Origin of the sequence: Staphylococcus sp. HMSC034G07 (assembly GCF_001835975.1) — a bacterium.
Lineage (GTDB): Bacteria > Bacillota > Bacilli > Staphylococcales > Staphylococcaceae > Staphylococcus > Staphylococcus ureilyticus.
On record NZ_KV826593.1, the window covers coordinates 414522 to 529864 of the forward strand.

Here is a 115343-nt window from a genome sequence, read left to right on the forward strand (position 1 = left end):
CGAGCGATTATTATTAGGGATTGCTACTGGAGATCGGCAATTTGAATTTCCAACTTTTAAAATCAATCCGAATGAGCTAAGTCAACATTTTCAATCAGCTGTATCATCTTTAAAAGAACTATGGCAATCATCATCACCACAAACGTCAAATCATTTATTTGAACTGTATGAAGATTCTGGCCTACAAGTATTACCAAAGCATAAGCATATTCCAATTTTCGCAACAGGATACGCCAAACAACATATGGATTGGTTAAAAACGCATTTGGATGGGTGGTTATTTTATCCTCAACCATTCCAACAACAAAAAGCATTATTACAGCAATGGCATCAAAATGAAACATTCAAACCATTTATGCATCCTTTGGTTATTGATTTATCAGCGAATCCAAATGAACTTGTAAAGCCAGTTAAAGGTGGTTATCGCTTAGGAAGAAACACTTTGTTAAACATCCTAAAAGCGTACGAACGCATCGGAACCAATCATATCATGTTGCAGTTTATAACCAACGACAGAACTTATAAAGATATATTAACAGAGGTCGGCAATGAAATAATCCCACACTTTCCACCTCGACATTTACAGGAGGACAAAATTTATGAAACTACTAGATAGAATTAACCAATTAGCAAATAAAGAAAAAGTACAGCCTTTGACTGTAGAAGAAAAACAAGAACAGCAAGTATTAAGACAAGAATATCTTCAAATGATTCGTGGCCAAGTCGTTAACACATTTTCCACTTTAAAAGTTGTGGATCCTTTAGGTGAAGATGTTACGCCTGATAAAGTTTATAAATTGCGTGAAGAAATGGGCACGCTAAATTTAGATTAATAAGAAACCCGTCAAGCAGAAAATGCTTAACGGGTTTTCTTTGTATCAATTAGATTGAAATATACTAATGATTCAGTTCATCATATTTAATTTTATACTAATCTCATCATTCTAAATGACTATTACCGTCTATTTCATTTTTAAAAATTGTATATTCATCGTGAATACAATGTGTAACGTCACTTTATAACAATAGAAAATCATCTTTATCATGTTTAACCATTTAATATGTTTTCCATGGAGCGATCTACACTGCCTGCATACATACTTCCAAATTTTAATAAATGCACCATTAATAAATATAAACGATAAAATTCTAATCGCTGATTCGCACCTTTACTTAAAGGATAATGCTTATTATAAGCATCATAAAAAGTTTGAGTAAAACCACCGAACACAGTGGTTATACCTAAATCAAACTCTCTATCACCATATAGTGGCGCCGGATCAAACAATGCAGGTTGGCCATTTTCTAAGAACATATAGTTACCACCCCATAAATCACCGTGCAATAATGATGGTTTACTCGTATGATCCCTTAATGAACTTACAATTTTTTCTCTCACTTTATGATAAGTTTTTACATCATCCTCTATCCATAGACCTTGATCTACCAATCTATCTTTTAAATGATCTAAACGTCGTTCAACAAATATAGTCATCCAACTGTCTGACCAATTATTATTAAACGATACATCACCACCTTCATATGGTAAATCAAAGCCAAACTTACCATCTGGCTGCTGTTGTTGATGCATTTTAGCCACCAAGGCTCCAAGCTCGGCTTGGCTTCCTTGTGTTCCTTCATTTAAAAAGCTTAGCAACAGATAGGCATCACCATCGATTTCACCACTATCAATAACGATTGGCGCAGTGATGCCAGATTTCTCAAACAAATTGAGCCCAGCGACTTCTGCAGCAAAAAAATCTTTACTTCTCTGACGCTGTACTAATAAAAAATATGGTGATTGAGATGTTTCTACTCTATATGCTTCGTTAACGTCTCCACCACTTACTGGTACGATAGACCGTATGTTGTCTAATGGTAGTTGTGATTGCCATTGTGTTTTCATAATATTATCCCTCCATCATTCCATCACACAATTATACTATTACCGTTTAATATAAAATTTAATCAAAATCAATGTCTTCCCCAATAATTTGAAGGTTGTATTAACATTACTTATTTACACTAGGCATATGAATGCTAAAATGCTAGTCTATTAAAGACAAATCATTTCATCTACTACTAATTTAAACAAATGGAGCGATGACAACATGTACAAGTTAATTAAACCTATATTATTTCAATTAGACCCTGAAAAGGCGCATGGCATGACGATAAATGCTCTTAAAATCCCACAAAAGCATACTAAATTGTTGCCGATACTTGAAAAATTATTTCATTATCAACATCCGATATTATCGCAAAATATGAAAGGGATACATTTTGAAAATCCAATTGGATTAGCTGCAGGATTTGATAAATCTTGTGAAGTTCCTAAAGCATTAGATAAAGTAGGTTTTGGTGCTTTAGAATTAGGTGGAATAACACCTAAACCACAACCTGGCAATGCTAAACCACGCATGTATCGTTTAGTAGAGGACCATGCTCTGATCAATCGTATGGGATTCAACAATTTAGGTATGAACAAAGCATTGAGCAACTTAAGAAAATTTAGTTACCATACACCTATTGGTATAAATGTAGGTGTAAATAAAACAACACCATATGAATCACGTTATCAAGATTATATAAAAGTCATCGACACATTTAAAAATGACGTTACATTTTTCACTGTTAATATCAGTTCGCCTAACACGGAAAACTTGCAAAGTTTTCATGATAAAAATGAATTTTCTCAATTATGTTCTGCTATACAAAATTACAAAATCCAGCATGAACTAGATGTACCTATTTTTATTAAATTAACATCTGATCTTAGTCCAGAAGGCTTATCACAAATGCTTAAACCCATCACACAAACGTTTGATGGCATCATTTTAGCTAACACTACGCAAAAACGCGAACAGTTACACTCCATTAATCAAAAAGAAACTGGTGGGTTAAGTGGTAAACCTTTATTCGAACGTAATTTAAAACTTATTGCACAAGCATATAGGGAAACGCAGGGGCAGTTTTTAATCATTGGTACGGGCGGTATTTTCACAGTGAATGATGTCATCAAAATGTTACGTCATGGTGCATCATTGGTGCAAATTTATAGTTCTCTCGTATTTGAAGGCCCCGGATTAACTAAAAAGATGAACAAACAACTCGTACAATATTTGCAAAACAATGGATATAATCATGTCAGTGATATCATAGGATTAGATGTGTAAAATATTTTAGTTTTTCTAATCGAATTATTTATTGTAAAATATTAATAGTGAAATTATGATAATTTTTTATTATATAGGGTAAATAATTACTGAAGGAGGCGCTAAAATGTATAAAAATATATTGTTAGCATATGACTTTGATAATTCTTTTAATAATGTTCCCCAAGAATTACAAAATTTAACTACTGGTGTTGATAATGCAAAAATCACTATTTTCAACGTGATACCTGAAGGTGATTTACAAACCTCAGTTCGCTATGATGGCAAACATTTTGAAGAATTAGCTGAAGAAAAAGGCAAAGAGATATCACCTTTTGTAGAAAAACTAGAATCACTCGGCTTAAAAATCCAAGTGAAGTTTCGTTCTGGCTACATTAAACAAGAAATATTAAATGAAATCGAAGAAAACAACTATGATATCGTCGTTATGAGTAATAAACGTGCCAAACCAGACATAAAAAATGTACTAGGTAATGTTACTCATAAAATCGCTAATAGCGCAAATATTCCTGTACTTATTATAAAATAATGTTACACCATTAATAAAACTCATTATTCTGTTAACAAATCTCTCGTAAGGATATGTCGTAATGGAATAATGAGTTTTTTGTCGTTGTTTTAGTTTGTCATATTGTTAGCTTGTTTTAAATATCGTTCAATGACTTGCAACACACCTGATTCATCATTAGATGGTGCTTTGTAATTTGCGACTTCAGCCACTTCTGGACTACATTCAGCCATTGCATAACTATTTGGCGTCATAGCTAACATTTCTATATCATTATTTGCATCTCCAAAAGCCATCAATTCATGAGATTGAATCTTCCATTTATCTAAAAGTGTTTTAATCGCCACACCTTTATTCACTTTAGGTAATATTAAATCTAGACTATCATTTCCACTCGTTACTGGCTTTATTTCTTCTCCGTATTGTTCAGTCAAGCCTCTCATCACTTCATCTAAAAATTGTGGGTCTTTAATTCTAAGCGCAATTTTAACAAATTTATCTTGATTAATTGTGTTAAAGTCTGTAACTTTTGTTATATTAAAATAATATTTATATAAAAATGATAAAAAGTCGTTACTCACACTTTCTAATACATAAGCCGTTTTAACTCCACTTAACACAATATCTTCAATATGATAATGATTAATGATCAAATTCAAAACGTCAAAAACCAATTGTTGATCAAAATATTCAGCCGCTTCTAACTTGTTATTTTGATACGTCACTGCACCATTTTCGGCTATATATGCTATCTGCTGATCTTTGTCAGGAAAAAACGAACGCAATTGCGCATATTGGTTTCCACTAGCAATGATAAATTTCATATCCCTGTCCATCATGCTCTTAAAAATTTTATTGAAATAAGCTTCATCAAAGGTATTATCAGATTTAAAAAAAGTACCATCTTTATCTACCGCTATTGCTTTTATCAAATGTTACACCTTCCATTCCTGTACAAATCATTCAAAGATGAGATTGTCTTGTAAGTCATTACATTACAATAACATTGAACAAATGGCCATCTATATCACTAAATAACGCCCCATAATACCCTTCATGTTCTGTGCCTGTTTCGAGTACTTTTCCACCTGCCTGTTCAACCAATGAAACCAACGTATCAACTTCAGGTTTTGTTGAAACTGAAAGTGATACTAATGCTTCATTACTACCTATAGATGAAAGTCTAGAAACATTTTCAAATTGTTCTTTTTCTATCAGCATAATGATTTGGCCATCTTTCGTTTGAATACCTCGCATTTTATTCATCATGTCTTTATGTTTTTTGATTGTAAACCCAATCGTATCATAAAATTTTTCACTTGTTTCCAAATCTTGTACTGGTAAATTGAGCCATGCAGCGTTAATTTCCATCAGCATTCTCTCCCTTTTCAAATTTTTCAATGTATTACACACTTATAGTAAAACATAAAATACATTAGAACGCATGACTTAATCATTTTTACATTTCAATAGCGTAAAGTTTTAAAATTTTTATTTCATACGACAAACATTAATCACTATCATCCATTTTTGCTAGTGTTCTAATACTCTTTAAATTCACTTGCTTTAATAATTGGTCGTAAGTATGAAGTGCTTTTTGGGTTACTTTTTCTCCATTACTAGTTAAGTAAATATACATGGCTCGTTGATCTTCTACACACTCTTGTCTATATACAAGCGCAGTCTCTGTATTTTCCATCCTTACAATAAGTCTAGACATCGCACTTTGACTTAAATCAACCACTTTTATCAAATCATTGATCTTGTATTTTTTATTTTTTGACTTATAAATTTCATATAATACATAAAACTCTTTAATACTTAGATGGTATTGTTCTTTCAATTTCCTCTCGATCATCGCTTCAATATAATGTATATATTTCGTCATTTTAATCCAGTTATCCACTTTTTGTTCTTTTTTCATGATATATCTCCCCACTAACCATACATTTGAAAGTTTCTTTAGTTCATTAATTAATTTTTAAATGATGTTGTACAAAAAATATTAATTCTAGCTTCTGGGTTTTGTCTAACACTACCTATATAAATACTTGGTATCAACAATAAATTTGGCAATCTATATCATTCAATATACTCAACATTTTAGCATTTTCTTTCTAGTTTAAAGGATAAAAATATCGAGTTAAAGACTAGATACTCACATCCCTTACTATATACAGCTAATCATTTTGTTATTTTCTAAACCATTTGCCTACATTCATTTTAAAACATTTTAAAAATTATATATGCTTTCATCAACCCTATATAATTAGGACATTATTTATCATTGAGCATAATACAAAAACCATTTTAGTGTACTAACAACAACTACTAATAAAATAAGTTCAATTCTATTAGTGTTTAAACTGTTAATAGTAACTAAAATGGTTTTAATTTATAAAATTAATCCGGTTTATATTTATTGCTTTTTCAATAATTGATCTTTCAAATCTTTACGTTCATATTCTAAAGAGTAAGGATCATTTAGCCAATAAATACCCTCGTCTACTTTAATTGTATGTCCATTTTTGACAGCCTCGGTACTTTTCCATAGATCTTTATTTTCAAAAGATAATTTAGTTCCTTTAGCGACAGGTGTAACCACGTAATCACCCGCCATATCTGGAATTTCCTCTTCAGAGATATCAGCTAAATCATTTTTCTTAGTAGCTTTTTCAACATTCTCTGGCATTTTTAAGCCAAATGCATCATACAACACTTCACTACCATGACCGTATGTCTTACCGAGTGCATACACTTTTTTATCAAAATCTTTAATAATTGAAACTGTTGTGTTTTCACCAATAGCTTCTTTTATTGTTTTACCATCATTTTTTGTTTTTTTATCCCACTTATCAATCCATGCATTCGCTTGTTTTTCCTTACCTATAATTTTCCCTAATTCTTGATGTTGCTCTTTGTAATCATGTTTCAAATAATCAAAAGCAATTGTAGGAGCAACTTTATTTAATTTTTTTAAATTTTTATCTGTATTGTAAGTAATAATTAAATCTGGTTTTAATTTTGCGACACTTTCCACATTCTCTGCGTCTACTTTTTTGACATCTTTAAATTTATCTTTTAACACTTTGCTATCATTCACGATGTTAGCTACACCTACTATGTTCCCATCAAGTTGTTTTAAGCCACCTGCATAAGTAGCCCCCAGTACGACAATGCGTTTAGGTTTTTTAGGAATTTTCACTTTATCCCCTGAATCTTGAACATACGTCTTTGTTTCTTTCTTACTTTTTGATGATTCATTATTTGATTGATTACCACATGCTGCTAATACCAAAATAAGTGCAAGTAATGGTAATAATAATTTTTTCATTTCTAAATATCCCCTTTTCATATAATTACAATTTAAACTGAGCTTAATTATATATTATACTTCATTTATATTGAGCAAACCACAAAAATTTGTTGATTGTACTTTAATTATTGCCCAGCTTAATATAGAGAAAGTAGCGCTTTCGTATAATTATGGCGATCTTCAGAAAATAAATCAGTAATCATAAAATCATCGACAATTTCTCCATCTTTCATAACAACAATACGCTCAACAAATTGATTTAAAAATGCGATATCATGAGAAATCATAATGATGCCGTTGTTTGTTTGATCACAGTAATCTTTCAAAACTTTTATCATTCTTTGTTCAGCGATGACATCTAAGCTCGCTGTTATTTCATCACAGATTAACATATCAGGTTCTAGCATTAACGTGCGTATGGTGTTAAATCGTTGTAACTGACCACCACTTAACTCGTCTGGAAATTTTTGTAATAATGCTTCTTCTAACTGCATGTATGACATTAAATATTTTAGGTTTGAGCGAATATCTGATGTTGATTGTGAACCTTTGTAATATCGTAATGGCTCTTCAAGCGCGGTTTGTATTTTGAATTTGGGATTAAAGCTGTCATATGCATGTTGGAATATTGGAAGCATACTTAATCCTTGTGTTGAATAATAACCTTGGTAATCAGTTAATAATCCTAGCATGATATGGGCCAAAGTCGTCTTACCAGAACCGCTTTCACCAACAATACCTAGTTTTTCATTTGGAGATATAGTTAAATTAATATTTTTTAAAATAGGCGCATTTTTATATGCAAAGTTAACCTGTTTCAACTTAATCATTTATGCCATCCTTCCTTAACTGACTACGCGCATCAAATAATTTAAGACTATATGGTTTTACATTCCCATCTTTAAATGCTTGTACATGGTTAAAGTCTATGACCTTACCATGTTGAATAACACTAATCCAGTCACTAAAATCGAGCACATGAGATAAATTATGTGTAATCATCAATAAAGTCACCTTATGGACTTCCGCTAAGTGCTTGATTAAATGCATCACATTATAACCAGTGATTGCATCTAATGATGCTGTAGGTTCATCAGCGATAATAACACTTGGCTTTAACATTAAAACACTGGCGATTTGCACCCTTGCAAGTTGACCTCCTGACAAGTTAAATCTATAACGCGGCATCACTGTTTCTGGATCTAAATCCACCCATTTAAGTGCTTGTTTTACAAACTTATTAGCCGTTGTTTTGTCTACCTTATAATGCATTTTATAAATCGCAAGTAATTGCTTACCTAATTTTGTATGATCATTAAAACTATGTGTATAATCCTGAGATATAAATCCAATTTCTTTTCCTAGTAAATTACGCACACCTATGATGGATTGCCCTTTGTAAACTAGTGAATCAAAATGTGTGGTTAGCATATTAGGAACTTGTTGCACAAGTGCTTTTGCAGTTAAACTTTTTCCGGAACCGCTTTCACCCACCAAAACATTCACTTTACTTTTTCGTAATGCTAAATCAAGTTGATCTACAAGTCTTTGTCCGCTGTTATCTGTGATGGTTAAGTTCGCTATTGCTAAAAGGTTACTATTAGCCATCTACATCACGCTTTCTTTTTAAAAGTTTATCTCTCAATGCATCACCAGTTAAATTAAACAATAAAATAGTTAATGTGATTAGAAATGCTGGTACAATCAATAGTAAAGGATATGAACTGATATAATCTCTACCTGCATTTAACATTGCCCCCCACTCTGGTGAAGGTGGTTGTGCACCTAAACCTAGAAATGAGAGTGAAGAAATATAAAGTATAATCTTCCCAAAGTCTACGGTCATTAAAACAATCACAGATGGCATCACTTGTGGGAAAAAATGTTTAATAATAATACGATGTGTTGGTACATTAAATAGTTTAGCCATTTGAATATATGGTTTCCCTATTTCACTACTTACAATCGAACGTGTCAGTCGCGTGTATGTCATCCATTTTATAATCGTAATTGCTATCACTAAATTCCAAATACTAGGTTTAAAGAAACTTGCCATAGCAATCATTAACACAAACTCTGGAATACTTAATCCTATGTCAATAACACGCATAATTACAGTATCAACAAAGCCTTTTTTATAACCTGCTAAAAGCCCCAATGGTACACCGATTATTACAGTAATTAACAATGTGATTAAACTGATGATTAATGTATATCTAGCACCTATGATTACTCTTGCTAGTAAATCGCGACCATAATCATCTGTACCTAGCCAATGTGAACTACTAGGAAGCTCTAGTGTATGATTCAAATGTACCTCCAAAGCACTATCTGTTGAAATAAAAAATTGAGCAATGATGAGCAACAATACGTATATACCAAACACGTAAAAGATAAAACTGCTTTTATTCATGTCTTTCATTCCATATCACCATCCTGACCGTGGCGTTTTAATGTATCATTGATTTTATTAAAACGACGTTTAGGATCGATCCATAAAAGTAACAAATCACTAATCGTATTGGCTAACACCACAAAGCATCCAATCATGATAACGGCACCTTGTACTACCGGATAGTCCCTCGCTCTAATACTATCCACAAGAAAGTGACCTAGGCCCGGTATACCAAATAAATTTTCAATCACTACCGTACCACCAATTAAACTCCCAACAGACATTCCTAATACAGTAATCACGGGAATAATAGCTGGCTTAAATAAATCTTTCCATAATATATATTGTTCTGACATCCCTCTTAATCTAGCCGCTTCAACTTCTTTAGATTGATACAATTCAACTAAAGTCGAACGCATCAATCTTACATAATATGCACTCATTCCAACACTCAATGCAATGACAGGTAATATATAACCAGCAATGGAATCTAAACCTGATGAAGGAAGTATATTTAATCGTTGTGCAAATATATAAATTAATATCGTTCCTAAAAAGAAGGAAGGCACACTTACTGTAAATGAAGTCAGTATTCTTATCCATGTATCTACCCAAGTATGATAACGCTTAGCTGCTAACATACCCAAAGGAATGGCAACTAGAAATACGATAACTATCGTTAATATTGCAATCGTTAAGGTTGGAGGTGTATAGAAAATCAATTCCTTAATCACAGGTTCACCAGTTTGATAACTGGTACCAAAGTTCAATTGTATTATTTGACCTAACCATTGAAAATATTGCATTATCGGGGATTGATTAAGCCCTAATCGCTCTTTCGTAGCTTCAATTTGATCACTCGAAACATTCGCTACATCTAAGTGCAAAACCTTGTCAACTGGGTCTCCGGGTGTAAGTTTCATTAATATAAAAGTAATAGTAGAAAGGACAAACAATACAATGATCATTTGTCCAATTCTAGAAAGTATCTGTTTTAATATCATTCTTTTTTATCAACCTTATAATCAATAAGGTAAATACCTTCTGGTGTTGAAGTTAAATTTTCTACATCCTTATTCATTCCAACAATATTGTCATTGTAAGAAATATAACTGTTTGCGATGTCATCATTTGTAATATCAATGATTTGATTGGTAATGCGATTTCGTTCTTCTTTATCCACTGTTTTATTTAACTCATCTATTAATGCTGCGACCTTATGATTATCATAACCCCCTGCATTAATTGCACCTTTTGGTTTATAAGCTTGGTTAAAGAAATAACCTGTATCTCCTCTAGGGATTGTACCGAAGCTGTAAAGTGAGGCATCCCATTGTTCTTTATCTTTTAAATACCCCTGTATGTCATCCACATTGCGTAATTTGATATCAATATTTGCCTTTTTAGCATCTGACTGAATCACTTGTGCAATTTTAGGTAATTCGGGACGACCATTATACGTAGATATCGTCAGCTTTAATGGGTGTGCTTCACTGTATCCAGCATCTTTCATTATTTTCTTAGCTTGCGCAATATCTTGTTTTTGCACATCTTTATTTTCTATAAAATCGAGTTTATTGTTGAACGGTCCAGTTGCTGGTGTTGCATAACCTTTTGAAATATTATCTGTAATACGCTTGCGATCAATGACTTTATCTAAGGCTTCACGAACCTGCTTTGTCATTTTGTCACTCGTGTGATTATATAATAATAATCCAGTTCTAAAACCAGAGACAGATGAAATTTTTGTCTTATCACTCTCTTTTAATGATTTAACTTTTTCAACTGGTACATCTGTAATAACATCTGCTTTTCCAGAATCTAAATCACTCGTGCGGGCATTGCCGTCTTCTTGATATGTAACATTGACGTGGTCTAGTTTAGGTTTGCCTTGCCAATAATCTTTATTTCGGTCCAATTGAATTTTCTGTGATTGTTTATAATCTTTGATTTGATATGGACCAGTGCCTACAGGGGTTTTATTGATATCTCCTTTAGCTTTAGTATCATAAATAGCTGAGAATGGGCTAGCTAATTCTGAAATGAGCTCAGGATATGCGGATTTAGTTGTGATTTGCAACTTTTGTCCATTCACTTTGATATCTTTGATTGGTAGTGAACCTTTGACTAAATCACTTTTTTGAATACTTTCCTCCAAACTAGCTTTAACCGCTTCGCCTGTCACCTTTTTGCCGTTTTGGAATTTAATATTATCTTTTAATGTTAAATCTAATTGAGTCGGTGATGTTTGATCATAAGATTTAACTAACAACTTTTGAACTTTGCCATCAGATGTCGCTTTAAACAATGATTCTGCAGCACCTATTTTCACAGGCACATCCGTTTCATATGGTGCGATAGATGTCGTTTTCAAAGGTAACTCTACATCTAAAGTTTTGCCTTTAGACTCGCTGTTAGAGCCACTACAACCAGCCAAAATCACTGCTGCAGAAGCTAATACTGTGATGATTTTTTTCATAAATATACCTCTTTTCAACAATTTTTATTAAATAATAAACGCATAATCAAAGTTCATCCTCTTTCATTATACTTAGTTTGTACATTTAATTAAACCGCATGCCTCAGTGGTTATTTATTTTTGTACACGCATACTATTGCCTGCGAATAACATAATCCATGTAGCAATAATAAACGGTAAGGTAAAGACAGGTAATCCAAATGGTGTTAGCAATGTAATCATGCCTGCATGTATAACCACTGTTAGTAAAACACCCAGTACAATACTCATATACCTTGGAATTCTAGTTTTAAATGCCACGCCTAACGCTAAAACTGTAAGAATGACATTATAACCAAATAAACCGTCATTAATCTGATCATGATTTGCACCGAGTATTGTAACTGCTGCAAAGCCAATAACATTAGCAATCATTGCGTAGCATCCTGCTTTTCTGGAAGCAATAAAAATTCCAATTAAAATGAATGTACCTGCCAAAACACTTTTCAATAAAAAAACTTCACTAAAACCTGATAAAAAGGCACTGATAAAATCGATTTGATGTCCCGAAAATGTAATTTCTTTGACTGTGTTAGGCAATATCTTTACATCTGCGTTTACAAATTTGAATTGGAAAGACATCAATAAAACGACCCAGCTTACAAACACATATGGCATCGTTAACATTGGTACACCAAAAGGTTTGAAAAATTCCCTGAATGCAGATCCTAATGGCATTGTTATGACTATTGCAACTAAGACTATCAATAGGCTGTACCATTCAGGTACTAAAAATAACGTTAATGCAATTGCTGTCAATACTGGATTGAACCCTGCTAAACCACTATTAATCTCTTCCTCTGAATAATTCGTATATTTAGCTAATAATAACGATATTAAACTAGCAATAAGTGCCATTAAACCGACTTTCCAACTACCTACAAATAGGCCTATTAAGATAAATAAACCTGTCCATGCATTGTTCAACAACAAAACCTGCGCGATATTTTTTAATAATATTTGAATCGCATTCACAATGTCACCTGATTTCTATAAAATTTACGTTCTTTATCTTATATCATACAACCTATAATTAAAAGTCTTTCAAATTTTACTGAATTTGTTATTTTTGCATTTTTCACTAATGTGTAATTCTTGTAGTTAGCCTAGCAACCCTTTATTATAAAAATGTAGACACTTATACATAAGTGTTGTTTTCAACAGTTTCGGAAAGGGAGTGAACAACGTGCATTTTACACAACGTGAGCAAGATAAATTAATGTTAGTCATTGCATCCGATTTAGCACGTAGACGTCAACAAAGAGGATTAAAATTAAACTATCCTGAAGCAGCTGCTATCATTAGTTTTGAATTATTAGAAGGCGCACGCGATGGGAAATCAGTCGCAGAACTCATGAGTTATGGAAAACAAATATTAAGTGAAGATGATGTCATGGAAGGTGTTGCAGATATGTTAACTGATTTAGAAATTGAAGCAACATTCCCTGATGGTACAAAATTAATTACTGTCCATCATCCGATAGTCTAAAGGAGGATACTTGATGAAACCAGGTGAAATTATTGTTAAGCGTACAGAAATCGATGTTAACAAAGGGCTTCATGCCACAGTCATCACAGTAAAAAACACAGGTGATCGACCTATACAAGTTGGTTCTCACTTTCACTTTTACGAAGTGAATCCTGCTTTAGATTTCAATCGTGAACACGCATATGGCAAACGTTTAGATATACCCGCAGGTGCTGCAGTTCGTTTTGAGCCAGGTGATGAAAAAGAAATTCAATTAGTAGAATATAAAGGAAAACGTAATATTTATGGTTTCCATGGCAAAGTAAATGGTCCGATAGACGAAACCCGTGTAGTTAAACCTGATGATTATACTAAAGACTCAGAAATTATCGATGAAGCTAATTTATCTGAAGATAATGCTAATAAAGAAAGTGGGTATAAAAAATGAGTTTTAAAATGACGCAATCTCAATATACAAGTCTTTATGGCCCAACGATTGGTGATTCAGTTAGACTCGGTGATACAAATTTATTCGCCAAAGTCGAAAAAGATTTTGCTACTTATGGTGACGAAGCTACTTTCGGTGGCGGTAAGTCCATCCGAGACGGTATGGCTCAAAACCCTAACGTAACAAGAGACGATAAAAAAGTTGCAGATTTAGTGATTACTAATGCGTTAATCTTAGATTATGACAAAGTAATCAAAGCAGATATCGGTGTGAAAAATGGGTATATTATGAAAATTGGTAAAGCAGGCAACCCTGATATTATGGATAATGTTGATATTGTTATTGGAGCAACAACTGATGTTATTGCTGCAGAAGGTAAAATCATAACTGCGGGTGCACTTGATACACACGTCCACTTCATTAACCCAGAACAATCACTCGTTGCACTAGAAAGTGGTACAACGACATTGATTGGCGGAGGTACAGGTGCTTCTGAAGGCTCAAAAGCAACAACCGTTACACCAGGTCCTTGGTATATTCATCGCATGTTAGAAGCGGCAGAACAAATTCCATTAAACGTTGGCTTTACTGGCAAAGGACAAGCCGTTAATCATACGGCTCTCGTAGAACAAATACATGCGGGTGCCATTGGCCTTAAAGTCCATGAAGACTGGGGTGCAACACCATCTGCCTTAGATCATGCTCTACAAGTCGCAGACGACTATGACATTCAAGTAGCCTTACACGCAGATACTTTAAATGAAGCCGGCTTTATGGAAGAAACAATGGCTGCAGTTAAAGACCGTGTGTTACACATGTACCATACAGAAGGCGCTGGTGGCGGGCACGCACCTGACTTGATTAAGTCAGCTTCATACTCAAATATTTTACCATCATCCACTAACCCTACCTTGCCTTACACACACAATACCATTGATGAACATTTAGACATGGTTATGATCACACACCATCTTAACGCTTCCATCCCTGAAGATGTCGCTTTTGCTGACTCACGTATTCGTAAAGAAACGATTGCTGCAGAAGACGTATTACAAGACTTAGGGGTATTTAGTATGGTTAGTTCAGACTCTCAAGCTATGGGACGTGTGGGTGAAGTAATTACACGTACATGGCAAGTGGCTCATCGCATGAAAGAACAGCGTGGCGCACTTGAAGGAGACGGTGAATATAACGATAATAATCGAATCAAACGTTATATTGCGAAGTACACAATTAATCCTGCAATCACGCACGGTATTTCAGAATATGTTGGGTCTATTGATGAAGGTAAACTCGCAGATATTGTGATGTGGGACCCAGCGTTCTTCGGTGTTAAACCTGAAGTAGTACTTAAGGGTGGTATGATTAGTACAGCAATCAACGGTGATGCTAATGGTTCTATTCCAATTTCTGAACCGCTCAAATACCGTAATATGTACGGCCAATTAGGTGGTAATATGCAAAGTACTGCCATCACTTTCGTTTCGTCTACAGCTTACGAAAATGATATTGGTAAAAGTTTAGGCTTAAAACGTAAATTAAGACCAGTTAAAAACATTCGTAATTTATCTAAAGCAGATATGAAAAATAATAACGCTACACCTAAACTAGATGTGGATCCACAAACTTATGAAGTATTTGTCGATGGCGAGAAAATAACAAGTGAACCAGCTACTGAATTGCCACTAACACAACGTTATTTCTTATTTTAGGAGGATAAAGTATGATCATCGAAGAAATTAAAGGTAATATTGCAAATCTTACGCAAAATGAAAAAAACAAACATGTTGAAAAAGTTTACCTTGAAAATTCTGACTTAGTGAAACGTATTCAACGCGTTACAACAGATCATGGTAATGAAATTGGTATTCGTTTAAAACAGCCAATCGATTTACAATATGGTGATATTTTATATCAAGACGATACAAATATGATAATTATAGACGTCAATTCAGAAGATTTATTAGTTATCAAACCACGCACATTACAAGAAATGGGTGACATTGCACATCAATTAGGTAATCGACATTTGCCAGCACAATTCACAGAAACAGAGATGCTTGTACAATATGACTATCTTGTAGAGGATTTACTGAAAGAATTAGGCATACCCTATAGCCACGAAGATAGAAAAGTAAATCAAGCATTCAGACATATAGGTCATTCACATGATTGATCATGCACATTTGCGCCTTTTTCAATTTTGTGATTCTCAATTTCCAACAGGCGCTTTCAGTCACTCATTCGGACTTGAGACATATATCCAAAGAGATATTGTTCATGATGAAGCATCATTTAAACAATGGCTTGAATTATTCTTAAATGAACAACTTTCGTTTGCTGATGGTTTAACGATGCGTCTCGTCTATGATGCACTCAATCATCAGAACACAGAAAAAATCTTGTATTTAGATAAAATACTTTTTGTACAAAACCTACCTAAAGAAACCAGACAAGGTTCAAAACAAATGGGTAACCGCATGGTCAAATTAGCAGCAGAACTTTATGATAGTGAATGGTTAAAGTGGTATCAAACGCAAAACAAAAATAAAAATGCAAAATTGCATCCTGCGATTTGTTTTACGATGCTCGGTCACCATTTGGGTGTCGATATTGAAATGATTATCGATTACTATTTATACCAAAATGTTTCGAGTTTAACACAAAACGCCGTTCGTGCAATTCCTTTAGGACAAACTGCTGGTCAAAGAATCGTGCATGATATGATTCCCTTTATGAAAAATACGAGAAATCATATTATGACATTAGATGAATCACAACTAGGTATCACTGCACCCGGATTAGAAATCAACCAGATGGAACATGAAAACGTAAACGTAAGAATATTTATATCTTAGGAGGGCATTTAAAATGACAGAGACAGTTAAGATAGGTGTCGGTGGCCCTGTAGGTGCAGGGAAAACACAACTTATCGAAAAATTAGTAAAACAATTATCTAAAGAATTTAGTATCGGAGTCATTACTAACGATATTTATACAAAAGAAGATGAAAAGATTTTAGTTAATTCCGGTGTGTTACCTGCAGACCGCATTATCGGTGTCGAAACAGGCGGCTGCCCACATACAGCAATTCGTGAAGATGCTTCAATGAACTTTGCTGCAATCGATGAATTAAAAGAGCGCAATGACGATATCGATTTAATCTTTATCGAATCTGGCGGTGATAACCTTGCTGCGACCTTCAGCCCAGAGTTAGTCGATTTTTCTATTTATATTATCGACGTTGCCCAAGGGGAAAAAATTCCTCGTAAAGGCGGACAAGGCATGATTAAATCTGATTTCTTTGTAATTAACAAAACCGATTTAGCTCCATATGTTGGTGCTTCATTAGAACGTATGGCCGAAGATACAGAAACATTCCGAGGCAAAAGACCATTTGCATTTACTAATCTTAAAACAGATGAAGGCTTAGATAAGGTTATCGAATGGATAGATCAAGACGTCTTTCTTAAAGGTTTAGCTTAATGGCCGATGCACAACAAAAATGGACTGGCATATTAGATTTAACCATTTTTAATAATGGTAGAAAATCTGTAGCGCGTAATATCTTTTTTGAAAAAGCATTAAAAGTCATACGCCCAGTCTACTTAAACGGCTCAGATATACCTACATTTTATATTGTAAATGTAGGCGGTGGTTATTTAGATGGTGACCGTTACAAGATGGATTTTACAGCAGAAGAAAATGCACATGTGACGCTAACTTCACAAGGTGCGACAAAAATTTATAAAACATTAAATGATCATGTCGAACAATATCAAAATTTTACCATTAAAGATAATGGTTATATTGAATATGTCGGCGATCCTATAATTGCATTTGAAAACGCCAAATTTTTCCAACAAAATACGTTTAATTTAAGTGCTAGCGGTTCACTGTTCTATACAGATATACTGACACCTGGTTATTCAAAAGAAGACAAAGCCTTCACATACACATATATGCATCTGCTTAATGAAATTTATGTTGATAATGAACTCGTAACTTTTGATAATTTATTACTTGATCCAACTAAAAATAAGGTTGATGGCCTAGGATATATGGAAGACTATACACATTTAGGCTCATGTTATTTCATACATCCTGAAGTAAATCAATCCTTTATTGATGATGTATATGATCACATCAAGCATTATCAAAAAGTATATAATTGCCGTTTTGGCATTACGCAACTGCCAACACATGGTTTCAGTATTCGAATTCTATCAAATAAAACACAAATTATTGAGCGCATTTTAAATGCAGTTCAAACGTATGTTGTACATCAAATCTTTGATAGAGAAGTCAATTTCTTAAGAAAATATTAATTTTCATTGTGCCAAATATCAAACAACCACCTTCACGTCAAAAATAATAAGACTTACAAATTAACTTATACAAAAGAGAACTAATCCATACAAAAGATGGATTAGTTCTCTTTTTATACAACATATTGATTTTGACCGTGCCTGACTGAGGCTATCATTTATATCATCAGAGCCAGTCAGTTTCTGCTAATTTAACAATCAGAGGCTGAGACAAAGTGCTCCGTTCCAGCCTCCTCTATTGCACATCTAAAATTTTGTGTTTGAGTCAGCTATTTGTGATAGCTTATCAACACGTAATGCTTAAATAGCTTTTTTACCATTCATTTAAACTATATTTAGCAACCATACAATACTAATTACTAACAATATAATTGTCGCAATGTAAATCGCTAGCTTTTGTCCTTTTTTTAATGATTTTTCTTCATGTGTAAACAAGCTAAATAATGATCCATCTTTCCCCATCAGCAGTGCAATAGAATAAATCAATAATATAATCGCTATTATCAGTAACAACAATGCCACATAAACCATTTGCGATTGGCTCCTTTCGGATTTCAATAGTTATCATTTCTTATACGTACCTGCTAGCTTAACATTTACACTATGAAAATATATACCTATTTTCATATGATATTTTACAAATCTTGCAATGATTTACCTTGTTTTTTTATTCGTCTCACCTTAAATGGTGCATAAATTAATACGATTATAATAATGATTCCCATATAACCAATTACTGGATAGAAAAATGTCATTAAATCTGTAAAACCTGCAAAACTAATTGCAAAACCGATTAAAGTGAATATCGTATAAAATATTTTAAATTGTTTCGTTTCAATTTCAGTGAAACGTGTAGCTAATGAGTAAAACATACCTAGGCATGTGTTAAAAATCATTAAATAAATAACGATTGACATGAATACGCCTAATATAGGTGAAATATCATTGACTAATCCTAACATTGGTAACGGCAAGTGCCCAACTGTTTCAATCTTAGAAAAAATTGCCAAATGGCTAATCATAATCATTAAACCTAATACTATACCGCCAACTAAACCGCCCCATGCCGCTATTTTACTATTTTTCTCATTTCCTCCCATGACAATTGACATTGATGCACCTAATCCTACATTAAGTGAGACATAATTCACACCTGCGATAAACCAATGTGGGACAGCTGAGGTATGACTTTTAGCCAATGTATCCAATTCACTAAATGAACCTGACATCGTAAATAAACAATATATCGCAACGATAACAATACAGATAATCAATAGCGGCGTAATGTTACCAATCACTTTTACAACGTTATCCACACGTAACATTCCAAATACAAGTACTAAGATAACCATAAGAGCGGTACCGTACACAGCTGGTATGCCAAATTGTTGTTCAAAATTCGAACCTCCACCTGCAAGCATAACGACACCAAATCCAAATAAGGCAATAATGAGCACAATGTCTACTAACCATGCAATCACTTTGCCAAACATTGTACCACCAGTCAATTTATGTATCACGTCGTTATGTCCTTCAGCTTTAAATATACTACCTAGCCAAACTAACATCATACCTACGTAAGCGAATAACACGGTAGAAACAATTCCTGCGAGTATACCTAACGTTCCAAAGCTAGTAAAATACTGTAGTATTTCTTGACCTGAAGCAAACCCTGCACCCACGATGATACCAATGAATGCACTACCTATTAAAAATATCCTTTTCATATAAATCCCCTTCGCTAAAGTTACATTAAATTTCATTTATAAACATTTACAAATGTCTATAACACTACTTTGCTCGCTTGCATCTTTGATCTTGATATAGGATGAACGAGCTTAAAATATGTTTGTGGTTTTCACAGAACCTTAAGTCTGTACCCCTTTTTCCTAGTCACCCAAACCTTTGTTACCTACCGAATTCTGTTTAAATTCAAAATTTTTATATCTTTTATTTTAAATTTATAAATACTGATATAAACTTAAAACATTCAAAATGCAAGCGTTTACATTTTTATAATAACTTACTTACATTTGTTTATCAATGCTCGCATTTTTAATAATTAATGCTGAATTATGCTTAGATTCAATCAAAATACTAACTTAAACTGTTTAATGTTGTTACAATAATATAGGTTACTATTAATTTTTACTCGAGGAGTGATTTTGTGGCAGAGGAATACATTTATAAAAACACCGTGCAACCATCTTGGATAGATAATAATAACCATATGCATGATGCACAATATTATTCCATTTTCAGTGATGTTGTCGTTGGCTTTTTTGAATCAGTCGACTTATATGTTTCTTATCGACAAACACATGAAATTACCATTTTTAGTTTGGAGGCACATATTTCATTTTTAAAAGAACTTGTGTTAGATGATGCCTTTTATGTTAAAGTACATATTTATGATTATGATGCGAAAAGAGTACATTTATTCCTGACAATGTATAATGACAATGATGAGCGTATTGCTACATATGAAGTTATCATGATAGGTGTTAGTAAAGTTACACGTCGGAGCATGGCATTCCCTCAACCTATACTAGAGAAAATACAAGCAGCTTTTAATATGCAAACGCCGTTTAATCCGCCATCACAACTAGGACACGTTATTGGTATACCTAGAAAATAAAAAAAAGAAAAGTAGAACAGAGATGCTAACTTCCATTTCTGTTCTACTTTCTTTATTTTAAATAAGCTATTATATTGTTAGGCTTTAAACATGTAGTAAAGACTTTCTTTTGTATAAAGTAAATGTTTTTCATACGCTTCGTCACATTGATAATTCAAATCAATTAAACAACTTATATTTAAATTGATTGTTTGAGCAATTAAACTACGTACAAAAAACTCCGCTTCGACATCTCGCATTTCACCACAACGTATCATCTTATTGATTATCGGCTTTAAATGAGCAACTAAACGCTTATTAAATATTTCTAATAAAACTGATTGAAATGTTTTACTTGTCATAGCCTCATTAAAGAATATATTTATCAGCATTCTATTTTCATAAATAAATTGAGAACGATTGTCCACAAATGTATTTATAAATATTTCCAAGTTGCTTGCACGATTCAATTCACTTAAGAATTCTTCTGCTACAGTTGGCGCTATATTATCTTTTATGATAGGCACTAAACCTGCATATAGCAATGCTTCTTTATTTTTAAACTGTTTGTATACTGTACCTTCAGCAACACCTGCCCGCTTCGCAATATCACTTGTACTTGTTTGATTATAGCCTTTTTCACTAAAGAGTACGAGGGCACTTTCAATCACTGAACGTTGCTTTTCAGTTAAATGTTCTAACTTAGGTACAATTTCTTCCACAATATCTTTAATATTTCGATTCATTTTTGATACCACCTATATTTAAACTTTTCTATAACGCTTCATGCCTAAAATATTCAATATCAAGAGCACTACAAAAATACCAAATAATATACATAAATTGATATAAATATCTTGTATACCAAATCCTTTAATCATGACATCTTGCATAGCTTGCCCCGTATAGAATAGTGGCATCAAATGTGCAAAGTATTGCAACCCCATATTCATCGACGATATTGGTATTAATCCTGCAAATAGCACTTGCGGTACAATTACAAGTGGTATAAATTGGATCATTTGAAATTCTGATGATGCAAAAGTAGACAGCAGTATACCGAAAGTTAAAGCTACGAGGGCCGTTAATACCGTTGTAGCTAAGACAAGCCAAATCGAACCTGCAACAGCTATATTTAACACATATATGGCATATATAACTACTACAAAGGTTTGTATCACGCTAAAAATACCATAACCCATTATATAACCATAAATAATATGACTGCGCTTAATTGGTGAAGACAACAACCGTTCCAACGTCCCTGAAGTTCTCTCTTTTAATAAACCGATGCCAGAAATTAAAAAAGTGAAGAAGAATACGAAAAATCCTATTAAAATGGGATTAATTGTATCAAAATATGTAGCATCTTTATCCCCATATAAATAATGTGTATTAACTTTTGTTGGCTTGCTGATATTTTGCTGATTATCTGTCATACTTTGACCTGAATTAGCATTATCAGGCATTTGCGATTGAACTTCCTCAAGTGCCTTTTTTAATGATTCTGTATTTTCTTTCATTTGAGTCATATTATGATTGGTTAACCATTTTTGGTTTGTAGAAGCCATGATGCCCTTATCAGTTGGATTATCATTAGCAAAAGTGACTTCTAACTCATTATTTTGCATATACATAAAACCAGTCAATTGATCTTCTTTTATTTTATCATCTATATTTTTATGGTCCTTAAAATTTTCTATCGTAATATCTTGTGACTGTAATTCATCCTTCAGTGATGCAGGAATATCATGAACGCCTACTTTCACACCATTCGAGTTATCTGAAACTGTAAATATATAATACAGTAATGTTAATATTAGCAAAGGTGCTACTAGTAATAACATTAACGTACGTATGTCTCTGATTGTTTGTTTGAAAATTCGTTTAGTAATATAAAATGCATTCATATTTAGTCCTCCATTTTCAAAAACACATCTTCAATTGATTCAGCTTGATATTGCGTTTTAATATCTTGTGGTGATCCTATTGCAATAATTTCACCATGATTCATAAGTAATAGTCTGTCACAACGTGTTGCTTCATCTAATACGTGAGTTGTGACTAGAATACTTTTCCCTTCTTTTTTGGCTGCATCCAAATCCCTCCATACCGCTTGTCTAAGTTTAGGATCAATTCCAACAGTTGGTTCATCTAGTATCAATATTTGTGGATCTTGTAGAAAACTAATAGCCAAAGACAACCTACGTTTCATGCCGCCAGAATAGGTAGATACCTTTTTATCTAATGCTTCTTGAAGTTTTACCATATCACTACAAATTTCCACGCGTTTTTTGATGTCTTTTCTTTTTTTTATATATATACTTCCAAAAAATTCTAGGTTTTCTCTCCCCGTCAAATCTGTGTAAAGTGCATCACTTTGAGCCATATATCCAATGTCACCTAAAATTTTTCTATTGGGCATTTCAACTCCATTTATCGTTACCCAACCTACATCAATACGTTCCATTCCTAACATGCATTGGATTAGCGTTGTTTTTCCAGTTCCAGACGGACCAATTAATCCAACGATTTCACCTTTTTCAAAAGCAACATTTATATCTTCTAATACTTGTTTATTACTAAAAGATTTACTTAAATTATTCACTTCAATCATTTCTACACCCCACTTCACAAATAGTGAGTATACACTCACTTTGTTGTTATATTACACTTCTAAATATAAAATGTCAAAATCATAATATGTTGATATTACTTTGACATTTTGCTATTTAGCTGTTAACTTTAAATAGAACGGTCATTCTACTAAGAAGAAAGTGTGAGACGATTGTCACAAAAGCGACAAGATATATTATCAACTGCTGAAAGGTTATTTTATGAATATGGGTTTCGTGGTATCGGCTTAAAGCAAATTATACAAGAAGCCAATGTAGCTACGATGACTTTATATAATCATTTTGAATCTAAAGACAATTTAGTTGAGGCGGTGTTAAAACAACGTGAATCTAGATATTGGCATTATTTAGACACTTATGTTGAAAAACAACCACACCAACCTTTTATTTCTGCAGTCAAAGCACATTGTCAGTGGCTTAATGATCATTCTTATAAGGGTGATATGTTTATGAGGGCTATCGAAGATTATGCGAATACAGATAACGAAATTGAAAATATTGCTAGAGGACATAAACAAAAGTTGTTAAATTACTTAGAGCAATTGGCAAATAATGCTGGTATCGTCAATGGATTGGATTTGGCAATTCAATTCACACTATTACTTGAAGGAACAACCTCAATGACAGCATTACTAGGTTCAAAAAAAGCTACATCTCACGCCATAACTATGGCTGATTTACTACTTAACGAAGCACACAAAGAAATTTAATTCTTAAACGAGCATGAGCATCTTACTTTATATACTCATCTCGTATTTTTTTAAAATTAAAATAGAATGAACATTCTATCTACTAAAGGAGAAATTTATAGTGAAATTTTCTAAACTTGTATTTCCTGGTATAGCTATGATAGCAACAACCTATGGTTTAGGACGTTTTAGTTTTGGTTTGTTTTTACCTGAAGTAACTACTGATTTACATTTATCTGCATCACAATCAGGGATTATTTCCTCATTATTTTATTTATCCTATTGTTTTACAATTATCTTTTCAACATTACAAACTGATAAAATTGGCCCTAAACGTATGATTATATTAGCAGGAATCTCTGTACTAATAGGTTTATTAGGGATAGGCATTTCAACAAGCGCAATCGTTTTATCTATCGGTGTCATCTTTGCCGGTGCGAGTACTGGACTCATTTCACCTCCATATGGCTACACCATTTCTTTATGGATTAAAGTGCATGAACAAGGAAAAGCAAATACTTGGATTAATTCTGGCACAAGTATTGGCCTTATGTTTACGGGTATAACAGCCATGTTCACTTTTATAGATTGGCGACAAACTTATTTTATCTATGCGATATTGGCACTTATCGTTTTACTTTGGAACTATCTCATCATTCCATCATTAAAGCAAAATATTAAAATTCATACAGGTTCATTTAACATTCGTGATATTTCAGCTAGTACACGTATCACGACTGCTTCTATATTATTAGGTGTATCTACTGCAACCTTTTGGACATTTTCCAAATCATTTGTTCAAAATACTGGTAATTATTCTGATATTGCACTTTCACTCTTTTGGATTTTGATAGGATTATTCGGCATGATAGGTGGCATATCAGGTGCAATTATTGATAAACGCGGACTTCGTTATGCATTTAATTTAGGTGTTATAGCACTTGCCATCGCAACAATCGCCCTTGCTTTCACACCCAAAATTTGGATTATTCCCTTTGTATCTGCTGCACTATTTGGTATGAGTTATATATTCTTAACTGGCGTACTTTTAGTTTGGGGAATTAAAATATTTGTTAAAAATGCCTCTTTAGGTATAGGCATACCCTTCTTAATGTTGGCTATTGGACAAGTGATTGGATCTACTTTTGCAGGATTATTTATAGATACGTTTAATTTTATGTTTACATTTATGATATACGGTTTAATTGGTTTTATTCCCCTATTTATTTATCCTAAAGTTGAAGCTCTCGAGAGCAAATTACCAGAAGGAGATTACAGTCAGCTACAACAGCAAAACGCTGAAGTTTTAAATCATGAAAATATGGATGATACACACGATCAATATGCGCATGATCAACATTACTAATATATAAAATTGCCTAGGAAATAATGATCCTAATCGAATGAACAGATTTTGCCTATAAAGTTCCCCATGAATATTGTTACATATTAATATTCGTGGGGACATATTATTGTTATAAACATAAAATCCTTACTTTCTTAGTAAGGATACTTGAAAATAAAAAAGTGCTCTTGTATAGTAATAATTATCAGAAAATTCAAATATATAGGAGGGACAATGTATGTCTCAAAATCATTGGCATTTAGATACTTTATCGATTCATGCGGGTCAAGAGGTAGACGCATTCTCAAAATCACGAGCAGTACCGATTTATCAGACCTCAAGTTACGTGTTCGATGATACAGAACACGCAAGAAAACTTTTTTCACTAGAAGAACCCGGAAACATTTACACCAGAATTATGAATCCTACACAAAACGTTTTTGAAGAACGCATTGCTGCACTTGAAGGTGGTGTCGGTGCCCTAGCCACATCTTCTGGACAAGCTGCAATTCACTTAGCTTTATTAAATATTGTTGAAAGCGGTGATGAAATTGTAGCATCTTCAAATCTTTATGGTGGTACCTACAACTTATTTAATGTCACTTTCAAAAAACTAGGTATTAAAGTACACTTTGTGGATCCAAGTAATCCCGAAAATTTCAAAGCAGCCTTAACGGATAAAACCAAAGCAGTTTATGCCGAAACAATTGGTAATCCTAGAATAGACGTCTTAGATATTGAAAAAGTTGCTCATATTGCGCATGACCACGAGATACCTTTAATTGTTGATAACACTTTCCCAACTCCGTATTTATTACGCCCATTTGAGTATGGCGCTGATATTGTGATACACTCAGCCACAAAATTTATAGGAGGCCATGGGACTTCCATTGGTGGCATCATCGTCGATAGTGGTAAATTTAATTGGGATAATGGAAAGTTCCCTGGTTTAGTCGAACCGGATCCAAGTTATCATGGTGTTTCATATGCAAATGATGTAGGCGAAGCTGCTTATATTACAAAAGCACGCGTACAATTATTACGTGATCTTGGTTCTGCTGTTTCACCGTTTAATGTACATGAATTTCTAATTGGCTTAGAAACGTTACATCTTCGTTTAGAACGTCATTCAGAAAATGCACTTAAAGTCGCACAGTTTCTTGAAGAACATCCTAAAGTTTCTTGGGTGAATTACCCTGGCTTGGAAAGTAATGCATATCATAATCTTGCTAAAAAATATTTACCTAATGGCCAAGGCGCAATTTTAACCTTTGGTGTGGATGGTTCAGTTGAAGATATTGCCAAATTTGTTGAATCTTTAAATTTATTCTCACATTTAGCAAATGTAGGCGATTCAAAATCATTAGTTATTCATCCAGCTAGTACGACTCATTTACAACTTTCACCTGAAGAACAACAATCATCTGGTGTCTTACCAGAATTAGTAAGATTATCAATTGGTACTGAAAATATTGATGATATTATTTCAGATCTTGAACAAGGCTTACAAATATTATAAAAACGTCTGCATGTCTTTAAGTCATTTGATAAAAATCTAATTCATTCAAAATGATTATGACGGTCTGCAATAGAATGGCTAAAACTTGAGCGAACAAGCTTACATTAAGTCCCACTGACTCAAAACATTTGAGAAGTGGGACTTTAATTGCTAATTAAATGTTAAAGGCTGAAACAATTAACTTTTATCAGCAATATAATATCTAATTGTCTATGTAGACGTCGCATCGATAAAAATAAGACATGTTTTTATACTTGAATTTTATTGATTTAACTTTTTAAAACCTTTAAATTTCATTTTGCTGAAACGATAACGTCTAATCATTACTTAAGACACCTCACAACGTAACCGCAGACAACCCGAAGGCTAACGTCAGCAATGCATATTGTTTATGCTTTTTACATTTAGTAAATTCTCTTTGAAATTACATAATAATATTGGGATAATAATGATAATTATTTATCAAGTCGGAGGTACGCTTTTGGATAACTACAAAGATAAAGTTACGATGAATGTGATATTACTTGCTGGTAAAATTTTATTGTCATCTGGCGCTGAGGTTTCTCGTGTTGAAGATACAATGAGACGAATCGCCATTTGTATGGGTTATTATAATAGCCAAGGATATGTCATTAATGTATTTATCAATTTTTCATTAAGTGAAGAACACGATACTCGAATTTTGCGTATTGATAAAAACAGTACTAATTTACTTAAAATATTTCAAGTCAATAATATTTCCCGTAAACTTACAGACAATCAACTTGCTATAGAAGAAGCTTTTGAAGCGCTGAAAAATATTGATAGATCCAATTTAAGTATTCCACTATGGAAAAAAGTGATTGCGGCAGGTATTATATCGTTAAGTTTTTTATACTTACAAGGCGGTACTTGGTCTGATGCAATTACTACAATTATCGCTGGTGCTATAGGATTTTTAATCGTTGAGTATATGCAAAGTAAATCACTCACCATGTTTATACCTGAATTTGTAGGTTCATTTATCTTGGGTACGACCGTTATATTTGGTTCAGAACTGTTTCAAGTCAATCAATCTTTCGGACCAGCTATGATTGCCTCCGTTATGCCAATTGTACCTGGTGTACTAATAACGACTGCGATACAAGATTTATTTAGTAGACACATGTTAATGTTTACAGCAAAATTTTTAGAAGCACTCGTCATTGCCTTCGCAATTGGCTCAGGTATTGCGATTGCTTACTTAATTTTTTAGGAGGTCACATAATGACAATTTTATTTACTTTTTTATGTAGCTTTAGCGCATCATACTTTTTTAATGTGATTTACGATGCCCCTAAAAAATTATTTTTTCCAGCTGGGTTTGCTGGCTCAATGGGCTATTTTGTCAGCTACATTTTAGAACAATCATTTGAAATGGATAGTATATATTCTAGCTTGCTTGGTAGTTTAACATTAGGTTTGCTTGCCCATATTATGAGTCGTATTTTCAAAGCGCCCGTTGTACTTTTTATGATTCCTGGCATCATTCCACTTGTCCCAGGTAGTATTGCTTTTAGAGCGACACAGCAATTGGTGACTTTAAATTTCACAGATGCAACCAATACCTTTATACGAGCGATTTTAATTGCAGGTTCAATTGCATTAGGATTATTACTTTCTGATCAACTATCTAAAACATTAAACATAAGAAAATATATTTTGATTAAGCGCAACAGACTATAAATCAACTTAAGCATTTTAGACATCAAAAAATAGCGAGCATCTGAAATTTCCATTAAATCATTTCAGATGCTCGCTATCTTTATGAATGTGCAAACTGTTTTTATTGTTCATTTACATAATAAAGACCAGTAAGCACATTTTCTGCCAAATTACTTACTTTAATATGAAATGGTTTGTTTTGAATCAAATGGTGCTTTTGCGCATACGCTTCAATGTTTGCTTTATATGGTAATGCACTTTGTGTAACACCACCACCAAGAATAATATGATATACATTAAAGATATTAAATAAATTCGTACATAGTTGTTGTGTTAGTAACACTACTTCATTCATCATACGACTGATATTTTCATTGTCATTATTCATGTAGATGTCGATTGCTTCTCTAGTACTCACCACTTTTTGTAAAATATCACTCGCTTTACGACTGATCGCTAAACCTGACAGTTCATTTTCAACACATCCAAATTGGTGACACACCGGACATTGATAATCGCTATTATTTTTTATGATAGTATGACCAATTTCTCCAAAATTACCATCAATGCCAGTAACGAGTTGACCATTTCTTATATATGCCATACCAATACCTGTGCTAATTGTTAAGTATATGACATCTTCTACATCTGAATTTAAATATTGATATTCCGCTAATATCGCTGCATCAGTATCATTTACAAAATGTGGTTGAAATGCACTTTGCGCCTTTATAAAATCACCAGCATTAAAGCCTACATATTTCTGTAAATTAGGAGGATTCAAAAACAATCCTTCAGTATAATCACAAGGTCCTGGCATCGCGATATTCAATGTACTTTGCGCTACATTATTATATTTTTTGCTGAATTCATTTGCTATATTAATAATTTTTGTAAATTCTGCTTCCGGGTGATCTACATCCGTCTCGAATTTTTGACTGTCAATCACTGATAAGTCTTGGTCTATAACCCCTACAATGGTTTTCGTGCCACCTATATCTGCGCAAATTTTAAGCATATCCATACACCTCATCACTCATATTATTACTTCAATTTTGGATAAAAAGAGGTGTAGGTTAAATGAATCTGCCTTAACGCAAATCCATGCCCTCACCTCTTAAACATTATACATAACTTATAATCATTGTCATATCACCGTTAAATGCTATGTTTTTATCTTCTGTCGTTAATATAAAATGTATTCCTTTTTCTATTTTATAAACTTCATCATTCGTTTCTACATTACCATTACCCTCAACTATGGATACAAGACAATATGCGCTTGGTTTTTCATAATTTAATGCACCCTTGATCATCCAGCGTTCGACCGTGAAGAAATCATTTGAAACAAATTGCGTATATGTTTGCCCTTGTCTCACCTCGTGTTTGGGTGTTGTATTGGGCGAAGTCGCAGCAAGATTAATCACAGCTTTACTCTGCGCTAAATGTAGTTCACGTTGGTTACCTTTGTTGTCAGTGCGCTCATAATCATAGATTCTGTATGTTGTATCGGAAGATTGTTGTGTTTCTAATATTAAAATACCTTCTCCGATAGCATGTACTGTACCAGCAGGCACATAGAAAAAATCTCCCGCCTTCACTTTAACTTTATGAAATAACTTATCAAATTGTTGTTGATCTATCATATCATTCAGTTCATCTTGATTTTCAGCGTTTACACCGTAAATAATTTCAGCATCTTCTTGTGCGTCTAATATATACCAACACTCTGTTTTACCGTATTCACCCTCATACTTTTGGGCATAGTCATTATCTGGATGGACTTGTACTGATAATTTATCTTTTGCATCTAAAATTTTAGTTAGCAATGGAAATTTAACATCACCTGAAACACCAAAAAGTGCTTTATCCTCATTCCACACTTCTTCTAAAGTTTTACCTTGATGCCTTCCATTTTCTATTGTATTTGTACCATTTGGATGCGCCGAAATCGCCCAACATTCTCCTGTATAATCACTTGGAATATCATAATTAAATGTTTTTAGAGCTGTTCCACCCCATATCCGTTCTTGAAATACAGGTTTTAAAAATAATGGCATTGCATGATACCTCCATTTAAATATCTTTTAATATATTATAAATCTGCTTACTATTTGTTGCATTTATTAAATTTTGCCTAGTTTCATCATCCATCAATGTTCTTGATAATCTTTGTAATAATTTGAGATGTGTGTCACTGCTATCACTTGGTACAGTAATTAAAAATATCAATTGAGGTAACGTTCCATCTAAACTTTCCCATTTCACGCCGTGCTTATTATTCATGACTGCTACGATAGGTGCTTTAACCGCATCCGATTTTGCATGAGGAATGGCTACGTTCATTCCAATCGCTGTCGTTGATTCCATCTCTCTCTTTAAGACATCGGATTTTAATTGTGATTGATCTGTAATATACCCTTGTTCATTTAAATTTTCTATTAACTGGTCTATTGCTTCATCTCTAGATAAAGTTTGTTTTGAAATATGAATAACTTGTTCACTAAATACACTTTGTTCTTCTAATGCTTGATTATCCATCGTTGAAACACTATTTTTTTCTGTTTCTATCTCATTTTCTGATTGATCCATACCCATTTCAATATTATTCGTATCAACTGCAAGTGATGGCGTTTGTCTTCTTAAAATTAAAACCACACTCATTGTAACGATACTACCAATGATTACTGCAATAAAAAACCACAATATTTGATCAATTCCGCCTAGCACTGCAACTATTGGGCCTCCGTGTGCAACTCTGTCACCTACACCACCAATTGCAGCAATAACGGCAGCTACCATCGCACCAATCATATTAGATGGTATAATTCTAAACGGATCTTGTGCAGCAAATGGTATAGCACCTTCCGTAATACCGAACAATCCCATGGTAAATGATGCTTTGCCCATTTCAATTTCACCTTTATTAAACTTACGTTTATTGATAAATGTAGCCAATCCTAAACCAATAGGAGGTGTACATACTGCAACTGCAACCATTCCCATAACAGCATAGTTACCCTCCGCGATTAATGCTGAACCAAATAAAAATGCTACTTTGTTTACTGGTCCACCCATATCAAAAGCAATCATAGCACCAACTATTAATGCTAAAATAATAATATTTGTCCCTTGCATACTCTTTAACCAAGTTGTTAAACCTTCAAAAATACTCGCAATTGGTGCGCCAATCAAGAAGATAAAAATTAATCCTACAAGCAATGAAGAGATGATTGGAATAATAATGATTGGCATAATAGGTGCCATCGCTTTAGGTACTTTAATATTTTTTATCCATTTTGCAATATAACCTGCGATAAATCCTGCAACAATACCACCTAAAAACCCAGCGCCTGCATCACTACCATAAAAGCTACCGTCAGCTGCGATTGCGCCTCCAATCATACCAGGTACCAAACCAGGTTTATCTGCAATACTCACTGCAATATACCCAGCCAATATTGGAACCATAAAACTAAATGCTAGAGAACCAATATTTTCAATTGATTTCCAAAAAGAATCTTCTGGTATAACTAAACCTTTTGATGAAGCCTCACCACCTAAAGTTAGAGCAATAGCCATCAATAATCCACCAACTACAATGAAAGGTACCATAAATGATACACCATTCATTAAATGTTGATAGACCATTTGCATCCCACTTTTTTGCTCTTGATCATCATCTTTTTGATTCGTATCCCCATTACGATCATGATGAATATGTCCGTCTTTATCAATGATACGTTGAATTAATTCTTTTGGTTTATGAATGCCTTCACGAACACTTTCATTTATAATTAATTTCCCATCAAAACGTGACAAATCTACTTGTCTATCGGCTGCAATGATAATGCCATCCGCTTCTTTAATTTCTTTTGATGTTAAAACATTTTCTGCCCCTACACCACCTTGAGTTTCTACTTTTATATTGACGCCCATTTCTTGAGCAGCTTGTTCTAACTTTTCTTGTGCCATATATGTATGCGCTATACCATTTGGGCACGATGTAATCGCTAATATTTTCATCATTTCATCCTCCTCACATTCAATTGTAAACGCTTTCTAATATTGATAAAAAAACATAATTGCCGTTATCAACGGCAATTATGTTTTGATGAGTTTAATCATATACTGTTTTAGATGTTGTGCATCCATAGTCATAAGTTGATCGACATCATACTCGTTTAATCCAGCTATCACATGTATGATTTTCTTCATTGCTGAGGTATCAGAATTTGCGATGGCTAAAAAGAACACTAATTTAACTTTATTTTGTTTCCATAGTAAGCCATGAGGGCATTTAAATATAATAACATGTGAACGCAACACTTTCGCAGGATCACCATGTGGCATACTAATACCATTCCCTATATATGTTGAAGCAAATTTTTCACGTTCCAATGCACTCTTCATATAACTTTCCGTAATAGCATGTTGTTTCATCAGCATTGACTGTGCGTTTTCAAAAACATGGGTTGCAGTTTCCTCATCTGTCATCGTTTGAACATCAAATTGAATTGCAGATATTTCATCCTGTTTCAACACAGGGTTTCTTTTATTATTGATAAATGATTTAATGTGATTTATATCATTATCCGAAAGCAAAGGGGATACCTCTATCACGTGTAATGTATTTGGTAAATCAGCAGTGTCAATGGGATGCGTGGTAATCAACATATCAACATTTGAAAAATTGTAATGAGACAGTCTCTCTAATTTTAAAGTATCAACAATATTTATATGACTATCTAGATTCGCAATTTTCACTTCCAACAAACTAGATATTCCTAAACCATAATAACAGGTTATCACAATGTTAACTTCGTCTTTTTTATTACGATCAATAGATGATTGAAAATGTAATGCTAAAAAAGCAATTTCATCTTCTACTAAGCTTAAATTTGAATCTTTAGCCAAGTATTTTACAGTTTCATACAATGCATTAAAAACAAAAGGATAGTATTTTTTGATTTCATCCGTTAATGGATTATTAATATATACATTTTTAGCGATACGCAAATACGCTCTGCTAAAATGTACTTGAATGTTTTCACGTAAAATATTGTCTTGGGTAAAATTGATACCAACTATTTTTTCCATTTGATGAATCATGCGCGCTACATAGCTTTCAACAAAAAAGGTTTCTATACCCAAATCATATTTATTAAAGTAATAACTAATGAAAAAAGAAAATAACTTAGCTGTATCTTTCGATAATCCATAAGCTAATTTATGGTTGATATCTTCTATACACTGCATCGCTATTTCTTCAGCCTCTTCATTTATCACCCATGAATCTTCACTTATCTTTTCCCTTTTTATAATAATGACTAAATGAATGAGTAATTGTTGAATACGCATATCAGAAGTAAAAATATAATGTTTTGCTAATCTGTTTTTAATAATATGACATATGGTTTTGATGTGCGCTTGAGGTATTTCATTAAGTATCAAACCCTCTACTGTCTTTTCATTATTAGACAATTGATTTAAATGTAATATCGCATTCCTTATATTCATTTCATTACCAGTTATGGTAACACCTTTTTTCTTAATGACCTCAACGTTAATATCAAATGATGCACACCAAGCCTTTATTCTATTTATATAATCATTAGCTTCTGCTTTCGTTACCATAAATGCTGATTCTATTTGATCAATGGTAGTGGGTTTCTGATACATTAATAATTCATATCCAATTTTCATTAACTTTTCATTTTCTTTTGTTAAATAAGAATGTATCAATGTCTCTAATTCTGTCTCATCATAATGGTCATGATTGAGTTTATATCCTTTCCCTTTAACACTTGTAATCAAGCGATTTATAATTTCACCATTAATGTATTGTATATCATTTCTCACTGTTCTATTGGAAACACTTAAATAATTAGCTATTTCATCTGCGCTTAGGTAATGATTACTGTTGTTCAACAATAACCTAATGAGTTTAGCATGTCTTATCAACATGATTGCACCGCGCTTTCTAATCGTTTAATTTTTTATTAAATTCAATATTAATATTTAAATACATTGTAGCCATACCTTCATATTAAAGCAAGCAGTCACACTATGATACTTCTGACATAATGATGAAACAAAAATATGAGTACAAAATAAAAAAGTGGCAATTTCTATATAAAATCTAGAAATCGCCATTTTTTATGCTATGTGATACTTATGTTTCTCACTCTATATTAAATGAACTTAATTTTGTGCTATATGAATTGTTTGTCTGATATATTGATATGCTTCAACGAGCTGCTGTTCTTCTTGTTCATCCAATGTGATAGGATATCTTTGTACAATACCATGCTGATCAATTAATGTCGGCAAACTATACGCCCCGTCATCTAGCCCGTATTCCTGACTGTTTGATGTTAGTGGCATAATTGTGCGTTGATTCAAAGCAATCGCTTGTATCAATGTAGTAGTCACCCTGGAAATCGCTGCATTGGTCCACCCTTTTTGATAAAAAACATCCATTGATACTTCATTGATAATTGATGTAATATGTGCTTTATCAATTACTGGTGATTGACTTAAAGCTTCATACTCTGATAGTTCCATACCATGAATGCGCACTTTGCTCCATACAGGCACTGCATACTGACCATGTTCACCAATAACAAAAGCTTCAACATTTTTAGGATCAATTTGGTAATGCTGAGCGATAATGGTTTTGAACCTTGAGCTTTCCAATGCTGTACCCGTTCCAATGATTTTATGAGTTGGATAATTGACTTGATTAGCAAAATATACCATCGAATCCACTGGGTTAGAAATTAAAATAATAATAGCTTCTTGCGTTACTTCAGCAATTTGTTTCATAACATTTTTTATAATATCATGATTATCTTGTGCCAATAGTGTACGATCACCATCGTTTTTATCCGTTTGTATACTTGCGGCAATTACTATAAAATCTGCATCAGCTAAATCTTGATATGCGCCAGCTTTAATTCGCACATGACTTGTATTAAACAATCCTTGCGAATGATTATGATCAAGCGCCTCACCGCTTGCAATTTCTTCTTTGCTATCAATTAATACAATTTCTGAAAATAAATTCAAATATTGAACGTCTGTCAATACTTGGCTGCCCACTCTACCAAGTCCGACAATTCCTAACTTAGACATGTGTAACCATACCTCCTCTGTTTGTTAAAACCTATATCATAAATTAATGTTTTTATTTTTCATAAGGTATAACATCTTCATTATATTCTTTTTTTATGAACTTTTTCATATCTTCAGATTGTAAAACTTTTAATAGAGTTTGATACTTTTCATCATCTTTATGGCCTTTTTGAACTGCAATAATGTTAGCAAATGGTGATGATTTACCTTCTATTGCAATAGCATCTTTGTGTGGCGTCAAACCATTATCTATCGCATAATTAGAATTCATGATGACAGCTGCGCCTTCTTTACTTTTATATGTTTTAGGTAAAAATTCTGCACCCTGCTTATTGTTAAATTTGAGATTCTTTTTATTTTCCACGATATCTTCAAATTTGGCATCTTCAATTTTGACACCTTTTTTAATTTTTATTAATCCTTTATCTACGAAAAATGATAAGAAACGCCCTTCTTCAGCTGGATTATTGGAAACATAGATTGTAGAGCCTTTAGGAATGTCTTTGATGTCTTTATATTTTTTACTGTATACGCCCATTGGTGTCGTAAATACTTTTCCTACTTCCTCAATATTATAATTATGGTCATCTCTTTCAGCCTTTAAATAAGGTACATGTTGAAAGAAGTTTGCATCAACATCACCTTTGTCTAAAAGTTTATTAGGTACTTTGTAGTCATTAACAACTTTAATTTCTAAATCATACCCTTTTTTCTTCATTTCATCTTTCGCATGTTTTAAAACTTCGCCATGAGGTGCTGGTGATGTAGCAATCGTGATTTTTTTATTTTCTTTATCTTTGGACGAACCACAAGCTACGAGTATTGCAGCAAAACATACTAAAATTGTTAAACTAATCAACTTTTTCATAACATCTCTCCTTAACCTTGTCTGAAAATAAAATTCACTCATTATGTAAAAAAATACTTTCTCTTATTGTAATAAAGAGAAAGTATCCACCTTCTCTTATCTTTGAAAGTAATCAAGATTACTTTCTGTGAATTAGCACCATTTCGTTTAACGATGGTTGCCGGGTTTCATCGGGCACATCCCTCCACCTCTCTAAATAAGAGTCAATCCTATGTATTTGAGTTGTATTAATCCTAGCATTCCACTCATGTATAGTCAATAAATTTTAGAAAATTCTAATTAATTATTGATTAATCTAATGTTAATAAAATTGTTCCATGTGAAACGAATATATTTACACTATGAACCGGCAATGCACTCACATCTTAATTATTTAATTTGTTAGTTTACATAATGGTTTTACTTCTATTTTCAAATAAACATAATGATGTCCGTATATGAAACCACCAATATTGTGTGGGTTTTCTAAAGTATAAAACATTCGTTTATAATCATTGTTGGCATTTGAAAATATAGATTTCTATTACGTTTTGTATAACAGTTAAGTGGAATATTAATACTGTACTATCTATTAGGAGGTAATACAATGACTTTTGAATTTAAACATGATTTAGGAACGACTGATTTACCAGAAGATATTCATTCAGCAGTAGCTTTAGAATTTTCTTTTGTTGATGCATTCGTTGCTTTAAATATAGATGTTAAAGGCATTGCTGATGATAATGATAGCACAAATTTAATATCACCAATTAAAGAAGCAGTTGGTAAATATAGATCTGTTGGCACTCGTATTGATCCAGATTTTGAATCAATTCGTTCTGCCTCTCCGCAACTTATCATTGGAGATGTTGATCGTCATCAAAATATATATAATGAATTAAGTGAGATTGCACCTACTATTTTATTTAGAAGTTTTGATGCTGGCTATCAAGAAACTTTAGAAATATTCCAACGTATTGGTACAGCAGTTAATAAATCTAAAGAGGCTAAAGAGCGCTTAGACAAACACAATGAATTAATCAATGATTTCAACAAGCAAATTGATATAGATAAAAACAAAGAAACATTGGCGGCTGTAGTTTCTGAACAAGGTATAACTGCACATTCTAACAAAACGTATGTAGGTGAACTTCTAAGTAAATTAGGTTTCAATAATGCACTTAGTGAAAACATTGCGGATAAACTACCTGCATACAGAGAATCAAATTATTTAGAAATGTCATATGAACAGCTTGCTGAGGTTAATCCAGAAAGATTAATTATAATGATTGATGAAAATAATGATGAAGATTTAAACAAATTACAAAACAGTAATCAATGGGACCAACTTGATGCTGTAAAAAATAATAATGTTCATTTCGTAAATAGAGATGAATGGTCAAAACTGCGTGGCTTATTTGCCTCTGAAGATATTGCAAAAACTTTAGCTAATCTTAAAGAATAATGTATCTTTATAATTGTATTATCAGTTTACTCGTTTTTTAAAATTAGTTATAAATGATGAAAGGTGCATTTGGTAAGATTGTTATAGATTTTCATAAGTAGGGCCATTGAAACACTAAACCCGAAACTTACTAGAGTAAGCTTCGGGTTCTTTTAGATGTGCTGTGTTGACATTCGTAAATAATGCACAATGTAAAGCTATCCTCAATAACGGCATATTGTCCATCATTGGTAATATAGGCGGTTTCGCTTTATCATTCAAATGTATAAATTGTAAATAACATTATTATTTTGATTTCAAAGACATTTTTATCTCCACTAATATACACCATAATACTATGCTTTATTGAATATTATGTAATTAATTAAAAATCTAAGAAAGCCTTAACGATAATGCTGTTAAGGCTTTTTTACATAAAAAACATACATTAATAATATCTCGCATCAATGTTTATGCCACTTTCTAATAAATTTCTAAATCTAGTTTATTGGATTCATTCCAACTTTCCATGTTTTATAAGTTAATTTACCACCTTGCCTTTTAAACTTTTCATTACTTACACCGCGTTCATAGGGTGCTGCAGCTTTTATATTAATGTGAGGTGTTACATTTAATAAGTTTGCATACCAGTCAGCCCAAACATTGCCTTTTACAGGATCATCATCTGCTACATTATAAATACCCGAATCAAAGTTTAAAGCCTGAATTGCTGTTTCAATTGCATCATCTATATGAATAAATGATTGAACACCATCTGTGATTGAAATTTCATTATTCATAAATTGATTATAAATCATGCCGTCTTTACCATACCAAGTACCTGGACCATATAATAACCCATAACGCAAAATGACATAATTTTTTATTCGAGCTGTTTCTTTTTCTAATCCATCAACGCCATCTACTGTAATTTTACGATCTCCACTAGATTCGTAATCTAAAGCCGTATCCTCAGTTGCCAACCCATTACCGCCTTCATATGCGAAAGCAATGCTTTGTGATTGGATATGTTCCACGCCGTGCTGAATTGCTGCATCAACAAGATTTTTTGTACCTTCAATTCTAACTTTTGTGTTAGCTGACATATCAACCTGCTTTAAATCAGTAATTTCATTCATGATAATGTCTGGTTTGAAATCACCAATACTGCGTTCTATCGTTTCGTATTCTAAAATATTACCGATATATGCTTGAATACCTGCATTAACTAGTTTCTCCTCACCCTTTTTAGATGTTGTTAATCCAGCTACTTCATAGCCTTCTTCAAGTAAACGCTTTGTCAGTTTCGTGCCAATAAGACCTGTAGCACCAGTTACAAATACTTTCGTCATAATCATCCTCCTTCATGATTCACATTTTATAATCATTTTTATTTTTCTTGTCTAAATTTTATACTACTTTCAAAGATGATAATACACGTGACCTTCAAAAGCTTATGTAACATCTTAAAGGTCATGTTCATTATAAATATCAAAATAATGATATGAGCATGGTTCTACATTTCAAATAATTGCTATATAGTAATCACCACTTTCACTCCATGCTTCATTTATTAAATATACCCACAGCGTATTTAACAATAAACAATGAATTACGTTATATATCACTTGCTTTTGCAACTACTCGGCCAATCCATTACATAATCATCAAAAATTTAATGTTTTTATATTTTGGCTTAGATTATTAAGTCTCATTTCTCAAATATGAAGGATGTTCTTTGATATTTAAAATTTATTGTATATTATGCAATGAGCATGCCTTTAAATTTTCTGTTCATTTCCAATGCGTAACTTTGAACTTTTAGTGGTATATATATAACAATATGAATCATTACATAGATTAAGGAGTGTTTAAGATGCGTATTTTAGTCTTAGGAGCAGGTGGAATTGGAGGCTATTTTGGTGGTCGTTTAGTAGAAAATCATAAAAATGTCACTTTTTTAGTAAGACCGAAAAGGAAATCTTATTTGGAAAGGAACGGCTTAGTCATCCATAGTGAGAACGGTGATTATAGTTTTACCCCTCAATTGATTACTAAAGAAGACAAAGCAGAACCATTTGATGTAATTTTGCTATCTTCAAAATCCTATCACCTTGAGCAAGCAATCGATGACTTGAAACCATTTGTTGGTGACCTCACAGTGATTATTCCACTGTTGAACGGTGTTGCACATATTCCAAAATTACAAGCTGTTTTTGGTGAAAATAAAGTCATGGGTGGATATTGCATCATTGAAACCTCATTGAATGCCACTGGTGAAGTCGTACAAACTAGTGATTTCGATAAACTTTTCTTTGGAGAATTAAATGGTACGAATAGTGATAGAGCTAAATTAATAGAAGATACTTTCGCTAATACAAAATCTGAATTTATATTAACTTCAGATATCATGCGTGGTATGTGGCAAAAATATCTAATGATTACAGTATTATCAAGTGTAACTACGATGATGCATGCACCAATCGGACCAATACGTGATAGTGAAGGTGGCACTGATTTTATCAAATCATTATATGAAGAAGTTTCATCCATTATGAGAAGTCACCAAGTGCCCATTGACGATACAATAGTTGATCAGTATATGAAAGGACTTACTAAGCTCTCATATCATTTCAAAACATCAATGCAACGTGATATGGAAAAAGGCTTAAATATCGAAGCCGATCACTTACAAGGCTATTTACTGAATTTAGCCGAAGAACATCAACTAAACGCACCATTGCTTTATGCTTCATATCAAAATCACAAAGTTTATAAAGAAATGCTTCAATAAAATCTTCTTAAAACTTAGCTAAAAATTATAAGGAGGCATATCAATGAGCTTAAATACGTACGCACACCCTTTTGATATCGCAACAAGCCTAAAACAACAAGAAATTGGCGTTTATCATGGACATACTTCTGACGATTATGCCAATATGGTTGGCCCTTTTGGTGGTGTGATTGCATCAACATTATTACGAGCAATTATAGAACATCCTGACTTTCTTGGTAGCCCAGTTTCATTTACTGTTAATTACGCAGCACCTGTCAAAGACGGCTCATTTATTATTAAGGCAAATCCTACAAGAACCAATCGTTCTACACAACATTGGTATGTTGAACTGTGCCAACATCATGAAATAGTTATCACAGCGACTGCAGTTACCGCAAAGAAAAGAGATACATGGTCTTCAACCGAATTAATCAAGCCAGAAGTGCCAGATGCAGAACGTGTAGACAGTTTATCATTAACTGAAGTCCCACCCTGGGTAAATCATTATGATATTAAAATAGTAAAAGGTGCACCTAGAGCTTACACAAAATCAAATCATGCAGATTCAGTTACATTACAATGGATGAAAGACAAGCCAAATAGACCACTAGATTATTTATCACTTGCTTCAATGTGTGACGCCTTTTTCCCAAGAATATATGTCCGTCGTGAAAAAGTTGTTCCAATAGGTACAGTTTCTCTTACTGTTTACTTTCATTCTGACACGGAAACATTAGAAAAACACAATAATCATCATGTATTAGGACATACACGGGCACAAAATTTTAATAACGGTTTTTATGACCAAACCGGCGAAATTTGGAGTGCTGATGGATCGTTATTAGCTACGACAACACAACTTGTTTACTATAAAGAATAAAATAACACAAAATCCTAGGTTTATGATTTTACATAGCCTAGGATTTTTATGATTACTGTTCTTTCATCGCTTTTTGGTTCGAACGTTTTTGTAATAAAATTGACACTACAGCGACAACAACAATTAAGCCAACAATACCAATGATGCCCAAATATTTTGCTACATTACCAAGCACGACACCCACTACTAAGAAATCTGTATCTGAGAACGTAGTAGCAGCACCACCTAAATCCCCTAAAAATGGCAAGAATAATAATGGTAGGAACGTGATTAATAAGCCATTTAAAGCTGAGCCAGCTACCGCACCTCTAATACCTCCGCGTGCATTACCAAAGACACCTGCCGTAGCGCCCAAGAAGAAGTGTGCAACCACACCTGGAAGTATCACGACACCACCGAATAAGAATAAAATGAACATCCCAATCACACCTACAATAAAGCTGACAAAGAAACCGATTAACACTGCATTTTGTGCATAAGGGAAGACTATCGGACAGTCTAACGCAGGTTTCGTATTGGGAACCAATTTTTCAGATATACCTTTAAATGCAGGCACTATTTCTGCAAGAATTAAGCGAACCCCAGTTAAAATAATAAATACACCTGCTGCAAATGTAACGCCCTGAATAAGTGAAAATACAATAAAGTTTTGCCCATCGCTGATTTCTGAATGTACGAAAGTAGGTGTAGCAAACAATGATGCTACAAAATAAAGCAATGTCATTGTTAAAGAAATACTGATCGTACTTTCTCTTAAAAAACTTAACCCTTTAGGAAAATTGATATCTTCAGTCGATTTTGATTTACTTTTAAATAATTTCCCAATTTCTCCAGCAGCCCAATAACTCAATGTACCAAAATGACCCAAAGCAACTTGATCGTTTCCAGTGATTTTTTTCATTGTAGGCTGTGCTAAAGCTGGTAATATTGCCATAATCAAACCTAAAATAATCGCCCCAATAATCACTGTTAACGTACCTGTCACATGACCAACTGACAATAATATCGCTAAAAATGCGGCCATATAAAATGTATGGTGGCCAGTTAAGAAAATATATTTCAAATTAGTTATACGTGCAATAATGATATTCACTAGCATGCCAAACACCATGATTAACGCTGCAGTCGTACCATATTGTTCCAGTGCAATTGATATAATCGCTTCATTATTAGGCACAACCCCCTGCACACCAAATGCATGTTGGAAAATTTTACCAAATGGTTCTAATGATTGCGTTACTACATTAGCACCCGCACTTAAGACTAAAAATCCTAAAATTGTTTTTATCGTACCTGAAGTAATATCAGTTGCTGACTTTTTCTGAACAATTAATCCAATCAATGCGATTAGGGCAACTAATATCGCAGGTTGACTCAAAATATCGACGATAAAATCAAGAATTGGCTTCATTGTCCCACCTCCTTATTAATGATTAAAGTACGTTTAAATCTTTTAATTTTTCATCTAGTTTTTGCTGTAATTCTTCTTTATCTAATATATTATCTAACACAATGACATCACCTAAATTTTTTGTGTTTTCTTCTAAATCTCTCCCACAAATAAATAAATCTGCCATATCAGGGCTCGCGCTCATAACATCACTATGTTCAACCTTTATGTCTGATGGTGCATTTAAATTTTTAAGTGCTTCTTGTGCATTCATTTCAACCATAAAACTACTTCCTAATCCGTGACCACATACTACTAAAATTTTCATTGTCCTCATTCTCCTTTAAATATATTTATAATTTCACTTGATGTTTGTGCATTTAATAAATGTTCTACTGTCTGTTGATTGCCTAAAGTTATAGCTAAATTTCTCAATACTTCTAAGTGTCCTTCATTATCTATAGCACTTAATACAAACACCAATGAAGCATAGTGCCCTTCTTCTGAAAAGTTAATGTGCTGATTTAGTTTTAACAAACTTAGACCTATCTTTTTTACATTATTATTCGGTCGAGCATGTGCAATCGCTATTTCTGGAGCAATAACTATATAAGGGCCTAATTTTTCTACACTATGAATCATGTCATCAATGTAATCTTGCTGAAAATAGCCTTGTTCTTTCAAAGGATTTGCAGCTATACTAATTGCTTCACGCCAACTTTTAACCTGTTCAAGTACTTGCACTTTATCTGATGATAAAATTTCCAAAGTCATTTTCCCCTCCTTAATGTTGACTCACTTCATTTATGCAGTGCATAATTGCTTCAATATTTCCTGAAAGTAATATATTTCTAGTTTTATCATTCATAATCAGTTCACTAAGTTGTCTCAATGCATTTAAATGAATTTGCGGCTGAGCGGTTGCTAACGTCACAATGATATATACAGGATCATATTGTTCATGTCCAAAGCGAACACCTTTTTGATAGTGTGTCAAACTAAAACCTACTGTCCCTTTAACATGTGTTGGTTTAGCATGAATTAAAGCAATGTGCGGACTGATAACCATATATGGTCCAAATGCATTTAATTGTTCAATGATTTCATCGGCATAAATACAATCAACAACTTGAGCATCAATCAAAGTTTCAATACTTTGTCTAATTGCATCATTTCTACAAAGTGAAGGTTGTTGTGTTAAAATTCTATTTTTTGGTAAGACTTCTTTTAGAGTAGGCCCTAGTCCTTTGATATCATACACATATTGTTCTCTTGATTTATTAATAATTGTGTTAATTTGTTGACGGTCATTTTTATCTAAAAATGGAGAAACATTGAGTATAGGTATTGAAGCATGTTCAAACGGTACCGTTGATATGATATAGTCAACGCCTTCATGCTTTAATAACGTCTCATCAATTTCGTAGATTGAATAAGCATCTACAATTTCAAGTTCAGGATAAATATGTCGAATTCTACTTCTCAATAATTGTGAAGTGCCGATGCCTGAGCCGCACAGTAAAACTACTTTTAGAGCATTTGTAGTAATTGCGGAAATACGTTCAATTGCTGAAGCAAAATGTAACGTAATGTATGCAAGTTCATCTTTGTCAAAGCAAATACGATAATTCTCTTCCACACCCCAAATATGATTGCGTAATCTTTCTACGATGTGATGGTACTGTTGAAATATTTCATCTGTCAGAGGATTATTATGCGTCATATCGAACTTCAACCGGTGAATTGCTGGTCTTAAATGAACAATTAAGCCATTTAATAATTTAGTATCGTTAATTAAATCTATGCCTAAGTCACCACTCATGCGTTCTATCAATTGTTCGGTTAGAATTTCTAAATCATCTATTGTTTCGTTTTTTTGATTCATCTCTGAAGTTTTAGCCCCTAGCAAATGTAACGTAATAAAGCCTGCTTCGCTTTTAGGGAATTGTATATCGAGTTTTTCTTCCAAAGATGCCTTTATAAGTAATGCCACGCGAAATTGGTCTGTTTCCGCTAATTTGTTATATTCCATATCTGGTATTTCAAAAACAAACTTTTCTTTCGTTCGGTGTATTGCAATTAAAATATGATAAATCAGACCATCAATTGCACTTTGGACTAACTGATAATCCGCTTCAAATAATACTGACACTACAGTTAATCGAATCGTTTCCAATGCTTTATTCGAAAATAGCTTATGCCCTATTTGATGTGTATGATTTTGAAAATATTCATGGACGCGTGTCGCATATGCTTTTCGATAATCTGTTTCTTCACCTTGTATGATAAATCCCTTGTTTTTAATATATTTTAAATTCAAATTATAAGAAGATAACCAAGTCTGTACACTTTTCAGATCTTCAACGATCGTTCTACGTGTCACAGAAACCATATCGGCCAACGTGTTAGAAGATGTTGGTGTATTAGATTCAAATAGCTTTAATATGATATATCGAATTCTTTCCTCTTTAGAATAATGTATTGAAGTCGCTATATATTGAGGAACAATATCATTCAAAGGTTTTTTAGATTCAATCTTTATGCCTGCATTTTTATTTCTAAAAATGGTTAAATCCAATTGTTGCGCCATACTTTCTATATATTCTAAATCGTACTGTATCGTCCTTTCTGAAACATTGAATTGGTTAGCTAAGTGATGAATAGTTATAAAGGATTCACGTTCAAGTAAGAATGTTAAGATATGATGCTGTCTCTTGCTTAACACATGAGCAACCTCCTTATATTTATATTGTAACCGCTTACTTTCATTTTTAGATGTGTAATCTCTTTCGTCTCATAATCCGAAAAGTTGCACATCTATCATAAACGATTACTTTTTAAAATTATAATTTATTTAATTATAATTTTATATAAATACTTCAATAAAATATTAAAAAGAGAATCCAACGTTAATGTGTTGCATCCTCTTCTCCGTACCTATAATTTTTAATGTATTTAATCAAACTAAAATAAGCCAATGAATATTTGTAACCATGGATTTATGCATGGCGTTTTTATTAGCGATTTATGGAACGTGCAATCATCGATATCGTGTGTCTCTCTCCACGCAACGCCTTACTCAATTCAAATATATTTTCCACAGGAGCTAAACCACAATAACTCCCATCACCAATGTGTTGAATATCCACACCACATATTTTATTTCGAATGGCAAAATCTCTAATAGTGCTCGGATCAGCGCTCTCTTGACTCGTACCAATTGCTGACATGACAAGTCCCCCTTCACGATGAACTTCTTTGACAATGTCTTTAAGTTGCGCTTCATCGAAACCTGGCACTGTACCGACAGCAGGTACTAGTATAATATCAGCACCCGCTTCAATAAATTGCTTTACATATGCCCTGGTAATCACAGGCTCATCTACACCTGAACTATGCATTTTCCCAGCGATAATCAAACCTGAAAAATGATTTCTTGTATTTTGGATTGCTTCAACTATTTTCTTATTAGATACACCAGTTGCAGGATTTCCAGTCATACATATAAAATCCACCCCTAATGCTTCAAGTACTTGAACCGTTTCAGGACTTGCTTGACGTCCTTCTGCAATTTCTAAGTGTTGCTCATACATATTTGTTCCGTCATCAACAGGTTCTAAGTTCACACCAATGGGTCTACCCACGAGTCGTTTTAATGTTTCTATAACCTGTTCGTGTTCATCTATATTTTTCACTTTTGGATGAAACGCATCAAAGCCATTTAATAAAATCAAATCAGCACCAAACGCACGCGCTATTTCAGCATTAGTAATATCAGGCACGACAGGCGTTTCCGTAACTATATTTTCAGATAAAACTACACGCCCAGCACTCGCCTTAATGCTCTGTTTTAATTCTTCACCTGACATTGCTAGTAGTTCTGAAGCATTGTTACTCAGTATTCGCTTAACCATTTGTATTCCACTCCTTAATATATACTTTAGCTGTCATCTATTTATTATAACTACATGATATAGTAATGATGTTCTTTCTTCCGTAACGACGTCACTGAATCCCCCTATGTTTCATTATACACAGCCTCTACTTATTATTATTATTTTTTAAATAAAATCTACTACTATATGCATTTTCATTTTTTTGAATTTAAATTTAGTTAATTTTCAAAATAGTAGTGTAACACAAATATAAATGTGATAATATTATATTTTAATATACATATTACAAGGGGGGAAGCTTTATGCAGTGTCCAAAATGTGGAAATCCTATTGAAGCATCAGATTTATTTTGTGGAGAGTGTGGTACAAAATTATCTCATCAAACAAATACAACAAACGAAACTAAAAACAAACCGAACCATGCATCCGAACATAATTCAACGGAATCTAATGCAACACAAATATCAACACAAGATTCAACACAGTCTAATCATAAAAATGAGCAGTTTTTAAAGCATACTTCAGATATTTTCAATGAAGCTAAAACGTTCTTTTCAACTGCTTTCAGACATCCTGATAAAGAACTTGTGAGTCCTCACTTTTTTTCTTACAAAACACTTTTCAGTTTAATCATAGCAGGATTACTTTTATCCATTATATTACTAACGATATTGATACCTGCAGAAGTTGCATATTTCATGACAAGTAAAGCAAGCGTTGTGTTTAACATTTCACTTTTCTTATTAATAGCAATTACAGTACTATTTGGTATCACTTTTGCACTAATAAAAATATTAAATATTAATTCGACGTTACATAAAGTATTTTCAGATTTCGTTTTAGTCAACACCCTTTCTGTTATTACACTTTTGTTTGGTTTATTATTTTTAGCAATTCATGTTCCAAGTTTTGCAGTATTCCTTATCATTATTGCTATATTATTTACACTCATTGCACCAATATATTTAATTACGAAATACAGCCACAATCAACTTATACGTATGCCTGTCATTTATTCTATATTTATCTATATCATCATTTTAGGAATCATTTTACGTATTATAGTGGAAAGTACTGTTTCTAATACATTAAGTGATTTAAGTTCATTTTTTAATACAGGTTATTAAGGAGGATATTTCAAATGAAGTATTGTAGTAATTGTGGTGCTGAAATCAAGCCTGGTCAACGCGTTTGTACTCAATGTGGTACGCCTGTTCAACAACGAACAACGCATCAACCACCTAATCGTAAATCAAAATTACCTATATTTATCATTATTGCAGTGATATTAGTCATTATTATTGCTTTGTTTGTTACTTATAAAATAATTGACGCGCAACTATCACCTACAAAACAGGCAGAAACCATTTCTAAAGATTTAAAAAGCAAAGATACAGATCGCCTAGCCAACCATTTAAAAGCAAATGGTGAAGCTATTTCTAAAGATGAAGCTAAAGCTATTTATAAATATATTGACGAAACTGATAGCATAGATCGTGTTGCTGATGAACTTCAAAGTAGTGCAAAAAATATTAAAGAAAATAAATCAAATGAACATGCTGTCACTGTTGGTGACACTGCTTTAATTAATATTACCGAAGATGGAAAAAAATGGGGCATATTCAAAAATTACATTTTTAATGTTAGTAAGGAGCCTGTTTCGATTACCTCAGAAGAAGACACAACGCTATCTTACAAACTTAATGACAAAACAACCCAAGTTAAATTAAAACAAGGTAAGACGAAGACACTCGATGATTTTCCAGTTGGCATATATGATTTAAAAGCAACACAAAAGGTTGATAATAAAAAATTCGACGGCGTTATTCATATCGATATGTCTGAAAGTAACAGTGCAGATTTACAATTCAAACAAAAACGTTTTACAGTTAGTATTGATTCAACTTATGCAGATTCTGATTCTCTTAAACTTTATATTAATGGGGATGAACAATCAGATTTTGACGAATATGAATCTGTCACTTACGGTCCTTATGCACCAGATGAAAAAATCGAAGTCTATGCTACAACTGAAGTTGAAGGCAAACAATTCAAATCAAGTGTAGAAAATGTTTCTAGTCCTAAAGATGATGAAGATGAAATAGACGTATCTTTATCATTTGACGATGATGCAATAAGCGATTATGAAGACAAAATGATCGAAAAAGAAGCAGATTCTGATGACGACGATAGTAGTAACGCCAGTTCTGACGAAAAAGTAACGCGTGATAATGTTATTGATAAAGTCGAATCTTATGAAGGTAGCACTTTGGATACAGATAATTATACTTATAAAGAACCAGAAAAAACTGGAGACGGTTGGGGATTTTCTTTCACAGATAAAGACGGAGACCTAGCAGGTTCTTATAAAATTGATGAGGATGGTTACGTAACTGAATATGACGAAGACGGTGAAGAAGTAGATTCAGGATACTAATAAACTACAAGTAGTAAATACAACATGCTACTTGTAAAAGTCCATAACATTGCATTAATACTTAAACACACTATACAAGGGAGTGAGATAGAAATCTGATATTTTAAAAAAGATTTCTGTCCCGCCCCTTTTATTTTTATCTTTGTTAAAGCAAACTAACATTACACCAAATACATTAGCTCAGTCTAAATGATGATGTTTTATTAATGAGAAGTTAGTAATATATACTTAAGATTATTAAAACAAGCAATGTTTATACTACCAGAGTTGGGTAATTTAAAAGTAAGCACTTAATATCTAAATACAATTGAAGGTGAAAAAATGACTAACAACAACTCTTTCAATGATTATCCTAAAATTTTAAAAATTGAAGATGATGGAAAAATTATTGCGCTAGACAAATATGGAAACGTTAATACTGATTTAAATATTCACACTGTGAATGACCAACAACAACAAGATATCTACGGAAAGATCTTATACAATCCTTATCGTCGTACTGTGAAAAACAGTGAATCTTATAATGACCATAAGTACAATGATTACAAGTCGGAAACAAGCTACAATCAGCGAGATCGTGAACGAGAGTTGCAGTTATTAGAAGAAAATAAAAAATCAAAGCGCAAGCAATTTTGGCTTGGTTTAGGTCTGGTGGCTTTATTAGTCATCATTGTCATTTTTGCAGTTAGTACTTTTATGAATAATAACAATGATAATCAACAAACTGGTAATGAAACAAGTGAACAATCCACTGCCAATCAAAATCAATCGAATGATACGCAAGGTGATAATGTCAATTTCGAACGTCAGAACAATCAAGTCAAAGATGATATTCAATCGTTAAAGTCAGATATTTCAAATTCTAATGAAGCAACAGATTCTAAATTACAAGCATTACAAGATAAAATTAATAGCCTAAAACAAGAAGCTGATTCTAATAAAACAAATAAGTTAGCTGATAAATACCAAACTACAGTAGATGATTTAAAACAGGCAAAAAACGAAAAAGATAATGGTAATACTGATAAAATGCAAGAAGAATTAGATAAAGTAAATAGCAAACTAGATGATATAAAATCTAAATTTTCTTCGTTGTTTAGTAAAGATGAACAAACAAATAATGAGGATGTTGAAAGTTAACGCAAAAAATTAATATATGCTTTTAAAAATACGAGATATAGATTGTATTCGCTAAATAATAACTGTCGACTAAGGACGCACCTTGTCGGCAGTTTTTTTATTTAAGCTTACCTACTGTCTGATATGTTTATATAAGTGTGTACTCGTTTATTTTTCTAGTTATTTCCTTGTTACAAAATTATTGGATATATGCCTACTTGAAAAACAACTACACTTCTTTTCTATTTCATTAATATTTTGAATTATATTTTCAAAAATTTAAACATTAATTTATTGAACTTCAAATATTAATTTTAAATTTTTTCATACAAATCATTTTAATAAATTCCACAAATGATCAAACGCCATAAAACCCTTGATTTTTAGCGACATATAGCATATATAAATTTCTGTTTCGTGAATATATAGATTTTACAATTTTACGAACTATTATATGTAAGCGTATACATTTCAGAATATTCGTGCTATTATCTTATCAACTTAAACAAATGTTTAAGTTGTAAACTTAAGTTTAATTTTGCATAAAGGAGGTTGCCATATGAATAAAAATGAACAGGAAGTTTTAAAGCGTATTCAAGAAAATCCATTCATTTCACAACAAGAATTAGCACAATCTATTGGATTATCTCGGCCAGCAGTTGCAAATATTATATCTGGACTTATCCGCAAAGAATATGTTTTAGGGAAAGCGTATGTTTTAAATGAAGATTATCCAATTGTCTGCATTGGTGCTGCGAACTTAGACAGAAAATTTTATGTTCATAACGATTTACAATTAGAAACGTCTAATCCTGTTACTTCAACGAGATCTATAGGTGGGGTTGCACGCAATATAGCAGAGAATTTAGGGCGTATGGGTGAAACAGTCGCATTTTTATCTGTGAGTGGTAATGACAGCGAATGGGATATGATTTATAAATTATCAACCCCATTCATGAACTTAGACCACGTTCAACAAATAGAAAACGCAAACACTGGTTCCTATACAGCATTAATCAATAACGACGGTAATATGGAATACGGTTTAGCAGATATGGAGGTCTATGATTATATTACTCCTGAATTTTTAATTAAACGTACACATTTATTAATAAAAGCAAAATGTATCATCGCAGACCTCAACATTTCAAAAAGTGCAATGGATTTTTTATGTGCTTATTCAGAAAAGCATAGCATTAAATTAATAGTTATTCCCGTTTCATCTCCAAAAATGAAAAACATGCCTGATTCATTACATGCTATCGATTGGCTTATTATTAATAGAGATGAAACCGAAACTTATTTAAATATGACTATACAAAACACTGATGATTTGCGTATAGCTGCACAAAAATGGAATAAGTTAGGCGTTTCAAATGTTGTGATTACAAATGGTGTAAAAGAACTTATTTTTAGAAATAGTAACGAAGAAGTCATTAAACCTGTGATACCTTCACAACATGTCGTAGACGTAACAGGAGCTGGTGATGCTTTCTCTAGTGCAGTCATTTTTAGTTGGTTAAATGAACTAGACACTGAAAGCATACTGACAACAGGCATGATGAATGCTCGAAAAACAATTGAAACTGAATACACCGTGAGGCAAAACTTAGATAAGAAACAATTATTTAGAGATTTGGAGGACTATAAAAATGAAGCAATATATTGAATTTTCTAAAGAAGTAGCACAAGCTAAAGCAGATAAAAAACCCATCGTAGCACTAGAATCAACAATCATTTCACATGGTATGCCTTACCCACAAAATGTGCAAATGGCTACGGCTGTTGAAAATATCATACGTGATTATGGTGCAATTCCAGCAACCATTGCATTAATTGATGGAAAAATCAAAATTGGACTGGAAAATGATGAACTAGAATTACTCGCTAAAAGTGATAATGTCGCAAAAGTTTCACGTCGTGATTTTGCAGAAGTAATCGCTACTAAACAGATTGGTGCAACTACAGTTGCATCAACAATGATGAGTGCAGAATTAGCAGAAATTCAATTCTTTGTAACTGGTGGTATTGGTGGTGTACATAAAGGTGCCGAAAACACAATGGATATCTCAGCGGACTTAGAAGAGTTAGGTAAAACAAATGTAACAGTAATATGTGCTGGCGCTAAATCTATACTAGATTTACCAAAAACAATGGAATATCTTGAAACAAAAGGCGTACCCGTAATAGGTTACCAAACAGATGAATTACCAGCATTTTTCACACGACAAAGCGGTATTAAACTAAACAGTTTTTCTGAAACTCCAGATGATATCGCACATATTTGTAAAGTTAAAAATGATTTGAATATTGAAGGTGGCGTTGTTATCGCTAACCCAGTTCCTAAAGAACATGAATTACCTAAATCATATATTGACGGTATTATTGAAGAAGCAGTTAAAGAAGCAGAAACGCAAGGTATTAATGGAAAAGATTCTACGCCATTTTTACTTGGTAAAATTGTCGAAAAATCTGAAGGCAAGAGTTTAAATACAAATATCAAACTAGTTGAGAACAATGCGGTACTTGGCGCAAAAATTGCAGTTGCTTTCAATACATTGTAGGTGATACTTATGTCAATCATATTTGCCATTACTGGTATATTTTTTGCATTATTCATCGCTTTTTTATTTAGCTATAACAGAAAGGCGATTGATTTCAAAAAACCAGTCATTATGTTAATCGTTCAAATCATCATTGTAGTATTCATGATGAATACGTCTATTGGTTTAACGATATTAACCACATTAGGTTCATTTTTTGAAGCATTAATCAATATTAGTAAAGCTGGTATCGAGTTTGTTTTTGGTGGTTTACAAAACAAAGGTGCTTCAACGTTTTTTATTACCGTGTTACTACCTTTAGTATTTATCTCTGTATTAATCGGTGTGTTAAACTATTTTAAAATTCTTCCGTTTATCATTAAATATGTTGGTATTATTATCAATAAAATCACACGTATGGGCCGTCTCGAAAGTTACTTTGCAATCTCAACGTCAATGTTAGGACAGCCAGAAGTTTATTTAACTATTAAAGAAATGATTCCTAAATTATCTAAAGAGAAATTATATACGATTACTACTTCTGGTATGAGTGCTGTCAGTATGGCTATGTTAGGTTCATATATGCAAATGATCGAACCTAAATATGTAGTTACTGCCGTTATGCTCAATATTTTCAGTGCTTTAATTATCGCAAGTGTCATCAATCCATATCAATCAGATGATAGTGACGTGGAAATTTCCAACTTATCCTCAGATAAAAGCAATTCAAATAGTGATGAAACAAAGTCGAAAAACGTTCCATTTTTCCAAATGATTGGCGATAGTGCTACGGACGGCTTTAAAATTGCCGTAAGTGTCGCCATTATGCTCCTTGCATTCATCTCTTTGATGGAAGCAGTCACAGTATTATTTAATTTTGTCGGTTTAGATTTCAAACAATTAATCGGTTTTATTTTTGCACCGATTGCTTTCATCATAGGTGTACCTTGGAACGAAGCAGTTCAAGCTGGATCACTCATGGCAACTAAATTAATCACTAACGAATTTGTTGCTATGTTAGACTATCAAAAATTAGCTGGAGATTTAACACTACGTACACAAGGTATCATTTCTGTATATCTCGTTAGTTTTGCTAATTTTGGTACTGTAGGCATTATCGTTGGTGCTATCAAAGGATTTAGTGATGTACAAGGCAATAAGGTGGCTTCGTTTGCCCTACGCTTGCTACTAGGTTCAACACTTGCTTCAATTATTTCAGCATCAATCGTTGGTTTAGTATTATAGTCTTTAAAAAATGACTACATAAATCCAAATAACTTTAAATGATATTGTAATCTATAACTAGCATTGAATAATAAAAGGCTGAGACAATTCAATTTGTCTCAGCCTCTTACATTATTTATTAGTTAAAGAAACCTAAGATGAAGTCAGCGCCTTTAGCTAATGCGTCAGCAATGCTAGTTCCCATTGTTACCCAGTCAGCACTTAAACCTGCTTTTACAGCTTCACTGATTGCGTTTACGAAATCAGACATTTAACACACCTCATTTCTCAATATATGATTTGTTAAAGGTTGATTACCTTTAACTAAATTATAATAATAAATATTAATATTGTTGTAAATATTTCCTAATTTGTATGTTTTTGTGCCTAAGTGTTATTACAATACTTAATTTTTACAATTAGCGTTTCCTAGTTGTCATTCAGTGATAAAGTTTTATATTATTTTTATAATGACAGAAATAATGCATCTGGGACATAAATCCTAAAAAAATAGCACTCAGATGATTTAATTCAATTCATCTGAGTGCTTCCTTTTTATTCAATACTTCGTATTGTTGGTTCGCTTTCTTAAGGGACGACTTCATCCTATAGTCTTCAGCTTGTCCTGTTCCCTCAAGCGTCTTGCCAAAGCACAACGTTTTCTAATCTCTTTATGACAAATGCCTTTCTAATCACTGAACTTTATCTTGATCTAATACTTCGAATATTTCATTATCTACAATTACATCAACATGAGGATGTTGATGTAATATAGATGCAGGTAACGTTTCGGAAATTTCTCCCTCTATTAATTGTGAAACGGCTTCTGCTTTATTTCTACCCATCGCTAACAAAATGATACGTTTCGCATACATAATGGATGCCAGCCCCATAGAAATTGCTTGCTTAGGAACATCGTCTATTGAATCAAAATAACGACTATTCGCTTTCATCGTTGAAAAAGATAAGTCTACAACCCTTGTAACACTTTCAAACGAAGATCCAGGCTCATTAAAACCTATATGCCCATTTTCACCTATACCCAAAATTTGTATATCTACAGGTCCTTTATCTTTTAAATATTGTTCATACATTAAGCATTCTTGTTCTAAATTATCAACATCTCCTCGTGGCACAAATATATTCTCTTTATGCCATGTTTGATGGTGTTTAAATAACTGCTGATACATATATGTGTGATAACTTTGCTCACTGTCTGCGTTTAAACCTACATACTCATCCAAATTAAATGTCACTATTTGATCTAGTTGCAAATGATTATGATTAATCAATGTTTTTAAATATTTGTAAACATCAGTCATAGTATTACCTGTAGCAAGACCCAATACTGAATCCGGTTTCATTTTTATTTGCTTTAACAGTTCAGTCGCAACATATTGACTTGCAAGTTGTCTATTCTCTAAATTTAAAATATACATATACTCACCAATCACTTTCTAATTTCTGTATATTACCTTTGTTTAATGATAAATTGAATATTTTATAAATTACGCTTGTTCACTGTCTAGTAACTCTTCTACTTCATTTTTTATCGTTGTGACATGTGGTCCATAAACAATTTGTACACCATTACCTTTTTGGATGATACCTCTAGCTTCGGTAGAATTCAGCAGTTGCTTATTGACTGGAGCGTCTGACTTTAATGTCACTCTTAGCCTTGTAGCACAACAATCGACAATTTCTATATTTTCTTTACCACCTAAACCCTCGATAATTGTTTTAGCACGTTCTGTCGTTTCAACAGTTTCTGTAGTTGTTTCCGCTTCTCTACCAGGTGTTTTAAAGTTGAATTTGTTAATTAAAAATCTGAAAATAATATAATATAAAATAAACCAAACGATGCCAATCGGTATTACCCATAAAAAGTTCGTCTTAGCATTACCTTGCAAAACGCCGAATAATAAAAAGTCTATAAAGCCACCACTGAATGTTTGACCTATCGTAATATTAAATACGTCTGCCATCATAAACGCTAAACCATCTAAAAATGCATGTATCACATATAAAATTGGTGCAACAAATAAAAAACTGAACTCTAACGGTTCTGTAATACCTGTTAAAAATGAAGTTAATGCTGCAGATAACATTAGCCCACCCACAACTTTTTTATGTTGTGGTTTCGCAGTATGATAAATTGCTAAAGCTGCACCACATAGTCCAAACATCATAGTAATAAAACGACCTGACATATAACGCGAAACACCTGAATAGTATTTCGTTACGTCTGGATCACCAAGTTGAGCAAAGAAAATATTTTGAGTGCCTTGAACAAGATGACCCTTAACTTCTAACGAGCCACCTAATGCAGTTTGCCAAAACGGTAAATAGAAAATGTGATGTAAACCAAATGGCCCCAATAGCCTTAATATAAATCCAAAGAAAAAAGTACCAATGACACCAGTTTTATCTACGATACCTCCTACACCAAATATCCACCCCTGTACTGTTGGCCAAATAAAGAACATGATAACCCCGAGTATGATTGCAGAGATTGCTGTAATAATTGGAACAAAACGAGATCCTCCAAAAAATCCTAAATATGATGGAAGAGAAATCTTGTGATATTTATTATGTAAAAGCGCCGTCATAACTCCTGTGATAATCCCACCAAACACGCCCGTTTCTACTGTTTGAATTCCTAGAACCATACTTTGTCCTTCTTCTGCTAAATTGCCTTTTGCTAACGTATCTGTAATGATTAGCAATCCATTCATCGAAGCATTCATAATAAGGAATCCTAACATTGCTGCTAATCCTGCAGTACCTTTATCACTTCTAGCTAATCCAATTGCAACACCTATGGCAAAAATTACTGGTAAATTTTGAAATACAATATTACCAGCTGATGACATAAGAACAAATATATTTTGCAATAAGTTAATATCCAACACGGGATATGCTTTGATTGTATTCGGATTACTTAATGCGCCACCGATTCCCAACAACAATCCAGCTGCCGGTAATATAGCGATAGGTAACATAAATGATTTACCAAATTGTTGTGCCTTTTCAAACAATTTACTCATAGTCATTAACCTCCTAATTATCATAAATATACAATCAAAGAAAATATTAATCAATATAAAATACCATTATGAAAAACTTTTTCATAATGGTGATATATGCCTTCTTTTTTAATGAAAAAAACTCACAAAGCCACGTTACTTTGTGAGTCTCTTTATTTATTCAATTAAGATATGTGTTAAAAAATATCCCCTAATGTTCCTGCCATAATTGCTTTAATTGAATGTAATCTATTTTCCGCTTGCTCAAATATAACAGCATGTTCACCTTTAAATACATCATCTGTTATCTCCATTTCAGTTAAACCATGAGTCTTATAGATTTGTTGTCCCACCTTTGTATGCACATCATGGAAGGCGGGCAAACAATGTAATACAATAACATCTGGATTCATTGTATTGACAAGCATAGCTTCATTAATTTGATATGGAAGTAATTTTTCAATACGTTGTGTTTGAACTGATTCATCTTCTCCCATTGAAAACCAGACATCTGTATATATTGCATCTGCTTTATAAACTGCTTGTTGAATATTATCTGTAATTAAAATATTACTGTGCGATTGTGTTGCATAATTTTTAGCAAGTTGCTGAATATCTTGATCAGGCTGTAGCGATTGAGGGGCTGCAATATGAATATTCATACCTAATATTGCGCCGGTAACCAATAAATCATGTGCTACGTTATTTCTTGCATCACCAACATAAGTCAATGTTTTACCTTGTAATGTGCCTAGGTGTTCTTTTAAAGTATAAAAATCTGCAATCATTTGAGTAGGATGCCATTCGTTTGTTAAACCATTCCATACTGGAACTTCGGCATGTTGCGCTATACTTTCCACATCTTTTTGATAAAAACCTCTAAATTCAATACCATCATACATACTCCCTAATACTTTTGCTGTATCTTCTGTCGATTCTTTGACACCTAGATGAATTTCACCTTGCCCAAAATAATCTGGAAAGGCACCTAAATCGTTTGCTGCTACACTGAATGCTGAACGTGTTCTTGTAGATGGTTTTTCAAATAATAAAGCAATATTCTTACCTTTAAGATAAGGGTGAGGAATGCCTCGCTTTTTCTTTTCTTTTAATTCTCCGGTAAAGTCAATCAAAGTGACTAGTTCATCTGCAGTAAAATCACTCGTTTTCAAAAAGCTCTTACCTTTTAACAATGCTAGTTTTTTTAAATCTGTTGTGTACGCCCCAATTTCATCACTCCAATATATTTATAAGATTTATATACATATTAAACTTAAATAGAGTTATTTTCAAGTATAAATATACTATTTATTGTATATTTTTAAATTATTTAATTATTTTACTAGTTTTGAAGTATAACCTACGCTAAATGTATATTTCCATACAATCACGATCTTATTTGCAACAGTCAAGCAAGTAAGATGTCTGACAATAAACACCGTGGCAATGATTTAACTAAGTTGTGCTTTCCTACACAATATTTTAATAATATATAGTAAATTGAACATGTAACCACTAGCTCATGGAGGTGAACATACATGTTAGATTTACTATTTGCCACTATTAAGCAAATTGCTGCTCATTTTGTTTCAGGTGGTTTCCAAGAAAAATAATTATATTTATCCCACGTCATCTCAAAATCATTGCATAATCATCCCTTAAAATGAATACAAAAACAGGCAAACAATATCAAAACCCCTCATTTTGAAACTGTTCGCCCGTTTACTATTATTTATTAATCGTTAGCTGAAGCTATTAAAAAATCATCCATTAAGCCATATCCTAACTTTTTTATAGCTACTATAATAGATTATTTACTGTATGATGCAAAATTTTTAGACTTTCTACGTTCCCTTTCCTCAGGTGTCTTTAAGAAACGTGTCATAATTGCACTAGCAACATATAATCCAAATATTAAGTACATCATGCCTTTAACACCAATACTATCATAAAACAATGCCACTAACCCTGGTCCTGCAAATACACAAAGACCAGCGCCTAAATTTAATATTGCCATTGCTGGTCCTTTATCACCATCATGAACTAAAGAAGGGACAAGTGCAGAAATAGGGACAAAGCCTGCTAAACACATCCCCCATAGAAATCCTACCGTACCCACAATAAAAACATTACCTGTAAATAACTCTGGCACAAAATATAGTCCTAACGTAAATATCGCACATCCAACACCACCAATATAAGAAATCGTATTTTTCCAGCCAATTTTATCGCTCAACGCACCAAATATTAGATTGAATATAATATTAGCAATAAAAATTGTTCCCCAAATATTTAACCAAGTTGTAGTAGCAATACCTTTGGAAGCTAAATAAATCGGCAGAAATAATGGAAAAGCATATTGTGCCGCCTGGTTTATGATTCTAACAACACAGGCCACTGCCACACGCGGTTCCCTTTTTAGTATCGTTATACCTGCAAGTACCTCACTAAAGTGTTCTTTAAATCCGTGCCCTTTTTCTTCAATCATAAACTGGTCTCTATTTACAAATACTGCTAAAAATGTTCCTATTAACACCCAAATAATCGCTGTCCACAATGTAAAGAAGTGTCCAAATAGTTGAATCGCAAAAGAAGAATAAAATGATCCTAGGACACTAAGCCCTCCTGTAAACACAAACCAAAACCATCCTACTGCAGCACCTAAACGCTTTTGCGGAGAACGATAAGCAACCCAAACCAAAAAAGAATAAGCAAACAAAGGGTAGCCAAACCCTCTTATTGCATATGACGGAATCATGATATTATAGTTCATCGTTGGGATTGCCAAACCAACAAATATTGCATGACCGATGATATATAACCCTGTTCCTAACAGCATCACTTTTCTTGGACCGATAATTTCTACCAAGACACCTGATAACCAAGAACCAATAGCTATCGTTACACCATAGCAAGTGGTCAAAATCGCAGTTTGTTGCACGGATAGACCATGATCATGTAAATAAGGACTAATCCATGCCAGCTCTAAACCGTCTCCCATCATAAATATTAATACACCAACATATCCCCAAAATAACGTTGGAGGCATTCCCATTTTAGTTAATTTATCACTCATATTACGCACCCCTTATAAATCAATCGTTGATATTAAGATTAATTTAAATATTTTCTTGCAATTTTTGTAATCACTTTTGTAAACGCTTTCAAATATTATCATTATATTATTATATTTTTTCTAATAACGCAAATTTATTTTCATTTATTTTCGTTTTAAGATATAAATAAGTAAAACCGAAAATACAGCTTATTAAAATCAACGAAAAATATTTGTATACGATTTAAATTGTTTATATGAAAAATTCATTTTTTATACATGATTGAAAATTTATTTGTAAACGTTTACAATGAGAGTTATTTAAACATCATATGACTAGATGATTATTAAATTTTTATGAGGGAGTTTTATATAAAATGATGTTATTAGTCGCTTTCAGTGCAGTAATCGTACCTTTTTTATTTCTTGTACTCTTACGTATGTCAGCTTTAAAAGGGATGATTATTAGCGCTATCGTTGTAACAGTTTTAGGGATTTTTGTATGGGGGATGCAAGGTAATGTCGTTATAGCTTCAATACTTCAAGGTACGCACAAAACATTAACGATACTTTATATTTTATTCGGTGCGCTCGTGTTACTTAATACATTACGCCAAACGGGTGCAGTAAACCGTATCAATGCAGGATTTAAGAAAATTTCACCAGATATGCGTGTCCAAGTCATCATTGTCGCTTTCTTATTTGGTTCACTTATTGAAGGCGCTTCAGGATTTGGTACACCTGCAATGGTTACAGCACCTTTACTAGTTGCATTAGGTTTTAGACCTATGATAGCTGTTGTTACAGCTTTAATTGCCGATAGTATTGCAGTGTCTTTCGGAGCAGTGGGCACGCCAGTTATTGTTGGATTAAGTACTTTAAAAGAAGCAAATCAATCCTTTTTCCATTCGACAGCTGAGCAAATAACTATATTAGACTTATTGAGTGGTATTTTCATACCTATCATCGTTATCTCTACGATGATTATTTTCTTTGGGAAAAATAAAAAGTTAAAATCTATTATTGAAATGCTACCATGGCTAGCATTAATAGGAATTGTATATGCAGTATCTGCCTTTGTATATGCACATGTTTTCGGCGCAGAATTTGTTGCTATATTAGGCTCATTAACTGGTTTAGTAGTTGCCGTCTTAACTGCAAGTAAGGGTTGGTTGTTACCTAAAACAGTGTGGACAGATGGCTTAGATAAAACATACGAGGCAGATAGTACAGAACATTCTATGAGTTTACTAACTGCTTGGGCACCTTATGTAATGGTTGTTATCTTACTTTTATTAACGAGAACGGTTCCAAGTGTTGAATATTTCACCACACATGTTCTTGATTTTTCTTGGAATAATATTTTAAATTTCTCTGAAATATCATCTGAATGGCAATTTCTTTATTCACCTGGGACAATTTTATTATTATCAGCAATTTTCGCCATTATAATTCAAAGAAAATCTATTAAGGATTTAGGTAATGCAAGTATCACATCCTTATCAACAATAAAAATTACTGGTATTACACTAATTGCCACACTCGCAATGGTGCATGTTTTTATCAACTCAGGTATCAATGCGCATGATTTAATAAGTATGCCAGAATATATCGCCAAAAATATGGCTAATACTTTAGGTCCTGTATGGCTATTCGTTGCACCATTCTTAGGTGCTTTAGGTTCGTTTATTACAGGTAGTGCTACTGTATCAACATTGACTTTCTCACCTATTCAATTAAACATTGCTAACTCTATTGGTGCAAATCCATTTATTGTATTAGCTGCACAAATCATTGGTGCAGCTGCCGGTAACATGATCTGTGTGCATAATGTGGTCGCAGTTTGTGCGGTAGTTAATATGCCTGGTAAAGAAGGTAGTGTCATAAGAAAAACATTAGGCCCTGCACTTCTGTATTGTATTCTAGTTGGGATTAGCGCGTATATTATCTCATTATTTTTCGCTTAGTCTATGCAAGTCTGAGATACAAATATCTTGAACTTAAAAATGAAGTGAGATATTCAAATTTAATTGATTTAAAACCACTTCGTCTTCACACGGCGATAAGAAAAAAGGCAGAGACAAATTGAATTGTCTCTGCCTTTTTATGAAGTTTTATAAATCACCAACGCTATATAACTATTTTAAATAGAACATATTGTTACTTAATGCGTATTATTTCATATAAAATTCTTATTATTATCATATTGATTATTATTTTGATAAAGTACAAGTAAATTATTTCTTATATTTATATGATAAACATGAGGATTAGGTGGGGTTTGTTTATGAAAATTGAAAACATTAAATTATTCACTTCAGAATTTGAAAAGACATTCCAATTTTATGAAGAAATTTTAGAATGTCCAGTTTGGATGATTGGCCAAGAGGCTTTTACAGTTAAAATTGGAGAGACGCATCTGTGTTTTCAACAAGCAAACGACGATGTCCAACCATTTTATCACTTTGCGATTGACATTCCTTACAACCATTTCTTCGACATGAAACAACATTATCAAAATATTTTATTTCTATTGATGGAGGATGGTCAGCATACGACGTATTTCGAATCTTTTGTTGCACATTCTTTTTACTTTCAAGATCCTTCAGGGAACGTCGTGGAACTCATTGCACGCATTTCTAATATAACTGATGAACCTGAATTTTCAAGAATTAGTGAGATTGGATTCGTATGTAATGAAACGAAGGAAGTCTTTGAAGCATTGTCGAAATTTCATTTAAATACATATGAAAAGCAACCCTTTGCACCACATGATTTAAACTTTATCGGCGATCATTATGATGACAGTTTTATTTTACTGACACCGGAAGATAATAAATGGCTGTTCTCTGACCAGTTTTCCGAATCTCATCCCATGTGCATTCAAACAAATGAATTTAAGTTAAGCATGGATAACCAAGCTCAATGGCACTTAAATAAACTTTAAATCTAAAAATAATGAGCACACAATATCAATTTAGCAAGTTTTGATACTGTGTGCTCATTTTTTATTAACACCGTCTTATAACGTCATATTCTAAGTTTATCGTATATTTTGATTTTAACAGTTTTACAATCAAATTTACTCTTTAACTTGTGACTTGTCACTGACAAATTTCTTTAAAGTTTTATTTAAACCATCTTTCGCTTCTTGGTCATAACCATAACTACCATCTTCATTTTGTGTGATGTGCTTATCTAATATAAATCTGCCTTTATGAATAGTATCTGCACCTAGTTCTTTAATAACTGGATCGAGACTATATTGGATTGCTAGCACATGTGCAAACGTGCCTCCTAAGGCTAATGGTAGTACCGTTTTACCTGTAAATGCCCCTCGTGGTAACAAGTCTAAATACGTTTTCACGATACCTGAGTAGGCAGCTTTAAATACTGGAGATACTATAATAACACCATCCGCATCTTCAATCGTTTTATGCGTAGCATTTATCGATTCATTAGAAAAATCTGCAGTAATTAAAGCCTCAGCATCTAATTGATGTACGTGGATGACATTTGTCTCGATGCCCTCAGCATTCAAATACGATTCCGCGTAATCTATAATACCTGTGAGTCTTGATTTTAGTTTATTGCCTCCAGCAATAATTGCTACTTTTGCCAAAATGATAATCCCCTTTCTATATAAAATTTTTCATATATACCTTCGACATTTACACGCTTATCTATTTATAAATATATGAAAAAATAAAATCCATTGGAAACAAATTCCACTTCTTTAGCGTATCATCAAATATAGGTAAAATCATAGGAAATGATTTGAATTATCGCAATTATTATTGTATCAATAAGTTTATATATTAAATTTATGACATTGATTAGGCATTTCCTTGGAAATAATTATATTGTCATTTAGCACTTTATGTTGATTATTATCTAAATCCATTGATAACTTATCACTTATGTTATTGCTTCAAAAGCTATGACCTTTAATTCACCTGTTGATGCATTTTTTTAATTTCTTAACACATTATTAATTCTAAACATCATACACGGTTGAGTGTAATAGTACAAAATCAGTTTTTTTGTTTCAACTCTAAAAAATTTTACAATATAAATAATTTTATTATATTCTTTTTTTAAAAATCGTTTCACTTTAAAAACCTTTTTTTCTAGATGTATACTTAATTTAGACATACAAAGGAGTGATACACAATGAGTACATTTTCTAATAAAGAAAAAGTACAAATCTTATCAGATATTGTAGCGATTGAAACAGTAAATGATAATGAGCTTGAAGTTTGTAATTATTTACAGAAACTATTTTCTAACTACGGAATTGAATCAAAAATTCAAAAAATTGATGAAAGACGTGCTAACCTCATTGCTGAAATCGGTGAAGGCAAGCCGGTAATCGGTATTTCAGGTCATATGGACGTTGTTTCTGCTGGTAATAAATCTCAATGGACATACGATCCATTTTCGCTTACTGAGGATGATGGATTTTTATATGGTCGTGGCGCAGCAGATATGAAGTCAGGACTTGCTGCGTTAGCAATTGCACTTATTGATATTAAATCTTCTCAAGCACTGCAACATGGTCGTATTAGATTTTTAGCAACTAGTGGTGAGGAAATGGAGCAACTTGGTTCTCAAACTTTGTACGAACAGGGTTATATGGATGACGTTGATGCATTACTTATAGCAGAACCTTGCCAAGATATCATGGTGTATGCACATAAAGGTTCAATGGATTATCGTATTACTTCCTACGGTAAATCAGCACATAGCTCTATGCCAGTAATGGGCACTAATGCCATAAAACCATTAATCTCATTTATACAAGATATTGATGACGCCTATGCTAAAATTTCAAAAGAAGTTCAGGGAAAAGCGCTAGATTTCACAAAATTCATTGAAAGAATTAAGCCATCATTGCCTGCAACAACAGCACTTGAAGACGTAGAATCTGCACTTCAAGGTTTAGTTATTAGCAATACATTAATTAACGGTGGGGTACAGGTGAACTCTGTTCCTGAAGAGGCAGATGCAGATTTTAATATTCGTACAATTCCAGAATATGATAATGAACAAGTAAAAACGTTATTCTCAAACACAATTCAAAACCATAATGATAAAGGTGCAAATTTATCAAGCGACCTATACTTAGACCTAGATCCAGTACTCACTACTGGTGATAACAGCTTAATTAATACTGCTCAGAACATAGCTCAATCTCTATTTGACAAGGACTTTATCGCTTCTCCAATCGGTGGCGTTACTGATGCTTCAAACTTATTAAAAAATAAAGATGAAACTTTCCCATTCTTAGTATTTGGTCCAGGTATTAAACCACATCAAATTGATGAATGTGTAGAAAAAGACATGTATTTAAAATTCATTGATTTTTACAGTGAACTTTTAACAACCTATTCTAAAAAGCTTTAGTTTTAATTAAATTAACTTCAGCCATTTAAAAAAGCTCAGACACACTATATTCTGAGCTTTTTTTATAACATCGTGATAAGGTAAACGTGTGTACATACTGTTAAAACCTTGTCCTGACAATAGTGGAACAAAACAACACATTTAAAAATTTGTTATTTACGCTTTTGTACATTGTTACTTGCAAATTGTAGTACCTACATTATGGCCATGTTGCAATTTTTGAATAATGTGCGCTTCATTTCCTGCTGCAATAACTACTTTTTGACATCCCTTTTCTATTGCTTTAACAGCATCTTGGACTTTAGGTATCATACCACCATATATTAATTTTTGTTCAATATAGGTGGCTATATTTTTCGCATTTAATGACGGTTGTACTTTTTCATTGATTAAAACACCCGGAATGTCGCTTAATAAATAAATTGGTGCATGTAAAGCTTGCGCAATTTTATACGCTAGCGTATCGGCATTAATATTATATACCTGGTGCGTCATTTGATTTACACCTATAGATGCGATGACTGGTAGAAAAGATTGTGTTAAAGTCGCGATAACGCTTGTATCTATATGAATAGGTTCGCCAACAAAACCATATTTTAAATCTAATGGTTTAATATCAAATAATTGCGCATCTATGCCATTCATGCCAATACTTTGAATACCAAATTGATTGATTTTATTGACTAAACTAGGATTCACTTGTCCAATTAATGTTTGAGTCGTAACAGAAAGTACTTCATGGGTAGTAACTCTCAAACCATCTTTAAATTCTGTTGCTACTTCTTGTAATTCCAAAGATTGATTTATAAAAGGCCCACCTCCGTGGACGATTAATGGTTTATAACCTTGCTTTTTTAATGCAACAATATCTTCAATTATCGAATCATGCATATTCGTCAAAGTGCTCCCGCCTATTTTAATTACAATGTAATCCATATCAAACACCTCTTAAGTTCTATACGACGCATTTATGCGCACGTATTCATATGATAAGTCGCAGCCATAAGCGGTAGCTTCCCCATATCCATCACCTACAGTAGCTTCTATAATGATATTGTCTGCTTCCAATTGTTTTTTTAAATAAGCTTCATCAAATGCCACTGACATGCCTGCTTTAACCACATCAACTTGGCATAATGATACGTTTGTCGCATGAGGATTTATATGTTTTGATGCGTAACCCATCGCTGTTACAATTCTTCCAAAATTTGCATCTTCACCATGAATTGCTGTTTTAACTAAATTGGATGAAACAATACTTTTCGCCATTTTTCTTGCCTCATGGATATCTATTGCCCCTTTAACTCTAGCTGTCACCAATTTAGTCGCACCTTCGCCGTCTTTTGCAATCGACTGAGCCAAATAACGTGCAACATAATTGATGGCGTAAACAAATTTTTGCCATTCAGGATGATTTTCATCTAGCCAATGATGATTAACTTGACCATTTGCCATACATAGAACCATGTCATTCGTGCTAGAGTCACCATCTACGGTTATCATATTAAATGAGTGATCTGTAATTTGTTTTAAACATTCATTCAATGGCTCACTACCAACTTTTGCATCTGTCGTTATAAAACCAAGCATGGTTGCCATATTGGGATGTATCATCCCAGAGCCTTTTGCTGTACCACCTATTGTCACTATCTGGTTGTCTATATTTACTTTTACAGACACATGTTTCGTTGTCGTATCTGTCGTTAAAATCGATTGATTAAAATAGTCACTCTGGTTAAACGCATCGTGTAAAACATGATCGACGCCACGTTTCATTTTATCCATAGGCAAAAATGAGCCAATGACACCTGTCGAAGCAATACCAACATGATGTGGTTCTATGTTTAATCGTTCAGCCACCCAACTTTGTGTATCTTTCGCATCTTGTATACCTCTATCTCCAGTACATGAATTCGCATTTGCTGAATTAACTACAATTGCCTGCAATGTTTGATCGATGTTGATACTATCTTCAGTTACTTTAAGTGGTGCTGCTTTAAAACGATTAAGCGTATATACACCTGCTGCAGTCGCTTTTGTCGTAGAGTAAATCCATCCAAAGTCTTTTTTCTTTCTTCTTAGGCCAGCATGAAATCCACCAGCCATATACCCCAATGGCGATCCAACGTCACCATTGATATCTACAGTGATTTGATTGAATGTATCTATCGTTTCAATATCTTTCATCTCATCTCTCCTTTCGCATTTCATTAAGGATAAATTGGTAGCTGATTCAGACCAGTTGTCTCGTCTAAGTCATAAAGTAAATTTAAATTTTGGATTGCTTGACCACTCGCACCTTTAACTAAGTTATCTATAACTGATACGATAATAGCCCTTTGATTTTTTTCATCTACATACAGACCTATATCGCAAAAATTACTACCATACACTTCTTTTGTTTTGGGGTATTCTCCCAAGTCTCTAATTCTTATAAATGGTTTCTGTTCATAATTATTTTTATAAATATCATGTAAATGCTCTGCTGTCATATACTCGTTTAACTTCACATAAATTGTAGATAAAATACCTCTTGTCATCGGTATTAAATGTGGTGTGAACATCACATCGCACTTTGTCCCAGCAATATTAGATACATATTGTTCTATCTCTGGTTTATGTTTATGGTTTCCAATTGCATAGGCACTAAAATTTTCATTCATTTCAGCGTAATGGAGGTGTTGTGCTAATGCACGTCCTGCTCCTGAAACACCTGTTTTTGAATCAATAATAATTGAATGAACATCGATTGCATTTTGAGCAATCAGAGGGTGTAACGCCAATAAAATAGAAGTGGGAAAACAACCAGGATTCGCTATCAACTTTGTGCGTTGTGAATCTATTTCACTCCACTCCGCAATACTATAAAGGGCCGAATCTAAAAAATCTTGTTCTGCTGCTGCTTCACCATAATATGTTTGATATAGGTTTCTATCTGTCAGTCTAAAATCTCCTGATAAATCAATCACTTTAACACCATTATTAATTAAATTTGGCACTAAATGTTTGCTGACATTTGAAGGTGTTGCAAAAAATATAACATCACAAGACGTCGCTTGTTCATTTAATTCAGTATAATTAAGTGCGATATGGTTTAAATGTGGAAATGTTTTACTGATTGGTTCATCAATCTTAGAATGCGAAAATACATATTTAATTATGACGTTAGGATGATGTTGTAATAAACGTATAAGTTCTACAGCACCATAACCACTTCCACCTACTATTCCAACTGTAATCATCTTCCTCATTCCTTTCTGAATATTCGGAATTTTTAATGTGCTTTTTTATTTTTTTCAAGTACTTCTTTAATCACATCAGCAATTTGATTAATCTCATTTTCATTAATGACTAACGGTGGTGCAATTCTAATAACATTGCCCTGTGTTTCCTTACACAACACGCCTTTTTCTATCATTTCTAAACAATATGGCTGTGCTTGTTCTGTTAATTCAATACCAATAAATAACCCTCTCCCTCTGACATCATCAATAATTGGACTATCGATAAGTTGTAATTGATTCAACAGTGTTTGGCCTAACTCAGCTGAATGTTCAATTAAATTTTCATCTAATAAAACATCTATGGCTGCTATCGATACTGCACAAGCAAGTGGATTACCACCAAATGTAGAACCATGCGTGCCTGGTGTTAAAACATTCATGATTGTTTCATTTGCTAATATAGCTGAAATAGGGTAAAGTCCACCCCCCAATGATTTGCCTAGTAAATAAATATCAGGCTCTACGCCCTCCCATTCCATGGCAAACATCTTGCCTGTCCTACCTAGTCCAACCTGGATTTCATCAGCAATGAATAAAATATTATGTTGATTACATAAATGACGTACTTCTTGAATAAAATAGTCTGGGGGGATATTCACGCCACCTTCACCTTGTATTGGCTCTAAAATAATGGCCGATGTATTATCATTAATCAATACTTTTAAATGTTCAATATCTCCAAATTCTATATAATTAATATTTTCTAACAATGGACCAAATCCTTTTTTGTAACTATCTTGTGCAGATAAAGATAAAGACCCTAACGTACGACCGTGAAAGTTACCATTCATAGCAATGATTTCACTTTCATTTTCTTTAATACCTTTGACATCAGCGCCCCATTTACGTGCAATTTTAATTGCTGTTTCCACAGCTTCAGTACCAGTATTCATGGGTAGCACTTTGTCTTTATTTGCTAATTTACAAATTTTTTCTTCCCATTGTCCCAAGTTATCACTATATAAGGCACGCGATACCATAGTTATTTGCTCGCTTTGCGCTTGAAATGCTTCAATAATTTTCGGGTGACAATGTCCTTGATTGACCACTGAAAAGCCTGCTATACAATCAATATAACGCTTACCTTCAACATCCCATACATGAGCACCTTTACCTTTTGTTAATGCTAATTTCAAGGGACTGTAATTATTTGAACTATATTGATCTGTTAATTCGAATAACGTATTCATTAAATACACCAACCTTATTATTATTCTATTATTTGTATTAATATTCATGAATATTACACTTTTAAATATAATAAGTCAAAGGTTTATTTAAATAATTTTTTATAAAAATATTTAAAAAGGCTTTAAAATAAGCAAAAAGCATCTATCAAAATTATAAAAATTTCAATAGATGCACATAAATCATTGTATACAATTTGCATATCATCATTTAATATTTAAGATAATATCCGTACCTACCATTCAAATTATACATTCAGTCGTTTTAACAATTGTGGTAAAAGATATATTTAAGTAAAATGCCATATTAAATAACTAAAAAGAGATATAGAGTAGAAAAAAATCACCATTTTTCATTCCGCTCATACTATCGTTACTTTACATAAACAGATCCATGATTAATACAATAACCAAACCAACAATAGAAGATGTAAATAACAAAAGACCCCAGGTTTTAAATGTATCTTTAATCGTTATATTAAAATATTCTTTAAATAACCAAAATGATGCGTCATTCACATGTGTAATTGTATTACTACCAGCAGCAGTTGCTAGAACCATCAATACTGGATTAACATTAAATGTAGGAATTAAAGGCCCTACAATTCCAGCTGCAGTTATTGCTGACACCACCCCTTGTCCTGTAGCAATACGTATAAGTGCTGTAATTAACCACGCCATGATTAGAGGTGAAATATTTGTATTTTGCATAATTCCCGCAATATAATCGCCTACATTTGCTTTTAAAATAATTTCTTTAAATGCACCACCAGCACCTACGATAAATATAATCGTTGCCACACCTTTCAAGCCACTTTCGAAAGATTTCATCAACTCATCCATCTTTTTACCTTTTCTCAATCCAAAGACAATAATTGATGTAAGAATTGCGATTATAAGACTAATTTCTGCACTCCCAAAAAATGATACAATTTCATGCCATAAAGTGTCTTTCGTTAGAAACATACTTAATATTGTTGAAAGTGAAATTAAAATCGCAGGAATGAGTGGTATTAATAAACTCATCCCAAAATTAGGCATTTCTCTTTCACTAAACGTTTTATTTTTCTGCAACAACGGTGGCACAGGGTAATTCAAATTTTTCATAACCTTCGGTAAAAGGATACCAGCAATCATTACACCAGGTATAAAGACGATGATTCCCAAGATATATACCATCCCCATATCAGCATGATAGGCGTCTACCAATGCAGTCGGACCTGCCTGAGGTGGAAATAAACTATGAGATAGTGTCGTTGCAGCTACCATAGTAATAGCCAATTTCATAAATGGTGTTTTAGCTTCTATAGCAATACTAATTACTAAAGGCGCTAAAATCATAAAAGCCACTTCGTAAAATACAGAAATACCAAAGACAGCACCAATAATAATCAATGCCCAATGCACATGCTTTGCACCGAATTTATCAATTAGCGTGGTAGCTATTCGTTGAGCTGCTCCAAAATCAACCATTAACTTACCTAAAATTGCACCAAATCCTATAATTAGTGCAAGACTACCTAACGTTGAACCTAATCCATCTTTAATTGTATCTAAGATTACCATTGGCTTCATACCGTTCAGTAAGCCAACAGCAATAGCTGCAAAAATCAAAGAAAAAATACTGTTAATCTTTAATTTAATATTTAAAAATAATAGCAATGCTACGCCAATAATAAGTGATATTATCGGTAAATTTTCACTCACAAATGACAATTTAAGTCCCCCAGTCAAAATCGATTTTATGAAAGCGAATTCACAAACTAACATTATACACCTTTTCGCCTTTAATAACAACGTTGTTATTTTGTGGTTTTAAGATTTCTTAAAAATAAAAAAGCACAGACAAAATAAATGATTGACATTCACTTTGTAAGTACTTTTTAAATATAAGTAAACAAATGATTTAGAAATTTAAAGTTAATTATGATAACGCTCAAATTGCCATTGTTTGTCTGATAATACTTTTTTATAAAACGGATCGACGCCTATGACTTTAATACAATCAGCCAATGCCTCTACCTCATCTAAATGATGTGTCGTCAATATGATCAAACAATTTCGCTTCATTTGATTGAGTAAGTGGTGGATATCAAACCTTGATTTTAAATCTATGCCTACCGTTGGTTCATCTAGTATCAGAACTCGTGGATGATTCAGTAAACCTATTAATACATTCACTTTACGCTTCGTCCCCCCAGATAGACGAGAAACAGTAACATCTAAATCTTTGATGTTTAATTGTTCCATGTATTTTGTAATTAACGCATCAGATATTGGATGTTTACATAATGCTTTAAAACAATTAACGTTTTCAGCAACAGTCATATGCTCAAATAATGCAATATCTTGTGGTACATATCCAATCATTGCTTGTAATTGTTTTTTAGACAATTTTTTTCCAAAGTACGTAATTTCCCCTTGATTAGGTTGTTCTAACCCCGCAAGCATTCTTAATAGTGTCGACTTTCCAGCACCATTTTCACCTAATAGCACAGTTAATTGTTGGTTTTCAAAAGTCATATTCAGAGATTGAAAAATTGTTTTATTATGATATCGTTTCTGCACATGTTTTAAAGTTATCATCCCATCCCTCCTAAATTTGTATAAGGATATAAATCACGCTCATGACAAGCGCATATATAAACGTCATAAATAACCTATGACTAAGTGTATTAATTTTAAATAATAAAAAAGCAACACCGGCTTCAAATAATACAATGATAAACAGTGATTTCAAATAAAATATCCATGTTAACGATTGATGAAACAATAATGCACTTATGATTAATATCATTAACAATAGCATCGTATGTATCAGTATGTAAGTAAGATACAATTTCACCTGACTATATTGAACTAAAAAAATTCTTCTCAAAGGCCCATTCTGTTTTAATCTTTGGTGCAAAATAATTTGCACACTGCTCATACTCAACAATATCGCAAAAACAACACTCAATGAAATAGAAGTATCTGAATGTGACTTTACAAAATAATGTACAATTTGAGATTGAGGTGTCTTATCATTCAATATTTTATTTACTGTGTTCAAAGATGTACGATCACCATTATCATCTAAATGACTTTTAACGATATTAGGTATCTGTTGTTCATATAATGACATGCTTATGATTTCTAAGGTAATATCACCAATAAAATCATCTCTTCCATATAATAAAATTGTTTCTTTTAAACGGTTATCATGCAACTTTTGACTGTAATTTTTAGGTATTTGTAAACTTACTACCGCTTCTTTTCTTTCTATATATTCATCCAAATACGTTTCTTCAGTTGGCACTTTTATTTGAGTAATGAATTCGTTACTTGTGATGTTTTTGATTAAATTTTTAGACGCTGCAGATTGATCTAAATCTTGTATTGCTACAGGAATTTGAAATGATTTATTTAGTGTTTTATATATCCCCCAAATAGCAATTAAAGAGAATAATAAGATACACATAAAGGCTAAATGTTGTTTCCACTGTTTTTTTATAATTATGAAGAAATAGGGTTGAATCATAAGCGATACCTCCCAATCAATATCAAGACTAAGATGAAAATTGATATAAATAAACTGCTATAAAAAGTTATTGGTACATCTAAAATATAATTATTCAATACAATTTCCAGCATTTGATTTGTTACAAAACTAAATGGTAAGTAATCAACCATCCCTAATATAGAATGTTTAAAATAAATGGTTGGTATCGTCATCCCTGACAATAGAACAATCAATATACTCAATATACTTTTCAGTACATAGTTCATCCATTTAAAAGCAATTAAATCAATAATGGTTAACCAAATGATAATCATCAAGACATAATAGCTCAGTTGAATTACAATCGTTAACCAATTATAGCTTTCAAACTGATTTGGCAAGGATTTAATCAACCAAAGCACACCAAAAATCGTCCATAATCCTGTATAAAAAAGTGTAAATAAACTTCTTATCAGTGTTAATTTTTCAAAAGAAAAATGGTGCATGCTTAATCTTGACCACAATGCAGTCGTTTGATTCATTTTCAAAATAGTAAATATTGACAAAGCAAAAATATTAATAGATGTTAAATACGTTGTAATTACATAATAACTTGCACTGTCATATATATGTATAGGTTCATATTCAAATGCGCCAGCACGATTTAGTCCTGTAAACAATAAATCCGTTAGCAGCATTAATGTATGATCTTTATCATTATGTGAGGACAACGTTGTATAGGCTAGACCTCCACCCATCGATAACATAAGCCTTTGATATACTGAGTCTGTTAACTGATTAATGACTAAACTTTTGGTAGACTGTTGATCATATGTATGTACTGAAATAGGCAAACTTCCATTTTTATAAAAATCCTGTGTCATACCTTTTTCAAACACGTAATAACCCTCTAATGCTTTATTCTCTAACTTTTTTTCAGCTACTTTTTGGTCATATTTTTTTATGCTAATATCTTTCCCCAAATTCGCACCATCACCTAGTGATTTCAATATGATTTGCGTCTCTGGAGATCGATCTTTATCCACAACACCAATTCTAAATTTCTCATTATCTTGATTTAATTGTTGAATCACTATTAAAGTAGTAAACAACCCTATAACTATAATCAATAAATATAGTAGTAAATACCATTTTTTTAATAAAAAAGAGTGGTAAATGCGAAACAATTGTAATGTTTTCATTTTACCACTCTCCTTTTAGTTATTTTTTAAAATCTTTTGCTAAATCTTTAATGATACCTTCTGTTTTTTTAGAAATTTCCTTTTGTAATTTTTTCAAATCATCATCGGTCAATCCATTTAAATCTTTGGCACCTGATTTTTCGAATTTAATATCTTCTTTAAGTTTTGTTTCACCTTTGATATTAAATGTTACTGGTTGATATCGAATATCTGTAGTCAATTTAAAATCTTGCTTTTGCGTATTATTCTTCACATCGGTTTCTAAATGATTATTATATTCAAATTCAGTTTTGCGATAATTTGCATCAACGCTCACTTTACCTTTGTCTGTACGTTTGTCACCATCTTGAGTCTCATTGTTTGATAACTTAATCGTAGATTTTTTGTAACGCTCATTAGCCCCAATTGTATAATTGTCTTTATACTTATCATCGTCTTTTGTAGATTTACCTTTTAATGATAACTCAGTATCATCTGCAGCAATTTTATAATTCACTGCTAGTTTATCATCATCAATTTGATTCATTCCTGTTAATTTTACTTCTGAATCATTTTTATCTTTAGCAGTTAATTCACGTTTTAAAATTAAATTATCTTCTTCCCAAATTACAGATTTAATACTTGGAAAATCATTTTTATCTTTATCTTTCACTTCTTGTATCGCTTCATCAATTTTATCTTCATAATCCTCTGCTTTGAATTGATCTTCGGCTATTTTTTTAATATCTTTATCCTTCTTAGCTTTTTCCAAAACTGATTTCACAATCGCTTTTGTTTCGCCTTTGCTAAGTTTCAATGTTACTTTCTTAACATCTTGTTCATCGCCATCTACATCAATCGTAGCATTTTCTTTTTCAAAATTATCTTTGTCTAATTTATCAATGATTACATCTGTATATTTACTACTTATTTTTTCTATATCTTTTTGTGAAATTTGTGACCCCGATAATAATGAATTTAAGTTTAATGTATCATTTGTCACTACATTCTCTTTACCTGTAGTACTTGATGTATCTCCAGTTATTTTTTCAAAAGCATCTACAAGTTCATCATTTTTAGCTTTATAAACATCGTTAAATAATGGTGATGCATAATATTGATTGTCTTTGTCTGCAGCCCATTGAAACTTACCGATTTCATTATCTGCTATCGTTGGGTTTAAAGCCAAAATTGATTTTTCTTTTTTAGGATCGTGTCCCACTGTCAATCCCACTTCAGAAGCATCTGCGACAGATTTAGGAACACCTGATGATTCTAATAAATTTTTAGGCACATCGGCGTCTCCTTTTAAATTGATCAGATATGATTCATCTTTCATCTTATCTTGAAATTTAAATTCATTTTCAAATCGATCTTTAGCATATTCTTGAAATTGATTAGCTGTTTCCTTTTCGCTCAATAAATATGTGTTTTTAGGTGTGTTTTTGATAAAAAAGTAATAAGCAGCTCCCCCAATACCGGCAATTAAAAGCACACCAATCACAACTGCGACAATTATTTTTACTGTTTTAGACATACCCCTCAACCTCCCATTAAGTTTGATTGTTTTAATAATACCATAAAAGACTTAATATTAATTTATTTATTTGATTTTTCTTTTATTTTTCACTTGTTATTTAAATTAATTATCAAACATTTTTAATATTTGTAATATATCATTACATCCAATCAATTGTGCACTCAATACATATGTAGTCACCTTTATATTTCCTCTTAATTTGTAAAATAATTATTATCAATGAAATTCAATACGAATATAAAATGAGCCCCAAAAGATTACTTTTATTAGCAACCTTTTGAGGCTCAATCTTAAAACCAAAATTCTAAAATATTTTGTTAAAAAACTGTGATTTCAATCATGCTATGTTGTGCTACGTTTTTCGTGTTTAACTTCTTTTTCCCACCACAATGCATCTTTTGGATTTTGAATCACATCTTCGTAATCTTCTTGGGATTCTACATTTGGATATGATCCTCTTAAAGATTTATTAGATGTTGATTTGAACATTGTTACAAAGATTATTAAGCCAACAATATTTATAAACATCAAATAATAGGAAGGTGCAATTTGTTGGCCAGTTGACTCTACAAGTGTAGACAGGATAAATGGTGTTAAACCACCAAAAATAGCAGCACCTATATTATATACAAGCGATAGCGTACGCAATCTGACTTTAGTGTGGAACATACTTGGTAACACTGAAGGCATAACACCTTCAAATGTTGACATAAATAATGCAATGATAAATAAACCTAAGATAACTAAAGGCAACATCGGTATGCTCATTAACCAAAATGCTAACACTGAGAATAAGCTGAAACCTGCTAAACCAAATATAATCGTACGTTTATTTCCAATTTTATCACTATACCACCCAAAGAAAAATACAGCTGGAATCATGAGCAACATAGTGATTGTACTTAATATTGAACCCATTGTCCCACCTAAATTAATCGTCGTATTCAAGAACGAAGGCATATATGACAATACCATGTAATTGGCTACATTCAAGAAAGCTACGCCTGTAAAACAAACTACAACGTCTTTCCAATAATATTTAAAAATATCTAAATATGAATATTCTAATTCTTTTTGTTCTTCTAATGTGGACTCATAAGCTGGACTTTCATCAAGACTCGAACGAAGTATAATACCAACAATACCTAATGGCGCTGCTATAATAAATGGAATTCTCCAACCCCATTCAGCCATTTGCTGGTCATTCAACAAACTATACATTGTACCAGCAAGTATTGCAGCTAATATATTTCCTGCAAGTGTTCCTATTTCTAGTCCACTGCCTAATTTACCTCGTGTTTTATCTGGAGATGTCTCAGCAATATAAGTCATCGCTCCTGCATACTCCCCACCAGTGGAGAATGATTGAATCATTCGAACTACTAATAATAGTATGGGTGCCCAAATACCAATTTGTTCCTGAGTTGGTAACAAACCGAGCATTAATGTAGAGGCAGCCATCAATAAAATGGTAGTAGATAAAACTATTTTTCTACCATATTTATCTCCCAAATGACTGAAAAATATTCCTCCAATTGGTCTTACAATAAATGCAAAAGCAAAAACTGCAAAGGTTGACACAATTTGCATTTCTTGTGGCAAATTACCGAAAAAATTCGCACTGATCACCACTGCTAATTGTGCATACAATCCAAAATCAAACCATTCGATTGCATTACCTATCCCCGTTGCTACTACACCTTTTTTAGCTTGATTTGAATCTACATGATTCACTTTTTCTTTTTTAAACTTCACAAATAAAAACACCCCTTATTTACTTCCATAGATATAACATAACCTTTACGCATATATATAAACACTTACATTTTTTATTTTCAGAATTTTCCCACCCTGTGGCTTTTAATATCACGTGCTAAAGATTTATGAACTTTTGTTTAAATTGCTTATACTAATAACTGAGTTTGGTATAATGATTTAAAATCATTGAATTCGGAGGATTATATTTATGAAAAAAGTTTATTTTAATCATGACGGTGGTGTAGATGATTTAATCTCACTTTTCTTATTACTTCAAATGGAAGAAGTCGATTTGATTGGTGTCAGTGCAATCGGTGCTGACAGTTACATAGAACCAGCTGTGAGTGCATCACAAAAAATAATAAATCGTTTTTCATTAACGCCTGTCCATGTAGCAGCATCAAAAGCACGCGGCAAAAATCCTTTCCCAAAAGATTGGCGTATGCATGCTTTCTTTATGGATGCATTACCTATACTGAATGAGCCTACTTCGCAACATTCTAAAATATTAACACATGAGGCATATGAAGATATTATCGAAAAAGTAAACGCGAGCGATGAAAAAGTTACATTATTATTTACTGGGCCGCTTACGGATTTAGCTAAAGCTATCTCCGTTGAACCAAAACTCGTAAATAATATTGAACGGTTAGTATGGATGGGAGGCACATTTTTAGAAAAAGGGAATGTAGAAGAACCCGAACATGACGGCACAGCTGAATGGAATGCATTTTGGGACCCTGAAGCTGTTAAAACCATTTTTGATACAGAAATAAAGATTGATATGGTCGCTTTAGAAAGTACGAATCAAGTACCTATGACTTGGGACATTAGACAAATGTGGGCCAACGAACGCGCTTATACTGGTGTTGATTTTTTAGGTGTAAGTTATGCTGCTGTGCCACCGCTCACACATTTCCAAACAAATTCTACATATTTCTTATGGGATGTTTTAACAACTGCTTATGTCGGTAAACCAGACTTAGTAAAACAACACGATGTAAAAACTTCTGTTCATGTTAATGGTCCTAGTCAAGGATGTACATATATCGATGAAGCAAATGGCCGGTTAGTTTCTGTGGTACATCATGTTGAACATGATAGCTTTTTTAATTACATTACAAGTTTAGCTAAGCAAGTAAAATAAATACACATAACTCAAAGAAGAAGCACAATCAAAACATGTGAATTGATTACGCTTCTTCTTTTTATGCTATTAAATAAGCATATTCATTTTATAAATAAATAATAATCAGAAACTTTCGTTAGTCACAAATTCAGAATCAATGTTTGCTTTAGTGATTTCCTCTAAACGTTCCACGTTAACATTACCTTGATTTTTTTGATTTAAACCATGCTTACGTGCTAACTCATTATTATATTGATTTAAAGGATACATTTTAAAATTTTGTTCCTTATTGCTATATAAAGTCGGTTCCAGCTCATAATGTGTTACTAGTGATTTCCATCTGACTTGCTTGATTTTAGTTTGCTTCGGTGTTTTTTCAATATCGAACGCTAAATTACCTCCCAGTACATTGTTTTCATCACCTGTTGCTTGACCATTCAAAAAATTTCCCAGGGAATAAGCCACTAATGTTTTATGATTATCTTTACCCTTAATCCACTTCACAGGTTGAATGACATGGGGATGCGTTCCAATCACTACATCTACCCCAGCATCAGCAAACACTTTCGCATATTTCTGTTGTGTTTTATTTGGTTTATGTTTACCTTCATTACCCCAATGTGCTGAAACGATAACAACATCACTTTGTTTTTTTGCCTTAGCCACGTCTCTTTTTATTTGCTTTTCATCAAAGTAATTTATGTAATATGGTTTATCCGATCGAATACCATTCGTGCCATATGTATAACTCAATAAAGCTATATTAATATCGTTTTTATTCATAATTTGAACTGTATCTCTATTGTTTTGTGAATTATATGTTCCAAAATATTCAATATCATCAAATTGCTTCCAAAGTGCAATTTCATTCATAAGTCCACTCGTCCCTTGATCTAATGCATGATTATTAGCACCGTTCACTAAATTGAACCCTGAGTCAGATAAATCTTTTGCTATAGCTTCTGGCGTATTAAAGCGCTTAAACCCAGACAATCCTTTGCTATCTCCACCAATGGGAGATTCTTGATTTATATAAGCTATATCCGAAGCTTCAATATCTTTTTTCAAATGACTATACATTGGTTTAAAATCAAAACTTCCGTTATTCACTGAAGCATCATGATAAACTGCTGGATGAATTAAATTATCCCCCACCGCATAAAATGAAACGTTCTGACTCAAATGCTTAATATTTAATAAGCAACATGCACCAACTATGATAAAACACAAAAACAATAAAGGAAGTAAAATTTTATATTTCAACACACAAACACCTCTACTATACAATATAAATTGTTAGCTTGTTTTTTTAATTACGAATCCTACCGTTTCCTACATTTATAAACTATTTATAACATAATAAAGTTCAAAAAGTTAAGCTTTTATTACACATATTTATAGAAATGTACTTTTTGGTTATGTAATAAATACTATAAAAATAAGCACGCAAACCTTATTTAGATTCACCTGCTTATTTTTGAGTATCAACTTTTTATGTTCAAGCATTTATTGCTTTTTGCTAATTTATCATTTTAGTCATCTTAGAAATGACATTCATAGCTAGCTAACGATAAATTATTAACATTCTTCAGCCATTTAATATTCAAGTCGTTAATACTATTTAACTTAGCTTCCCTAAAATTATAAATTTTAAACATATTTTGTAACAGTCTCCGCTGACAATCTATAAGAGTCATGACCCGGATTTTTAGCTTTTCCTATAGCAACAATCATTACTGGTTCAAAGCGTTCTGGATCTAAATCAAATGCTTCAGCAATTTGATCTTTTTCAAAACCACCAATAGGATTTGTATCATAACCATAAGACCTAGCAACGAGCATAAATTGCATTGCTGCTAAGCTACTATCAATTTTTATAATATCATTCATTTCTGCACGATTTAAACTTTTATATAAAGGCAATATTTTGCCTAACATTTCAACCTTTACTTCTTCAGGCATATAACCATTTAAAACTGCATTATGATAGATGTCTTCTCCATATTCATAATTTTGCATATCGCCAAATATAATAACCATAGCTGCGGATGTATCATTTTGACGGGTATTAAAACGAACAAGTGGCTTCAATTTTTCTTTTCCTGCTTCACTTTCAACCACTAAAAATCTCCACGGTTGCATATTCACAGACGATGGCGCTTTTGTTGCTTTTTGTATCATCTCATCCATTTCAGTTCTAGGAATTTTAACTTGTTCATCAAACACTTTTACAGATTTCCTATTTAACACAACATCTTCAAAATCATTATTCTTCATTCCAAAATTCTCCTTAATCTTTTTTTACAAAATCAAATTATACGCAATTTGTTATATTTTACAAATCATCTGTTTAAATATTTAATGATTTCTAGTTTGGAAATATTTTATTTTGCCTCTAGAATTCCCTATAATGAAGTTATTAATTTATCAAAATAATTAAGATTTAAGTAAAACGTTTATTTCAATAATTTTTATAAAAGTGTAATTGAAAATAAACAATAGTTGATGTTTTGAATATATATTTATATTGTAGTAAAATAAATAAATCCGTTTTAACTCCTAAACGGTGAAGTTATTTTAAAAAAACACCCTATTATTTTGAATATTATCAGCACAAGTATGCTATTCAAATAATAAATAGAGTTAATGGAAAAAGAGGTAAAATAATGAAATCTGTATCAGTAATTGTAACTTATTACAACTCCGAAGATTATATTGAAAATTGCTTAAACAGTTTAAAAAATCAAAGGTTCCAAGATTTTGAATTAATATTAGTGAACGATGGTTCAACTGATAGTTCAAAAGCTATTGCAACTGAAACAATCAAAGATTGGAACATCTCAATTAAAGAAATTGATTTAACTCAAAATTTCGGACATGCTTATGCAAGAAATATTGCGCTAGATTCAGTAACATCACCTTATTTTATATTTATAGATTCTGATGATTATCTTGCGTCTTATGCGTTAGCTTTCTATATGAAACATTTAAATCAATACGATGCTTTAATTGCACCTATTCATTCTTTCACTTTAGATGTGCCACAATACGTCGATCAAAATTTAGTGAAAGTGCAATATTTAAACACTAAAACAAAATCAAATCAATTTCTACGTAAACATTCTGTTTGTAATATCGTTTTTAAAACAGCAATTATGCGTGGACATAATATTAAATTCAATGAAGATTTAGATATCTTTATCGACTGGTCTTTCGTCTTAGAATTCATTAAATATTCAAACGGTTTTGTAAGAATCAGTAGATTCCCTTTCTATATTAAAGGAGAAATTTATGATCCGTTTGAAAAACCGACGTTGTCAACTCAAGATTTCAATATTATTTTTAATGACTACGTTTATAGTTTTTCAGACGCTGTAAAACGTGCGCCTTTAAAAGAAAACAAAAAATTCATTAAAACTAAGATGAAAAATTTATATAGAGATTCGTTTGAGCCATCATTAAGAAAAACACCTGAAAGATATAAATCAAATAGTGAGCTTTTACCAAAAGTCACAAGACAGTTAATGACTACAATATTCAAAAGCGAGAAACCATTATTTATTTTAGAATCATTAATGCTTATGTTTAATAAGAAAAAGCCGGCATTTAAAGTAAATCGATTTAGAAAGCGTGCACGCTTAGCTAAAAATGTTGTTTTACGTCGAAAAAATAAAAACCGTTCATTATATCAACTTACAGATAGCGAAAACAAAGTTAAGCCGAATACAATCGTTTTCGAAGCTTTTGGTGGTAAAAATTATAGTGACAGTCCAAAGTATATCTATGAGTATATGATGAAATACCATCCAAACTATGAATTTATTTGGGTATTCAGAAAACCTGATCAAGTCTATTTACCAGGACCTGCCAAAAAAGTTAAAAAGGGTTCTAACGCATACTATGAAGCTTATGCTAGTGCAAAATACTGGGTAACAAATGCAAGACTCCCATTATACCTAAATAAAAAAGCTAACCAAGTTTATATTCAAACTTGGCACGGCACGCCTTTAAAACGCTTAGCAAATGATATGAAAGTCATCCGTATGCCTGGAACAACAACTGATAACTATAAGCGTAATTTCAAAGAAGAAACAAGCAGATGGGATTACCTTGTCTCTCCAAATGCTTATTCATCTAAGATATTTGAAACAGCTTTTTGGATGCCACCAGAGAAAATACTTGAAATTGGTTATCCTAGAAATGATGTCTTAGTTAATCGTGCAAATGATCAAGCTTACATTCAAGAAATTAAAGAAAACTTAAATTTACCTAAAGACAAAAAAGTAATTATGTATGCACCAACTTGGCGTGATGATGAATTTGTCAAAAAAGGAAAATATTTATTCGACTTAAAAATCGATTTAAATAATTTACAGCAAAAAATTGGTGATGACTATGTTATTCTATTAAGAATGCATTATCTTATTGCTAACGCATTAGACTTAAGAGGTTATGAAGATTTTGCAATCGATGTATCAAACTATAGTGACATCTCAGAATTATATCTCATTTCTGATTGCTTAATCACAGATTATTCTTCTGTAATGTTTGACTATGGCGTATTAAAAAGACCTCAAATTTTCTTTGCTTATGATCTAGATAAATATGCTAAAGATTTAAGAGGCTTCTATTTAGACTATCACAAAGATTTACCAGGACCTATTTATCAAGATGCATATCAACTAGCTGAAGATTTACAACATTTAAATCAAATTGAAACTGATTATAAACCTAAAATTGATAAATTTTATAATGATTTTTGCTCAATTGAAAATGGTAATGCTGCTAAAGCAATCGCTGATTTAATTACCAAAAATCAATAAATATTAAAAGATATCATGCGCATAGCTTATATATGGCTATGTACAAACAAGCGCGCTAATCCATGATGGATTAGCGCGCTATTATTTTTAAAATCTTACATCTTTGATCCACTGAAGTACAATATGTGTAAGTAGTTTAAACTAGTAGTCTTGCACGCAGACTATACTTGGAGAAAAATACGTTCTTAAATCACTGTCACTGAAGTACTATAGTTTAAAGGAAACACACCTTCAACTTAGCGTATTCAGCTTCATAAATTAAAGAGGTTGTTATTTCATAACCAATGGTTTCAATCCATTAAAATAAACCTCCCGTTTTCATTTATTACGAATGAAAATAGGAGGTTCTTATATATTAATAGCATGTTCTTTATTTTACTGTACCTGCGTCTTTATCATGTACACCATGACGATAAAAATCAATATATTCAGGTTCTAATGGTTTTTTACCTCTAATTACATCAGCAGCTCTTTCAGCTATCATCAATACTGGAGAATGAATATTACCATTTGTCGTACGTGGCATAACTGAAGCATCTACGACACGTAAATTTTCCATACCATGTACTTTAAATGTCTCAGGATCTACTACTGACATTTCATCAGATTTTGGTCCCATTCTACAACTACAAGATGGATGTAATGCTGTTTCTCCGTCACGTTTTACCCATTCGATAATTTCTTCATCTGTTTGAACCTCAGGTCCTGGTGAAATCTCTCCACCATTGAATGGATCTAAAGCTTTTTGAGACAAGATATTTCTAGCTACTTTAATTGCTTCTACCCACTCACGTTTATCTTCTTCAGTAGACAAATAATTGAAGACGAAATCCGGTTTTTCAAATGGATCCTTAGATTTAATCTTCAAGTGGCCACGTGAATTAGAGTACATTGGACCAACGTGAACTTGATAACCATGTGCAGTTGGCGCTTTAGTACCATCGTATCTTACTGCAATCGGTAAGAAGTGGAACATTAGGTTTGGATAATCTACTTCATTGTTAGAACGAACAAAGCCGCCACCTTCAAAATGATTGGATGCTGCAGCACCTTTACGACCTAATATCCATTGCAAACCAATAAATGGCATTTTCAATTTATTCAAACTTGGTTGCATTGATACAGGTTGTTTACATGCATGTTGCACATATACCTCTAAATGGTCTTCAAAGTTTTCGCCTACACCTGGTAAGTGTAAACGTGGCTCGATACCTACAGAACGTAAATGTTCTGAATCACCAATACCAGATAATTGTAATAATTGTGGTGAATTTATCGCACCACCTGATAAAATGACTTCTTTAGCATGAACTGTATGTTCTTTACCATTTTTCTTAAATGTAACACCAGTTACTTTATTTCCTTCAAAATTTAGTTTAGTAACAAAAGCACGTGTTTGTACGTCTAAATTTTTACGTTTCATTGCTGGATGTAAATATGCTCTTGAAGCTGAAACACGACGACCATTATGAACTTGGCTATCAAAAGGACCAAATCCTTCTTGTCGGAAACCATTAACATCTGGTGTTTTGTTATAGCCCGCTTCTACACCTGCATTAAAAAACGCTTGGAATAATGGATTCGATGCAGGACCTCTTCTTAATTTAATCGGACCATGATGGCCACGGTATGGATCATCTTTACTTGAACCAAATGTTGTTTCTAAACGTTTAAAGTATGGTAAACAATGTGCAAAATCCCAATTATCCATGCCTTCAGGTTTTGCCCATTTTTCATAGTCCATTGGGTTACCTCTTTGATAAATCATGCCGTTAATAGAACTTGAACCACCAAGCACTTTACCACGGGCATGACCTACTTTTCTACCATCCATATGTGGTTCTTCGTTAGTTTCATAAATCCAATCATACAGTTTATTGCCTGCTGGATACATTAAAGCAGCTGGCATTTGGATTAATAAATCCCAAGGATAGTCACTACGTCCTGCCTCAAGTACAAGTACGTTATTAGATACATCTTCACTAATTCTCGCACCTAATACTGATCCGGCACTACCGCCTCCGATAATAATATAATCATATGCTTCTCTCATTTTTATATAGCCTCCTGATATACATATTTATAAGCTTCATCGTAAATTTTGTGATTAACGTTACGCTTTACCGAACCAATTTACAGGCTCTGGATTTGTGTTACGAAGGATATGTTTCTCAACTTGGTACTCTGCTAGACCTTCTTTTCCAAGTTCTCTACCAATACCTGACTGTTTATATCCGCCCCATGGTGCTTGCGCAAAATATGGATGGAAATCATTAATCCAAACTGTACCCATTCTCAATTGGTTAACGACACGTTCTGCTTTACCAACATCGTTAGTAAATACACCGCCAGCTAGTCCATAAATAGAATCGTTAGCTAGTGTGATTGCCTGCGCTTCTGTATCAAAACCTTCGATTGTTACTACAGGTCCAAACACTTCTTCTTGAACGATACGCATTGAAGTATCACAATCAGTAATCACTGTTGGTTCAAAGAATAAGCCGTCTTGTAAGTCCTCACGTTCTGGACGTTTACCGCCGATAGCAATAGTGGCATTTTCTGATTTAGCTATTTCTATATATTTCTCTATTTTTTCTCTATGTTCTGCAGAGATTACTGGACCCATTTCAGTTTCTGGGTTAAAGCCGTCGCCCAATTTAATATTTTTAATTCTTTCAATTAACGCTTGTTCAAATTGTTTTTTTATTTTGTTATCTACTATGATTCTTGCACCAGCTGAACATACTTGACCTGCATGGAAAAAGCCACCATTTAGCGCTTGATCAACTGCAAGTTCAAAGTCTGCATCTTCGAATATAATATTAGGGTTTTTACCACCGAGTTCTAAAGCAACATTTGTTACATGATCTGCCGCTTGTTTCATGATATGTTTACCTGTTTGAATGCCGCCTGTAAATGAAACTAAATCGACATCTTTATGTGCTGATAGTGGTTCTCCAACTTCAGAACCTTTACCTAATACTAGGTTAATGACACCTTTAGGGAAGCCTACTTCTTCCATCAATTCAAACACACGGATTGTTGTTAATGGTGTAATTTCACTTGGTTTCATTACTAAAGAACAACCAGTCGCTAATGCTGGCGCAATTTTCCAAGATGCTTGAAGTAAAGGATAATTCCAAGGTGTGATTTGTGTTACAACACCTACTGGCTCTTTAACAACTTTACTTTCTGTATTCGGAATAGGAGAATCAATAATCTCTCCTCCATCTTTATCTGCTAACCCAGCGAAAAAGTTAAATACATTTGCAATATCGTCCATATCAGCATAAGACTCTTCTAATGTCTTACCTGTATCTAACGTTTCAAGTTTCGCTAATTCTTCACGATGTTTTTCGATCATATTAGCTATTGCTCTAACTTTCTTACCTCTATTTTCACTTGTTTCATTAGCCCATGTGCCTTCTTCGAAAGCACGTCTTGCTGCTAAAATTGCACGTTCACTATCTTCCGCAGTTCCTTCTGCTACTTCTAGAATAACTGCTTGATTATATGGATTAATAATCTCTCTTGTTTGCTTATTTGAGCTTTCCACCCATGCTCCATCAATATATTGAAGACGAGATAAATGATCTACAAGTTCCATTAAAATTACCTCCGTTAAGTTTGTTAAATTTTTATTTAACGAATTTTATGAACTTTATGTTATCATAGTAGTTGAAAAAGTGTCAAATGTGTTTAAATATGATAGGGGTTTATGCATGCATCTTTTTTATATGGAAGGTAAACTATAGAAACTCACTATTTATTTTTCACTTAACTCTATAAGGACTTGAACGGAGGTGGACAATTGGTACATTCGACCAACCCTGATTATCAATTAGAGGAAGCTAAGGATATCGTTATTAATGCTATTGGCGAAACCATGGATTTGTACGGCATCAATAGAAGTGTAGGAAACTTATTTGGAACAATGCTCTTTGAAGACAGTATGACACTTGATGAAATGAGAGAACAATTACAAATGAGCAAGCCCAGCATGAGTGCTGGTGTTAAAAGATTGCAAGAATTTGATATTGTTAAGCAACAATTCACACGTGGAAGTAGAAAACAACATTTTGTCGCTGAAAAAGATTTCTTTAATTTCTTTAGTAATTTCTTTTCACGCAAATGGCGTCGTGAAATTGTTATTAATTCAGAAGGTGTTCATGATGCAGTAGCCATCCTTGATAAGATTATTGATAACAGCAAAGCAGATGAAGCTACAAAATCTGAAGCAGAGGAAGTTAAACAACAATTATTAGATACTTTACCTTATTATGAATGGTTAGATAATTTAAGCAATGCATTAGAATCTGGTGAAATATTTAAATATTTCCCAATTCCAGAAAAAAAAGAGTCATAGTTATGTTGGAAGCTTGCTTTTAACATTTTTAGTTAAAAAGCTGAGACAGTTTATAATGTCTCAGCTTTAAGTATGTGTTCATAGTGATTGAATACTATACATGCTACTCGTTTTACAAAGTAATCCGAATCACTGTCTCTATACAAAATAAGCGCACCACTATCTCACCGTAAAATAAGATAGTGGTGCGCTTGTTTTATATTACTTATCATTTTCTTTCCGTTCTCTTACTTGTGTTATACGTAACGAACGTCTTTCTACTTCCCTATATTTTTCGGCTCTATCTTCTAGTTTCAATCTATCTTCGGACAATGTCCTTAAGAATGAAATCATCATCATGACAAATATAGCCAACAGCGGGACACTAGCTAATAAAGAAGCTGTTTTCAAGACTTCTAACGCTCGTTCACCACCTACTAACATCAGTCCAAATGGTAATAGACATAATGCAAAAGCCCAGTACAATCTATTTGCTTTTAATGGCTCGCCGATGACTTTCTTTTGAGAAGCTGCAGCCAAGATATATGAACCTGAATCAAATGTAGTCGCTAAGAATAAGAATGCAGATAACAAGAATAGTACAATGATTAAATTAGGGAATGGTAATTGATGCATAACTTCTATAATAGTAGCTTCTGTACCATGCGTATTTAAGAAATGGATCACATCGAATGAACCAGTGATTTGTAAATAAACTGCATAGTTTCCAAAAATACCAAAGAACAGTGCACATCCTAACGTCCCATAAACAATTGTTCCAAGCACAATTTCTTTAAGTGTACGTCCTTTAGAAATACGCGCAATAAACAATCCTATAAATGGCGCATATACAATCCACCATGACCAATAGAAAATCGTCCATTGTTGTGGGAAATTCGTTTCTTTACGACCACCTATACCGCCAAATGGTTCAATCCATGTAGCCATTTGGAAGAAATTTTTAATCATGTTACCCATACCAGTGATGGACGTTTCCATAATAAATACAGTCGGTCCAACAATAAATACAAATCCTAGTAATACAAAAGATAAAATAACATTCGCATCACTTAAAACTTTAATTCCTTTTTTCAAACCAGAATAAGAACTATATGCGAAGACAGCTGTAATTGTGAAGAGAATAATGCTACGCATCAACATACTGTCTCCAATACCTGTTAATTTTTCTATGCCTGCAGAAATCATTGGCACACCCAGTGCTAATGAAGTAGCTGCGCCACCAAGCAGACCAAAAATAAATAGAATATCAACTATTTTTCCTATAATACCATCTGTCTGACTTCTTAAAATCGGACGCATTGTTTGACTAATTTTATAAACTGGTTTTTTCTTAATAAAAACAAGATAACCAATTGCTAGTGCTGGCAATACAAATGTGGCCCAAGCAATTGGTCCCCAATGGAACATGCCATACATAGTAGCGTAATTCAATGCACTATCCGTCATTCCTTTACCGCCATGTGGAGGATCTTGATAATAGAATGCCCATTCAATAACGCCCCAATATAAAATATCTGAAGCAATTCCGGCACAAAATAGCATAGCTGCCCAACTAAAATTATTAAATTCAGGCTTGTCTGTCGCTTTACCAAGCGTCACATTACCATATTTACCAAATGCAATATAAAGTACAAATATTAACGTTGCAAGTCCAATCAATAAATATATTGAGCCGAGTGTACTCGACACGACCTCATTTAAATGCGTAATTATGTCCTGACTGGCCTTAGGAAAAACCATCATCGGAATAACTGCAATCAGTAATATCAATGAAGACCCTATAAAGGTCGTCCAATCCATTACTTTTACTCTTTCTTTTTTCACAATAGACACCCCTTATTGTTAGTAAAATATGTAAAAAATTTGCTAATCACTATAATTTTTTAGCAAAACCATTTATTAAATTACAAACATGAGCCTAACGAACTTTTAATAATAATGCAAATTGCATTCAAAAAACACAAACACAAAAGATGAATAAATATATAATATTTCTATTAGTCACAGTCTCTAAAATCGTTACAATCACAGTGTTAAGTTTAAATTTAACGAAATTAACGAACGGAACAAACTTTCTTTTTGTATTATTATGCGTTATTTATGTATTAATATTATTTTTATATTTTTTCGAACAGTTGCTATTTTCCTTTTTCTATAGTAAATTCAACACACAATTAAGTTTCAATATACTTTATTTTTTAAAAAATAATATTGGTAATTCTCAATATTTAACAAAGGGAGTTTATATCATGTGGCATTATTATAAATTGTATTGGAAAAATGCGCTTGATTTTAAAGGGCGTGCTAGAAGAAAAGAATTGTGGTTTCCATTTTTAGTCAATATATTAATCACTATTCTATTGGCTATACTATTAGACTATATTTTCAAAATACCAACGTCGATAAGTGACGCAATTAGCGCTTTATTTACAATTATTATCTTTATTCCTGATTTTTCAGTGGCTACAAGACGCATGCATGATATTGGTCGGACGATGACTTTTCCAATTATATTTGGCGTCTTTTCCGTGTTATTTTTAATTGCCTCATTTATCCCATCTGGTGACGGCTTATTTTTCAATATTTTAGCAGTTATTTTCGGCATTAGTAGCATTATTTTCTTCATTTTAAATATTGTCGCTTTCTTTTACATGATTACCGATAGTGACAAAGCAGTTAATCAATACGGATTACCACGTAAGTAATTAGAAAAACGCACATAAAGAACGGGACAGAAATCATGCTTTACAAGCGATTCCTGTCCCGTTTTTCTTTTTGCAAAACTATTAATCCCATACTTTTCAACTAAAATAGCTTATAATTCATATATAATGTATTTATAATAAATGAGGTATTTAACATGAACAAAAGTAAAATCATTAATTATTGGAATAAGCGTGCGACTTCTTTTAGCAAAGACAAGCAAGCAGAACTTAAAAGTGTGCACGCAGAAAGATGGCTATCTGAAATAAACCAAATTATAACAATCGAACCCGGTATAAAAATCTTAGACATTGGCACAGGCGCAGGTTTTCTAGCAATTCTATGTCAACAACAAGGTGCACAAGTTACTGGTATTGACCTTTCCCCTGAAATGATTCAATCTGCTAAGCAAAATGCATTACGTTTTAATATAAATGTCAACTTTCAAGTCATGGATGCTGAACATTTACATTTTGACGATGCGTATTTTGACCTAGTCATTTCTAGAAATGTTACATGGTTATTACCAGATACAAAAGCTGCCTACCAAGAATGGTTACGCGTTTTAAAACCAAATGCTACGCTCATTAATATCGATGGAGATTATGGCAACGATGCTTTTACAGATTATAGTGATATACCAAATCACCACGCGCATCATACTTTAGGAGACACGATGTTAGCAGAGAGTGAAAATATAAAGCAAAGTATTTCAATTAATCACTACGACCGCCCTCAATACGATTTAAATATCCTTAAGCAAATAAATACGAAACCCATCCATGTAGATACGACCATTCATAAACGCATTTATCAATCACATGATGAATTTTATAATCCAACACCTATATTTTTAATAGCATTAACGAAATAATAAATGATTATGAAACATACAACATTGCTAACCATATTAAAATATGAATAATTCGTTTCACTTAGAGCCTACAACTTGCGTTGACACCTAATTTTTATCATACTATATATGAATAAAAGCAAAAGGAGTGGTAAGAATGAATAAAGAACAATTTGATAAAGTGAAAAACGGCAAAGGATTCATTGCTGCATTAGACCAAAGTGGTGGCAGTACACCTAAAGCATTAAGTGACTATGGTGTAACTGAAGATCAATATAACAGTGAAGATGAAATGTTTAAACTTGTACATGATATGCGTACACGAATTGTTTCATCACCTGCATTCAGTTCAGATAAAATCATTGGTGCAATTCTTTTCGAACAAACGATGGACCGTGAGGTAGAAGGTAAACATACTGGTGACTATTTAGCTGATAAAGGTGTCGTTCCTTTCTTAAAAGTTGATAAAGGCTTAGCTGAAGAACAAAACGGCGTGCAATTAATGAAGCCAATTCCAGATTTAGATAAATTATTAAACCGTGCAAATGATCATAAAATTTTCGGTACAAAAATGCGTTCTAATATTTTAGAATTTAATAAAACTGGTATTGACCAAGTTGTACAACAACAATTCGAAATTGGAAAACAAATCATCTCTGCTGGATTGGTCCCAATTATCGAACCAGAGGTAAATATCAATGCTGATAACAAAGCAGAGATTGAATCATACTTATCAAGTGCAATATTAGCTGAGCTAAATAAATTAAATGACGATGAACTCGTAATGTTAAAATTAACAATCCCAACTAAAGCTAACCAATATCAAGAATTAATCGCACACCCTAATGTGGTTCGTGTCGTTGCTTTATCCGGTGGTTATAGTAGAGAACATGCTAACGAAGTTTTAAAACAAAACAAAGACTTAATTGCTAGTTTCTCTCGTGCATTAATCAATGACTTAAATGTCAATCAATCAGATGAAGAATTTGATAAAATTTTAGCAGATACAATCGATTCTATCTATGATGCATCAGTAAACAAAGCTTAATAACCATTCAGCAATAGCTTTATATTTCCCAGGAAACTTGGCAATAATAAAGCTTAACACACACCCTGATCTTTAATGTCAGGGTGTGTTTTTATATAACAATGTTTAAATGCAATTTGTAATAACGTCTTACACACCTCAGTCAATATTACTTATCTTGCTATACTCAATCTAACTAACGCATTTTTTTATCATAAAAAATCGAATACTGCATTTGAAATAACATGTGCTCACTGAGACTATTCCTTAATGTTTTCAATATTTTTCAGCAAGCATGTTTAATGTAAGTTTTTAAGAAATCCTTAAATAGACTAGCTATAAACCACGACAAACTATATAATTATATTAATTTGCTAATTATCAATGGTTTTAAGGGGAGGAAGTATGAAAAATTATCTACATAGATGGATTATTGAAGCGTTAAGTTATATGGCTTTAGGGTTATTTGGCTCTTTGATTATCGGATTGATTTTAGAAACGCTTGGAGAACAAACATTATTACCACAATTAAATCTGACATTTTTATCAGCAATCGGTAAAGTAGCAATGTCCATGACTGGTGCCGCTATTGGTGTGGCGATAGCTTATGGTTTAGGCGCAAAACCACTCGTTACATTTTCTAGTGTTATCGTAGGTACATTAGGTTATACAACTTTTGATGGTGGTCCAGTAGGCGCTTATATCGCTACAGTCATCGTTGTTGAACTGAGTAGATTATATGCTGGCAAAACAAAAATCGACATCATTTTATCTCCACTACTAACGATATTAATTGGTGGTTTTATTGCAAAGGCTTTTGGACCAGCATTAAATCAATTTATGACAGGCTTAGGCAAAATTATCATTGCATCCACGGATCAACAACCGTTCATCATGGGTATCTTAGTCTCTGTTATCTTTGGTTTAGCTTTAACTGCACCGATCTCAAGTGCAGCTTTAGCGTTGATGTTAGATTTGAATGGCCTCGCTGCAGGCGCAGCAACAATTGGTTGTGCATCACAAATGGTTGGTTTTGCAGTTACTGGCTATAAAGATAATGGTTGGGGTGGTGTGCTTTCTGTAGGTATTGGTACAAGTATGTTGCAAGTCCCAAATATCATTAAACATCCAATGATTTTACTACCACCTACTCTTACAAGCGCTATTGTTGCATCTATTATGACAACGTGCTTCCCTATGACAAATAATGCTGCAGGTGCTGGTATGGGCACAAGCGGCTTCATCGGTCAAATTATGACTATCAATACAATGGGTGGCTCTATACAGACTTGGTCCTTAATTCTTACTTTCCACATTTTATTGCCAGCCATTATCAGTTTCTTTCTTTATAGAATTTGTTTTAAAAAACAATGGATACGTCCTGGTGACCAACTGATTCACATTGCAAAATAGCAAACGACATACAATATAAAACAAATCCTGAGACAATTTACATGTCTCAGGATTTATTTATGTTCATCTAAATCAATGTAATGATAAATATATTTTCAATCTCACTCTACTCTTTATCCACACGTGCGTTTACAGGGACATTTGCAGTAGCTTTTCTTGTTTGTGTTACATATAAAATTGCTGCGATTGCATACCAAGCCAATACGATAAGCCATTCGGAAGGCCATGCTAACGATGATGGCATACCTGGTAAATAAATGACTATAAACAAAACGCTTAAAACAATAGCGATAGTCCCAACGAGTTTTCCATTCTTTATACGATAGGGTCTAGCTAAATCAGGTTGCACTTTGCGTAACTTCATAAAAGAAATCGCTACAAGTAAATACCCTAATACCACACCAATACCACCAGCATTAACAATCCATACAAGTGCTGCTCTACCTAAAAGTGGTGCAACAAACGCTAAGATACCAAGAAACAAAATACCATGTGTAGGTGTCTTATATTTAGGATGAATAAATGCAAACCATTTAGGAATCATGTGATTTTTCGCCATAGCATACAGAATTCTACTACCACCAATAATAAAAGCATTCCAACTTGTAATAATGCCAGCTACACCACCTAATACTAGCAAGACGCCAAATCCACTATGACCAAATAAGTTAGCCATTGCATCTGCTGTCGCCAAATTACTGTTGCTTAGAGCTTTAGGTGATAAACCTGTTGCTACACCAAATACAATGAGCAAATAAAAAATCACAGAAGCGATAATTGATAATATTAAAATACCGCCAATTTTTTTCGCAGGTGCTTTAACTTCTTCTGCAATTTGTGGGATGACATCAAAGCCCACAAACAGAAATGGAATCATCATTAATACAGACATCGTTCCACCAATACCATTTTCAAATGGCTGTAAATTATTGAAATTACCATTAAATCCTGCACCAAATACAAGTAATAAGCCAACGCCTACAATAAAAATTGTGAAAACTGTTTGCATGATTGCTGCAGGCTTTACACCAAAATAATTAAGTGAAGTTAAAATGACACTTCCAATTGAGCCAATGATCACCCATGTGAAGTATACATCCCACCCCGCGATATTCCACATCAATCCTTGATGTTGAAATGGAATAACATAGTCGATCACTGTGGGCAATGCGACCGCTTCAAATGTAATAACTGAAACATAGCCAAATAATACGGACCAACCTGATATAAAGGCAACGCCTGGTGAAAAAGCTTTTTTAACAAATACAAAACCGCCGCCAGTTTCTGGAATTGCTGCAGCTAATTCTGCATATGTAAGTCCGATGACAATGACTAAAAATCCACCGAGTAAAAATGCCACAACACTTCCTACAAAACCAGCTGTTGATACCCATTCTCCTGATAATACGACCCAGCCCCATCCAAGCATTGCGCCGATTGCCAGAAATAAGACATCAACAATATTCATCGTCTTATTAAATTGAGATTTCATTTTACATACCCCATAACATTCATTGAATTAAAAGTGAATGAGCTTAAATTTTCTATATTAGTTTCAATCTAATCATCACTTTCTTGTTCGTTTAGATTCATACGTTTTGCTTTATTTACAACCAGTGCTTTCTAACTGGCACTTTAAATACCTATGGATAAATATTTTGTTTCTAAGTATGGCTCTATACCTTCAGTGCCACCTTCTCTGCCATAACCACTTTCTTTCAAACCACCAAATGGTGCATGAGCAGCTGAAGGACCACCATCATTCCACCCAACAACACCATATTCTAACTCATTATAAAGCTTTAATCCTGTACGATAATCATTTGTGAAGAAGTAAGAAGCTAAGCCAAATTCTGTATCGTTTGCCATTTTTATTGCTTCATCTAAATCTTCATAAACCATAACCGGTGCAACTGGACCGAAAGTTTCTTCATGCATTACTTTCATATCTAAATTCACATTAGAGATAACCACTGGTTTTAGGAAATTTCCTTTTAGCGCTTGTATTTCATCTACTGACCGTGATAATTTCCCACCTTTAGCTTGTGCATCTGTAATATGTGTCATCACTTTTTCAACTGCAGCTTTATCAATGAGTGGTCCTATGTTTACATCCTTTTGCAGACCATCACCAACAGAAAGTTCGTTGACTTTCTCAATCAAACGGTTTGTGTATTGATCAGCAATATCTCGATGTACAAAAATACGATTCGCGCAGATACATGTTTGCCCTGCATTTCTAAACTTAGAAGCAATCGTACCTTCTACAGCTGCTTCAATATCAGCATCTTTATGCACAATTAAAGGGGCTAAACCACCTAGCTCCATCGTTACATTTTTCACACTTTGCGCTGACTGTTCAATCAGTGATTTTCCAACAGCAGTCGATCCAGTAAATGTCACTTTATTAATCAGTTTATGTGTGGTGAAGATATCACCTGCATCTTTACCAGACGCAATAATATAGGATATCGCATCTTTGGGTATGCCGGCTTCATGTGCTAGTGCAACTAGTTTAATGGTTGTTAAAGGTGTTTTGACAGCAGGTTTACAAATGATTGTGCATCCAGCAGCTAATGCAGGCGCCATTTTACGCGTTATCATCGCTGCCGGGAAATTCCAAGGTGTTATCGCCCCTACTACACCTACCGGAAATTTATCAATCACTATTTTCTTAGATGACGTATTTGCAGGTATCGTACGTCCATATACTCTCTTAGCCTCTTCCGCATACCATTTTACATAAGCATTCGCATATATGACTTCCCCTTTAGCTTCTGCTAAAGGTTTTCCACCTTCAAGTGTAATAAGCTTCGCAAGTTCATCCTGATGTTCATCAATGAGTTTCCCCCATTGATATAACTTTGCTGAACGTTCGTGTGCATCAACTAATTTCCATTCTTCAAATGCTGTACGTGCACGTTCAATTTGCGAATGGATTTCATCATGACTTGTGTAGTTTAAACGTTCTATAATTTCATTGGTAGAAGGATTATAAACTTCTAATTGACTCATTATTGTTCTCTCCTTTACATTTATTTTTGTTATGAGGTATGACTTAACTATACCCGTTATTTAAAAATAAAATTTTAAACGTCCAGATGTGCTTCCGCTATACTCACTTTTTCAAATGTTTCAGACAATATTTCTAATCCTTGTTGTAATTCATCGTCTGTAATAACAAGCGGTGTTAAGAATCGTAAAACATTACCTTTAATACCAGCAGATAATAATAACAAACCATTTGCATTCGCTGTTTGAATAATTTTTCCAGTCAATGCTTTATTGGGCTGACCGGTTTGATCATCGATGATTTCACAGGCAACCATAGCACCAAGTCTACGAATGTTTGTGATAAATGAATATTGTTCTGCACTGCGATATAAGAAACTTTCAAGTTGTTTTCCAATTTGTTCTGCTTTATTGTTTAAGTCTTCTTCTTCAATGATTTCAATGACTTTTAAAGCAGCTTCACAAGCTAAGGGATTTCCAGCATATGTGCCACCTAGTTCTCCAGGAGATGCACTGTCTATAATTTCCGCTTTTCCAACTACACCGCTTAATGGAAATCCTGCAGCCAATGATTTAGACACAGTTATTAAATCGGGTTCTATATCAAAATGTTCAATCGCAAATGTTTTACCTGTTCGTGCAAAACCTGTTTGAATTTCATCTGCTACAAAAATAATGTCATGCGCTTCACATATTTTTTTAACTGCTTTCACGAATTTTTTATCCGGAATAATAAATCCGCCTTCTCCTTGGACTGGTTCCATCACGATACAAGCTACTTCACTAGGATCTACAGTCTCTATGAAAAAATCATGTAACTTATCAATCATTTGATCAATATAGGCTGCTTCAGATAAGTATTCGGATTTTTCTGAAATATTAGGGTATGGCGCTTGGTAAACCTCTGGTGCAAATGGGCCAAATCCAAGTTTATAAGGCCTTACTTTACTTGTCATAGACATTGTTAAATTTGTACGTCCATGAAAACCTCTTACAAAGGAAACAACTGATTGCCTTCCAGTGTGTTTCCTAGCAATTTTCACTGCATTCTCTACAGCTTCTGCACCTGAATTAAGTAAAATCACTTTTTTATCAAAATCACCAGGTGTAATCTCTGTTAATTTTTGAGCTAAGTTGAGATAGCTTTTATACATAATGACATTGAAGCCAGGATGTATAAAGTTGTCTAGTTGTTCTTTTAAATGTTTGGTTATCTTAGGGTGTGTGTGTCCAACGTTTAATGTACCAATTGCTCCCGCAAAATCTATGAAACGTTCACCTTCTACATCTGTGATCGTAGCACCTTGTGCATGATCTGCAACATGCAGATTACCATTCCCAACACCACGTGCTACATACTTATCACGTTGTCTCTTATAGCTTTCAAATTGATTTGTCATCAATAACCCCTCCTCTTTGCTTCTACATAAGACCTGTAGTTTTCTAAAATTTAAGGGATTATTGGTACAGTGTAAAGTACCAGTTATGACAATTTAATGGAACCAGATTATTCCCAAATGACTTCTTTTAATCTCTGTACTGCCTGAGGAATCTGCTCTTGCTTGATTTTTGAAAATCCTATAATCAGTGTTTTATATGAACTATTTTTTTCAAGCGCTTTCACAGAAAATCGATTTAGTGTATAAAGTTCAAGTTTCATTTCTTTAGCTCGTGATTCAATTTCTTGGTAGGAAAAGGGGGTGTTAACTTCTACAATAAAATGTAAACCTGCTCGCGTATCTTTGATTCGAATATTATTTGTAAAGGTATTGGATAGATGTGTGATGAGTGTTTCTCGTTTCTTTCCATATATTTGATGCATCTTTTTTACATATTTTTCATAGTAGCCTTCTTTGATCATTAAATTTAATGTAAGTGCGTGAATCGTTGAAAAGTCAGGAATCATATTTAAATTATAGTGATCAAATTGTTTTACTAAATTAATTGGCAAAATCATATAACTCATGCGCAATCCTGGCATTAGCGTTTTTGAAAATGTACCTAAGTATATCACGCGTTCATTTTTATCAAAACTAAACAGTGAGGGGATATTATCAGTTTCATATTTAAACTCACTATCATAGTCATCTTCTATGATGTAACTTTGTGTTTGACTTGCCCAGTTCAAAAGATCAATACGACGCGACACAGGCATGATGATTCCCATTGGAAATTGATGCGATGGTGTCACTATCGTAGCATCAGGTTGAGCTTGTTTAATTGCTTCAATAGATATCCCCTTATTGTCTAAAGCAATCGGTTTTAACTGTGCAGTTGTTTGACGGATTAGTGTTCTAAACCTTGAGTACCCTGGATTTTCCACTGCGATCTTGATTTCATCTGGTAATAATTGAATCAATTTGGTTAACAGTATATTAGTGCCTGATCCAATGACAATTTGTTCCGGATGACATTGGATACCTCTTTGATAAGACACTAATTTAGCAATCGATTGTCTTAACTCTATTGGCCCTTTAATTTGAGGTATTGAAGATAATTCATGATCATAATTTTCAAATACACGTTTAACGAGTTTAGTCCATACCTCTACTGGAAACGCTGAAATATCGGTACTCATATGAGAAAATGAATAATCGTATGCATCTTCAATTTGCTGTTCTTGAACATTCAAAGATATTTGTGCATTTGGATCAATAATCAATTTTTCTAATGGCTCAATAAAATAACCCTTCCGCTCTTCAGTATAAATATATCCCTCAGCCAGTAGCTGTTCATATGCTGCTTTTACACTATTCACACTAATATTTAAATGTTGTGACATATCTCTTTTGGAAGGTAACTTTTCATGACTTTCATATTTGAATGCGAGAATATCTTCTTTTAATTGGCTATATAATTGACGATAAATGAATTGACCGCTTTCCCGTTGCATTCAATCCCCCCTTTTTTCACATCATCTGTTCTCCAGTTTTCTCATATCACTCATTATAATGAAAATGAGGACGGTATAGAAATCAAAACGTAAATTTGATTCCATGTCACCGTCCTCATCAGACCAATCTTATGGTTGGAAAATTATAATATGTTATTGGAACTCCAGTGGCACCACGAGCGATAGTTGCATTGATAAATACATACAGTCTTAGAACTTGCCACTTCAATATGCTTTATATTTTATAGAATTGGTGACGCTAATTTAGCGATCGATTGTTTGAACTTAATCCAATTTGATCGCTGTTCATAGCGCTCTTCTGTTAATTCCTTAGATACTTTCATATCTTCTATAAATGCTGCTTTAAGTTCTTTGACAATATTTGCATCATACATAAATGCATTAATTTCAAAATTTAATTCAAAACTACGTATGTCCATATTTGATGAGCCTACACTTGCTACTTCATCATCAATAATCATCATTTTTGAATGAATAAATCCATTTTCATACGTATAAACTTTGACACCATCTCTAATCAACTGCGCGACACTTGTAATTGTGGCCCAGTACACAAAAATATGGTCTGGTTTATTAGGAATAATTAACCGCACGTCTACCCCAGCTTTTGCAGCTATACGCAATGCATTGATATAACCTTTATCTGGTATAAAATACGGACTGTGCATATAAATTGATTCTTTGGCGTTCATGATCATTTTCATATAGCCAAACTCTATCTGATGCCAGTTATCACTTGGGGCACCAAGTGCAATTTGCATCGGCACATCTCCACCTTGATTTGCATTGTCTGGGAAATACTTATCATTATATTCCAATTGTTCACGGTGTGATTGAGAATTCCAATCGTGGATAAAACTGAGCTGTAACGCGTCAACGCCATCACCTTTAACTCTTAAATGTGTGTCACGCCAATAGCCAAATTTTTCATCTAAACCTAAATATTCGTCACCAATATTAAATCCACCCACATAACCAGTCATACCATCAATCACTAAAATTTTACGGTGATTTCTATTGTTTAGTCTGAAATTTATTAATGGAATTTTAGCTTGAAAAAAAGCCTCTACTTGTCCACCAGCTTCTTGGAAGTTTTTGAATTTTGATTTATGTACCGTTTTAGAACCTACTGCATCGTAAAGTATTTTAACTTCCAATCCTTCTTCAGCCTTTTGTTGCAAAATATCGACAATTTCAGATCCCAACTTATCTAATTTCAAAACATAATACTCTAAATGAATATACGATTTCGCATTGCGTAAATCTTCTTTCATTTGGTCAAATAGCGCATGACCATCAGTATAAATGTCGACATTATTATCGTAACTTAAAAATGTTGGTTCTTTCGTTAGCAATGTATTTACAATATCTGCATGTTTTTTAACTAATCGGTTATCTGAATGATTAATCTTGTTGGTAGCATCTGATAACTGTGTTTTCATTCGTTCTTTCACATCATCTATCTGATTATGGTGAAAGCCTTGTTCCCGTTTTTTCCGTACTGCTCGACCAAAGAATATATAAATAATAAAGCCTAAAATAGGTACTACAAATAGTAGAAATAACCATGCCCAAGTTGCTGTAGCATCTCTGCGATCTCTATCTAAGAATACAATAATAAAGGCAAGTGCTATATTAATAACAAAGAAAAACGCAAGTATACCTCGATAAATCGGGCTTACACTTGGATCAAAAATAAGTTGCATAATGACACCTCATCGTTTCTTTTAGATTTTAACGAAGACTACATAAGTCATCTATGTGACTATTAATGTAGCTCAACTTATCAAATCCAATTAATTTTAAAACTCATAGAAAAACAAAGCATGTTGTAAAATATCGTACAATATTTGAATGATACTGTCTATTGTTCTATTGTTTTTTCTATTGTTCGATTACGCCCTGCTTGTGAGCCGAATAATGTGATTAATAGTGCAGTGATTAATAAAATACTTAATGAACCGATCCATTGACCTGTAACATCGTGTAATATACCAAATAATAAAGGACCTATAGCTGCAAAAAGATAACCCACAGATTGAGCCATACCAGATAACTTTGCTGACGTTTGACTATGTTCTGTTCTTAAACTAAAGAATGTATTAACAAGTCCAAACGCTAAGCCACTTGCAACACCAATTAAAATCGTAGCAATTAAAGCAAGTTGTGGTGAAAATAACATTATTGAAACACCCACCACAAAACATAAACCAGTGATAAAAGTTAATAAAAACTGTGATTTCATTTTGGTAGCAAATATAGGTGTAATAAATGTTAATGGGATGATGGAGATTTGCATAATTGATAAATACATCCCGGCTTCACTGATAGACATACCACTTTGAGATAAATATGCTGGCAGCCAATTGATTAGAGAATAAAAAATAAGTGACTGTCCGCCCATCAATATCGTTATTTGCCATGATAATGGCGACTTCCAAACATTGACACTCTCTTTTGGTAATGAGGCCGTTGTTTCTTCCTTATGCTTTAATTGAAACGCCCATATTATAATGGTAATCAATGTAATGACACCAATCGCACTAATAGCAATATTATAATTAAATGCTTTGACGACTGGTGCCGTTCCATATGATGATAATCCTCCAAACACGTTCATAACAACAGTATAATAGCCTGTCATCACACCTATATGTAATGGGAATTTCGCTTTGATCACTGCTGGCGCAAGTACATTACCAAAACCTATACCGACACCGATAAGAATGGTACCTATATATAACCACGAAACACCTGTGATAGAACGTACGATTACACCAATCAGTATTAGCCATAAAGCCACAAAAATTGTACGCTCTAATCCAAAGTGATAACTGGTTTTTGCTGCAAATAGCGAAATAATTGCGAATGCAATCAACGGGACGACTGTAATTACACTAACTGCACTGTTAGACATCGCCAAATCATTTTTTATATCAGGCAACGCAACTCCGATTGAAGTAATTGGCGCCCTTAGATTTGCACCCACTAATAAGACACCGATAAATAAAAGCCAATTAAACGGTTTTACTTTTCTATAATTTTCCATTTTGCTCACCTTACATCATAAATTTTCTAAACAACATTACATATGGTACAATATGTACGTTATAATGTAAATAGGAGCGATTCACGTGTATCATATTCAAAATATTATTGCAAAAAATTTAGCAACTTATCGTAGTAAACATCAGCTTAGTTTAGATAAAATGGCTAACCTAACTGGCGTTAGTAAAAACATGCTAAGTCAAATTGAAAAAGGCGCATCTAATCCAACAATTACAACATTATGGAAGATTGCCAATGGACTTCATTTACCTCTGTCACAACTGACATCAACAAGACAAGAACATATAAACTTCGTAGATGAATCTGACATTATTCCTATTGTTGAAGATAAAGTTAAGATCTTTCCGTATTTTCCTTACGATGATAGAAAGCATTTTGAAATGTTTAAAATGGTAATTCAACCAGGTGGTAAAATGATTTCTGATCCTCATCATTTACAATCTGAAGAGTTTATCATTGTTAATTCAGGCACTTTAAATATTGAAGTCGAACAAACGTCTTATACAATTAGCAGTAACCAAGCTTTTCGTTTTAATAGTGATGTAGCTCATGGTTACTATAACCCAAATAATGAAGTTGTTATACTTACCGCCACAATACATTATCATGTACAATAGCAATCTTAGTAAATTTGCACTCAACATTATTTAATAATCTCACTGCGACAAACAAAAGATAAATAAAAGCCATCATCAAAATGGTCATTAACCTTCTTAAAAATAACGCCAAATGAATACGGTGTGATGTTGTTGCCAAGGTATGACACATTCAACGCTGAACTGTCATATACAATCCAAAACGGGGTAGAAATCAAATGTTATCAAATGATTTTTACCCCGCTTGTTTTTAGAAACATTTTATATATCGCGCTTTATTTAATATATAAAGATTTATTATTTTTTATATTATCTTGACGAAAAAAGTTATGTCATATATATTTGACACATCAGAAAGAAGTGATGATTTAAATTGAATAAAGTTAAATACTTTCGCAGTCAACAACAAATATCTCAACTTGCGCTTGCGCGTTCCGTAGGCGTTTCACGACAAACGATTAATATGATTGAAAATGATAAATACAATCCATCATTAAATTTATGTATCAATATTGCACAATCATTAAATGTTACATTAAACGATTTATTTTGGGAGGATCATAACGATGAAGAAAAGAGATAAATGGTTATATCAAAACTTCGCCGGTTTAATTGATACACCTGATGAATATCAACGACATGAAATTGATAAAACATTAGCAAAAATTTCAATTATTGCTTTATATACGTTACTTGCACTTGTTTATTTATCTATTTTCCTTGATATAGAGCGAGAATTTTTATCACCATTTACTGTTGGTGGTGCCCTGTTAATTATTATTCTATTCTGTAGAATGAGCATGAATCGTCTCGGTGCAGATGCTATTGAAATTGAAGTACATCAGCGACATACATATTATAAACTACTAAAAGAAACACGAAATAAAAGGATTATTTTCTTGGTTATAGCCCTAATTTATATGTTAGGGACTGCAACAATCACCGCACCACTACTTGCAGGAAATCCAATGAATTTTAGTTATTTATTAAATATAAGTACCTATATACCCTTTATATTGATTGTCATCTTTACAGTTAACAAAGATTCGCGCATAAAATTAATAGAATAGGAGGCCAATCATCTTGAATAATGAAAAAACACTTCGCTTAATTCCAAACTATAGATTTACTGATGAATATGAACGGCAAGTATTATTAAATCTCTATGCCAAACTATATGTCTGGATATTTTGGGGAACATTGATGATTTCCGCACTAGATTGTTTTATCTCTATGTATTTTCAACAAATACCATTTGTTAGTATCATTGCATTGATTGGATTGATGGTGGCTTCAATCTTACTCACACGCGCACTTCACAATAAAAAAGTAGACCTATTTGATGTCGATTCTAAAGATGAATACCAAAAATATATCAAAAAAGCACGTAACGGCAGTATCCTATTTGCATTTGTTATGTTTATAATTTTCAACATCAATAATTACCTTATTCCCTTTGTGACACACCAAGAACTTCCTAAAATCACAGCTTTAAGTTCTCAAATCCCAACGACTGCAACCATTGCCATGATTACAGGATTGATCATATATATGATAGCCAAATCCAAAATCATTCGTACTTATAAAAAATGAAGGCCTAATTTTATGTTGAAAGCAGCGTGAAAAACGCTGCTTTCAATTTTTAGTTATTTTAATAGATAAAGTACGACGTGCCATTTAAAATAAAAAATGCAAATCCATTCGAAAGTACAGCCCTCAAGTTATCGCAGTAAATAGCAATGCAACTTGAGGTGCTATCTTCAAAAATGAAAATGCATTTATTTTAATTATATACTGTTATACCTTAATAAACATCTTTTTATGTTTGAACAGATTAAGATACATGTGCGTGAATATTTCTATTCCAATTGCAGTTTAAGTTATTGTGGATATGTGTAACTTAAATCCCAACCGATATCATATTTATCAATCAACTTGGCATATTTCGCTCCCCAAAACATAGTATCTAGCTCCATTTGAACATTGCCTTCATCTTTCAATTGTTCATAAGCTTCTTCGACTGCCGCTTCACTATCAAATTCTAAAACAATATATACATTTCTATCTTGTAGCATTGTATCATCATCTTTAGGTATATCTGACAGCATGAATAAGTTACCATCAACTTCTAATTGGGCATGAATGATACGATTAGGATCATCTGCAACACTTTCATTCGCTTCACCGTATGTCATTGTATCTTTAATCTCTCCGTTCAACACCTTACTATAAAATGCCAAAGCGTCTTTACATTGACCGTTAAAAAACAAATACGGTACTGTCGATTTCAACATAGTATCCCCTCTTTTTAAATATCGTTTTCTATTATCAAACATACCCTTTTAACATAAATTTAGACAATTCAAGTTTGATATCTAGATTTGAATCACACATACGTAATTACAATTTTTCATCTTTATAAAAACTTTTCAATATAAAATGCTGATTCTTCAATCGATTTGAATTCCGTATTAATAACTGTAGCATTTAATTTAGCAAATATTTCTTCGGCATACATTAGTTCTTCTTTAATTCTATCGACACTATTATAATCTGTAGGTCCATGTAAACCTAATACTTTCACGCGTTCAGTACGAATATTCAAGATATAGGTAGGACTCGCAGTCAAACCAAATACCTTTAAATTTTTATTTCTAAAGACCTCATCTGGAATATCCACTTCTGGAACTAAAGGGATATTAGCGATTTTATAACCTTTGTTTGCTAAATACATACTTAAAGGCGTCTTTGACGTTCGAGAAACACCTAAAATCAAAGCATCAGCTTCTCCTATATCCGTAAAATGTTTACCGTCATCATATTTCACAGAATATTCCATTGCCTCAATTCTTTTAAAATAGTTGTCATCTAACTTGCGCAAAGCACCACTTTCTAAGATGGGTGAACAATTCGTATGTTCTTGAATAATGCTAATTAAATCAGACATATAATCAACATATGGAATTTGTTGCGCTTGAGCATATGCCTGACCTTTTATATTAAATTCTGGATTAACTAAAGTCGTTATAACGACTGCACCACGCGCCTTAGCCAAAGAAAGCACATTGAGTAATTCATCTTGATTTTTGATAAAAGGAAATTTTTTAATTTCTATACGCGTGACATCTGGAAATTGTGTTAAGGTCGCATGAATCATTCGCTGTGCTGTCTCACCTATAGAATCAGATACAACGAATAGCGTTAACTGTGTTCTATCATTATCATTTAACACGTAATCTACCGCCTTCGACTTCACTTTGAGCCGTTGATAATAAGGCTCCTGGCACTCTAAATGGAGAACATGATACATAATCCAAATCTAGTTGATTAAAGTATTGAATTGATTTGTGGTCACCGCCTAATTCTCCACATACGCCAATTTTTATCGTTGGATTTGTGGCTTTTGCTTGCTCTGTCGCTTGCTTAATTAATTGTCCAACGCCATCTATATCAAGTGTTTGGAATGGGTCTATTGTTAATATGCCTTGCTCTGAATAAGCGCTAATAAATTTACCAGCATCATCACGTGAGAAACCAAACGTTAATTGTGTTAAATCATTTGTGCCAAAACTAAAGAAATCACATTCTCGTGCTAAATCTCCAGCGATTAGACATGCTCTTGGTGTTTCAATCATCGTTCCAATCATATAGTGAACACTTACTCCCATTTCAGCTTGTAAGGCTTCAATGCATTCAACAACTTGTGTCTTTAAAGTTGTGAATTCTGAAACAGTTGATACGAGCGGAATCATAATCTCAGGTTGACAATCAATGCCCTGTTTTTTAAGTTTCAATGCACTTTCCATAATAGCTTCTGCTTGCATAATATAAAGTTCAGGGTAAGTAATCGCCAAGCGACACCCGCGATGCCCTAACATTGGATTAACTTCATTTAAACTTTCCATATAATGGTCTAACTCTGCAACAGACACGTTGAGTTGGCTTGCCACACTATTTTTTTCCTCTGTTGAGTTAGGTAAAAATTCATGTAAAGGTGGATCTAATAAACGGATAATCGTCGGACGTTCGCCAGATAACTTTAATATCGTTTCAAAATCTTCTTTTTGATATTGTTTAATTTTATTTAAAGCATTCACTCTTTTATCTTGTGTATCAGATAAAATGAAACGTCTCATTTCAATCAAACGTTCAGGGCCAAAAAACATATGCTCAGTACGAACTAAACCAATACCTTTCGCACCAAATTGGTAGCCAGCTTGAATATCTTGTGATGTTTCTGCATTCATGCGAACATCTAATCTTGCAATTTCTTCTGACCATTGCATAAATTGTTCAAAAGCCTTACTTCTCTCAGCTTTAATCGTTTCAACTTCTCCTAAATAAATATCACCTTTAGCGCCATCAACTGAGATAATGTCCCCTTCGTTTAATGTTCCGTTAGGATATGTTACTTTTTTATCCTTAACATTAATTTCAACGTCTGAACATCCTGTCACACAACATTTACCCATTCCTCTAGCTACAACTGCAGCATGGGAAGTCATACCACCATGTGTGGTAACTATCGCTTCACTTGCAACCATACCTTCAATATCTTCAGGTGAGGTTTCAGGTCTCATCAATATTACTTTATATCCCTGTTCAGCTTTGAATTTTGCAGTTTCAGCAGAAAACACGATTTCACCACTCGCTGCACCCGGACTAGCAGGAAGTCCCATTTTCGAAACAGCTGTAGCTCTCTCAAGTGCTTTATCATCAAAATTAGGATGTAATAATTGCTCAATTGATTTTACTTCTACATTCATAACTGCTTCATTTTTAGAAATAATACCTTCTTCGACTAAATCTACTGCAATATGAATGGCTGCATTAGCAGTTCGTTTACCACTGCGCGTTTGTAAGACATATAGTTGCTCATTTTCAATAGTAAATTCAATATCTTGCATATCTTTATAGTGTTTTTCTAATTGTTGAGAAACTTCTAAAAACTGTTGATGAACATGAGGCATTTGTGCTTTTAATGTGCTGATATCTTTTGGCGTTCTAATACCAGCGACAACATCTTCTCCTTGAGCATTCAACAAATATTCACCAAACAATTTTGCTTCACCAGTTACTGGATTACGCGTAAATGCAACACCTGTCCCACTTTGTGCACCACTATTACCAAAAACCATCTCCTGAATATTAACTGCAGTGCCAATATCGTGTGGTATTTCATTTAATTGACGATATACACGTGCGCGATCATTGTCCCATGATTTAAAAACTGCTTCAATTGCTTCTGTTAATTGTACAATTGGCTCCTGTGGGAATGGTTTATAAACTTCTTCCAAATAAACACTTTTAAAATGATCACATATTTCTTCTAAACCTTCAGCTGGAATATCTGCATCATTTTGGTAATTGTGTTGTGCTTTATATTGATTAAAATATGTATCGAATGAAGTCATCGGTATGCCGTATACGACTTCGCCAAACATTTGTAATAATCTACGGTAACAGTCATATGCAAAACGTGCATCATCTGTTTTTTCTGCTAATGTTTTAACATTAAAATCATTCAACCCCAAGTTTAAAATGGTATCCATCATGCCTGGCATGGAAATTTTTGCGCCACTTCTTACAGAAACTAATAATAAGGATTCTTTAGAAGAAAATGATTTTTGAGTGCGTTGTGAAAATGCTTCTAATTGTTCATGTAATTGTCCAACTAATTCATCTGAAAGGTGAGCGCCTTGCTTTAAATACTCAATACACGCCTTTGTAGTAAGCGTAAAACCGTCCGGCACAGGTAACCCTAACCGTTTCATTTCAGCTAAATTAGCTCCCTTACCTCCTAATAAATCTTTCATGGCTTTATTGCCTTCATCAAATGCATAAATATATTTTGTCATACTGATTCACCTCAAATTTTTAATATGTCATACTAATTATTATAGAGTATGTCATATTACTTTATAAAAAACAACCAAAATTTTAACGGTTGCTCTTTATCATTCACTTTCGTAACCTACTGAGCTAAAAAAAGCATATAAAAAGCCTTAAGCAACACGAGTTCATCGTATTGCTTAAGACTTTTTATTTTTTATCGTATGACATAATTAAAATATTAAAATGATTATCCGTTTAGACTGCTATTATTTTTAAAATTTGTATGTCGTTGCATGCTAGCAGCTCATCTATTACATGTATGATTGATCTTTGATTGCTTCAAAGTGTTTTTTTATGTGTCTAACCTTTTTATTATTCTTACTAAACTTTCTAATGAAGTGATTTTATTGCTTTCGTCGCTAACACCATATTGCAATCTGTAATTTAACAGCATCAGAGTATTTTTTTGGGTTTAATCCTGTTTCTTTTTCACATTTTTCTAACCTATACAATAAAGTATTTCTATGGATATACAATTTTTTAGCAGTTTGCGTTATATTTAAATCATTTTCAAAGAAACTTTTTAGTGTATCGATACTCTGTTGACCCACATCACTTAATATTCTTTTTTTAAATCGTTCTCTTATGTTCTTATCAATTTGATATAAAAGTGTTTTTTCTTCTATATCTTCAAATGAGGTTACAACCTTTTCATTTTCAGCCAACATAAACACTAACTCACACTCTTCATATGCATTTTTAAAATCTTTTAATCTTTTAAACATAAGACTTGAAGCCATTTGAACGTTAAGCTCTAAGTTTTGAAATATTTGATATATATGATTGATTTTATTATCTAAAGCTTGCACTGACTGAGCAGTAGCAAGAATAACAATACGGTTATAATTCGTAAATGCAATTGTAAATGAACGGGCGTCTATCCTACTCGTTAATGAACGTACAATGCTATTTCTAGAAAAAATCTGCTTTTCAATATCGATAATAATACATTTTCTATAGGTTAATAAATCGATATTGAGTTGTTTCATTAAATATTGAATAAAGGATTTTGATGATTCACTTTTTAACAACTCCTCTATAAATAATTCTTGACTCCGTATTTGCCCTTCCAATTCATATGTAAAATAATTCTGATAAAGTAACAATTCTGTAGACATTTTAACTAATTCTGCTACATGTGTAATTTGACTAGGATTACCTGTAATACCGATAACACCTACTATATTATCTTGAAAAATAATAGGTAAGTTAATACCTGCCTGCGTACCTTTAAGATGTAAACTGTCTTTCTGGTTAATTACCACGGTTTTTTCTTGTTTCAACACTTCTATAGCACCTTCGTGTAGCGTACCGATACGTCTTTTATCGAAAGACGCAATAATTACTCCATTAAAATTCATAATATTAATGTTAGTTTTAGTTCTTTTAGCTGTTTCATTAACGATTAACGTTGCCATTTCTTCAGTCAATATATCCATTTATCTCACCACTTGTTATTTATATACAAATTTAAAATATTATTTTTGTATAGTTTAACCCTTTTTCCAAAATAGTAAAATCGTTAAACTTAGAACAATACATTTTAGAAAGCGCTTTCTTAAAAAGGAGAAATTCACAATGGAAATCTTATTAGCACCTGATTCATTTAAAGGAAGTATGAAGGCAAGCGAAGTAACCAAGTATATGAAAGATTCTATATTAGAAGTTTTCCCTGAATCTACCATTCATGATTTACCCATCGGTGATGGTGGCGAAGGAACAATGGAAGCATTAATAAATGCAACAAATGGTTCGTTTACTACAGTCAGTGTAACCGGACCACTTGGTGACAAAGTAACAGCTCAATACGGTATTTTAGATAATCATACTTGTGTCATTGAAATGGCAGAAGCTTCAGGATTAAAGCATTTAGATCAAGACGAATTAAACCCTTTATATACGACAACGTATGGTACAGGCGAACTAATTTTACATGCTTTAAATCACGGATATCAAAATTTCATCCTGGCGATTGGTGGTTCAGCTACAAATGACGCTGGCGCAGGTATGTTGCAAGCTTTAGGAGCAGATTTAAAGAATAACCAAAATCATTCAATACATTTTGGAGGTGGAGAACTACAAAATTTAGCTCAAATTGACTTATCGAATTTTGATCCTCGAATCGCTTATTGTAATTTTATTATAGCGACTGATGTTCAAAATCCATTAGTAGGACCTAATGGCGCATCATTTATTTTTGGGAAACAAAAAGGTGCATCTGCACAAAATATGCATCAACTCGATGATAACCTCACTCATTGGGCTAATCTAGTTGAACACACTACAGGCATAAGGCTACACGATTTACCTGGTGCTGGCGCAGCAGGTGGTTTAGGAGGTGCTTTCAAAGCATTTTTCCCAAGTTACTTTAAAGAAGGTATCCAGGTAGTTATGGAATATATACAATTTGAGAAATACTTAAAGCAAGCAGACTTAATCCTTACTGGAGAAGGAAAAATCGATCAGCAATCTTTTTATGGTAAAGCACCAATTGGCATTGCAAAATGTGCTGAAAAGTATAATGTACCAGTTATTTTTATAGGAGGATCAGTAGAAGTAGATGAAAAAGACTTAAAAGACAGTGGTATACTCAGCGCATTTAGTTTAAGTAATGGACCTATGTCATTAGAAGAAACATTTTCAAAGTCGGAAAAATTGATAAAACAAACAACCAAGAATATTGTAAAAACATTTTTCCATAACCAATAACATATTAAGGGGATGTTAGTTATGAGAATTAAAGATACAATAGAAAAAATTCCTGGAGGATTGATGGTAGTCCCGTTGCTTTTAGGCGCTACAATAAACACCGTTGACCAATTACATTTAACTCCTATAATGAACCTACTTAAGTCACTGGGCGCACCTAAAACTGAACAAGGATATTACGAAATGCTTCAAATTGGGGGTTTTTCACAAGAACTATTCAAAGATAGTGCTCTTGTCTTAATTGCACTTTTTATATTTTGTGTAGGAAGTCAAATGAATTTAAAAATTGGCGGTAAGGCCTTAAAAAAAGGTATGCTATTAACAACAACGAAATACTTTTCTGGGTTAGCAGTAGGACTCCTATTAGGCTCATTATTTGACCCTTGGAGTGGACTATTCGGTTTGTCTACAATAGCTGTCATCGCAGCAATGACAAATAGTAATAGTGGCATGTATGCTGCTTTAACAAGTACTTATGGGAATCGTTCAGATGTTGGTGGCCTGTCCATACTTGCTATTAATGACGGACCATTGTTAACTTTGATTTCATTGGGATTTATTGGTACAAGCTTTCCAATCATTTCATTTATTTCTGTGCTTTTACCTTTAAGTATAGGCATGATATTAGGCAATCTTGACCCTAAAATATCAGAGTTTTTACGTCCAGGTGAAACCATACTCATCCCCTTTTTCGCCTTTTCTTTAGGTGCTGGTATGAATTTAGCTGAATTCTTTAATTTTTCCGTATTATCAGGAGGCTTAACGTTAGCAGTATTAACCTTTATTTGTACCGCATTTACTGGTATCATTGCGTTTAAAATATTTAAAGAAAAGAGTGTAATTGCACCAATTTCTGAATCATCTACAGCAGGTAACGCAGTATCTACACCTGCTGCAGTAGTTGCTGCTGCTTCTACGGCGCTCGCAAATGGTAATCTGAGTCAAAGTGAGTATGCTATGATTGAGAAAGTAGCACCTATCGCCACAGCACAAATTTCAATTTCGGCTATTACTACAGCAATATTATGTCCAATAGCAGTCATATTGATTGATAGGTATCAAAAAAGTAAAGGAATATATGGAACAAAGGAATATGTTACTCAATCGACCCAAACACATTCTAATGCGGAAATAAAATCACATTTTTATGAAAGCGCTTCATATAAGGAGGAAGATCGACCTTGAATACAGAAATATTATATGGAAAGTCAAACCTTAATATAGAATTACCTGAAAACTGCGTCTTAATAGAGCCAACACCTATACCTGCACTCGAAAATGATAAACAAGCCATACGTGATGCATTAAAGAATCCTATAAATTCGGATCCGCTGGAAGATTTAGTAAAATCCAATCAGACTGTTTCAATCGTTATTAGTGATATCACGCGCCCTACACCCAATCATATACTTGTACCTCTTATTATAGAATGCCTTGCACATGTACCTTTAGAAAATATTGTTATCATTAATGGTACTGGTACACATCGAGATCAAACTAAAGATGAATTGATACAAATGTTAGGTGAAGATATCGTAAACAATATTAGAATTGTACATAATCATTGTAATGATAAGCAAACTTTAAAAAAAGTTGGCCATAGTAAATACGGCTGTGATGTTTATTTAAACAAAGATTATGTAGATTCTGATTTCAAAATTGTAACTGGCTTTATAGAACCACATTTCTTTGCTGGATTTTCAGGAGGACCAAAAGGAATCATGCCTGGTATTGCAGGTATAGAAACGATTATGACATTTCACAATGCCAAAATGATAGGTGATATTCGTTCTACTTGGGGGAATATGACAGACAATCCAGTACAAGATATGACTCGAGAAATTAATGCCATGTGCAAACCTGACTTTATGCTCAATGTAACATTGAACAAAGAAAAAGAAATTACAGAAGTCTTTGCTGGAGAACTGTATAAAGCACATGATTTGGGATGTGCTTATGCAAAAAAACACGCTATGTTCAAATGTGACCATCGCTTTGACGTCGTTATCGCATCTAATTCTGGTTATCCACTTGACCAAAATTTATATCAAACAGTTAAAGGAATGAGTGCTGCTCATAAAGTGGTTAAAGAAGGCGGCAGTATTATCATGTTATCTGAATGCAGCGATGGTTTTCCAAATCATGGTAATTATGCAGAAATACTGAAAATGGCAGACACCCCAGAAGCACTTGTCAAAATGATTAATGATCCAAACTTCGCCATGCTAGATCAGTGGCAAGTTCAAAAACAAGCTGTGATTCAAACTTTTGCCAATGTGTATTTATATTCCAAATTAACTGATCAACAAGCAAAAGATGCTATGTTACATCCTGTTTCAAATATTGAAGCAACATTAAAAACTTTAGAACGACAATATGGGAAAGACATGACTATTGGCGTTATGCCACTCGGCCCACTTACCATACCGTATGTAGAATCATAATTTTCAATACGTCCAAAAATATTTAAGGAGGAAATTTAAATGATGACTAAATTACAGAATAAAGAATTTAAACTTGAAATGCTTTTAAAAGAAATGGAGACAGTAGTTATTGCTTTTTCAGGCGGTGTCGATA

Annotated in this window: 103 protein-coding genes and 1 riboswitch (2 of these 104 cut by a window edge); of the genes, 44 read left to right on the forward strand and 59 right to left on the reverse strand. The window is 33.1% G+C overall.

What is annotated here, in order from left to right; all coding sequences use genetic code 11:
- Together HMPREF2586_RS03195 and HMPREF2586_RS03200 are read left to right on the forward strand one after the other, a co-directional pair.
- Positions 1 to 616, forward strand: the 3' portion of a protein-coding gene (locus tag HMPREF2586_RS03195) for an LLM class oxidoreductase (protein ID WP_070658012.1). 356 nt of this gene lie to the left of the window's left edge; 616 of the gene's 972 nt are visible here — the last part of the coding sequence; its start codon lies off the left edge, out of view; its stop codon occupies positions 614 to 616.
- Positions 600 to 833: a DUF896 domain-containing protein gene (locus HMPREF2586_RS03200; RefSeq protein ID WP_046206707.1), complete on the forward strand. Its 234-nt coding sequence runs from the start codon at positions 600 to 602 to the stop codon at positions 831 to 833. The genes HMPREF2586_RS03195 and HMPREF2586_RS03200 overlap by 17 nt, the downstream gene beginning before the upstream one ends.
- A 215-nt stretch (positions 834 to 1048) precedes the next feature.
- On the opposite strand, the gene HMPREF2586_RS03205 is transcribed toward HMPREF2586_RS03200, so the two are convergent.
- Complete coding sequence (locus HMPREF2586_RS03205; protein WP_070658013.1) at positions 1049 to 1906, reverse strand: fructosamine kinase family protein; 858 nt, start codon at positions 1904 to 1906, stop codon at positions 1049 to 1051.
- Between the two features lie 205 nt (positions 1907 to 2111).
- Here HMPREF2586_RS03205 and HMPREF2586_RS03210 point away from each other — a divergent pair, with 205 nt between their 5' ends.
- Together HMPREF2586_RS03210 and HMPREF2586_RS03215 are read left to right on the forward strand one after the other, a co-directional pair.
- Complete coding sequence (locus HMPREF2586_RS03210) at positions 2112 to 3176, forward strand: quinone-dependent dihydroorotate dehydrogenase (protein ID WP_064209220.1); 1065 nt, start codon at positions 2112 to 2114, stop codon at positions 3174 to 3176.
- 106 nt (positions 3177 to 3282) lie between these two features.
- Complete coding sequence (locus HMPREF2586_RS03215; RefSeq protein ID WP_070037261.1) at positions 3283 to 3705, forward strand: universal stress protein; 423 nt, start codon at positions 3283 to 3285, stop codon at positions 3703 to 3705.
- Positions 3706 to 3794: 89 nt separating this feature from the next.
- On the opposite strand, the gene HMPREF2586_RS03220 is transcribed toward HMPREF2586_RS03215, so the two are convergent.
- The 10 genes from HMPREF2586_RS03220 to yut form a co-directional block, all read right to left on the reverse strand.
- Positions 3795 to 4616 carry a Cof-type HAD-IIB family hydrolase gene (locus tag HMPREF2586_RS03220; RefSeq protein WP_070658014.1) on the reverse strand — a complete coding sequence of 274 codons (822 nt, stop codon included), beginning with the start codon at positions 4614 to 4616 and terminating at the stop codon, positions 3795 to 3797.
- 58 nt (positions 4617 to 4674) lie between these two features.
- Positions 4675 to 5055: a VOC family protein gene (locus tag HMPREF2586_RS03225; protein WP_070658015.1), complete on the reverse strand. Its 381-nt coding sequence runs from the start codon at positions 5053 to 5055 to the stop codon at positions 4675 to 4677.
- A 139-nt stretch (positions 5056 to 5194) separates the two neighbouring features.
- Entirely contained in the window at positions 5195 to 5608 is a 414-nt protein-coding gene (locus HMPREF2586_RS03230) for a MarR family winged helix-turn-helix transcriptional regulator (RefSeq protein WP_064209217.1), read from the reverse strand.
- A gap of 495 nt (positions 5609 to 6103) precedes the next feature.
- The gene (locus tag HMPREF2586_RS03235; RefSeq protein WP_046206700.1) at positions 6104 to 7018 is read right to left on the reverse strand and encodes an ABC transporter substrate-binding protein; all 915 of its coding nucleotides are present in this window, start codon (positions 7016 to 7018) and stop codon (positions 6104 to 6106) included.
- Positions 7019 to 7137: 119 nt separating this feature from the next.
- A complete protein-coding gene (locus HMPREF2586_RS03240) occupies positions 7138 to 7830 on the reverse strand; it encodes an ABC transporter ATP-binding protein (protein ID WP_070658016.1) in 693 nt (230 codons plus the stop codon).
- A complete protein-coding gene (locus HMPREF2586_RS03245; protein ID WP_070812632.1) occupies positions 7823 to 8608 on the reverse strand; it encodes an ATP-binding cassette domain-containing protein in 786 nt (261 codons plus the stop codon). The genes HMPREF2586_RS03240 and HMPREF2586_RS03245 overlap by 8 nt, the downstream gene beginning before the upstream one ends.
- Positions 8601 to 9422: a nickel transporter permease gene (gene nikC / locus HMPREF2586_RS03250; RefSeq protein WP_046206697.1), complete on the reverse strand. Its 822-nt coding sequence runs from the start codon at positions 9420 to 9422 to the stop codon at positions 8601 to 8603. The genes HMPREF2586_RS03245 and nikC overlap by 8 nt, the downstream gene beginning before the upstream one ends.
- The gene (gene nikB / locus HMPREF2586_RS03255; protein ID WP_070037252.1) at positions 9419 to 10399 is read right to left on the reverse strand and encodes a nickel ABC transporter permease; all 981 of its coding nucleotides are present in this window, start codon (positions 10397 to 10399) and stop codon (positions 9419 to 9421) included. Before nikB ends, nikC begins: the two co-directional genes overlap by 4 nt.
- Positions 10396 to 11874: a nickel ABC transporter substrate-binding protein gene (gene nikA / locus HMPREF2586_RS03260; protein WP_070658018.1), complete on the reverse strand. Its 1479-nt coding sequence runs from the start codon at positions 11872 to 11874 to the stop codon at positions 10396 to 10398. The genes nikB and nikA overlap by 4 nt, the downstream gene beginning before the upstream one ends.
- A 114-nt stretch (positions 11875 to 11988) precedes the next feature.
- On the reverse strand, positions 11989 to 12888 hold the full coding sequence (yut, locus tag HMPREF2586_RS03265) for an urea transporter (RefSeq protein ID WP_070812633.1): 900 nt from the start codon (positions 12886 to 12888) through the stop codon (positions 11989 to 11991).
- 211 nt (positions 12889 to 13099) lie between these two features.
- Between yut and HMPREF2586_RS03270 the strand changes: the two genes are divergently transcribed.
- From HMPREF2586_RS03270 to HMPREF2586_RS03300, 7 genes are read left to right on the forward strand one after another with little or no spacing between them, the layout of a single operon-like run.
- The gene (locus HMPREF2586_RS03270; RefSeq protein WP_046206693.1) at positions 13100 to 13402 is read left to right on the forward strand and encodes an urease subunit gamma; all 303 of its coding nucleotides are present in this window, start codon (positions 13100 to 13102) and stop codon (positions 13400 to 13402) included.
- 13 nt (positions 13403 to 13415) lie between these two features.
- On the forward strand, positions 13416 to 13829 hold the full coding sequence (locus HMPREF2586_RS03275; protein ID WP_070658020.1) for an urease subunit beta: 414 nt from the start codon (positions 13416 to 13418) through the stop codon (positions 13827 to 13829).
- Entirely contained in the window at positions 13826 to 15541 is a 1716-nt protein-coding gene (gene ureC, locus HMPREF2586_RS03280; protein WP_064209210.1) for an urease subunit alpha, read from the forward strand. Before HMPREF2586_RS03275 ends, ureC begins: the two co-directional genes overlap by 4 nt.
- Positions 15542 to 15552: 11 nt before the next feature.
- Positions 15553 to 16005 (forward strand): urease accessory protein UreE, encoded by a 453-nt coding sequence (ureE, locus tag HMPREF2586_RS03285; protein ID WP_064209209.1) that lies wholly within the window; start codon positions 15553 to 15555, stop codon positions 16003 to 16005.
- Positions 15998 to 16687, forward strand: a complete 690-nt coding sequence (locus HMPREF2586_RS03290; RefSeq protein ID WP_046206689.1) for an urease accessory protein UreF — start codon at positions 15998 to 16000, stop codon at positions 16685 to 16687. Before ureE ends, HMPREF2586_RS03290 begins: the two co-directional genes overlap by 8 nt.
- A 13-nt stretch (positions 16688 to 16700) precedes the next feature.
- The gene (gene ureG, locus HMPREF2586_RS03295; protein WP_046206688.1) at positions 16701 to 17315 is read left to right on the forward strand and encodes an urease accessory protein UreG; all 615 of its coding nucleotides are present in this window, start codon (positions 16701 to 16703) and stop codon (positions 17313 to 17315) included.
- Entirely contained in the window at positions 17315 to 18157 is an 843-nt protein-coding gene (locus HMPREF2586_RS03300) for an urease accessory protein UreD (protein WP_046206687.1), read from the forward strand. Before ureG ends, HMPREF2586_RS03300 begins: the two co-directional genes overlap by 1 nt.
- A 324-nt stretch (positions 18158 to 18481) precedes the next feature.
- Here HMPREF2586_RS03300 and HMPREF2586_RS03305 read toward each other — a convergent pair whose 3' ends face one another.
- Positions 18482 to 18688: a hypothetical protein gene (locus HMPREF2586_RS03305; RefSeq protein WP_046206686.1), complete on the reverse strand. Its 207-nt coding sequence runs from the start codon at positions 18686 to 18688 to the stop codon at positions 18482 to 18484.
- A 104-nt stretch (positions 18689 to 18792) separates the two neighbouring features.
- Positions 18793 to 19884, reverse strand: a complete 1092-nt coding sequence (locus HMPREF2586_RS03310; RefSeq protein ID WP_046206685.1) for a YkvI family membrane protein — start codon at positions 19882 to 19884, stop codon at positions 18793 to 18795.
- A gap of 440 nt (positions 19885 to 20324) precedes the next feature.
- Here HMPREF2586_RS03310 and HMPREF2586_RS03315 point away from each other — a divergent pair, with 440 nt between their 5' ends.
- A complete protein-coding gene (locus HMPREF2586_RS03315) occupies positions 20325 to 20795 on the forward strand; it encodes a thioesterase family protein (protein ID WP_046206684.1) in 471 nt (156 codons plus the stop codon).
- Positions 20796 to 20872: 77 nt separating this feature from the next.
- On the opposite strand, the gene HMPREF2586_RS03320 is transcribed toward HMPREF2586_RS03315, so the two are convergent.
- From HMPREF2586_RS03320 to HMPREF2586_RS03330, 3 genes are read right to left on the reverse strand one after another with little or no spacing between them, the layout of a single operon-like run.
- Positions 20873 to 21520: a TetR/AcrR family transcriptional regulator gene (locus HMPREF2586_RS03320; protein WP_070812634.1), complete on the reverse strand. Its 648-nt coding sequence runs from the start codon at positions 21518 to 21520 to the stop codon at positions 20873 to 20875.
- Positions 21521 to 21538: 18 nt separating this feature from the next.
- The gene (locus tag HMPREF2586_RS03325) at positions 21539 to 22684 is read right to left on the reverse strand and encodes an ABC transporter permease (protein WP_046206682.1); all 1146 of its coding nucleotides are present in this window, start codon (positions 22682 to 22684) and stop codon (positions 21539 to 21541) included.
- 2 nt (positions 22685 to 22686) lie between these two features.
- A complete protein-coding gene (locus HMPREF2586_RS03330; RefSeq protein WP_046206681.1) occupies positions 22687 to 23391 on the reverse strand; it encodes an ABC transporter ATP-binding protein in 705 nt (234 codons plus the stop codon).
- Between the two features lie 171 nt (positions 23392 to 23562).
- Between HMPREF2586_RS03330 and HMPREF2586_RS03335 the strand changes: the two genes are divergently transcribed.
- The 5 genes from HMPREF2586_RS03335 (at position 23563) to HMPREF2586_RS03355 (ending at position 28667) form a co-directional block, all read left to right on the forward strand.
- Positions 23563 to 24120: a TetR/AcrR family transcriptional regulator gene (locus HMPREF2586_RS03335; RefSeq protein WP_019468982.1), complete on the forward strand. Its 558-nt coding sequence runs from the start codon at positions 23563 to 23565 to the stop codon at positions 24118 to 24120.
- A 100-nt stretch (positions 24121 to 24220) separates the two neighbouring features.
- Positions 24221 to 25465, forward strand: coding sequence for an MFS transporter (locus tag HMPREF2586_RS03340; RefSeq protein ID WP_046206679.1), 1245 nt, complete (start codon positions 24221 to 24223; stop codon positions 25463 to 25465).
- A 217-nt stretch (positions 25466 to 25682) separates the two neighbouring features.
- Complete coding sequence (locus tag HMPREF2586_RS03345) at positions 25683 to 26963, forward strand: homocysteine synthase (RefSeq protein ID WP_064209205.1); 1281 nt, start codon at positions 25683 to 25685, stop codon at positions 26961 to 26963.
- A gap of 481 nt (positions 26964 to 27444) precedes the next feature.
- Positions 27445 to 28197 (forward strand): threonine/serine exporter family protein, encoded by a 753-nt coding sequence (locus HMPREF2586_RS03350; protein ID WP_064209204.1) that lies wholly within the window; start codon positions 27445 to 27447, stop codon positions 28195 to 28197.
- A gap of 11 nt (positions 28198 to 28208) precedes the next feature.
- Positions 28209 to 28667, forward strand: coding sequence for a threonine/serine exporter family protein (locus tag HMPREF2586_RS03355; protein ID WP_046206676.1), 459 nt, complete (start codon positions 28209 to 28211; stop codon positions 28665 to 28667).
- Positions 28668 to 28767: 100 nt separating this feature from the next.
- Here the strand turns inward: HMPREF2586_RS03355 and HMPREF2586_RS03360 are convergent, their stop codons facing one another.
- From HMPREF2586_RS03360 to HMPREF2586_RS03385, 6 genes are all read right to left on the reverse strand, one after another.
- Positions 28768 to 29664, reverse strand: coding sequence for an ROK family protein (locus HMPREF2586_RS03360; RefSeq protein WP_064209203.1), 897 nt, complete (start codon positions 29662 to 29664; stop codon positions 28768 to 28770).
- Positions 29665 to 29770: 106 nt separating this feature from the next.
- The gene (manA, locus tag HMPREF2586_RS03365; RefSeq protein WP_064209202.1) at positions 29771 to 30706 is read right to left on the reverse strand and encodes a mannose-6-phosphate isomerase, class I; all 936 of its coding nucleotides are present in this window, start codon (positions 30704 to 30706) and stop codon (positions 29771 to 29773) included.
- A gap of 16 nt (positions 30707 to 30722) precedes the next feature.
- Entirely contained in the window at positions 30723 to 32672 is a 1950-nt protein-coding gene (locus HMPREF2586_RS03370) for a PTS fructose transporter subunit IIABC (RefSeq protein ID WP_064209201.1), read from the reverse strand.
- Positions 32673 to 32750: 78 nt separating this feature from the next.
- Positions 32751 to 34613, reverse strand: coding sequence for a BglG family transcription antiterminator (locus HMPREF2586_RS03375; protein ID WP_064209200.1), 1863 nt, complete (start codon positions 34611 to 34613; stop codon positions 32751 to 32753).
- 237 nt (positions 34614 to 34850) lie between these two features.
- A complete protein-coding gene (locus HMPREF2586_RS03380; protein WP_064209199.1) occupies positions 34851 to 35783 on the reverse strand; it encodes a lactate/malate family dehydrogenase in 933 nt (310 codons plus the stop codon).
- Between the two features lie 52 nt (positions 35784 to 35835).
- On the reverse strand, positions 35836 to 36651 hold the full coding sequence (locus tag HMPREF2586_RS03385; protein WP_064209198.1) for a MetQ/NlpA family ABC transporter substrate-binding protein: 816 nt from the start codon (positions 36649 to 36651) through the stop codon (positions 35836 to 35838).
- 93 nt (positions 36652 to 36744) lie between these two features.
- Positions 36745 to 36854, reverse strand: a riboswitch (SAM riboswitch).
- A gap of 383 nt (positions 36855 to 37237) precedes the next feature.
- Between HMPREF2586_RS03385 and HMPREF2586_RS03390 the strand changes: the two genes are divergently transcribed.
- On the forward strand, positions 37238 to 38095 hold the full coding sequence (locus tag HMPREF2586_RS03390) for an ABC transporter substrate-binding protein (RefSeq protein WP_070658022.1): 858 nt from the start codon (positions 37238 to 37240) through the stop codon (positions 38093 to 38095).
- 479 nt (positions 38096 to 38574) lie between these two features.
- Here HMPREF2586_RS03390 and HMPREF2586_RS03395 read toward each other — a convergent pair whose 3' ends face one another.
- Entirely contained in the window at positions 38575 to 39426 is an 852-nt protein-coding gene (locus tag HMPREF2586_RS03395; RefSeq protein WP_070658023.1) for an NAD-dependent epimerase/dehydratase family protein, read from the reverse strand.
- A 524-nt stretch (positions 39427 to 39950) separates the two neighbouring features.
- Between HMPREF2586_RS03395 and panE the strand changes: the two genes are divergently transcribed.
- Both panE and HMPREF2586_RS03405 read left to right on the forward strand, forming a co-directional pair.
- Complete coding sequence (gene panE, locus HMPREF2586_RS03400; protein ID WP_070658024.1) at positions 39951 to 40868, forward strand: 2-dehydropantoate 2-reductase; 918 nt, start codon at positions 39951 to 39953, stop codon at positions 40866 to 40868.
- A gap of 43 nt (positions 40869 to 40911) precedes the next feature.
- Positions 40912 to 41730 (forward strand): acyl-CoA thioesterase, encoded by an 819-nt coding sequence (locus HMPREF2586_RS03405; protein ID WP_046206664.1) that lies wholly within the window; start codon positions 40912 to 40914, stop codon positions 41728 to 41730.
- Between the two features lie 52 nt (positions 41731 to 41782).
- Here the strand turns inward: HMPREF2586_RS03405 and HMPREF2586_RS03410 are convergent, their stop codons facing one another.
- The 5 genes from HMPREF2586_RS03410 to HMPREF2586_RS03430 form a co-directional block, all read right to left on the reverse strand.
- Positions 41783 to 43141: a PTS ascorbate transporter subunit IIC gene (locus tag HMPREF2586_RS03410; protein ID WP_046206663.1), complete on the reverse strand. Its 1359-nt coding sequence runs from the start codon at positions 43139 to 43141 to the stop codon at positions 41783 to 41785.
- A gap of 22 nt (positions 43142 to 43163) precedes the next feature.
- Positions 43164 to 43448, reverse strand: coding sequence for a PTS sugar transporter subunit IIB (locus tag HMPREF2586_RS03415; RefSeq protein WP_046206662.1), 285 nt, complete (start codon positions 43446 to 43448; stop codon positions 43164 to 43166).
- A 5-nt stretch (positions 43449 to 43453) separates the two neighbouring features.
- The gene (locus HMPREF2586_RS03420) at positions 43454 to 43894 is read right to left on the reverse strand and encodes a PTS sugar transporter subunit IIA (protein WP_046206661.1); all 441 of its coding nucleotides are present in this window, start codon (positions 43892 to 43894) and stop codon (positions 43454 to 43456) included.
- 10 nt (positions 43895 to 43904) lie between these two features.
- Positions 43905 to 45845 (reverse strand): BglG family transcription antiterminator, encoded by a 1941-nt coding sequence (locus tag HMPREF2586_RS03425; protein ID WP_070658025.1) that lies wholly within the window; start codon positions 45843 to 45845, stop codon positions 43905 to 43907.
- 292 nt (positions 45846 to 46137) lie between these two features.
- Positions 46138 to 47034 (reverse strand): DUF7916 family protein, encoded by an 897-nt coding sequence (locus tag HMPREF2586_RS03430; RefSeq protein WP_046206659.1) that lies wholly within the window; start codon positions 47032 to 47034, stop codon positions 46138 to 46140.
- 284 nt (positions 47035 to 47318) lie between these two features.
- Here HMPREF2586_RS03430 and HMPREF2586_RS03435 point away from each other — a divergent pair, with 284 nt between their 5' ends.
- From HMPREF2586_RS03435 to HMPREF2586_RS03460, 6 genes are all read left to right on the forward strand, one after another.
- On the forward strand, positions 47319 to 48143 hold the full coding sequence (locus HMPREF2586_RS03435; RefSeq protein ID WP_070658026.1) for a zinc ribbon domain-containing protein: 825 nt from the start codon (positions 47319 to 47321) through the stop codon (positions 48141 to 48143).
- Between the two features lie 14 nt (positions 48144 to 48157).
- Positions 48158 to 49453 carry a TcaA second domain-containing protein gene (locus HMPREF2586_RS03440; RefSeq protein WP_070658027.1) on the forward strand — a complete coding sequence of 432 codons (1296 nt, stop codon included), beginning with the start codon at positions 48158 to 48160 and terminating at the stop codon, positions 49451 to 49453.
- 321 nt (positions 49454 to 49774) lie between these two features.
- A complete protein-coding gene (locus tag HMPREF2586_RS03445; protein ID WP_064209189.1) occupies positions 49775 to 50593 on the forward strand; it encodes a hypothetical protein in 819 nt (272 codons plus the stop codon).
- 538 nt (positions 50594 to 51131) lie between these two features.
- Positions 51132 to 52241 carry a carbohydrate kinase gene (locus HMPREF2586_RS03450; protein WP_046206655.1) on the forward strand — a complete coding sequence of 370 codons (1110 nt, stop codon included), beginning with the start codon at positions 51132 to 51134 and terminating at the stop codon, positions 52239 to 52241.
- A complete protein-coding gene (locus HMPREF2586_RS03455; RefSeq protein ID WP_046206654.1) occupies positions 52225 to 53136 on the forward strand; it encodes a pseudouridine-5'-phosphate glycosidase in 912 nt (303 codons plus the stop codon). Before HMPREF2586_RS03450 ends, HMPREF2586_RS03455 begins: the two co-directional genes overlap by 17 nt.
- A gap of 9 nt (positions 53137 to 53145) precedes the next feature.
- On the forward strand, positions 53146 to 54360 hold the full coding sequence (locus tag HMPREF2586_RS03460) for a NupC/NupG family nucleoside CNT transporter (RefSeq protein WP_070658028.1): 1215 nt from the start codon (positions 53146 to 53148) through the stop codon (positions 54358 to 54360).
- A gap of 118 nt (positions 54361 to 54478) precedes the next feature.
- Here the strand turns inward: HMPREF2586_RS03460 and HMPREF2586_RS03465 are convergent, their stop codons facing one another.
- From HMPREF2586_RS03465 to HMPREF2586_RS03485, 5 genes are all read right to left on the reverse strand, one after another.
- The gene (locus HMPREF2586_RS03465; RefSeq protein WP_019469020.1) at positions 54479 to 54610 is read right to left on the reverse strand and encodes a beta-class phenol-soluble modulin; all 132 of its coding nucleotides are present in this window, start codon (positions 54608 to 54610) and stop codon (positions 54479 to 54481) included.
- 421 nt (positions 54611 to 55031) lie between these two features.
- The gene (gene nagB, locus HMPREF2586_RS03470; RefSeq protein WP_070658029.1) at positions 55032 to 55778 is read right to left on the reverse strand and encodes a glucosamine-6-phosphate deaminase; all 747 of its coding nucleotides are present in this window, start codon (positions 55776 to 55778) and stop codon (positions 55032 to 55034) included.
- A 69-nt stretch (positions 55779 to 55847) separates the two neighbouring features.
- The gene (locus tag HMPREF2586_RS03475; protein WP_070037191.1) at positions 55848 to 57386 is read right to left on the reverse strand and encodes a PTS transporter subunit EIIC; all 1539 of its coding nucleotides are present in this window, start codon (positions 57384 to 57386) and stop codon (positions 55848 to 55850) included.
- A gap of 176 nt (positions 57387 to 57562) precedes the next feature.
- Positions 57563 to 58558 (reverse strand): ornithine carbamoyltransferase, encoded by a 996-nt coding sequence (argF, locus tag HMPREF2586_RS03480; RefSeq protein WP_226857784.1) that lies wholly within the window; start codon positions 58556 to 58558, stop codon positions 57563 to 57565.
- A 617-nt stretch (positions 58559 to 59175) separates the two neighbouring features.
- A complete protein-coding gene (locus HMPREF2586_RS03485; RefSeq protein ID WP_070658030.1) occupies positions 59176 to 60441 on the reverse strand; it encodes an MFS transporter in 1266 nt (421 codons plus the stop codon).
- 356 nt (positions 60442 to 60797) lie between these two features.
- On the opposite strand from HMPREF2586_RS03485, the gene HMPREF2586_RS03490 reads away from it, so the two are divergent.
- Entirely contained in the window at positions 60798 to 62387 is a 1590-nt protein-coding gene (locus HMPREF2586_RS03490; protein WP_070658031.1) for an L-lactate permease, read from the forward strand.
- Between the two features lie 320 nt (positions 62388 to 62707).
- Complete coding sequence (locus HMPREF2586_RS03495) at positions 62708 to 63367, forward strand: hypothetical protein (protein WP_070658032.1); 660 nt, start codon at positions 62708 to 62710, stop codon at positions 63365 to 63367.
- A 135-nt stretch (positions 63368 to 63502) separates the two neighbouring features.
- Here the strand turns inward: HMPREF2586_RS03495 and ssuE are convergent, their stop codons facing one another.
- Positions 63503 to 64042, reverse strand: a complete 540-nt coding sequence (gene ssuE / locus HMPREF2586_RS03500) for an NADPH-dependent FMN reductase (RefSeq protein ID WP_046206646.1) — start codon at positions 64040 to 64042, stop codon at positions 63503 to 63505.
- A gap of 551 nt (positions 64043 to 64593) precedes the next feature.
- Here ssuE and HMPREF2586_RS03505 point away from each other — a divergent pair.
- On the forward strand, positions 64594 to 65826 hold the full coding sequence (locus HMPREF2586_RS03505; RefSeq protein WP_070037182.1) for an ArgE/DapE family deacylase: 1233 nt from the start codon (positions 64594 to 64596) through the stop codon (positions 65824 to 65826).
- A gap of 174 nt (positions 65827 to 66000) precedes the next feature.
- Here the strand turns inward: HMPREF2586_RS03505 and argB are convergent, their stop codons facing one another.
- From argB to HMPREF2586_RS03555, 10 genes are all read right to left on the reverse strand, one after another.
- Entirely contained in the window at positions 66001 to 66762 is a 762-nt protein-coding gene (argB, locus tag HMPREF2586_RS03510; protein WP_064209178.1) for an acetylglutamate kinase, read from the reverse strand.
- 12 nt (positions 66763 to 66774) lie between these two features.
- Positions 66775 to 68013: a bifunctional glutamate N-acetyltransferase/amino-acid acetyltransferase ArgJ gene (gene argJ / locus HMPREF2586_RS03515; RefSeq protein WP_070658033.1), complete on the reverse strand. Its 1239-nt coding sequence runs from the start codon at positions 68011 to 68013 to the stop codon at positions 66775 to 66777.
- A 23-nt stretch (positions 68014 to 68036) separates the two neighbouring features.
- Positions 68037 to 69068, reverse strand: coding sequence for an N-acetyl-gamma-glutamyl-phosphate reductase (gene argC / locus HMPREF2586_RS03520; RefSeq protein ID WP_064209176.1), 1032 nt, complete (start codon positions 69066 to 69068; stop codon positions 68037 to 68039).
- Positions 69069 to 69100: 32 nt separating this feature from the next.
- Positions 69101 to 70300 (reverse strand): ornithine--oxo-acid transaminase, encoded by a 1200-nt coding sequence (gene rocD / locus HMPREF2586_RS03525; protein ID WP_064209175.1) that lies wholly within the window; start codon positions 70298 to 70300, stop codon positions 69101 to 69103.
- Between the two features lie 375 nt (positions 70301 to 70675).
- The gene (locus HMPREF2586_RS03530; protein ID WP_046206635.1) at positions 70676 to 72013 is read right to left on the reverse strand and encodes a gluconate:H+ symporter; all 1338 of its coding nucleotides are present in this window, start codon (positions 72011 to 72013) and stop codon (positions 70676 to 70678) included.
- Positions 72014 to 72217: 204 nt separating this feature from the next.
- Positions 72218 to 72883, reverse strand: coding sequence for an ABC transporter ATP-binding protein (locus tag HMPREF2586_RS03535; protein WP_046206634.1), 666 nt, complete (start codon positions 72881 to 72883; stop codon positions 72218 to 72220).
- A gap of 10 nt (positions 72884 to 72893) precedes the next feature.
- Positions 72894 to 73817 (reverse strand): ABC transporter permease, encoded by a 924-nt coding sequence (locus HMPREF2586_RS03540; RefSeq protein WP_070037162.1) that lies wholly within the window; start codon positions 73815 to 73817, stop codon positions 72894 to 72896.
- Complete coding sequence (locus tag HMPREF2586_RS03545) at positions 73814 to 74980, reverse strand: ABC transporter permease (protein ID WP_070658034.1); 1167 nt, start codon at positions 74978 to 74980, stop codon at positions 73814 to 73816. Before HMPREF2586_RS03545 ends, HMPREF2586_RS03540 begins: the two co-directional genes overlap by 4 nt.
- Positions 74981 to 74999: 19 nt before the next feature.
- Positions 75000 to 76496: a DUF6583 family protein gene (locus tag HMPREF2586_RS03550; protein WP_070658035.1), complete on the reverse strand. Its 1497-nt coding sequence runs from the start codon at positions 76494 to 76496 to the stop codon at positions 75000 to 75002.
- 345 nt (positions 76497 to 76841) lie between these two features.
- Positions 76842 to 78254, reverse strand: a complete 1413-nt coding sequence (locus tag HMPREF2586_RS03555) for an MFS transporter (RefSeq protein WP_070658036.1) — start codon at positions 78252 to 78254, stop codon at positions 76842 to 76844.
- A gap of 211 nt (positions 78255 to 78465) precedes the next feature.
- Between HMPREF2586_RS03555 and HMPREF2586_RS03560 the strand changes: the two genes are divergently transcribed.
- Positions 78466 to 79404: a nucleoside hydrolase gene (locus HMPREF2586_RS03560; protein WP_070658037.1), complete on the forward strand. Its 939-nt coding sequence runs from the start codon at positions 78466 to 78468 to the stop codon at positions 79402 to 79404.
- Positions 79405 to 79509: 105 nt separating this feature from the next.
- Here HMPREF2586_RS03560 and HMPREF2586_RS03565 read toward each other — a convergent pair whose 3' ends face one another.
- Positions 79510 to 80652: a CapA family protein gene (locus HMPREF2586_RS03565; RefSeq protein ID WP_046206628.1), complete on the reverse strand. Its 1143-nt coding sequence runs from the start codon at positions 80650 to 80652 to the stop codon at positions 79510 to 79512.
- A gap of 384 nt (positions 80653 to 81036) precedes the next feature.
- Positions 81037 to 81663 (reverse strand): nitroreductase family protein, encoded by a 627-nt coding sequence (locus tag HMPREF2586_RS03570; RefSeq protein ID WP_064209169.1) that lies wholly within the window; start codon positions 81661 to 81663, stop codon positions 81037 to 81039.
- Positions 81664 to 82052: 389 nt separating this feature from the next.
- Here HMPREF2586_RS03570 and HMPREF2586_RS03575 point away from each other — a divergent pair, with 389 nt between their 5' ends.
- On the forward strand, positions 82053 to 84209 hold the full coding sequence (locus HMPREF2586_RS03575) for a bifunctional glycosyltransferase family 2 protein/CDP-glycerol:glycerophosphate glycerophosphotransferase (RefSeq protein WP_046206627.1): 2157 nt from the start codon (positions 82053 to 82055) through the stop codon (positions 84207 to 84209).
- 370 nt (positions 84210 to 84579) lie between these two features.
- Here HMPREF2586_RS03575 and betA read toward each other — a convergent pair whose 3' ends face one another.
- On the reverse strand, positions 84580 to 86262 hold the full coding sequence (betA, locus tag HMPREF2586_RS03580; protein WP_046206626.1) for a choline dehydrogenase: 1683 nt from the start codon (positions 86260 to 86262) through the stop codon (positions 84580 to 84582).
- A 60-nt stretch (positions 86263 to 86322) separates the two neighbouring features.
- Positions 86323 to 87816 carry a betaine-aldehyde dehydrogenase gene (gene betB, locus HMPREF2586_RS03585; RefSeq protein WP_070658038.1) on the reverse strand — a complete coding sequence of 498 codons (1494 nt, stop codon included), beginning with the start codon at positions 87814 to 87816 and terminating at the stop codon, positions 86323 to 86325.
- A gap of 204 nt (positions 87817 to 88020) precedes the next feature.
- Here betB and HMPREF2586_RS03590 point away from each other — a divergent pair, with 204 nt between their 5' ends.
- The gene (locus HMPREF2586_RS03590) at positions 88021 to 88575 is read left to right on the forward strand and encodes a choline uptake/conversion transcriptional regulator CudC (protein WP_046206624.1); all 555 of its coding nucleotides are present in this window, start codon (positions 88021 to 88023) and stop codon (positions 88573 to 88575) included.
- Positions 88576 to 88776: 201 nt separating this feature from the next.
- Here HMPREF2586_RS03590 and HMPREF2586_RS03595 read toward each other — a convergent pair whose 3' ends face one another.
- Positions 88777 to 90399: a BCCT family transporter gene (locus tag HMPREF2586_RS03595; RefSeq protein ID WP_103161376.1), complete on the reverse strand. Its 1623-nt coding sequence runs from the start codon at positions 90397 to 90399 to the stop codon at positions 88777 to 88779.
- 425 nt (positions 90400 to 90824) lie between these two features.
- Here HMPREF2586_RS03595 and HMPREF2586_RS12805 point away from each other — a divergent pair, with 425 nt between their 5' ends.
- The 4 genes from HMPREF2586_RS12805 to HMPREF2586_RS03615 all read left to right on the forward strand — a co-directional run bounded on the left by HMPREF2586_RS12805 (position 90825) and on the right by HMPREF2586_RS03615 (position 94571).
- Positions 90825 to 91280: a DUF805 domain-containing protein gene (locus HMPREF2586_RS12805; protein ID WP_046206623.1), complete on the forward strand. Its 456-nt coding sequence runs from the start codon at positions 90825 to 90827 to the stop codon at positions 91278 to 91280.
- A 155-nt stretch (positions 91281 to 91435) separates the two neighbouring features.
- Entirely contained in the window at positions 91436 to 92152 is a 717-nt protein-coding gene (locus HMPREF2586_RS03605) for a class I SAM-dependent methyltransferase (protein WP_070658039.1), read from the forward strand.
- 136 nt (positions 92153 to 92288) lie between these two features.
- The gene (locus HMPREF2586_RS03610; RefSeq protein ID WP_046206621.1) at positions 92289 to 93179 is read left to right on the forward strand and encodes a fructose bisphosphate aldolase; all 891 of its coding nucleotides are present in this window, start codon (positions 92289 to 92291) and stop codon (positions 93177 to 93179) included.
- A gap of 384 nt (positions 93180 to 93563) precedes the next feature.
- Entirely contained in the window at positions 93564 to 94571 is a 1008-nt protein-coding gene (locus tag HMPREF2586_RS03615; RefSeq protein ID WP_070658040.1) for a PTS sugar transporter subunit IIC, read from the forward strand.
- Positions 94572 to 94677: 106 nt separating this feature from the next.
- Here HMPREF2586_RS03615 and HMPREF2586_RS03620 read toward each other — a convergent pair whose 3' ends face one another.
- From HMPREF2586_RS03620 to HMPREF2586_RS03645, 6 genes are all read right to left on the reverse strand, one after another.
- Complete coding sequence (locus HMPREF2586_RS03620) at positions 94678 to 96063, reverse strand: APC family permease (protein WP_064209163.1); 1386 nt, start codon at positions 96061 to 96063, stop codon at positions 94678 to 94680.
- A gap of 143 nt (positions 96064 to 96206) precedes the next feature.
- The gene (locus tag HMPREF2586_RS03625) at positions 96207 to 97586 is read right to left on the reverse strand and encodes an NAD-dependent succinate-semialdehyde dehydrogenase (protein WP_070658041.1); all 1380 of its coding nucleotides are present in this window, start codon (positions 97584 to 97586) and stop codon (positions 96207 to 96209) included.
- A gap of 74 nt (positions 97587 to 97660) precedes the next feature.
- Positions 97661 to 98983 (reverse strand): 4-aminobutyrate--2-oxoglutarate transaminase, encoded by a 1323-nt coding sequence (gene gabT, locus HMPREF2586_RS03630; protein ID WP_070658042.1) that lies wholly within the window; start codon positions 98981 to 98983, stop codon positions 97661 to 97663.
- Positions 98984 to 99090: 107 nt separating this feature from the next.
- Positions 99091 to 100476 carry a MocR-like transcriptional regulator GabR gene (locus tag HMPREF2586_RS03635; protein WP_070658043.1) on the reverse strand — a complete coding sequence of 462 codons (1386 nt, stop codon included), beginning with the start codon at positions 100474 to 100476 and terminating at the stop codon, positions 99091 to 99093.
- Positions 100477 to 100718: 242 nt separating this feature from the next.
- On the reverse strand, positions 100719 to 102203 hold the full coding sequence (cls, locus tag HMPREF2586_RS03640; protein WP_070658045.1) for a cardiolipin synthase: 1485 nt from the start codon (positions 102201 to 102203) through the stop codon (positions 100719 to 100721).
- Between the two features lie 158 nt (positions 102204 to 102361).
- The gene (locus HMPREF2586_RS03645) at positions 102362 to 103546 is read right to left on the reverse strand and encodes a CynX/NimT family MFS transporter (protein WP_070658046.1); all 1185 of its coding nucleotides are present in this window, start codon (positions 103544 to 103546) and stop codon (positions 102362 to 102364) included.
- Positions 103547 to 103631: 85 nt separating this feature from the next.
- On the opposite strand from HMPREF2586_RS03645, the gene HMPREF2586_RS03650 reads away from it, so the two are divergent.
- The 4 genes from HMPREF2586_RS03650 (at position 103632) to HMPREF2586_RS03665 (ending at position 105755) form a co-directional block, all read left to right on the forward strand.
- Positions 103632 to 104183 carry a helix-turn-helix domain-containing protein gene (locus HMPREF2586_RS03650; RefSeq protein ID WP_070658048.1) on the forward strand — a complete coding sequence of 184 codons (552 nt, stop codon included), beginning with the start codon at positions 103632 to 103634 and terminating at the stop codon, positions 104181 to 104183.
- A 352-nt stretch (positions 104184 to 104535) separates the two neighbouring features.
- Positions 104536 to 104745, forward strand: coding sequence for a helix-turn-helix transcriptional regulator (locus HMPREF2586_RS03655; protein WP_046206612.1), 210 nt, complete (start codon positions 104536 to 104538; stop codon positions 104743 to 104745).
- The gene (locus HMPREF2586_RS03660; protein ID WP_070658050.1) at positions 104729 to 105232 is read left to right on the forward strand and encodes a hypothetical protein; all 504 of its coding nucleotides are present in this window, start codon (positions 104729 to 104731) and stop codon (positions 105230 to 105232) included. The genes HMPREF2586_RS03655 and HMPREF2586_RS03660 overlap by 17 nt, the downstream gene beginning before the upstream one ends.
- A gap of 13 nt (positions 105233 to 105245) precedes the next feature.
- The gene (locus HMPREF2586_RS03665; protein ID WP_070658051.1) at positions 105246 to 105755 is read left to right on the forward strand and encodes a DUF3278 domain-containing protein; all 510 of its coding nucleotides are present in this window, start codon (positions 105246 to 105248) and stop codon (positions 105753 to 105755) included.
- A gap of 287 nt (positions 105756 to 106042) precedes the next feature.
- Here the strand turns inward: HMPREF2586_RS03665 and HMPREF2586_RS03670 are convergent, their stop codons facing one another.
- The 4 genes from HMPREF2586_RS03670 to HMPREF2586_RS03685 all read right to left on the reverse strand — a co-directional run bounded on the left by HMPREF2586_RS03670 (position 106043) and on the right by HMPREF2586_RS03685 (position 111496).
- Positions 106043 to 106456 carry a VOC family protein gene (locus HMPREF2586_RS03670; protein WP_064209155.1) on the reverse strand — a complete coding sequence of 138 codons (414 nt, stop codon included), beginning with the start codon at positions 106454 to 106456 and terminating at the stop codon, positions 106043 to 106045.
- 122 nt (positions 106457 to 106578) lie between these two features.
- Positions 106579 to 107394, reverse strand: a complete 816-nt coding sequence (locus HMPREF2586_RS03675) for a pyruvate, water dikinase regulatory protein (RefSeq protein WP_046206608.1) — start codon at positions 107392 to 107394, stop codon at positions 106579 to 106581.
- Complete coding sequence (gene ppdK / locus HMPREF2586_RS03680) at positions 107384 to 110020, reverse strand: pyruvate, phosphate dikinase (protein WP_070658053.1); 2637 nt, start codon at positions 110018 to 110020, stop codon at positions 107384 to 107386. Before ppdK ends, HMPREF2586_RS03675 begins: the two co-directional genes overlap by 11 nt.
- Positions 110021 to 110416: 396 nt before the next feature.
- Positions 110417 to 111496 (reverse strand): CdaR family transcriptional regulator, encoded by a 1080-nt coding sequence (locus tag HMPREF2586_RS03685; RefSeq protein ID WP_070658055.1) that lies wholly within the window; start codon positions 111494 to 111496, stop codon positions 110417 to 110419.
- A 139-nt stretch (positions 111497 to 111635) separates the two neighbouring features.
- On the opposite strand from HMPREF2586_RS03685, the gene HMPREF2586_RS03690 reads away from it, so the two are divergent.
- The 4 genes in view from HMPREF2586_RS03690 to larE are tightly spaced (at most 42 nt apart) and all read left to right on the forward strand, a layout consistent with a single transcriptional unit that may run on beyond the window.
- A complete protein-coding gene (locus HMPREF2586_RS03690; RefSeq protein WP_070658057.1) occupies positions 111636 to 112766 on the forward strand; it encodes a glycerate kinase in 1131 nt (376 codons plus the stop codon).
- 21 nt (positions 112767 to 112787) lie between these two features.
- Positions 112788 to 113951, forward strand: coding sequence for a 2-keto-3-deoxygluconate permease (locus tag HMPREF2586_RS03695; RefSeq protein ID WP_070658059.1), 1164 nt, complete (start codon positions 112788 to 112790; stop codon positions 113949 to 113951).
- Complete coding sequence (larA, locus tag HMPREF2586_RS03700) at positions 113948 to 115210, forward strand: nickel-dependent lactate racemase (RefSeq protein WP_046206604.1); 1263 nt, start codon at positions 113948 to 113950, stop codon at positions 115208 to 115210. The genes HMPREF2586_RS03695 and larA overlap by 4 nt, the downstream gene beginning before the upstream one ends.
- A gap of 42 nt (positions 115211 to 115252) precedes the next feature.
- A protein-coding gene (larE, locus tag HMPREF2586_RS03705; RefSeq protein ID WP_070658107.1) for an ATP-dependent sacrificial sulfur transferase LarE crosses the window boundary here: on the forward strand, positions 115253 to 115343 show its beginning. It continues 719 nt past the right edge of the window; 91 of the gene's 810 nt are visible here — the first part of the coding sequence; the start codon lies at positions 115253 to 115255; its stop codon lies off the right edge, out of view.

What these genes read in the sequence shown, in the direction of transcription:
- HMPREF2586_RS03200 (WP_046206707.1), top strand. Translation starts at nt 600, where the DNA reads ATGAAACTACTAGATAGAATTAACCAATTAGCAAATAAAGAAAAAGTA.
- HMPREF2586_RS03205 (WP_070658013.1), bottom strand. Translation starts at nt 1,906, where the DNA reads ATGAAAACACAATGGCAATCACAACTACCATTAGACAACATACGGTCT.
- HMPREF2586_RS03210 (WP_064209220.1), top strand. Translation starts at nt 2,112, where the DNA reads ATGTACAAGTTAATTAAACCTATATTATTTCAATTAGACCCTGAAAAG.
- HMPREF2586_RS03215 (WP_070037261.1), top strand. Translation starts at nt 3,283, where the DNA reads ATGTATAAAAATATATTGTTAGCATATGACTTTGATAATTCTTTTAAT.
- HMPREF2586_RS03225 (WP_070658015.1), bottom strand. Translation starts at nt 5,055, where the DNA reads ATGGAAATTAACGCTGCATGGCTCAATTTACCAGTACAAGATTTGGAA.
- HMPREF2586_RS03230 (WP_064209217.1), bottom strand. Translation starts at nt 5,608, where the DNA reads ATGAAAAAAGAACAAAAAGTGGATAACTGGATTAAAATGACGAAATAT.
- HMPREF2586_RS03235 (WP_046206700.1), bottom strand. Translation starts at nt 7,018, where the DNA reads ATGAAAAAATTATTATTACCATTACTTGCACTTATTTTGGTATTAGCA.
- HMPREF2586_RS03240 (WP_070658016.1), bottom strand. Translation starts at nt 7,830, where the DNA reads ATGATTAAGTTGAAACAGGTTAACTTTGCATATAAAAATGCGCCTATT.
- HMPREF2586_RS03245 (WP_070812632.1), bottom strand. Translation starts at nt 8,608, where the DNA reads ATGGCTAATAGTAACCTTTTAGCAATAGCGAACTTAACCATCACAGAT.
- nikC (WP_046206697.1), bottom strand. Translation starts at nt 9,422, where the DNA reads ATGAAAGACATGAATAAAAGCAGTTTTATCTTTTACGTGTTTGGTATA.
- nikB (WP_070037252.1), bottom strand. Translation starts at nt 10,399, where the DNA reads ATGATATTAAAACAGATACTTTCTAGAATTGGACAAATGATCATTGTA.
- nikA (WP_070658018.1), bottom strand. Translation starts at nt 11,874, where the DNA reads ATGAAAAAAATCATCACAGTATTAGCTTCTGCAGCAGTGATTTTGGCT.
- HMPREF2586_RS03275 (WP_070658020.1), top strand. Translation starts at nt 13,416, where the DNA reads ATGAAACCAGGTGAAATTATTGTTAAGCGTACAGAAATCGATGTTAAC.
- ureC (WP_064209210.1), top strand. Translation starts at nt 13,826, where the DNA reads ATGAGTTTTAAAATGACGCAATCTCAATATACAAGTCTTTATGGCCCA.
- ureE (WP_064209209.1), top strand. Translation starts at nt 15,553, where the DNA reads ATGATCATCGAAGAAATTAAAGGTAATATTGCAAATCTTACGCAAAAT.
- HMPREF2586_RS03290 (WP_046206689.1), top strand. Translation starts at nt 15,998, where the DNA reads ATGATTGATCATGCACATTTGCGCCTTTTTCAATTTTGTGATTCTCAA.
- ureG (WP_046206688.1), top strand. Translation starts at nt 16,701, where the DNA reads ATGACAGAGACAGTTAAGATAGGTGTCGGTGGCCCTGTAGGTGCAGGG.
- HMPREF2586_RS03300 (WP_046206687.1), top strand. Translation starts at nt 17,315, where the DNA reads ATGGCCGATGCACAACAAAAATGGACTGGCATATTAGATTTAACCATT.
- HMPREF2586_RS03305 (WP_046206686.1), bottom strand. Translation starts at nt 18,688, where the DNA reads ATGGTTTATGTGGCATTGTTGTTACTGATAATAGCGATTATATTATTG.
- HMPREF2586_RS03310 (WP_046206685.1), bottom strand. Translation starts at nt 19,884, where the DNA reads ATGAAAAGGATATTTTTAATAGGTAGTGCATTCATTGGTATCATCGTG.
- HMPREF2586_RS03320 (WP_070812634.1), bottom strand. Translation starts at nt 21,520, where the DNA reads ATGAATCGAAATATTAAAGATATTGTGGAAGAAATTGTACCTAAGTTA.
- HMPREF2586_RS03325 (WP_046206682.1), bottom strand. Translation starts at nt 22,684, where the DNA reads ATGAATGCATTTTATATTACTAAACGAATTTTCAAACAAACAATCAGA.
- HMPREF2586_RS03330 (WP_046206681.1), bottom strand. Translation starts at nt 23,391, where the DNA reads ATGATTGAAGTGAATAATTTAAGTAAATCTTTTAGTAATAAACAAGTA.
- HMPREF2586_RS03345 (WP_064209205.1), top strand. Translation starts at nt 25,683, where the DNA reads ATGTCTCAAAATCATTGGCATTTAGATACTTTATCGATTCATGCGGGT.
- HMPREF2586_RS03355 (WP_046206676.1), top strand. Translation starts at nt 28,209, where the DNA reads ATGACAATTTTATTTACTTTTTTATGTAGCTTTAGCGCATCATACTTT.
- HMPREF2586_RS03360 (WP_064209203.1), bottom strand. Translation starts at nt 29,664, where the DNA reads ATGCTTAAAATTTGCGCAGATATAGGTGGCACGAAAACCATTGTAGGG.
- manA (WP_064209202.1), bottom strand. Translation starts at nt 30,706, where the DNA reads ATGCCATTATTTTTAAAACCTGTATTTCAAGAACGGATATGGGGTGGA.
- HMPREF2586_RS03370 (WP_064209201.1), bottom strand. Translation starts at nt 32,672, where the DNA reads ATGAAAATATTAGCGATTACATCGTGCCCAAATGGTATAGCGCATACA.
- HMPREF2586_RS03375 (WP_064209200.1), bottom strand. Translation starts at nt 34,613, where the DNA reads ATGTTGATAAGACATGCTAAACTCATTAGGTTATTGTTGAACAACAGT.
- HMPREF2586_RS03380 (WP_064209199.1), bottom strand. Translation starts at nt 35,783, where the DNA reads ATGTCTAAGTTAGGAATTGTCGGACTTGGTAGAGTGGGCAGCCAAGTA.
- HMPREF2586_RS03385 (WP_064209198.1), bottom strand. Translation starts at nt 36,651, where the DNA reads ATGAAAAAGTTGATTAGTTTAACAATTTTAGTATGTTTTGCTGCAATA.
- HMPREF2586_RS03390 (WP_070658022.1), top strand. Translation starts at nt 37,238, where the DNA reads ATGACTTTTGAATTTAAACATGATTTAGGAACGACTGATTTACCAGAA.
- HMPREF2586_RS03395 (WP_070658023.1), bottom strand. Translation starts at nt 39,426, where the DNA reads ATGACGAAAGTATTTGTAACTGGTGCTACAGGTCTTATTGGCACGAAA.
- panE (WP_070658024.1), top strand. Translation starts at nt 39,951, where the DNA reads ATGCGTATTTTAGTCTTAGGAGCAGGTGGAATTGGAGGCTATTTTGGT.
- HMPREF2586_RS03405 (WP_046206664.1), top strand. Translation starts at nt 40,912, where the DNA reads ATGAGCTTAAATACGTACGCACACCCTTTTGATATCGCAACAAGCCTA.
- HMPREF2586_RS03410 (WP_046206663.1), bottom strand. Translation starts at nt 43,141, where the DNA reads ATGAAGCCAATTCTTGATTTTATCGTCGATATTTTGAGTCAACCTGCG.
- HMPREF2586_RS03415 (WP_046206662.1), bottom strand. Translation starts at nt 43,448, where the DNA reads ATGAAAATTTTAGTAGTATGTGGTCACGGATTAGGAAGTAGTTTTATG.
- HMPREF2586_RS03420 (WP_046206661.1), bottom strand. Translation starts at nt 43,894, where the DNA reads ATGACTTTGGAAATTTTATCATCAGATAAAGTGCAAGTACTTGAACAG.
- HMPREF2586_RS03430 (WP_046206659.1), bottom strand. Translation starts at nt 47,034, where the DNA reads ATGGTTAAGCGAATACTGAGTAACAATGCTTCAGAACTACTAGCAATG.
- HMPREF2586_RS03435 (WP_070658026.1), top strand. Translation starts at nt 47,319, where the DNA reads ATGCAGTGTCCAAAATGTGGAAATCCTATTGAAGCATCAGATTTATTT.
- HMPREF2586_RS03440 (WP_070658027.1), top strand. Translation starts at nt 48,158, where the DNA reads ATGAAGTATTGTAGTAATTGTGGTGCTGAAATCAAGCCTGGTCAACGC.
- HMPREF2586_RS03445 (WP_064209189.1), top strand. Translation starts at nt 49,775, where the DNA reads ATGACTAACAACAACTCTTTCAATGATTATCCTAAAATTTTAAAAATT.
- HMPREF2586_RS03450 (WP_046206655.1), top strand. Translation starts at nt 51,132, where the DNA reads ATGAATAAAAATGAACAGGAAGTTTTAAAGCGTATTCAAGAAAATCCA.
- HMPREF2586_RS03455 (WP_046206654.1), top strand. Translation starts at nt 52,225, where the DNA reads ATGAAGCAATATATTGAATTTTCTAAAGAAGTAGCACAAGCTAAAGCA.
- HMPREF2586_RS03460 (WP_070658028.1), top strand. Translation starts at nt 53,146, where the DNA reads ATGTCAATCATATTTGCCATTACTGGTATATTTTTTGCATTATTCATC.
- HMPREF2586_RS03465 (WP_019469020.1), bottom strand. Translation starts at nt 54,610, where the DNA reads ATGTCTGATTTCGTAAACGCAATCAGTGAAGCTGTAAAAGCAGGTTTA.
- nagB (WP_070658029.1), bottom strand. Translation starts at nt 55,778, where the DNA reads ATGTATATTTTAAATTTAGAGAATAGACAACTTGCAAGTCAATATGTT.
- HMPREF2586_RS03475 (WP_070037191.1), bottom strand. Translation starts at nt 57,386, where the DNA reads ATGAGTAAATTGTTTGAAAAGGCACAACAATTTGGTAAATCATTTATG.
- HMPREF2586_RS03485 (WP_070658030.1), bottom strand. Translation starts at nt 60,441, where the DNA reads ATGAGTGATAAATTAACTAAAATGGGAATGCCTCCAACGTTATTTTGG.
- HMPREF2586_RS03490 (WP_070658031.1), top strand. Translation starts at nt 60,798, where the DNA reads ATGATGTTATTAGTCGCTTTCAGTGCAGTAATCGTACCTTTTTTATTT.
- HMPREF2586_RS03495 (WP_070658032.1), top strand. Translation starts at nt 62,708, where the DNA reads ATGAAAATTGAAAACATTAAATTATTCACTTCAGAATTTGAAAAGACA.
- HMPREF2586_RS03505 (WP_070037182.1), top strand. Translation starts at nt 64,594, where the DNA reads ATGAGTACATTTTCTAATAAAGAAAAAGTACAAATCTTATCAGATATT.
- argB (WP_064209178.1), bottom strand. Translation starts at nt 66,762, where the DNA reads ATGGATTACATTGTAATTAAAATAGGCGGGAGCACTTTGACGAATATG.
- argJ (WP_070658033.1), bottom strand. Translation starts at nt 68,013, where the DNA reads ATGAAAGATATTGAAACGATAGATACATTCAATCAAATCACTGTAGAT.
- argC (WP_064209176.1), bottom strand. Translation starts at nt 69,068, where the DNA reads ATGATTACAGTTGGAATAGTAGGTGGAAGTGGTTATGGTGCTGTAGAA.
- rocD (WP_064209175.1), bottom strand. Translation starts at nt 70,300, where the DNA reads ATGAATACGTTATTCGAATTAACAGATCAATATAGTTCAAATAATTAC.
- HMPREF2586_RS03535 (WP_046206634.1), bottom strand. Translation starts at nt 72,883, where the DNA reads ATGATAACTTTAAAACATGTGCAGAAACGATATCATAATAAAACAATT.
- HMPREF2586_RS03540 (WP_070037162.1), bottom strand. Translation starts at nt 73,817, where the DNA reads ATGATTCAACCCTATTTCTTCATAATTATAAAAAAACAGTGGAAACAA.
- HMPREF2586_RS03545 (WP_070658034.1), bottom strand. Translation starts at nt 74,980, where the DNA reads ATGAAAACATTACAATTGTTTCGCATTTACCACTCTTTTTTATTAAAA.
- HMPREF2586_RS03550 (WP_070658035.1), bottom strand. Translation starts at nt 76,496, where the DNA reads ATGTCTAAAACAGTAAAAATAATTGTCGCAGTTGTGATTGGTGTGCTT.
- HMPREF2586_RS03560 (WP_070658037.1), top strand. Translation starts at nt 78,466, where the DNA reads ATGAAAAAAGTTTATTTTAATCATGACGGTGGTGTAGATGATTTAATC.
- HMPREF2586_RS03570 (WP_064209169.1), bottom strand. Translation starts at nt 81,663, where the DNA reads ATGAAGAATAATGATTTTGAAGATGTTGTGTTAAATAGGAAATCTGTA.
- HMPREF2586_RS03575 (WP_046206627.1), top strand. Translation starts at nt 82,053, where the DNA reads ATGAAATCTGTATCAGTAATTGTAACTTATTACAACTCCGAAGATTAT.
- betA (WP_046206626.1), bottom strand. Translation starts at nt 86,262, where the DNA reads ATGAGAGAAGCATATGATTATATTATTATCGGAGGCGGTAGTGCCGGA.
- betB (WP_070658038.1), bottom strand. Translation starts at nt 87,816, where the DNA reads ATGGAACTTGTAGATCATTTATCTCGTCTTCAATATATTGATGGAGCA.
- HMPREF2586_RS12805 (WP_046206623.1), top strand. Translation starts at nt 90,825, where the DNA reads ATGTGGCATTATTATAAATTGTATTGGAAAAATGCGCTTGATTTTAAA.
- HMPREF2586_RS03605 (WP_070658039.1), top strand. Translation starts at nt 91,436, where the DNA reads ATGAACAAAAGTAAAATCATTAATTATTGGAATAAGCGTGCGACTTCT.
- HMPREF2586_RS03610 (WP_046206621.1), top strand. Translation starts at nt 92,289, where the DNA reads ATGAATAAAGAACAATTTGATAAAGTGAAAAACGGCAAAGGATTCATT.
- HMPREF2586_RS03615 (WP_070658040.1), top strand. Translation starts at nt 93,564, where the DNA reads ATGAAAAATTATCTACATAGATGGATTATTGAAGCGTTAAGTTATATG.
- HMPREF2586_RS03620 (WP_064209163.1), bottom strand. Translation starts at nt 96,063, where the DNA reads ATGAAATCTCAATTTAATAAGACGATGAATATTGTTGATGTCTTATTT.
- HMPREF2586_RS03625 (WP_070658041.1), bottom strand. Translation starts at nt 97,586, where the DNA reads ATGAGTCAATTAGAAGTTTATAATCCTTCTACCAATGAAATTATAGAA.
- gabT (WP_070658042.1), bottom strand. Translation starts at nt 98,983, where the DNA reads ATGACAAATCAATTTGAAAGCTATAAGAGACAACGTGATAAGTATGTA.
- HMPREF2586_RS03635 (WP_070658043.1), bottom strand. Translation starts at nt 100,476, where the DNA reads ATGCAACGGGAAAGCGGTCAATTCATTTATCGTCAATTATATAGCCAA.
- cls (WP_070658045.1), bottom strand. Translation starts at nt 102,203, where the DNA reads ATGCAACTTATTTTTGATCCAAGTGTAAGCCCGATTTATCGAGGTATA.
- HMPREF2586_RS03645 (WP_070658046.1), bottom strand. Translation starts at nt 103,546, where the DNA reads ATGGAAAATTATAGAAAAGTAAAACCGTTTAATTGGCTTTTATTTATC.
- HMPREF2586_RS03660 (WP_070658050.1), top strand. Translation starts at nt 104,729, where the DNA reads ATGAAGAAAAGAGATAAATGGTTATATCAAAACTTCGCCGGTTTAATT.
- HMPREF2586_RS03670 (WP_064209155.1), bottom strand. Translation starts at nt 106,456, where the DNA reads ATGTTGAAATCGACAGTACCGTATTTGTTTTTTAACGGTCAATGTAAA.
- ppdK (WP_070658053.1), bottom strand. Translation starts at nt 110,020, where the DNA reads ATGACAAAATATATTTATGCATTTGATGAAGGCAATAAAGCCATGAAA.
- HMPREF2586_RS03685 (WP_070658055.1), bottom strand. Translation starts at nt 111,496, where the DNA reads ATGGATATATTGACTGAAGAAATGGCAACGTTAATCGTTAATGAAACA.
- HMPREF2586_RS03690 (WP_070658057.1), top strand. Translation starts at nt 111,636, where the DNA reads ATGGAAATCTTATTAGCACCTGATTCATTTAAAGGAAGTATGAAGGCA.
- HMPREF2586_RS03695 (WP_070658059.1), top strand. Translation starts at nt 112,788, where the DNA reads ATGAGAATTAAAGATACAATAGAAAAAATTCCTGGAGGATTGATGGTA.